Below are 112,317 nucleotides of genomic sequence, written 5' to 3' on the forward strand. Positions count from 1 at the left end.
GATCGACATGCAGGACGGCACCCGCACGCAGATCCGGTTCGCCAGCACGCGGGCCGCGGGGGCACTCAGCACACTCGAAAGCGGGGCGCTCAGCGCGCCATGAGCACGCCGGGCATCAAGCTGCGCGCCGGGGCGTTTGCGCTGACCACGCTGCTGGTCGCGGCAGTCGGCGCATGGTTGTTGTTTGGCCGTGGGCCGCTGCCGATCCAGACCGACCTGCTCGCCATGCTGCCGGCCACCGAACAAAACCCGCTGGCCGAGGCCGCCGTGGCGCGCCTGGCGCATGCCAACGGCGACCGCATGGTGCTGGTGGTCGCCAGCGCCGATGACGCACACGCGAAGGCGGCCGCGCGCGCCCTCGGCCGGGCGCTGGCCGCGCACAAAGTGTTCGCCAGCGTCGCCGCCGAGCTCCCGCCGTTCGACCTGGCGCAACTGAGCGCCCCCTATCTCGCGCATCGCCATTGGCTTTTGACGGCCAGTGATCGCACCGCGCTTTCCCAGCCCGGATTCGACTTGGCACAGGCGCTGGCGCAGCGGCTGAACGAGCCGTTTCTCACTGGTGTTGGCGTGACGCTGGCGGAGGATCCCTTCGGCACCTTGCAGCACTTCCTCGCCGCCCAGCCGTGGAACCGCTCGCCGCTGATGCCGGAGGATGACCTGCTGGTGGCGCACGCCGGCGATCAAACGCAGGTGCTGGTGACGGCGATGCTGGCGGGTTCGGCCTACGCCAACGACGTGCAGCGCCGTGCGCTGTCCGCACTCGCCGACGCCGAAGCGCAATTGCGCGCGCACTGGCCCGATGTGCGCCTGCTGCGCACCGGGGCCGTGTTCTATGCCGCCGCGGCGCGTGCCGGCGCCGAGCACGACGTGCACATGGTGGGCTGGATTTCCACCGCCGGCATCGCCCTGCTGCTGCTTGCGGTGTTTCGCACCGTCGGCCCACTCGCGCTCACTTTCCTTTCGACTGTCGTGGGCGTGGTGGCGGCCACCACGGTAACCTTGCTGGTCTTTGGGCAGGTATTCCTGCTGACGCTGGTGTTTGGTGCCGCACTCCTGGGGGAGGCGGTGGATTACTCCATCCAGTACCTCACTGCACGCGCCAACGCCGGGACACGCTGGCAAGCAGGAACCGGCATCCGCCAGGTACGCAGCGCGCTGCTGCTGGCCCTGGTGACCTCGCTGCTCGGCTACGCGCTGCTCGGCCTGGTGCCCTTCCCGGCGCTGCGCCAGATGGCGGTGTTTGCGCTGGCCGGCATGAGCGCCGCGTGCGCCAGTGTGTTCTGGTTGTTGCCGGCGCTGCTGGCGCACCCGGCCAAGCCGATGACGCCGCTGCTGGTGCGCGGCGCGCATTCCCTGCAGCAGACCCTGGCACGGCCGGCCCGTGGTTGGCGTGGTGCCGTGCTGGCCGTCATCGTGCTGGCACTGGCCATACCCGGCTGGCTGCGGCTCAAACACGACGACGACGTGCACAACCTGATCGCCCAGCCGGCAAGCCTCACTGCACAGGAAGTCCGCATACGGGCCATCACCGGCCTGGGCAACGCCAGCCAGTTCTACCTGGTGCAAGGTGCCGATGAGGACGCCACGTTGCGCCACGAGCAGGTGCTGGAGACGCGGTTGCAACAGCTGGTGGATGACGACCAGCTCGACGGTTTCCTCGGCCTTGCCAGCATGGTGCCGGCAATGAGCCAGCAAACGCAGAACCACGCGGTGTTCGCGCGCTGGTTCGACCACCCCGACAGTTTGCGCAAAACCCTTGCCGACGCCGGCTTCCGCGCTGCCGCGATCGACGCCTGGCTCGCCAGTTGGCCCGGCACCCCGCTGACCCTCGACGCTTGGCTGCGCACGCCGCTGGCGACGCCATTCCGACAGTTGTGGATGGGCTGCAACCAGCACGGCTGCGCCTCGCTGGTGCTGCCGCAAGGCGCTGCCGGTGAACGCGTGCTGGCCAGCGCCGCAGCGGGCCTGTCCGGCGTCACGCTGGTGGACAAACCCGCCAGCGTCTCCGCGCTGTTCGGCCGCTACCGCGGCTACGCCAGCCTGTGGCTGATCGCCGCCATGCTCGCCATCGTGCCGGTATTCGGCTGGCGTTACGGCTGGCGGCATATGCCGCGCGTGATGGCGCCGCCGGCGCTCGGCATTGCATTGACACTGGCGACGCTCGGTTATTTCGGTCAACCGCTGACGCTGTTCCACTGGATGGCGCTGATGCTGGTGCTTGGCGTGGGTGCGAATTACGCGGTGTTCCTGTTTGAAGGCGAACCGCACACCGTCGACCGTCCCGGCGCGATGTACGCCAGCGTGCTGCTTTCCGCCCTCACCGCCCTGCTCTCCTTCGGCCTGCTCTCGCTCAGCTCCCTGCCGGCGCTGCGCGATTTTGGCCTGACCTTGTTGCTGGGCATCGGCTTCACCGCTCTGCTGGTGCCGGTGAGCCGGGCCAACCTCGGCCCTTGCCATGGAGACCCGGCATGAAGCGCGTCGTCGTTACCGGCATGGGGGGCATTTCGCCGCTTGGCCACGATTGGCCCACGATTGCCGCCCGCTTCCATGCCCGCCGCAACGCCGTGCGACGCATGCCCGAATGGGATTATTTCGACGCGCTGAACGGTCGCCTTGGCTGCCCGGTGGACGACTTCGCCGCGCCGCCATGGCCGCGTCAGAAAACCCGCTCGATGGGTCGCGTGGCACAGCTCGCCGTCGCTGCCAGCGAGCGCGCGTTGCGTGACGCCGGGCTGCTCGACGATCCCGGCATCCGTGATGGCAGCATGGGTGTCGCCTACGGCTCTTCCGGCGGCAGCGTCGAGCCAGTGCGGGTAATGGGCCACATGCTGGAAACCGGCTCGATGCAGGGCGTCACCGCCACCACTTATATCCAGATGATGAGTCACACCACGGCGGTGAACATTGGTGTGTTCTTCGGCCTCAAGGGCCGCGTCATTCCCACCTCCAGCGCGTGCACGTCGGGCAGTCAGGCGATCGGCTATGGCTACGAGGCGATCCGCTACGGTAAACAAACGTTGATGCTGTGCGGCGGCGCCGAAGAACTCTCCGGACCCGGCGTCGCCGTGTTTGACACCTTGTTTGCCACCAGCACGCGCAACGACACCCCGACCCTGACGCCGCGCCCGTTCGATGCCCACCGCGACGGCCTGGTCGTAGGTGAAGGCGCGGGAACCTTGATCCTCGAGGAGTACGAACACGCGAAGGCACGCGGTGCCCGGATCCACGCTGAAGTCGTGGGTTTCGGCAGCAATGCCGACGGTGCCCACATCACCCAGCCGACCGCAGCCACGATGGCGGTGGCGATGCGTCTGGCTCTGGACGACGCCGGCCTGCCGGCGAACGCGATCGGCTATGTCAGCGCGCATGGCACGGCCACCGACCGCGGCGATGCCGCAGAGAGCGAAGCCACCGCACAAGTGCTTGGCGCCCGGGTACCGATCAGCGCGGTGAAAAGCTACAGCGGCCATACGCTGGGCGCCTGTGGCGCGCTGGAGTCGTGGTGGGTGATCGAGATGATGCGTGAAGGCTGGTTTGCGCCCATCTTGAACCTCGAACAGCGCGCGGCAGACTGCGCCGAGCTGGATTACATCACCGGCGACGGGCGCACCCTGGCAACCGGGCTGGTAATGAACAACAACTTCGCGTTCGGCGGCATCAATACCTCGCTGATCTTCAAGGCGGTCGGCTGATGGCCGTGCACGACGCCAACGGTTTGCAGCGCGTGGTGGTGACCGGCATCGGCGCGGTGTCCTGTGTCGGCGTTGGCAGCGCGGCATTGCTGGCGGCGTTGCGCGAACGGCGGCATGGCCTGCGCCGCATGCCGGCTTTCGCGTCGCTCGGCATGCGCGGTCGGGTAGGTGGACCGGTCGACGCAGTCGCGTTGCCGGACGAACCACCGCGCAAACTGCGGCGGTTCATGGGCGCCCCGGCGCGTTATGCCTGGCATGCCGCAAACGAGGCGATCGCCCAGTCCGGCCTGGTGCCCGCGCAACTCGCGCAGCCCAGTGTCGGGGTCGTCATCGGTGGCGGTGCCGCGCTCAGCGAACACGAACGTGCGCTGGCCAGCCATCGCGCCAAAGGCATTGCAAAGCTGTCGCCGTTCATCGTGCCACTCGGCATGAGTTGCGCGCCTTCGGCCAGCCTGGCTTTGGCCTACGGTCTCCGCGGCGTCAGCTACACCCTGAGTGCCGCATGCAGCAGCGGTGCCCACGCCATCGGCCACGCACTAGACCTGATCCGCCTCGGCCGGCAGGAGGTGGTCATCACCGGCGGCACCGACGAACTGCATCCAAGCACCGCGATGTGGTTTGACGCAATGGGTGCACTGTCCACTCAACTTGATCCCGCGCACGCCGCGCGGCCGTTCCACCGTGATCGCGACGGCTTGGTGTTGGCCGCAGGTGCCGGTGTGCTGGTGCTGGAATCGCTGGCGCATGCGCAAGCGCGCGGTGCCCGCGTGCTGGCCGAACTTGCCGGCTACGGCAGCGCGACGGATGCCGACAACATGGTGGCCTCGGGCAGCGCCGGCATTGCACACGCCATGCGCAGCGCATTGGCGGGAGCGCGCCATTCGCCGGATTACCTGAACGCCCACGCCTGCGGTACCGCGGGCGATCTTGCCGAGTGGCAGGCGATCGCGCGGGTGTTCGCCGAGCGCCAGACGCCAGTACCGCCGATGTCTTCGCTCAAGGGCTTGCTTGGCCACGCGCCGCAGGCGGCGGGCGCCCTGGATGCGGTTGCCTGCGTGCTGATGTTGCAACATGGCCTGCTCGCCGCCGGCGCCGAGATCGACGCCCGCGACCCGGCCTTTGCGGCCGCGCCGCTACTCGAAGCCAACCGTGCGGCCCAGATCGAGAGCGTGCTCAGCACCAGCTTCGGTTTCGGTGGAAGCTGTGCGGCGTTGCTGCTGCGCCGCTGCGCGGAGGCTGGTACATGACGGCATTTCGCATCGAAGGCTGGCAAGCCTGGGCACCGGGGCTCACGGATGCCGCTGCGTGGCAGGCCTGGGTAGCGGCACCCCGCGCGGTGGCAGATGACGGCACGCTGCAGCCCGATTGCGCGTTCCTGCCACCGCTGCAGCGCCGTCGCCTGAGCCGCATGGCACGCATGGTGTTCAACACGGCGTGGCCGCTGTGCGCTGCCGGCGAAGAATTGCCCTTCGTGTTCGGCTCGCACTACGGCGAAACCACGCGGATCTGGCAATTGCTGGGGAACATTGCGGCTGGGGAACCGTTGTCGCCGACGGCGTTCGGGCTTTCCGTCCACAACGCCATTGCCGGCCAGTGGTCGATCCTGCGCGGTCAGCACGGGGAATCCACCGCCATTGCCGGTGCCACGGACACTTTCGAACATGCGGTGCTGGAAGGCGTCTTGCAACTGGCTGCTGGCGCGCCCGCGGCGCTGGTTGTGGTGGCCGAGGAATTGCCGCCGGCTGCGTATGCGCCATGGGTGCGCGACGTGCCGTTCTCGCACGCGCTCGCCCTGCGCCTTGGCCACGGTGACGACTGGCGCCTTGAGCTGTCGCACCGCGCGGAAGAGCCGCCTTGCGCGTGGCCACACGCGCTGGATTTTCTGCGCGCCATGCTGCAGGCACAAACCGGGATTCATCATGCTTGCGAGGGTCGCCGATGGACTTGGCTGCGCACGCATTGACCGCTCGCCGCGATGCGTGGGCGTGGCGCCTTTTGGCGACCGGCGCCAGCTTCGTGCTGTTCGGCCTCGGTGGCCTGCTGCTGGCCGCCATGTTGCCGCTGCTGGCCTGCGTACCTGGCCATCCGGTGCAACGGCGGCAGCGGGCCCGCGCAGCGGTCGGTGGCGCGTTCCGCCTGCACGCGTGGTTCATGCGCGCGACGCGCGTGCTGGACATCAGCATCGAAGGCAGCGCACGGCTTGGTCGCCCCGGCCAGCTCATCGTCGCCAATCATCCGTCGCTGATCGACGTGGTGTTTCTGCTCGGGCAGGTGCCGCAGGCCAATTGCATCGTGAAGGCCGCGCTGCTGCGCAATCCGTTCACCCGCGGTCCGATGCGTGCTGCTGGATACATCGGCAACGACGGCGAGCTCGAAACGCTGGAACGCGCGGCCGCTGCGCTGCACGCCGGCGAATGCCTGCTGGTGTTTCCCGAGGGTACGCGCACGCCACCCGGCACCGCGCCCCGCTTCCAGCGCGGCGCCGCCGCCATCGCGCTGCGCGGAGCGCGCGAGGTGCTGCCCGTATTCGTGCGCGTTGCCCCCACCACCCTTACCAAGGCGGAACCGTGGTATCGCATCCCGCCGCGACGCGTGCAGGTGCAACTGCGCGTGGGCGTGCCGTGCCGGCCGGTCGACTTTGCGCAAAATCTGCCGCCACCGATCGCCGCGCGTCACCTGACCGACCATCTGCACCGTCTGTATGCCAAGGAGCTTGCCACGCCATGAGTCTCAACGCCCCGATTGCGCCTGAACGCGACCATGCGTGCCGCATCGTCGGCACGCCCAACCTCGAAGGCAGCGCCAACACCGCGCCCAGCCATGCCGCCTTGGCCACCCGCACTCAAAGCCCATGCATCGCGTCCTGAACATTGCGCTGCCGCTGGCAGGCGTGCTGTATCCGTTTTTTGTGTATTACGGCATGGACCACATCGCGCCGCCGGTGTTTGCGCTGGCACTCGGCGCGGTGTGGCTGATCCGCGCCCCGAGCCTGTCGCGCGAACCGGGCGGGCGCTGGATGCTGGGTGCGGCGCTGGCCTACTGCGCGCTGCTCGCAGCCAGCGGCGAGGCGATGCTGCTGCGCTGGTACCCCACGCTCATCAGCCTGCTGCTGCTCGCCGCGTTCGGCCTCAGCCTGAAGTTCGGGCCGCCGTTGGTGGAACGCATCGCGCGCGTGCGCGAGCCAGCACTGCCGGACGTCGCCATCCCGTATACGCGCAAGGTGACCTGGGTCTGGGTCGGCTTCTTCGTGTGGAACGCTGCCGCTTCGGCCGCGCTCACGCTGTGGGCACCGCTCACCTGGTGGACGCTGTACAACGGCTTCCTCGTGTACTTCATCATGGGTCCACTGTTCATTGGCGAATGGCTGATCCGCAAGCGGGTGCGGGCACGCGCATGATCGAGCTGCCCACCATCCTTGGCGTGCACCGCGATGGCGACGATTGCACCGTGACGGTACTGATACGTCGCGACCTCGCCTTTCTCGTCGGCCACTTCCCGGGCCACCCGGTGGTGCCCGGCGCGGTGCAGGTCGGTTGGGCACTCACGCTCGCGGCGCAATACCTCGGTACCCCTGCTGCCTGTCGTGACATGGAGGCGCTGAAGTTCCAGCGCCTGCTGCTGCCCGGTCAGCAAGTCACGCTGTCGCTGCGCTTTGACCATGCGCGCAACAAGCTGCATTTCTCGTGGCTTGACGGCGCCACGGCGTACTCCTCCGGACGCCTCGTGCTGGAGCAGCCGGCATGACCACAACACGCCACTGGGCGGGTGAACGCGAGCACGGTGGGCCCCCCGCCGTTACCCGCAGCGCCTTGCCAACTCGCGCCGACCTGCGCAAACACCCCGTTGATGCTCGCGCGCAACGTCATGCCGACCGACTCGGCCAACGGTGCCCGCATGCGCCGCTGCAGCGGTTCCCCTTCCCCCCTTGTCGGGAGGCCGCCGATGCGTAAGCCCGGTGTACTGCACGTCGATACCGCGCTGACGGTGCCGTTTTTCGATGTCGACTCGATGCACGTGGTGTGGCACGGGCATTACGTGAAATATCTTGAAATTGCCCGCTGTGCGCTGCTCGACCACATCGGCTACGGCTACCGCGCGATGCAGGAGGCTGGTTATCAGTGGCCGGTGATCGACCTGCAACTGCGCTATGCGCACGCGGCGCGTTTTGGCCAACGCCTCAACCTGCGGGCCGACCTCGTCGAATGGGAAAACCGGCTGAAAATCCATTACCTCATCAGCGATGCCGAAAGTGGCGCGCGGTTGACCCGTGCCAGCACGGTGCAAGTTGCGGTGAGCCTCGCCGACGGCGCCATGCAGCTGGTTTCGCCCGCGGCCTTTGTCCACGCCGTCGAACTTGCCCTCACCAAGCCATGAATTACGCCAGCCCCACCTATGTCCCGGACACGCGCCTGGGGTTTCGTTTTCTCGCCAGCCGCACCTGGCAACGCCACGTGTTGCGGGTAGCCATTGAAGACCTGGCCTGGCTCGCCGGCGCGTTGCCGCATACCGACACCTTGCTTGATGTGGGTTGTGGCCAAGGGCGGTCATTCCGCCTGCTCGATCGCGTGTTTTCACCAAGGCGCCTGGTGGGGCTGGATGCCGACCCGGTCAGCATCGAACGGGCGCGCGCCGAAGCTGCGCGCGAAGGGGTGGCGGTGGAACTCGTGCTGGGGGACTGCGCCGCCATCGATCTGCCCGATGCCAGCGTGGATGTGCTGTTCTGCCATCAGGTGTTCCATCATCTGGTGGAGCAGGAGGATGCGTTGGCGGAGTTCTGGCGCGTGCTCAAGCCCGGTGGAACCCTGTTGCTTGCCGAGTCCACCCGTGCGTACATCGACACCTGGGTGATCCGCTGGTTTTTCCGGCACCCGATGCAGGTGCAAAAGAGCGCACCGGAGTACCTCACCATGCTGCGTGCACAAGGTTTTGTTTTCGGCGATGCCCAGGTTTCACTGCCATACCTGTGGTGGAGCCGCGCGCGGGATTTCGGCCTGCTTGAACGCCTGCACCTGCGCCAGCCGCCACCGCCCGGACGCCGGGAGGAGACACTGGTGAACGTGGTTGCCCGCAAACCGGCATGAGTACCGCCTACCTCAACACGCTCGGTATCGTGTGCGCCCTCGGTGCCGACCGGGCTGCCGTGGCGCAGGCGCTGTTTGCCGGCGACACCGATCGCCTTGTGCCGACGCCCGGCTGGATCCCAGGCTTCACGCCGCCGGTTGGCCGGGTGCACGCCGAGCTTCCCGCATTGCCGGCAACGCTGTGGGCCCACGACAACCGCTGCAACCGTTTGTTGCTGGCGGCGGCACACCAAATCGAACCGGACTTGCAGGCGGCGGCGACGCACTACGGCAGGTTGCGCATCGGCGTCGTGCTCGGCACCAGCACCGGAGGCATCGAAGAGGCCACCGTCGGACACGCGGGTTACCGGCAGACCGGCGCATGGCCGCGCGGTTATCACTATCGCGATCAGGAGCTTTCCGACCCGGCGCAGTGCCTTGCCGACTGGCTCGGCAGCGAAGGCCCGTGCTACGTCATTTCCACGGCCTGCACCGCGGGCGCGCGGGCACTGATCAGCGCGCAGCGTCTGCTCGATGCCGGGGTGTGCGATGCCGTGGTCTGCGGCGGCGTCGATGCCTTGACGCGCTTGCCACTGAATGGCTTTCATGCGCTCGGTGCGCTGGATGGCGAGCACTGTCGCCCGTTCGCGGCCGATCGGCACGGCATCAACCTGGGCGAGGCGGCAGCGCTGTTCCTCATGACCCACGAGCGCGGCCCGGTGCACCTTGCCGGAACAGGCGCCAGCTCGGACGCCTATCACATGTCATCGCCCGAACCGGGCGGCACCGGTGCCCGCGACGCGATGTTGACCGCTCTCGCCCGGGCGCAACTCGGCCCCGGGGCGATCGACTACGTCAACCTGCACGGCACGGCAACACCGCTCAATGACGCGATGGAAGCGCGCGCCATGGCGGCAGTGTTCCCACACGGCGTGCCGTGCTCGTCGACCAAGGCGCTGACCGGCCACACACTGGCCGCCGCCGGCGCACTCGAAGCCGCCTTTTGCTGGCTGGCGCTGGATGCTGGCCGGCTGCCGCCGCACTGCACCCAAGGCCTGCTCGATGCCAGCTTGCCCGCGCTCGACTTCGTTGCACCCGGCACCCGGCTGAAACCCGGCCAACCGCACTGGTTGATGAGCAATTCGTTTGCCTTCGGCGGCAACAACGCCAGCCTGATCTTCGGGGATACGCCATGAGCCCTTGGCCGATCGCCGAACTGATCCCGCACGCCGGTGACATGATCCTGCTCGACGCCGTGCTCGAACACGACGCCGACCATGTGCGCTGTACGCACAAGGTGGCGGCCGATGGCTTGTTGCACGCCGCCGACGGGCGATTGCCCGCATGGGCGGGGGTGGAGTTGATGGCGCAGGCCATTGCCGCGTGGGCAGGCTGCACGGCGCGTGCCAAAGGTCGCCCGGTGCGCCTCGGCTTGCTACTCGGTACCCGGCAATACCGCTGCAACGTCACGGGCTTCCCGCCAGGCAGCACCTTGACGGTAAGCGCACGCCGCGAATTCAGCGACGCCACCGGCATGGGCGTGTTTGTCTGCCGCATCGAGGCCCCCGGCGTGCTGGCCGAAGCCAAGCTCACGGTTTTCAGCCCACCCGATGCCACCGCTCTCTTCGCCACGGCGCTTTCCCATGACTGACCGCATTCTGGTGACTGGCTCCAGCCGCGGCATCGGTCGCGCCATCGCCATGCGGCTTGCTCGCGACGGCTATGACATCGCACTGCATTGCCGCACCCGGCGCGACGCTGCCGACGCTGTCCACGCCGAGATCGTTCAAGCCGGCCGCAGCGCGCAGGTGTTGCAGTTCGATCTTGCCGACCGCGATGCGTGCCGATATGCCCTGGAGGCCGACATCGCCGCGCACGGCGCGTATTACGGCGTGGTGTGCAACGCCGGCATCACCGCCGATGCGGCCTTCCCCGCACTCACCGACGCGGACTGGGACCGCGTGCTGCGCACCAACCTCGACGGTTTCTACAACGTGCTGCACCCGGTAGTCATGCCCATGATCCGTCGCCGCGCACCCGGTCGCATCGTGTGCATCACCTCAGTCTCCGGCCTTGTCGGCAACCGCGGGCAGGTGAACTACAGTGCGTCCAAAGCCGGTGTGATCGGCGCGGCCAAGGCGTTGGCGGTGGAGCTTGCCAAGCGCCGCATCACGGTGAACTGCGTCGCACCCGGCCTTATCGACACCGACCTGCTCGCCCCCGAGGTACCCGTCGCCGAGATCGTGCAGATGATTCCCGCCGCGCGCGCCGGCACACCGGCAGAGGTGGCTGCGGCGGTGGCTTTCCTCGTCAGCCCGGACGCGGGCTACATCACCCGGCAAGTGTTGGCCGTCAATGGCGGCTTGTGTTGATCGCAACTTCAGGCGAGCCGCGTACCGTTCGGCACCGGACGCTCGACGGCGGCAAGCACCACACCCTCGTCGGTGGGAAAGCCGGTAAGCAGAAACTGCGAACGGAACGGACCGATCTGCTTTTCGGGAAAATTGATGACGCCCACGACCTGCCGGCCGATCAGATCCTCGGGGCGATACAGCGCCACGATCTGGGCGCTGGTCTTCTTTTCGCCATAGGGGCCGAAATCCACCCACACCTTCCACGCCGGCTTGCGTGCCTCGGGGAAGGCTTCGACTTTCGTCACCGTGCCGGCCACGATCAGCACTTTCTCGAAATCGGCCCAGCTGAGGTCCGCGTCGTCATTCATGCTTCCAGCCTCGTCTTGAGCGCATCGCGCAACTCCTGCCACCAATAGCTGGCTTGGGCGGCGGCGAAGCCGAACGGCTTGCCGGCCGACACCAACCCGAAATCGTTGAATTGCTGCCACCCCGTGTCACCGTCGGCGATCGCCGCCGCCACCAGTTCGCCCGCAGCGCAGGTCGGCGCCAGGCCGTGCCCGCCAAACGCCTGCGCATGCCACAGGCCGTCTGCGCTGCGGCCGATCTGCGGCATCTGGTGGCGTGCATAGCTCATCAGCCCCGACCAGGCATGTTCCACCTGCACGCCCGCCAGTTGCGGAAACACCTTGAGCAGATCACGCAGCAACCGCCGCTGCACCGCGTGCGGGGATCGATCGCGCACCGAGATGCGGCCGCCCCACAACAGCCGGGTATCCGGCAGCGGCCGGTAATAGTCGAACGCAAACCGCGAGTCGTACACCGCGGCCCGCGTCATCAGGCACTCGGCAAGACGATCGCCGAGCGGCTCGGTGGCCAACACATAGGTGGCGATCGGCAGCACCGCGGCATCGACGCGGCGGTCAAGCCGGCCGAGATACCCGCCACAGGCAAGTACGACGTGCTCGGCCTGGACTTCGCCTGCCGGTGTTGTCAGGTGCCAATGCGCGCCCGCGCGGTGCAAGTGCGTCACGGTGCTGTGTTCGTGGATGGCAACGCCTTGGGTACTCGCCGCCGCCGCAAGCCCGAGCGCGTAGTTGAGCGGGTGCAGGTGCAGCGCATTGCGCTCGTACAGACCATCGTGATAACGCATGCTGTTGACGCGCGCACGCAAAGCCGCTTGCGGCAGCCACTCCCACGTGACACCGAAGCTATCCGCCAGCAGTTGCTGGCGCGCCCGCAACACCGCCGGATCGCGAAACCAGTTGGCCCAGATGACCCCGGCGTCCACCGCATCGCAAGCGATGGCGTAGCGCTGGATGCGTGCACGGATGCGTTCGACCGCCGCCGTCGTCAACGCGAACAAAGCGCGCGCACGCGCAAGGCCAACGCGATCCACCAGCGCCTGCTCACCGAGAGAATAACCGGCAAACACGAAGCCGCCGTTGCGGCCGGACGCACCGAAACCGATCTCATCGCGCTCCAGCAGCACCACGTCGCGTACACCGTGTTCGGCCAGACTCAGTGCCGTGTTGAGTCCTGCAAAACCGCCACCCACGACGGCGACGCGCGCCTCGACTCTGCCGGCCAGCGGCGCATACGGTGCATGACGCGTGGCGGTGGCACGGTAATAAGACGAAACGACGGCGGATTTCATGCGCGGGCGCCCCTGTGCGTCGGCGAAGGGCCCGAGATTACCGCAGCAAGCTCACATCAGACACCCTGCAGGCATCGCGCAACGACCAGCAACCTCTGCGGCAGACCGTCACAGCGTGGCAGCGATCTCGCGCACCACCGGTGCCAAGGCAGGGTCCTGCATCGCCATATGGATGGTTGCGCGCACCAGGCCCGCCTTGTTGCCGCAGTCGAAGCGCGTGCCCTCGAAGCGATAGGCGAGCACCTTGCCCTGTTCCTTGAGCAAGGCCTCGATCGCATCGGTCAACTGGATTTCGCCGCCAGCGCCGGTCGTCGTGTGCTCGAGCAGGTCGAAGATGCGCGGCGGCAGCACGTAGCGCCCCACTACAGCCAGGTTGGACGGGGCATCGGCGGGTTTCGGCTTTTCCACCATGTGCCGGATCCGCGCGCTGCGTTCGTCGATGGGAGTGGCGTCGACAATGCCGTATTTCTCGGTTTGCTCATGCGGCACTTCTTCCACCGCGATCACGCCGGCATCCTCGCGCGCGCCGAGCTCCGCCATCTGGCGCAACGCGCCTTTTCCGGAACCGTTCCAGATGAGGTCGTCCGGCAGCATGATGCCGAATGGTGCGTCGCCGATCACCGGCTTGGCGCACAGCACCGCATGGCCGAGGCCGAGCGCCTCAGGCTGGGTGACGAAGATGGCACGCACATGGCCGGGCAAGGTGCCGCGCACCATGGCCAGGAGCGCGTTCTTGCCTTTCTGCAGCAGCTTGGCTTCGAGCTCGTAGGCCTTGTCGAAATAATCGGCGATGGCGTGCTTGTAACGGTTGGTGACAAAGATGAGCGTGTCCGCGCCGGCTTCGACGGCTTCATCGACGGCGTACTGGATCAGCGGACGGTCGAGTACCGGCAGCATTTCCTTGGCGACTGCCTTGGTGGCCGGCAGAAACCGGGTGCCGAGTCCGGCCACGGGAAACACGACCTTGCGCAACGGTTGGCTCACTTGCCTTCTCCGGATTCCTGGCGACGGATCGAAACGACGTTGTCTGGCTGGGTGGTTTCGCTCCAGCGGAACGACGGCAGCAGGCTCGACACGCAGCGCCGCAACTCGGTGTCGTCGCCAACGGAAACCACGCCGTCGGCCTTGCGCAGCAAGCCCTGCAGCAGATCCCAAGACACCTCGCGGTGTTGCGCGAGGAAGATCTTCGAATGCGCCGTTGCGCTGTAGTGCTCCTGCGGGTGGAACAATTCCTCGAACAGTTTTTCACCCGGCCGCAAGCCGGTGTACACGATCGGAATCTCGGTGCCCGGCTTCTTGCCCGCCAGGCGGATCATCTGCTCGGCGAGATCGCGGATCTTGATCGGTTCGCCCATGTCCAGCGCGTAGATCTCGCCGCCGGAGCCGAGCGTGGCGGCCTGCAGGATGAGCTGGCAGGCTTCGGGGATGGTCATGAAGTAGCGCGAAATCTCCGGATGGGTGACGGTGACCGGCCCACCCTCGCGGATCTGCTGCCGGAACAGCGGCACCACCGAGCCGGCCGAATCGAGCACATTGCCAAAACGCACCGTCATGTAGCGCGTCCGTGCGTGCGCATCGAGGTTCTGGCACCAGATCTCGGCAATGCGCTTGCAGGCGCCCATGACGCTGGTCGGGTTGACCGCCTTGTCGGTCGAAATCATCACGAAGGCGTCGACCCCGGCTTCGTTGGCAAGGTCGGCCACCGTCCGGGTACCAAGCACGTTGTTGCGGAACGCGGCGCGCAGTTGATCCTGCAGCAACGGGACATGTTTGTACGCGGCGGCATGGAACACCACCTGCGGCTTCGCTGCCGCCAGCGTGCGGCGCATCAGAACCTCATCACCGCAACTGCCAAGCACGCCATCGAGGATCAGGTCGGGGAAGTGCTGGCGCAGCTCGCGCGTGATCCGGTACAGGTTGAACTCGCTGTGATCGACCACCGTCAGCGCTGCGGCACCCAGTCGCGCCACCTGCCGGCACAATTCGGAACCGATCGACCCGCCACCACCAGTCACCAGCACCCGGTGCCCACTGATGGCCTCGCGAATGGCAGTCCAATCCAGCTCCACCGTCTCCCGGCCGAGCAGATCCTCGATCGCGACTTCCTTGATCTCGTTGACCTGCGCCCGACCGGCCACCACGTCTTCCAACCGCGGAATAGTGCGATACGGCAGATCGGTCGCCGCACACGCAGCGACGATGACGCGCATCTCGCCAGCTTTGGCCTCCGGCAGGGCGATCAGCAGCATGTCGGCCGCGGTTTCACGGGCAATATCGGCCAGTCGCGCAGTATGGCCGAGCACCGGCAACCCATTGATGCTGGCCCCACCCATGGCGGGACGGTCATCGAGAAACCCGACCACCGAGTACGCACTGTCGCGTTGGAGGTCGCGCGAAAGTGCCTCGCCGGCGCGGTCGGCGCCAATGATGAGTACGCGCCGAACCGTCGCGGAGCCGGCCAGGCCGACGCGGCTGTCCTTCCAGTAGCGGTAAAGCAGGCGCGGTGCGCCCAGGCCAACCGCCAGCACGACCGGATACAGCACCAGCATCGAACGCGGTACGCCGTCGAGGCGGTTGAACATCGACAATGCGAGCCAGATCGCAATCGAACCCAGCGCCACCGCGCGAATGATGTTCCACAGATCGGGCAAGCTGGCGAAACGCCATACGCCGCGATACAAGCCAGTCCAGCGAAAAATCGCGCCTTGCGCGACGAGCACCACCGGAAGCTCGAACCAGCGGAATTGGATGATGTCTTCCGGGCGTACCGTGTAGCGCAGCCACTTGGCGATCAGCCACGCAAGTGCTGCCATGGCGAGATCATGTCCGATGACCGCCATGCGTGGATGAACCACCGCAACCAGTTTACGCAACGACATCGAACATCCCTGAAGCCCTGCGCCGCAGACAACGGTGCTTGAAGACAAACCACGCCACGATGGTAAGCAGATAAGCCAACACCACGGCACCATAGGCAAGCATGGATGAACTCCAGGCCAACCACGCCAAAGGCACCAATACCAGCAGGTTCCAGCCCATAAAAAGCGCACACACCCTTGCATGGCTGTGCAGGCGTCGCGCCAGCCACTGGTAAAGGTGTTCGCGGTGCGGAGTGTACCAGCGGCGACCGCGGCACATGCGTGACAGCAGCGTCAAACTGGCATCGACGACAAAGGCCGCGGACAGCACCAGGACCGCCGGCAAAGTACGCGGTGCCATCGTCGCGCACACGGCAGACAACGCAAACAGCAACAACCCGACACTGCCGCTGCCGGCGTCGCCCATGAAGATCCGTGCTGGCGAGCGGTTGAAGTACCAGAACCCCAGGCAGGCCGCGAACACGCACACCGCCGCCAGTGAAAGGCCAGGCTGCTGCGCCAACCACCCCAGCACGCCCAGACCAGCCGTGACGAACATGGCTTGCTGCGCCAACAAGCCGTCGATGCCATCCATGAAATTGTGCAGGTTGATGCTCCAGGTGCCGGCCAGCACCAATGGCAATGCCCACCAGTAGCTGAGCCCTTCCGCGATCAGTGCCAACGCCAGCAACGAGCACGCCGCAAGTTGCACCAGTAGCCGCGGCAAGGCCGGCAACGCGTGACGATCATCAAGCCAGCCGACCGTGGCTACCATCGCCACGCCCGCCAGCAAGGCATCGCGCACTACGGTGGATGGCGCCTGGTCGCCGCCACCCCATGCCCATGGCAAGGTGACCAGGCACGCCACGACGATGCCGATACCGCCGCCGCGCGGCGTCGCCACGGTATGTGAGCGTCGTCGGCCCGGTTGGTCGAGCATGCCGTGGCGCATTGCGTACCAGATCGCGCCCCGCACCGTGGCGATGGCGATCGCCAACGACAGCAGCGGCCAGGCAAGTACCGCCGACACGCCACTCATTCGTTGGCCACGCCATGAATCGGGCGGATCGTGCTCCAGCTCTTGCAACTCGGGCACTGCCAGTGGTGCGCCTTCGCACCGAAACCGCAGCGGCTGCAGCGGTACATCGCCTGCCCTTCAAGCAGCTTTTTCGTCAAGTCACGCAGTATCAGGAAATTGTCGCGCGCTTCGCCCTGGATGCTGTCCATCGTGGCGTCGATCAAGGCCATCAGACCGCGTACCGATGGCCGTCGCCGCAGCTGTGCAGTGAGGAAATCCACCGCGGCGTGCTTGCCATCCCGCTCCGCGTACAGATGCGTCAGGGCCAGCACTGGCGAGACGCCGTGATAACGCTCGAGCAGCCCGCGCAAGAAGCGTTCGGCGCGCTCCATTTGGGCCGAACGCGCGTAACTGTCCAGCAGCGGCGGCAGGATCTCGGGTACGAAGGCCACGTCGGCGGCCACGGCAGCCTCGTACGCATCCACCGCTTTCGCATGGTTGCCGGCATCCGCTTCGATCCGCCCGGTCAGCATCCATGCCCGCACGCAATCGCGCTGGCAGGCAAACGCCTGATCCAGATACTCGCGTGCCTCGACCTTCGCGCCGTGCTGGCGCGAGCGCTCGGCAAGCTCGCAGTAAAACTGCGCCATGATCGGCGTCTGGTCCTCGCCGGTCATGGCTTCGAGCCGGCGGGCGTGTTCGATCGCCTGGTGCCAATCGCGCTCGTGCTGATAGATCGAGATGAGGTGGCGCAAGGCGGATGGCGCATGCGCATCCAACGCCACGAGGTCGCAGAACAGGGCTTCGGCGCGGTCGAGCAGCCCGGCGCGCATGTAGTCCTCGCCCAATTCAAGCAAGGCAACCGTCTTCATCGGTTCGGACAAGTCCGGGCGTGAAACCAGGTGCTGGTGCAACCGGATCGCCCGATCCACCTCGCCGCGCCGGCGGAACAGATTGCCCAGCGCAAGGTGGGTCTCGACCGTGTCGCGGTTGTATTCGGCGAGGCGCAGGAAGACCTCGATGGCCTTGTCCTGCTCTTCGTTCAAGAGGTAATTGAGGCCGCGGAAATAGTCCGACGACAACTCGTTGACCGCCGCACCCGAGCGGCGTGCCGATAGCCAGCGCGCCAGCCACCAACCCGCCGCAAACGCGACAGCCACCGCAGGAATCACATACCAGGGCAACATGGTGCCGGCTTACTTGCCGGCCTCCTTGCGCACCCGCTGCCGGCGCCGACGCACACCCATGCCAAGCCACGCGGTAAGCCCGCCAAGGAGCCAGCCGAGCACCAGCGCGGCAAGCAGGGCGGCGCCCTTTGGCAACTGCACGCGTGCGAACGCGAAGTCATAGCCGACCAGGTCGGCATTGAGCGCGCCGACGACGATACCGGCCGCGACGAAGAACCCGAGCAGAAGAATGACGATCAATCGCATGCGTGGACTTTACCTGATCGCTCGCTTGCTGCAGCAAAAACACAAAAGGCAGGCCGACTCGCGCCGCCTGCCTTCCGTCCCGAGCCCCCGCACATCAGGATGCCGAGGTTTCTTCCAGCCGTTGATTCACCCGCTCGCGCAATTCCTTGCCCGGCTTGAAGTGCGGTACATGCTTGCCAGGCAACGCGACCGAGTCTCCGGTCTTGGGGTTGCGGCCCATGCGCGGTGGGCGGAAATGCAGCGCAAAGCTGCCAAAACCACGCACCTCGATGCGCTCGCCAGTAGCCAGTGCCTGGCTCATTTGCTCAATGATGCTTTTGACCGCCAGCTCGACATCGGCAAACGCAAGATGGGTTTGGCGCCGTGCCAGCGCCTCGATCAATTCGGATTTGGTCATGGTCCCCAGGTCCGCGACGTACGCTCCCACCATCGTGAGGCGCGAGGCGGCACAACCCGCCCCGCGCCACATCCACGATGCCTTACTCCGCCTTGTTCAGCTGCTCCTTGAGCAAGGCGCCCAGCTTGGTCGTGCCGCCCGCGGCCGAAGAGTACTCGGCCATGGCTTCCTGCACATCGGCCTCGTCCTTCGCGCGGATCGACAATGCCAGCTGACGCCCCTTGCGATCCATGCCGGTGAACTTGGCTTCCACGGAGTCGCCCACCTTGAGGTACTGGGTGGCGTCGTCGACGCGTTCCTTGGCGATGTCGTTCGCACGCACGTAGCCTTCGACCCCGTCGCCGAGGTCGATCACGGCGCCCTTGGCGTCCACTTCCTTGACGCTGCCGGTGACGATCGTGCCGCGCGGATGGTTGCCCATGTACTGGCCGAACGGATCCTGTTCCATCTGCTTGATGCCGAGCGAAATGCGCTCGCGTTCCGGATCCACCGCCAGCACCACGGCCTCGATTTCGTCGCCCTTCTTGAAGTTGCGCACGAGGTCTTCGCTGGAGGTCTGCCAGGAGATATCGGACAGGTGCACCAGGCCGTCGATGCCGCCTTCCAGGCCGATGAACACGCCGAAGTCGGTGATCGACTTGATCTGGCCGGAAACCTTGTCGCCCTTCTTGTGCATGGCGGCAAAAGCTTCCCACGGGTTGGAGCGGGTCTGCTTGATGCCCAGCGAGATGCGGCGACGCTCTTCGTCCACGTCGAGCACCATCACCTCGGTCTCGTCGCTGACCTGCACCACCTTGGCCGGGTTGACGTTCTTGTTGGTCCAGTCCATCTCGGAGACGTGCACCAGGCCTTCGACGCCCGGCTCGATCTCGACGAAACAGCCGTAATCGGTGACGTTGGAAACCTTGCCGAACAGGCGCGAGCCCACCGGGTAGCGCCGCGAGATGTTGACCCACGGATCATCGCCGAGCTGCTTCAGGCCCAGCGAGACGCGGTTGCGCTCGCGGTCGAACTTCAGCACGCGCACTTCCAGCTCGTCGCCGACATTGACCACCTCGGACGGATGGCGCACGCGCTTCCACGCCATGTCGGTGATGTGCAACAGGCCGTCGATGCCGCCCAGGTCCACGAACGCGCCGTAGTCGGTGAGGTTCTTGACCACGCCCTTGACCACCGCGCCCTCGACCAGCCGCTCCAGCAGCGCCTCGCGCTCGGCGGAGAACTCGGTCTCGACCACGGCGCGGCGGCTGACCACCACGTTGTTGCGCTTGCGGTCGAGCTTGATGATCTTGAACTCGAGCTCCTTGCCTTCGAGATAGGTCGGCTCGCGCACCGGGCGCACGTCGACCAGCGAACCCGGCAGGAAGGCGCGCACGTCGTGGATGTCCACGGTGAAGCCGCCCTTGACCTTGCCGGAGATCATGCCCTTGACGGTTTCTTCCTTGTCGAATGCCGCCTCGAGGTCGTCCCACACCATCGAGCGCTTGGCCTTCTCGCGCGACAGCTTGGTTTCGCCGAACCCGTCTTCGAGTGCTTCGAGGGCCACCTTGACCTCGTCGCCCACGTGCACTTCGATGGCACCACTCTCGTCCTTGAACTGCTCGATCGGGACAATGCCCTCGCTCTTCAGGCCGGCGTTGATGACGACGACGTCGTTGCGGATCTCCACCACGATGCCGGAGACGATGGCGCCGGGCTTGAGCTTGGCAATGGCCTGTTGGCTCTGTTCAAACAGTTCGGCAAAACTTTCGGTCATGTTGATTCCAGAATGAAAAAGGACGGTCGCGATGCGTGATCCAGACCTTGCACCGACAACGGTCCACCGGTTGGGGTGCTTCCAGCCGCCTCTTTGAAGAGACAACCTTCCTCACCATGATTGAACCCCGGCCGCCCTGGCCGAGGAAGAAAAACCGCAATGCAACCGCTATTGCGGCTGCACGACGGCGAGAACACGTGCAACGACTTGATCGATGCGCATGCCGGTGGAATCCACCAGCACGGCTTCCGGCGCGGGCTTGAGAGGCGCCACCGCACGCGATGCATCACGGTGGTCACGCGCTTCGATCTCGCGTTGAAGGCTCGCAAGTGTAACGTTTAGCCCCTTTTCTTTCAACTGCTTATAGCGCCTTTTCGCACGTTCCGCGGCGCTTGCCGTAAGGAACACCTTGAACGGCGCATCGGGGAAGATCACGGTGCCCATATCGCGTCCGTCGGCGACCAGCCCGGGGCTCTTGCGAAAGCCAAGCTGCAGGTCGACCAGCGCCTGGCGCACCGCAGCAATCGAGGCGATGGCGGACGCCGCCGCCCCCGCGGTTTCGGTACGCAGCTCGTCGGTCGCATCGTGGCCATTGACGAGAATGCGGGTATCGCCACCATCGGCGCTGGCCTGGAACCGGATCTTGGTCGACTGCGCGCAACGGGTGACGGCCTCGGCATCGGTGAGATCGAGCCCGGCGGCGCCCGCCGCATAGCCCACGGCCCGATACAGCGCGCCCGAATCGAGCAACCGCCACCCCAGGTGCTCCGCCACACGCCGGCTCACCGTGCCTTTGCCCGAGCCGGACGGGCCGTCGATGGTCAGCACGGGAACAGGGGCAATGTGATTCATGGCCGGCTCGGCAAAAGCGTGGAAATTCGCATGGTATCGCGGCATGGGCCTATCACACAGCTGACCGCAAACACAGCGGCGTGCGCCACCCAAACGGTTTGCCGCAGACGCAAAACGCCCCGCAAAGCGGCGCATCGATCCAGCCCAAGGGGGAGTTGACTGGATCGTTTGCAGCACCACCGCGGGGCGGGGTCACCGCCATCGGGAGGGGTGATGACGGGACGGGGAGCATTTTATGGGCGCCTCGTTCAGTTATCTAATATATATTTACCCGTACTCTTAGATGCATAGCGACTATGTTTGACCTGCGCCAGTTGCGGTACTTCATTGCGGTCGCCGAAGAATTGAGCTTCACCCGCGCGGCGATCCGCCTGCATATCTCGCAGCCGCCACTATCGCAACAGATCCTCGCGCTGGAGCGTGACCTTGGTGTCACCCTGCTGGAGCGCAACAAACGCAAGGTGGCGCTGACCGAACCGGGACGCGTGTTTTTCGAAGAAGCGCGCCAAATCCTCACTCAGACCGAGCTGGCGCGCAGCCGCACCACGGCCACCGCGGCTGGCCAGAGCGGCCAATTGCGCTTGGCGTACTCGGTGTCGGTGTCGTTTCACCCGTTTTTGCCACGCGCCCTGCTTCGCCATCGGCAGGTGGCGCCAGCGGTCAATCTGCAGCTTTCGGAGCTGTACACCGAGCGCCAGTTTGCCGCCCTGCTGGCGAACGAGATCGACGTGGGCTTTGTGCGCAATGAACCGCATCACCAGCGCGACGCCCGGCAATTGCATTTGCGCGTGATCGACCGCGAGCCCCTGATGTTGGCGCTGCCCGCCAGTCATGCCTTGGCCACCCGCGAGACGGTAACCATGCGCGAAGTCGCGGAAGAGTCCTTCGTAACCCAGCCGCGTCAGCTCGCCGCCACCCTGTACGACCGGCTGGCAGCGCTGGCCGACGCCGCCGACTTTCGTCCGCGCATCGTGCAGCAGGCGCAGCAGGTCAACGGTCTGCTGGCCCTGGTGGCAGCCGGGCTTGGCCTGGCGCTGGTGCCAGCCAGCATGCGCGCAGTGCATCTTGCCGGCGTGCGCTATGTGCCCCTGGTCGACCCACTGGCGCACCTGCTGCTGGCGGTGGCGAGCCGTACGGGCGATCATTCACCGGTACTGGCGCAGTTCCTCGCCACCGTGGAGGACGCCCTGAGCGAGTTTGGCAACTTGTGATACAGCGACAGCACCTATATACTTGCGCGCTACGTTTTTTGTCTGCATCAGGAGCTGGCCGTGAAGGTGCTTAACTCGTTGAAGTCCGCCAAGGCGCGGCACCGCGACTGCAAGATCGTGCGTCGTCGCGGCAAGGTGTTCGTGATCTGCAAGAGCAACCCGCGTTTCAAGGCCCGTCAGCGCTGATTGCCAGTGCCACGTGGCATCGAAGAGGCCGCTGCGAGCGGCCTTTTTGTTGCCCTGGAAAATGAAAGGCCCCGGATCGACGGGGCCTTTTGCGTGCGCGTGCCACACGCCACTCAGGCATAGCGCACGGCGATGATCTCGTAGTGCTTCACGCCATTAGGCGCGGTGAACTCCAGGCTGTCGCCTTCGAGTTTGCCAATCAACGCACGGGCAATCGGCGAGGACACGGCGATCAGACCCTGCTTGATGTCGGCCTCGAGATCGCCAACGATCTGGTAGGTCACCGCCGTGCCGCTGTCCTCGTCCTCGAGGTCGACCACGGCGCCAAACACGACCTTGCTGCCCGGGTTGAGCTTGCTGACGTCGATCACCTCGGCGTTGGAAAGCAGGCCTTCGAGCTGGGCAATGCGCGCCTCGATCAGCCCCTGCAATTCACGCGCCGCGTGGTACTCGGCGTTTTCCTTGAGATCCCCGTGCTCGCGCGCTTCGGCGATCGCCGCGATGATGTGCGGGCGGTCCTCGGATTTCAGCTTGGTCAACTCCGCCCGCAGGCGGTCGGAACCGACTTTGGTGATCGGTGGACGATTGCTCATGCCTTCAACTCCTTGTGCAGCTCCTGCAGGCTGTGTACCTCGTGGCTGCCGTGAAAATCCAGCGAGTGCACCAGCGCGCGGGCGCCGGACACCGTCGTGGAATAGGTGACGCGCTGCTGCAACGCCTCCCGCCGGATCGAGAACGAGTCCGCAATGGCCTGCTTGCCCTCGGTCGTATTGACGATATAGACGACCTCGCCATTCTTGATCATGTCGACGATGTGCGGGCGCCCTTCGAGCACCTTGTTGACCCGCTCGCAAGCCACGCCGTGTTGCAGCAGATACGCCGCGGTGCCGGAAGTGGCCACCAGCGTGTAGCCACGCTGCAGGAGATCCTGCGCCACCGGCACCAGTTGTTCCTTGTCCGCATCGCGCACCGAAACGAACACCTTGCCCAACGGCGGGATCTTGATGCCGGCCGCATCATGACCGCGCGCAAACGCGGCGCCAAAGCTGCGGCCCACGCCCATCACCTCGCCGGTGGAACGCATTTCCGGACCGAGGATCGGATCGACGTTGGGAAACTTCACAAACGGGAAAATCGCTTCCTTGACCGCGTAATACCCCGGAATCACCTCGCGGGTGGCGCCCTGCTCCGCCAGCGTCTTGCCGGCCATGCAGCGCGCGGCGATCTTGGCCAGCGGCACGCCGGTGGCCTTGGACACGAACGGCACGGTGCGCGAGGCGCGCGGATTCACCTCCAAGATGTACACGGTATCGCCCTGGATCGCGAACTGGGTGTTCATCAGGCCGATGACCTTGAGCTCCTTGGCCATGGCGGTGACCTCGCGGCGCATCTCGTCCTGGATCGCCGGCGGCAGCGAGTACGGCGGCAGCGAGCAGGACGAATCGCCGGAATGCACGCCGGCCTCCTCAATGTGCTCCATGATGCCGCCGATCACCACGTTGCCCTCGTGGTCGGCAATCACGTCCACATCGACTTCGGTGGCGTGGTCGAGGAAGTGGTCGAGCAGCACCGGGGAGTCGTTCGACACGCGCACCGCCTCGCGGACGTAGCGCGCGAGATCGGCGTCGTCGTACACGACTTCCATCGCGCGGCCGCCAAGCACGTAGCTCGGGCGCACCACCAGCGGGTAACCGATTTCGCGGGCCAGCACCAGCGCCTCGTCGGCATTGCGTGCGGTGCGGTTCGGCGGCTGGCGCAGGCCGAGCTTCTGGATCATGTGCTGGAAACGCTCGCGGTCTTCCGCGAGATCGATCGAATCGGGCGAGGTGCCGATCACCGGCGCACCGGCAGCTTCCAGCGCGCGCGCCAGCTTCAGCGGCGTTTGTCCGCCGTACTGCACGATCACGCCCTTGGGCTTTTCGAGATCGACGATTTCGAGCACGTCTTCCAACGTCAACGGTTCGAAATACAGGCGATCGGAAGTGTCGTAGTCGGTCGACACGGTCTCCGGGTTGCAGTTGACCATGATGGTCTCGTAGCCATCCTCGCGCAGGGCGAGCGCCGCGTGCACGCAGCAATAGTCGAACTCGATGCCCTGACCGATGCGGTTCGGGCCACCGCCGAGCACGATGATCTTGTCGCGTGCGGTCGGCTCGGCCTCGTTCTCCTCGTCATAGGTCGAGTACATGTAGGCCGTGGTAGTGCCGAATTCGGCCGCGCACGAATCCACCCGCTTGTACACCGGGCGCACGCCAAGCATGCGGCGCAGGTGGCGCATGGCGGCTTCGTCCGAACCCGTCAGCTCGGCCAGCCGGGCGTCGGAGAACCCCAGGCGCTTGAGCTCGCGCATGCGGTTGGCATCGAGTGCATCGACCCCTTGTGTACGGACGTCCATCTCGGCCGCGACAATGTCCTCGAACGCGGCGAGGAACCATGGATCGACGTGACTGAGCGCGTAAACCTGATCCAGCGACAACCCGGCGCGGAACGCGTCGGCAAGGAAAAACACCCGTTCCGGCCGCGGCTCGCGCAACTCGCGCTTGAGCGTGGCCAGTCCGTCGCTCGTGGCGTAGTCGAGCCCGCTGGGGTTCAGCCCGGTCTTGCCGATTTCGAGCCCGCGCAAGGCCTTCTGCAGCGATTCGGCAAAGCTGCGACCGATCGCCATGACCTCGCCCACCGACTTCATCTGCGTGGTGAGCCGCGGGTCGGCCTGCGGGAACTTCTCGAATGCGAAGCGCGGGATCTTGGTGACCACGTAGTCGAGCGTCGGCTCGAACGAGGCCGGGGTCTTGCCGCCGGTAATGTCGTTCGCCAGCTCATCCAGGGTGTAACCGATGGCAAGCTTGGCGGCGATCTTCGCGATCGGGAAGCCGGTAGCCTTGGAGGCCAGCGCCGAGGAACGCGACACGCGCGGGTTCATCTCGATCACGACCATGCGGCCGTTGTCCGGGCTGACGCCGAACTGCACGTTGGAGCCGCCGGTGTCGACGCCGATCTTGCGCAGCACGGCGATCGAGGCATCGCGCATGCGCTGGTATTCCTTGTCGGTCAGCGTCTGCGCCGGCGCCACCGTGATCGAGTCGCCGGTGTGCACGCCCATCGGGTCGAGGTTCTCGATCGCGCACACGATGATGCAGTTGTCCGCACGGTCGCGCACCACCTCCATCTCGAACTCTTTCCAGCCAAGCATCGACTCGTCGATCAGCACCTCGTGCGTGGGCGACATCTCGAGCCCGCGCTTGACGATGGTTTCGAACTCTTCCTTGTTGTACGCAATGCCGCCGCCTGAACCACCGAGCGTGAAACTCGGCCGGATGATGTTGGGAAAACCGAGCGTCGCCTGGACCCGCACGGCTTCCTCGTAGCTCTTGGCCACCGCCGAACGCGGGCTTTCCAGCCCGATCGCAGTCATTGCCCCCTTGAACAACTCGCGGTCTTCCGCCATGCGGATCGCGTCGCGCTTGGCGCCGATCAGCTCCACGCCATACTTGTCCAGCACGCCGTGGTCGGACAGCTCGAGCGCGCAGTTGAGTGCGGTCTGCCCGCCCATCGTCGGCAACACCGCGTCCGGGCGCTCCTTGGCGATGATGCGCTCCACCGTCTGCCAGTTGATCGGTTCAATATAGACCGCATCCGCCATGTGCGGGTCGGTCATGATCGTCGCCGGGTTGGAGTTCACCAGCACTACGCGGTAACCCTCCTCGCGCAGCGCCTTGCACGCCTGCGCGCCGGAGTAGTCGAACTCGCAGGCCTGGCCGATGACGATCGGGCCGGCGCCGATGATGAGGACGCACTTGAGGTCGGTACGCTTGGGCATGTCAGCGTGCCTCCTGCATCAGTTTGGCGAAGCGGTCGAACAGATAGCGCATGTCGTGCGGCCCTGGAGAGGATTCGGGGTGGCCCTGGAAACAGAAGGCTGGACGGTCGGTCAACGCAAAACCCTGCAACGTGCCGTCGAACAGCGAGGTATGGGTTACCCGCACGTTGGCCGGCAGCGTGGCGGAATCCACTGCAAAGCCATGGTTCTGGCTGGTGATGAGCACCCGGCCATCATCGTGGTCGCGCACCGGATGGTTGGCGCCGTGGTGGCCGAATTTGAGCTTGATCGTCTTCGCGCCCAGCGCGAGTCCCATCAACTGATGGCCCAGGCAGATGCCAAACAGCGGAACCTTGGCGTCGAGGAACGCGCGCGTGGCCGCAATCGCGTAGTCGCACGCGGCCGGATCGCCGGGGCCGTTGGAGAGGAACACGCCATCGGGCTGCATGGCCAACACCTCGGCGGCTGGCGTCTGCGCTGGCACCACCGTGAGGTCACAACCGCGTTCGGCGAGCAGGCGCAGGATGTTCTGCTTCACGCCGTAATCGTAGGCCACGACCTTGAACCGTTTGGACGGCTGGTTGAATACGGTGCGGTCGAGGTCGTATAGGCCGGCATCCCAGTGGTAGGCCTGCGGGGTGGACACTACCTTGGCGAGATCCATGCCGTTCAAGCCGGGGAATGCGCGCGCCTTGGCCAGCGCATCGGTTTCGTTCGCGCCGTCGCCGGCAAGGATGCAGCCGGCCTGCGCGCCCTTGTCGCGCAGGATGCGTGTCAGCCGCCGGGTGTCGATGCCGGCAATCGCCACCACGCCGTGGCGCTTGAGATACGCGGGCAGGCTTTCGTTCCGCCGCCAGTTGCTCGCCAGACGCGGCACGTCGCGCACGACCAGCCCGGCGGCATGCACCTTCTCCGACTCGTGGTCTTCGGGGTTGCAACCGGTGTTGCCGATGTGCGGATACGTGAGGGTGACGATCTGCCGGGTGTACGAGGGATCGGTGAGGATCTCCTGGTATCCGGTCATGGCGGTGTTGAAAACCACCTCGCCGACGGTTTCGCCAGTCGCGCCCACGGCTTGGCCGTGAAACACGCTGCCGTCTTCAAGAGCCAGCAATGCAGGTGTGAGCATGAGTCCGCCTTCGGGTGCAGCAAAGCCCGCAAGCCATGCACAGCAGGCTTGGGAACCTTGGGGGTAGAGGTATCAGGGCGGGTCACAATGATAGGCAAGCGGCCCTTTCCTGTCTACCGGGAAAGCGCTTCAGACGGCCGTTTTCGTCAGCCTGCGTACCGGGATGTCGCGCTACACTTTGCGCTTCTCTCGATGGATTGAGTCGCCGCCATGAGCCCGGAAGCATTGCTCGATCCCGCGCGTCTCGAGCGCCCTGATACCGTGCTGGAGCGCACGCCGTTCCCGTTTCTGCTGGCGCACGGCCAACTGCCGGCCGAGGCCCGGCATGACCTCGAACGCGACTACCCAGCCTACCCGAGCGCCGGTTTTTTCCCGTTCGACCCCGCCGATTGCGGCCCCTCGATCAATGCCCTGGTGGAACAGCTCACGACGCCGGCGTTTGCGCGGCTGATCGGCGCCAAGCTGGGCATCGACGACCTTGACCGCTACCCGACCCTGGTCAGCCTGTGCCGGCGGATGAACAAGCGCCACGGCACCATCCATACCGACAGCGATTCCAAAGTCGCCACCGTGCTGCTGTACCTCACCCCACAGTGGCCGGATACCAGCGACGGCTGCCTGCGCCTGCTCTCCCGTCCGGACGACATCGACGCCGTGATTGCCCCGGAACTGCCGCCGCTGTACGGCGAAATGGCCGCGTTCAAGCGTTGCGGCCATTCCTACCATGGCCATTTGCCGTACGAGGGCGAACGGCGCGTGATTCAGCTCGCGTGGCTGGTGAATGAGGACGCCAAGCAGCGCAAAACCCGGCGTGGCCACTTTGCGCGCCTGCTGAAACGCCTGACCGGCAAACTCGACACCCGCTACGGCGCCGACCGCGACCGCAACGCCGCGCACTACGACTGACGCCTTCAGGCGTGGCGCCACAGCACGAACAGCGCAAAAACGCCATACAACGCCACCACCGGCAACAGCGTGCGCGCATCGGCGCGCCCACGGCGAAACAGCGCCCACAGATAGACGATGGCGATCGTCGTCAGCACGCCCGACACGATCAGGGGGGCGTCGAACACCCACGGCGTGGCAAAGATCGCCAGCGCGCTGGGGATCGTCGCCTGAATCATCATGGAGCCGGAAATGTTCGCCAACGCGAGGCGCTCCTTGCCCTGACGCACCCAGATCAGCGCGTTCAGGGTCTCCGGCAGCTCGGTGGCCACCGGGCTGAGCAGCAGCGCAACCAGGTGCGGGGACAACGACCACGCCTCGCCGATGGCTTCAAGCTGGCCGACGAACACCCGCGAGGCAAGGGCGATCACGAAGAGCGCACCGCCGGTCTGCAACCAGATGCGCGACATCGCCGGCAAGGAGGTCCCCGGATGCAGCTTGAGCGGCTCCAGCTCACCCTCCTCGTCGGTGTCCTGGGTGCGTACTTCCCGCGCCACGTACGCTGCATAAGCCAGCAGAAACGCGACGCCCAGCCACGGTTTCCACGCAAACGCGATCAGCCCAAGGCCGACTTTCACCACGAAGATGGCGAGAAACCACGCTTGGTCGCGCGCCAGCCGGTGATGGTCCACCCGCACCAGGTGATCGCTGCGCTTGAGCCGGCGGCGATTCCACCACAACGCGCCGCCCACCACGGCATAGGCGATGGTCGCCAGCACCAGCGGCCCGCCCATTGCCGCACCCACGCCGATGTCGCGCGCACCGGGGGTCTTGCCGAATATCACCGCAATGAACGTGACCGCGCTTTCCGGCAACGCGGTGCCGAAGGCGGCCAGGACGGTGCCGGTTGCGGTGCTGCCGAGGTTCAGACGCCGGCCCAACCATTCGACGCCGTTGACGAAGTACTCGCAGGCCACGTAGATCGCGCCGGCGGAAAGCAGGAACAGGGCTGCAGCAAGCATGCGGAATTCCAGCCGGGCGAGCGGAACGCTTTGGCGCAACGACGCGGCTCGCCCGGCCCGGGTCAAGCGCATCATGGCCAAAGGTCTCGCCGGGCATGCCGCAAGGCGGCTACGCCATCCGCGCCACGAGGCATGGGCCTCAAGTGTGTTGACGCGGATTCCTCAATGCATGCCGGCAAGAATACCGACGGGAGCGAGGATGGCTACTCCCCAATGACAAACGCCGCGGATGTTAACGGCTCGTGTCAGTCCCGGCAAGCGCACACATCGGCATGATGCGGGAGGCGGGTTCGCTCACTCCGGCAAATGAAGCCGCATGCGCGTGGCGAGCACGTCGTCCATGCCGTAGGCACCGGCGGGCCGCGTGGCCAGCCAACTGGCGGCTTCCAGTGCACCACGCGCGAAGATCGCGCGGTCGGTCGCGCGATGCGCCAGTTCAATGCGCTCGCCGGTACCGATCAGCATCGCCTGGTGTTCGCCGACGATGTCCCCGCCGCGCACCACGGCAAAACCGATGCTGCCGTCGCGCCGCGCGCCGGGGCGGCCTTCACGCGCATAGACGGCGGCTGCCGCCAACGTGGTGCCCCGTGCCTGCGCTGCGGCCGCGCCCAGCGCGAGCGCGGTGCCCGATGGGGCATCCTGCTTGCGCCCATGGTGGGCTTCGACGATTTCCAGATCCCAGTCGTGCAGTGCCGCAGCCGCTTCGCGCAACAGCCGCGTCAGCACCGCCACGCCAAGGCTGAAGTTCGCCGCGCGCAGCAATGGGATACGGCTGGCCGCCGCGTCGAGCCGTGCGACCAACGCAGGATCAAGTCCGGTCGAGCCGGCCACCAGCGCGGTGCTCCGCGCAAGGCAGAAATCCAGCGCAGTGGCCAAGCCGGCGGAACTACTGAAATCAACCACGACCTCAATGCCGGCAGGAGCCGCCGACCAATCGTGCGCGAAGCGGAGTGGTCGCCCCGGCCACACCGGCGCGTCCGCCTGTGCAGACTGCGGCGACACCACGGCGTAGGCGAGCTCGAACCGCGCGTCGCTGCGCAATAGCCCGATGAGCGCCTGCCCCATGCGCCCGGAGGCACCGTTCAACGCAATGCGTATCGGCGTGGTGGCCATGCTGCGGATTCCCGTGGTCGATGACTCAAGAAGTGACGCGCGACCAGAACTGTTTCACCCCATCCACCCAGTTCTTGGCGCGTGGCGTGTGCTCGGAAGCCTGATCGGCGGCAAAGCTGGCTTCAAGCTGTTCGAGCAGTTCGCGCTGCTGCTTGGTCAGCCGCACCGGGGTTTCCACCACCACGCGGCAGATCAGATCGCCTGGACGTCCGTTGCGCACCGATTTCACGCCACGACCGCGCAGACGGAAGGTCTGCCCGGTCTGGGTTTCCGGCGGGATCGCGATGGGGATTTCGCCTTCGAGCGTGGGCACCGGCAACTGCGCGCCGAGTGCGGCCTGCGAAAACCGGATCGGTACTTCGCAATAAAGATCGGTGCCGTCGCGCTGAAAAATAGGGTGCTCGCGTACGTGCACTTCGACGTAGAGGTCGCCGGCCGGGGAGCCGCTCGGACCGGCCTCGCCCTGCCCCGACAGCCGGATGCGGTCGCCATTGTCGACACCGGCGGGCACCTTGACCGCCAGCGTGCGGGTTTCTTCCAGGCGCCCTTCACCATGGCAGTGCGTGCACGGCTTTTCGATCACGCGCCCGGAGCCGCCGCAGCGCGGGCAAGCCTGCTGGATCGAGAAGATGCCGTTTTGCATGCGTACGCGACCGTGGCCGCGGCAGGTCGGGCAGGTGCTGGTCTTGCCGTCGGCCGAGCCGCTGCCGTTGCAGTGCTGGCAATTGACCTGGGTGGGGATTTCGATTTGCTTCTCGACGCCGAACACGGCTTCTTCAAGGTCGAGTTCGAGGATGTAGCGCAGGTCGGCGCCGCGGCGCTGCTGACGCCCATGGCCGGCGCCGAAAATATCCCCGAAAATATCCCCGAAAATATCGCCCATGTCGCCAAAGCCGGCACCGCCGCGGCCGCCGGCGCCGTTCTCGAACGCGGCATGCCCGTACTGGTCGTACAACGCGCGCTTCTGCGCGTCGGCAAGGATCTCATAGGCCTCCTTGGCCTCCTTGAACTTCTCCGCTGCCGTCGGATCGCCCGGGTTGCGATCCGGGTGATATTTCATTGCCAACCGTCGAAACGCTTTTTTGAGTTCCGGCTCGGATGCGTTGCGTTCGACCCCGAGAACTTCGTAGTAATCACGCTTGCTCATTGCTTGATCCGCGATTCGATGCGCCAATCAGGCAAAAACCAGATCGCAGCCACCGTGGCATAAAGAAGGCAGGCGAGCCATGGCGCGACGAACGCCACAGCCATGCCGACCAGATACATGGCGGCGGCGAAGCGGCCTTTCCAGTCCGCCCCACCGCCTGGGCAAGCAGCGGCCCGCGGCCGCCGTTTGCTGAATTGGGGGGCCTGGAACGGTTGCCACGCCAGCACGTTCAGCAACGGTGCGCCGCTGCCGAACGCCTCAAGCCGCCCCTTGTCCATCATCCCCCCCTCCCGCGGAAACGACGAGCGCCGCAAAATGCGGCGCTCGTCATCGGTCAACCCTCGGTCAAGCCGACTTGCCGTCGTTCTTGACCTCGGTGAACTCGGCATCGACGACATCGTCGGCCTTGGGCTGGCCCTGCTCGCCACCAGCCGGCTGCTCGCCACCGGCAGCGCCGCCCTGCGCAGCCGCATACAGCGCCTGCGCCACCTGTTCGAGCTTGGTGATCTTCGACTCGATCAAGTCCTTGTCGTCGCCATCCTTGACCTTTTCAAGATCGGACAAGGCGCTTTCGATGCCGCCGATCTGCGCCCCGATCTTGTCGCCGTGCTCCTTGAGCGCACTGCGCGTGGAGTGCACCAGCTGGTCGGCCTTGTTGCGCGTGCCCACCAGCTCATGGAACTTCTTGTCCTCTTCCTTGTTGGCCTCGGCGTCGGACACCATCCGCGCAATCTCCTCTTCCGACAGGCCCGAGCCCGCCTTGATCTCGATCTTCTGCTCGCGGCCGGTCTTCTTGTCCTTGGCCGACACATGCAGGATGCCGTTGGCGTCGATGTCGAACGTGACCTCGATCTGCGGCATGCCGCGCGGCGCCGGCTCGATGCCCTGCAGGTCGAACTTGCCGAGCGACTTGTTGGCGTTCGCGCGCTCGCGCTCGCCCTGCAGCACGTGCACCGTCACCGCACTCTGGTTGTCGTCGGCGGTGGAGAACACCTGCGAGGCACGGGTCGGCACCGTGGTGTTCTTTTCGATCAGCTTGGTCATCACGCCGCCCATCGTCTCGATGCCGAGCGACAGCGGGGTGACATCGAGCAGCAGCACGTCCTTGACCGTACCGCCGAGCACGCCGCCCTGGATCGCCGCACCAACGGCAACCGCTTCATCCGGGTTGACGTCCTTGCGCGGCTCCTTGCCGAAGAAGTCCTTGACCGTTTCCTGCACCTTGGGCATGCGCGTCTGGCCACCGACGAGGATCACCTCGGCGATGTCGGACACGCGCAGGCCGGCGTCGTTCAGCGCCGTGCGGCACGGCTCGATGGTGCGCTTCAGGAGGTCTTCCACCAGCGCTTCGAGCTTGGCGCGCGTCAGCTTGATGTTGAGATGCTTCGGGCCGCTGGCGTCGGCCGTGATGTACGGCAGGTTGACCTCGGTCTGGTGGCTGGACGACAGCTCGATCTTGGCGCGCTCGGCGGCGTCCTTCAGGCGCTGCAGCGCGAGCGGGTCCTTGCGCAAGTCGATGCCCTGGTCTTTCTGGAACTCTTCGACCAGGTAGTCGATCACGCGGCGGTCGAAATCCTCGCCGCCGAGGAAGGTGTCGCCGTTGGTGGCCAGCACCTCGAACTGCTTCTCGCCGTCGACCTCGGCGATCTCGATGATCGACACGTCGAACGTGCCGCCGCCGAGGTCGTACACGACGATCTTGCGGTCGCCGCCCTTCTCCTTGTCCAGCCCATAGGCCAGTGCGGCCGCGGTCGGTTCGTTGATGATGCGCTTGACTTCCAGGCCGGCAATGCGGCCAGCGTCCTTGGTGGCCTGGCGTTGGCTGTCGTTGAAGTACGCCGGCACCGTGATGACCGCCTCGGTGATCGTCTCGCCGAGATAATCCTCGGCGGTCTTCTTCATTTTCATCAGCACCTTGGCCGAAACTTCCGGCGGCGCCATCTTCTTGCCGTCGGCGGTTTCCACCCAGGCGTCGCCATTGGTGTTGGCGACAATGCCGAATGGCGCGATCTTCAGGTCGCGCTGCACCTCGGCGTCCGCGAATTTGCGGCCGATCAGGCGCTTCACCGCGTAAAACGTGTTCTTGGGGTTGGTCACACCCTGGCGCTTGGCCGAGGCGCCAACCAGCACTTCGCCATCTTTGCTGAAGGCGACGATGGACGGCGTGGTGCGGTCGCCTTCCGAGTTTTCGATGACCTTGGCGGTACTGCCGTCCATGACCGCCACGCAGGAATTGGTGGTGCCGAGGTCGATGCCGATGATCTTGCCCATGGTGTGTGCTCCTGAAGCTTGGAAGCGGCCGGCAGGCCGTGTGATGGTTGACCAGATGGGGATCGGGTGGATTGGATCAATGCCGCCCGGCCTCCGGATGGGGGGATTTCACTCTTGCGCTACGGACACCAGCGCCGGGCGCAGCAGCCGTTCGTTCAGCAGGTAGCCTTTCTGCAGCACGCTGACCACCGTGCCCGGCGCCGCGTCGGCTGCCGCGACCATGCTCACCGCGTGATGGCGTTCCGGGTCAAGCGGCTGGCCGATCGGATTGACCTGCGCCAGACCATGGTTTTCACCCACCTTGAGCAGCGCCTTGAGCGTGAGGCTCAGGCCTTCGCGCATGGCGGCCACATCGGCGGTTTCCACCGCGAGCCCGCTCTCGAGTCCGTCGAACACCGGCAACAGCTCGCTCAGGAGTTTTTCGTTGGCGAACCGCCGCGCCTGCTCAAGATCGCGATGCAGGCGCCGGCGCTGGTTTTCGATGTCGGCCTTTTCGCGCAACACGGCGTCGCGCAGCTCGGCATTGCCGGCCTCAAGCTCAGCCACGCGCGCCCTGAGCGCGTCGATGTCGGCGGCAACCGCCGCGTCGGCTGCCGCATCGACTGCGGGTGCCTGGGGATCGTTGTTCTGCATGAAGGGCTCCAAACCTGTTCCACCGCCGGCGCACGTGGCCGACCATTCCGAAAAATTGCGGGTATCCCCGCCCCTGCGCCGGTTATGAGGCCGTCGCCGCGCGATTCAAGGCATCGCTGAGCAAGCCGGCCGTGGCCTGCACCACCGGAATGACCCGCTCGTAGGCCATGCGCGTGGGACCGATCACGCCAACCGCGCCGAGCACGCGGCCCTGCGCGCCATAGCTGGCGGTGACCACGCTGCAGCCGTCGAGCGCCGCAAAACCGGATTCCTCACCGATGAAGAGCCGCACGCCGGGCGCCCGTGCGCACACTTCCATCAGTTGCAGGAGTTCGTTCTTCTGCTGGAACGCCTCGAACAACTCGCGCAGGCGTTGCACATCGGCCAGCTCGGCGTAGGTCATGAGGTTGGTCTGCCCGCTGACCAGCACGTCGTCACCACCGGTCTGTGGTGCAAACGAGGCCGTTGCCAGCTCGGTCGCCGCAGCCACCAGTCGATTGAGTTCACTGCCGGCCTCGCGCAATTCGGCCACAAGCTGCGCGCGCACCTCATCCACCCGCAGGCCGGTGCAGTGCGCGTTGATGTAATTCGCCGCCTGTTCCAGCTCGCGCGTGCCCAGCGGCCGGGTCAACCGCACCACGCGGTTTTGCACCTGGTTGTCGGAAAACACCAGGATCACCAGCACCTGCGAATCCGGCAGCGCGACGAAATCAATGTGACGCAGCGGGAAATCCGCCTGCCGCGGCACGGTGACCACGCCGGCAAAATGGGTCATCGCGGACAACAGGGTCGAGGCATTGCCCAGCAGTTCGCGCGCGGTCGTCGAGGCCGAGGGCAATTCGCGTTCGAGCCGCGCCAGCTCTTCGCGCGGAAGGGGCTGCAGTTCGATCAGGCTGTCCACGAACAAACGCAAGCCACGCGGCGTCGGCACCCGCCCGGCCGAAGTGTGCGGCGAGGCAACGAGGCCGGCCTCCTCCAGATCGGCCATGATGTTGCGGATCGTCGCCGGGCTGACATCCAGCCCCGAGGAGCGCGAAAGCGTGCGCGACCCCACCGGTTCGCCATCGACCAGATATTGCGCGATCAGACTGCGCAGCAGCCGCCGGGTGCGGGTATCCAGATCGTGACCGTGGGAGCGGGACATGCGCTGTTGCAATGGATGAGACAGTGACTAAATAGGGTTCGCGCGCCGACGATGCAAGTCGACACGCGCCGGCATTGTAGCGACAGCCCTGCCGCTACAATCATTCGTCACCTGTCGGCCGGACGCCAGCCCGCCATGCTTACCTCGCTTTACGTTCGCCAATTCGCCGTCGTCGCAAGCGCCGAGATCGGCTTCGGCCCCGGCCTGACCGTGGTCAGCGGTGAAACCGGCGCCGGCAAGTCACTGCTGGTCGACGCGCTGCTGCTGCTGGCCGGCGCACGCGCCGACAGCGGCATGGTGCGCGCCGGCAGCGAGCGCGCGGAGTTGTCCGCCGAATTTGCTCTCGCCGCAGCGCCGGCGGCACGCGCATGGCTCGCCCGCGCCGAACTGGACGACGGGGATGCCTGCCAGCTGCGCCGCGTCATCCGCGCCGAAGGCAGCTCCAAGGCGTGGATCAACGGCCGCCCGGCCAGCGCCACCCAGTTGGGCGAGCTGGCCGCGTTGCTGGTGGAAATCCACGGCCAGCATGAACATCAGGCGCTGCTGTCGCGGGCCCATCAGCTGGCGTTGCTGGACGCCTATGCCGGCAACGAAACCCTGCTCACCAGCGCGCGTCAATTGGCCGCCCGCTGGCGCGAACTTGGCGCCCACATCGAACGCCTGTCCGGCGGTGAAAACCGCGCCGAGCACATCGACCTGCTGCGCCATGAACTGGCCGAGCTGGATCAATGGGCGCTGGCGCCCGAAGCGCTGGCCGAACTCGAGGCCAGCCACAAGCGGCTGGCAAACGCCGACCGTCTCGCCGAAGGCTCCGCCAGCGTCGTCGACCTGCTGGACGGCGACAGCGAGTTCGCGTTACGCCGCGCCCTGGGTCGCGCCCACGCCGAACTTGGCAAACTCGCCGCGATCGACCCTGCCCTCGCCCCGACCGTGGAGCTGCTCGACAACGCCGCGATCCAGCTTGGCGAAGCCACCGATGCGCTCGGCCGCTACGCGCAGGACATCGACCTCGACCCCGAACGCTTCGCCCAGGTGGACGATCACCTCGCCCATTTGCATGAGCTCGCGCGTCGTCACCACGTGCCGCTGAACGAGCTGCAGACCAAAGGCGAGTCGCTGCGGACGGAATTGGACGAACTCGAAGGTGCCGGTGAAGCGCTTGGCAAGCTGGCCGCCGAGCGCGAACGCGTGCAGGCCGACTATGCGCAGGTCGCTGCGGCACTCGGTGCCGCCCGTGGCAAATCCGCGGCGCGGCTCGGCAAGGAAGTCAGTGCGCTGATGGGCGAGCTCGGCATGACCGGCGGCGTGCTGCAAGTGGCGCTGGAACCTACCGCCAGCCTGGAGCCGGATGCCCAGGGACGCGAACGTTGCGAACTCATGGTCAGCGCCAACCCGGGGCAGCCGCTGCGACCGTTGCGCAAGGTCGCCTCCGGCGGCGAGCTGGCGCGCATCAGCCTCGCTATCGAGGTGGCCACGCTCGGCAAAAGCCCGATCGGCACCATGGTGTTCGACGAGGTCGACGCCGGCATCGGTGGCGCGGTGGCCGAGGTCGTCGGCCAAAAGCTGCGCACGCTGGGCGCCCAGTGCCAGGTGTTGTGCGTCACCCACCTGCCGCAGGTTGCCGCACAGGGCCACGCCCACCTGCACGTCAGCAAGCACAGCGCCAACGGCGAAACCCGCACCTTGATCGAAGTACTCGATGCCGAAGGCCGGCGCAACGAGCTGGCCCGTATGCTGGGCGGGGTGGAAATTACCCGTGAAACCCGCGCCCACGCCAAACAGATGCTGGCGCACGCGCAAGCCGATTGAAGCGCCTGGTCAACCAGCAGCCGAGAGCAGACCGCGCTCGCTCGCCATGCGGTACAGCTCCAGCTCCGAGCCGGCATTGAGCTTGCCCATCACGCTGGCGCGGTGGATGTAGACGGTCTTCTGGCCGATGCCAAGCTCGGCAGCCACCTGTTTCGGCGTGCGGCCGCGCGCCAAGAGCAAGAACACCTCGTGTTCGCGCGCCGTGAGCCGATGCAGGGGGTCCAGCGTCGATTCCGGCTGCTCGGCGCGGCGCTGGCGCAGATCCGAACTCAGGAACTCCTCCCCCTGCATCACTGCGCGCAGGCCGGCGACCAGCTCCTCGGGCGCCACGCCCTTGGTCACGTAGCCGCTGGCGCCGCGCCGCAGGGCTTCGGAAACGTAAGGCTCACCGTCATGCATGCTGAGCACCACGATGCGCGTTGCGGGTGCCACGCTGCGCAAATGCTCGATCAGTGGCAAGCCGCTGCCGTCCGGCAGGGAAAGGTCCACTGCCACAAGATCCGGATGCTGCTGCGCCACCGCCTCCACGGCATCGTCCGCCGTGCGGCACTCGGCCACAACCTGCAGGTCGGGTTCCAACCCGATCAGGCGCTTGAACCCTTCGCGGACGATGGCGTGGTCGTCGACCAGCACGATGCTGTACATGCTTCCTACTCTACACACCGCAGCGCCTTGGCGCCGATGCCCGAAGTTAGGCTGCCGCGCCGTGTACCATCGTGCGGATGTCCCCCACGCCCTACCGCCTGCTGCAATCCGGCCCACTGCTCGGCGCGGGCTATTTCACGCTGTGGCTCCTGCTGTGGCCTACCGCCGAGCCGTATTGGATGCTGCCGTATGGCGTGCGTTTTGCTGCCTTGCTGCTATGGCCGGTGCGACGCTGGGGCTGGGTGATCGGCGCGGAGCTGACGGCCAGTGCGGTGATGAGCCTGCACCTGGGTCTGCCAATGGGATGGCGCGGTTATTTCCTGGGCGCATGGCCCGAGCCGCTGGCCACCGCTGGCGGGTTGTGGGTGCTGCGGCGGCTCAACCCGCATGCAGTCGCCAACCTGCACAACCCCCAGGAAACCGCACGCCTGCTGCTTGCGGCCGCCCTCGTGGTGTCGGGCACTACCGCGGTCGACATGGGCATCATGACCGGCCTTCACACCAGCATCGCCAACGCCGCAATGCGGCAAGCCCTGGGCTATGAGCTCCTGGGCGGATATCTCGGCGTATTGCTGGTGGTGCCGGTGACGGTGCTGTTGCTGCGTGCACCGCCGGGTCGCAGCGAGCTTGCGGCGTTGCTGCTCGATGGTTTGCTGGTGATGCTGCCGGTGCTGGCGATCCTGCTGGTGCTCTCCGACCGCCTCGCGCCGCAGCCGCAGTTTGTGCGCGCACTGTCACTCGCGCCGGTGTTGTTCTTTGCCTTCCGCCACGGCTGGCGTGGCGCCAGCCTTGCGATGGCAGCATCGGCATTTGGCACCGCCTTGCTCGATCAGCGCTTCGGCTACGATCCGTCGGCCGCCAGCTACCTGTTTTTTGCCGTCGCCGGTACCGGCATCTTGATGCTCGGTTCGGCCACCGACGCCCTGCGCCGCAGCAAGCGGCGGGTGGCCGAGCAAAACACCCATCTGGCCGCTGCCAACCGTCGTCTTGACCAGCTTGCCCGCCAGTTGCGCACGGCGGCACGCGGCAACCTGCAAGCCGACGAGGAACAGCGCCGCCACCTGGCCGCCGAGCTGCACGACGAACTCGGCCAAAACATCACCGCCATCCAGACCCACGTGAAACTGGCGCAGACCCGGCTGCAGCAAGCGGGCATGCAGGACATCAGTACTTCGATCAACGGCATCCTCGCGCATATGCGGCGCGCACTGCATCGGCTGCTGGACGACCTGCGGCCAGCCGTACTCGATGAATTCGGGTTGTTGCGCGCGCTGGATGAGGGTCCGATCCGCGACTTGTTCCATGCCGCCGGCATCCGCTACCACACTGAGCTTCACGGCGACCCGCGACTGCTTGACGACGACACCCGCACCACGATCTATCGACTGGCACAGGAAAGCGCGACCAACACGGTGAAACATGCCGGCGCCAGCGAATTTCGCCTGCGCCTGCGCGTCGGCGAGCGCGCTGGTGGGGTGCTCGCCCTGCTCGACCTGCGTGACGACGGCGTTGGTCTGCCCGGCACCCTGCGCAGTGCGCATGCCGACGGCGGACGCGGTTTGCAAGGCATGCGCAATCGGGTCACGTCGCTCGGCGGCGTATTCCGCCTGCGGCCGGAGACACGTGGTGTTCATCTGCACGTATTGCTGCGCTGCGCCACGGAGTCCGACGGCAACCTTTCGCCGATATAGGAAATTTTCCGATACACAGCCTGTAAAGGCTTCGTTACGATCCAGTCATCGATGTGGGGGAGCCGCCATCGCAAGATGGCGTACCGGGGTCCTCGTGGGGACGGTGGCCCCGGACAGATGGCAGGATGCCGTCTTGTCGTTACCTTGGATGCGTCGGCTCGTTGCGAGCAACTCGCCCTGCCGGATATCCAGTCAGGTACCGAAACGATCGCGAGGTGGACAGGAGTCCTCCCTCGCGATTTTTTTGTGCCGCGTGGCGGCCTTTCAGGCTTTGCGGGTGCGCGTTTTCGGCCGCACATACAGCACCAGGCTGTGATCCTCGATCACGTAGCCGTGGCGCGCGGCGATTTCGTGCTGCAGACGCTCGATCTCTTCGCTGACGAACTCGATCACTTTTCCGCTGTCGATATCCACCATGTGATCGTGGTGCTGGCCGCGGTCGAGCTCGTAGACGGCTTGCCCGCCTTCGAAGTTGTGCTTGATGAGGATGCCGGCTGCCTCGAACTGGGTCAGCACGCGATACACGGTTGCCAGGCCGATGTCTTCCTGATCGGCAAGCAGGCGTTTGTAGATGTCTTCGGCCGAAAGATGGCTGCCCGATTCGTCGTCGAAGATTTGCAGGATGCGCATGCGCGGGTGCGTGACCTTGAGGCCGACCCTGCGCAACTCTTTGGTTTCCTGTTCCACCGTTGCACCTCCGTCGGCTTGGCGCTGCCAAGCCGTAGTGTATCATCCGATACTTTCACGATCTGGACGTGACACGCATGCACAAGCTGTTTTCCCTGCCGGTCGTCGCCGCGCTCGCGCTGGTTGTTTCCGGTTGCCATCTGGTCTACACGCCGGACGTGCGTCAGGGCAACCTGTTCGACAAGACCATCGACCAAAAGGCGGTGGATCAGCTCAAGCCGGGGTTGACCAAGCGTCAGGTACTGGTGCTGCTGGGTACGCCGTCGGTCACTTCGCCGTTTGACCAGAGCCGCTGGGATTATGTCTCCACCTACTCGCATCGCGGCGGCAAGATAAATGTGAGCACGCTGAGCTTGTATTTCACCAGCGACACCCTGGCGCGGGTCGAAGGCAACGCGTTCATCGAAAGCAACAAGAACCTGCTCAAGGAAAGCAAGAAGTTCAACGTCGATTACCCGGTCAACGACAAGGGTGGCGACAAGGACACCAGTGACAAGGACAGCAAGGATGCCGGCACGCCCATGGGCGGAGCCAGTGGCAAGCACTGACGTCGACGCGGATCAGAGGCCGCTGGCGCGACGCCTGCGCGCAGCCATCGGATCAAACGTCAGCGAGCGGTAGATCTCGATCCGTTCTCCATCGCGCAGTACCCGGTCCAGCCTTACCGGGTGCGCGTAAATGCCGACGCGCAGCGGTTGCACCACATCGGCCGGCAACTCGACCAGCACGCCGGAGACTTCGAGCGCTTGCCCGACCGTGCTTCCCACAGCGACGTCGAGCTTGCACCGCCAGCAACGGTCGACTCCGGCATGCACGATCTCCACCGTGATGTGAGGCTCAGGCATGGGCCTGGTCCGCGACCTTGCAGAAGTCGTCCACCATGCGGTTGGCCAGGCCCTGAAAGCCCAGCTTGAGCACGCTGCCGCCGATGCCGGCGTAATCGAAGTCGAGCGCCAGTGCCACCTTGCAACCATCGCCACCAAGCGCGGTAAAGGTCCACACGCCGTCCAGCGAGCGCAACGGGCCATCGACCAGGCGGACGTCGATGCGATGCGGACGGTCGGCGGTATTGCGCGTGGTGAAATGGTGCCTGAGGCCGGCAAAACGCAGATCCAGCCGCGCCACCAGCACGCTGCCCTCGCGCTCGATCACGCTGCTGGAGGAGCACCACGCGAAGTGCTTTGGGTATGCTTCCACCCCATCGACCAAATCGAACATCTGCTCCGGCGAGTGACGCACCAGCGCGCTGCGGCGAATTTCGATCACGACATCCTCTTGATTTGTGCCCGCCTCCGTGCCGGCAGGGATCAAGCAAGCGCCCATCCCTGGACGCACTCTCAACACAAGCGTTGCCCCAGCCGGGGCGACGGGCAACGCGGCCGCCAAAGGCCGGAAGTTTAGCGGACATGGCCAAGAGCAAGGACAAGGACACCAAGGGCACCGGCACCATCGCGCTCAACAAGCGCGCGCGTTTCGAATACCACATCGATCAGCGCTTCGAAGCCGGTGTGGCCCTGCAGGGCTGGGAACTCAAATCGCTGCGCGCCGGGCGCATCAACTTCGGCGACGGCTACGCGATCATCATCAAGGGCGAAGTGTTCCTGGTCGGCGCCTCGATTCCGCCGCTGGTCAGCGCCTCCACCCACGTGATTGCGGAGGATCGCCGCACGCGCAAGCTGCTGCTGCATCGCAAGGAGATCGACACTTTGATCGGCGCGGTGGAACGCAAGGGTTACACCCTCGTGCCCACGGCCATGTATTGGAAAAACGGCAAGGTCAAAGTTGAAATCGGCCTGGCGCGCGGCAAGCAGGAGCACGACAAGCGCGACACCGAGAAGGCCCGCGACTGGCAGATCGAGAAGCAGCGCACCATGCGCGCGCACAACCGCACCACCTGACGCCACACGTCAACCCGGCGGCAATGGCAGCGCATCGTCCTCTTCGCCCGGCACCATCGCGAAGCGTCCTTCGCGCCAATCGGCCTTGGCCTGTTCGATGCGCCCGGGCGTGCTGGCGACGAAGTTCCACCACAGCCGGCGATCGCCATCGAGCGGGGCGCCGCCAAGCAACATGACGCGACTGGCTTCGCGTGCACGCAGCGGCGCCGCTCGCCCGGCAAGCTGCACCGCAAACTGATCCTCGGCCAAGTTTGCGTCACCCCACGCCACGCGGCCCTCAATCACATGGACGCCGCATTCGGGGTGTTCCGCGGGCAACGGCAATTCCGCACCGGTCTGCAGGCGCGCCTCGGCAAAGAACATCGGCGCAAACACCTTGACCGGCGAACGCTCGCCCCAGGCAGTGCCGGCAATCAGCACTACCTCCATGCCGTCACGCATCACGTGCGGCAGCTCGCCCGCCTCATGGTGATGGAATTCGGGCGCCATCTCCGCGTCCGCCTGCGGCAAAGCCACCCATATCTGGATGCCGTGCAACCGATGCGGCTGGGCCAGCACCGACGGCGGCGTGCGCTCCGAATGGGTGATGCCGCGACCGGCCGTCATCCAGTTCACCGCACCGGGCGTGATGTCGACCACGCTGCCCAGGCTGTCGCGATGGCGTACTTCACCTTCGAGCAACCAGGTGACGGTAGCCAGGCCGATGTGCGGATGCGGGCGTACGTTGATGCCGCGCTCCGGCGGGAAATCCGCCGGCCCCATGTGGTCGTAAAACACGATCGGGCCGACGCGTCGCGCCTGCAGCACCGGCAACATGCGGCTTACCATGAAGCCATCCCCCAGGTCGTGTGTTCTCCCTTGCAGCAACAGTGGTGATGTGGCCACCGGAATCCCCTCCTTCACCAGGCACGCTGATATGGCTCAGGCGGTGTGATGGGCGCGCCAAGTTCGCGCGCGGCACGGCGGGGAAAATACGGATCGCGCAAACTCTCGCGGGCCACGAGCACCACGTCCGCGCGACCGTCGGCAATGATCGCTTGCGCCTGTTGCGGTGAGTCGATCAGGCCGACAGCACCAGTGGCCACGCCGGCTTCGCGCCGAATGCGTTCGGCAAACGGCACTTGATAACCCGGCGCCACCGGTATCACCGCGTGTGGCACCAGACCGCCACTGGAAACATCCACCAGATCAACGCCCAGGGTTTTCACCTGGGTGGCAAGACGCACGCTCTGCTCGATCTCCCAACCCTCAGCGGCCCAGTCGGTGGCCGAAATGCGCAGCCACAGTGGCAACTGCTGTGGCCAGACTTCACGCACGGCCGTGATCACCTCGCGCGTGAGGCGCGTGCGGCCATCGAAATCCCCACCCCAGGCATCGTCGCGCCGATTGCTCAACGGTGATAGGAACTGGTGCAAGAGATAACCATGCGCGGCGTGCAATTCGAGCACGCGAAACCCAGCTGCCAGCGCACGGGCTGCCGCCGCACGAAACTCGTCGATGACACGTCGAATGCCATCGGCATCCAGCGTGGACGGTGCGGCATAGCCAATGTCGTACGCCAGCGCGGAAGGCGCCAACGTCGGCCATGCGCCAAGCCGCATGGGGCCACCACCTTCCCATGGGCGGCGCACGCTGGCCTTGCGCCCGGCATGCGCGAGCTGCACGCCGGGCACGGCGCCGTGTTCGGCGATGAACGCCACGATCGGCCGCCAGGCGGCAACCTGGGCATCGTTCCACAAGCCGACATCGCCGGCCGAAATCCGCCCCGCCGGCGAGATGGCGGCCGCTTCGGTAAAGACCAGCCCGGCGCCGCCCACCGCACGACTGCCCAGGTGCACGAGGTGCCAGGCATTGGGCACGCCATCAGTGGCCGAGTACTGGCACATCGGCGACACCACGATGCGATTGCGCAAGCGCACCTCGCGTTGCGACAGCTCGTCAAACAGATTCATGCGAATACCGGATCAGCGTCATCCCGTGCAAGGTGCCGGCACGCCGCGGCAACATCAAGGGGCGCGGTCGGCGGCCATCCAGCCGGCAATATGGCGCGCCACCGCTTCCGGCGCCTGCATCCAGCTGAAATGGTCGGCGGCCACGCCGTCGAGGTCGGCGGGTGCCAATACCTGGTGCCGACGGGCGGCAAGCGGCATGCGACGCAGCAGCCAATCCAGCGAACCGGCCGGGCCGAGCCAGTCGTCGCGCAAGCGCAAGCCGAGCACCGGCTGCGTCAACCCGGCGAGGCGCGCACGGAAATCCGTCGACATGCCGTGCACGACATAGCGGCCGCGCCGTCCGGAGCGCGCCCAGTCGCCGGTGACGCCACGCGCTTCGTTGCCGGCAAAGCCGAGCCATCGTCCCGGCAGGTGCCCGCATGCCGCCGCCAGCCACGGCGCCGCCACGTAGCCGAGCCCAATCCACGGTGCGCGGCGAAAACGCCGCCAATACGGCGCGCCACTGGCTACCAGGGCGATGCCGGAGACATGCTGCGGATGCAGCGCGGCGTGCAGGCAAGCGAGCTGGCCGCCGAGACTGTGTCCGCCGACACAAAGGCGAATGCCAGGCCATCGCGCGCTGGCGGTCGCCATGCCGGCGGGCAAATCCAGCTCCAGCAACTCGCGATAACCCCAATTGCTGCGCCAGCCGGCGCGCACGCTGCTGGAACCGATCCCGCGCCATTCGTGGACCGCAACGGCCACATCATGGCTGGCCAGCGCCTGTGCCAACGGCAGGTAGTGACGTGCGGAGACGCCCATCGCCGGCAGCCAGTACAACATCGCCACCGGCACTCGCCGCGGCGCCACGCACAGCAGTTCGAAGCGCGCGCCATCGGCGGGCAGCACTGGCAGGGCGGTGGGCGTGATAATCGAAAGATCGGACATGCGGCAGCCTCGGCGCCAAGAAAAAGGCCGGCGCATGCCGGCCTTTTTCCATCCGGTTTGGCAGCTCAGGCGAGCTGCACTTCTTCGGCCTGCAGACCCTTTTGGCCCTGCACCACCTTGAACGTCACCTTCTGGCCTTCCTGCAGGCTGCGGAAGCCCGTGCCGACGATGGCACGGAAATGCACAAACACGTCAGGGCCATTCTCGCGGCTGATGAAACCGAACCCCTTCGCGTCGTTGAACCACTTGACGGTACCTGTTTCGCGATCCGACATGACTCACTCCGATCCATTGCTAACACTTGAGACAAACCGACTCAGCAAGTCGGCGGCTGGCTGGGATGCCGGGATCGGGTGTAGCGACATGGAATAGCGTTTCCGTGACGGGCACGCGCGTGCCTAGCAAACACAGCGCTGGCAAGCATAGCGGAAAATTTCCGTCGCATGCGATATGTCAAGGGCACTTTCGGACTAGCCGTTTGACGACCGAAACCAGGCGCATACAACAAAACCGTTTTGCGGTAGTCCGCCCCGGTGGTTTATTGACCCTGCTGGGGTTTCATGCGCCATAAACCGGCGCCAAACCCGCTGCCACTGCAGCTGGTATTTCCGTTATCCGCGTACCTGCAGGCAACCATCCCGTCGAAGTCGCAGGCCGGGCTCAACGCCTTGTCGGTACCGGGCGGTCTGGGAGTTGGATCGATCACGGCGGCCCCTATCAACGGCGCACGACGCGCGTTGCGCCGATGCTCCCTGCCACCGCTGCCCCTATCATGGCCACCGGTTTTTCGATCTGGGTGCCCTACTTGAACCTGCACCGTCTGCTTTGTCTTTGCGGCTGCCTGCTGCTTGCCGCCTGTGCAGCGCCGCGCCCGCAAGCACCGCCGCCGCCAACCACAGCGGAAGAGACCGGTGTATCCGCTTGCGACCAGTACCTTGCGCATTACGTGGCTTGCCACCACACCGCAGGTATTTTCCCCGCCAACCAGTTGCAGGCCCATTACCAAAGCATGCGCACGAGCCTGCGTGACGCCGCCGCCGACCCACGGACACGCCCCTACCTTGCAGCGCGTTGCCGCATATTGACGACCCAGCTGGAACAAGTCTTGCAAGGACGCAGCTGCGACGCTACGCCGGTCGCGCCACCCCACTGACCCACCGCTGTGCAGAACCCGAGGCGGTCCTTCGCAACGACCACCCGCGTTCACGCGCGACGCCCCGCATGACATGACAAGGGCCGCATCAGCGGCCCTTGTCATGTAAACGATCGGTGCAACCCGCGCGTATCAGACCGCGGCGTCCTTGAGCTTCTTCAACGGACGCACCTTGACCTTGACGGTTGCCGGCTTGGCCGCAAACACCTGCTCTTGCTTGGTGAACGGATTGATGCCGGTGCGCTTCGGCTTGGCCGGCACCTTGACCGCGTTGACCTTGAACAGGCCGGGCAGCGTGAACTGGCCGGCGCCCTTCTTGTTCACGGCACCGAGCACCGTCTGCTCAAGCGCCGCCAGCACCGCCTTGACGTGCTTGGTATCGACGCCCGCCTGCGCGGCGAGATGCGTGATGAGACCGGACTTGGTCAACGTTTCCTTGATCGGTTTGACGGCAGCGGGGGCGGCTTTCGGCGCCGGCTTCGCGGCCTTGGCAGGGGCTTTCTTGGCAGTGGTCTTGGTAGCCATGGGCATCCATCGTGATAAGTCGAGACACCGCCCCCCGTGGGGCGATGGCCATGCGGCCCGCACAATCTACGCGAATTTCGCGGTCATGGCGCATTTTTCCCACACGAAATCACAATCCGCGGATCACGCGAAAGCCGACGCGGCCGCTGCGCACGTCGGCGTTGGCGCCTTGCCGCCACGCCGAGCGGGCCTGTTCGGGCGAGCTCCCCCACGAACCGCCGCGCAGCACGTGCACGCTGCACCCCGGGTTGAGCCACGCACTGCCGTCGCCCGGCGCATGCACGAAGTTGTCGTGCCAGCAGTCGGCCACCCACTCGCTGACGTTGCCCCCCATGTCGTACAGGCCGAACGGATTGGCCGCAAAGCTCATCACCGGCGCCGGCCCCCAATAGCCATCGCCGTAATCGTGAAACGCGTGGCTCCAGCGTCTGCCGCTGGGCGAACGATCCTTTGCGCCAGTGAGATTTTCGACCCGCGATGTAGGCGTGCCGTCGCCCCACCAGTAACGGGTTTGCGTACCGCCACGCAGCGCATACGCAAACTCGGCTTCGCTCGGCAGCCGATACGGCTTGCCGGTACGCTGGCTGAGCCAATCCGCGTAGGCCTTTGCGTCATTCCACGACAGGTTGACCACCGGAAGGTTGTCGGCCGCCCGCCGCGCGGCGTAGTCGTCCTTCCACGTAGCACGCCCCTCGTCGCGCATCACGCCGCTGCGCTCGTCGTACACGCTGGCGCCGCCGAGGCGCACCGAATCGGGCACGTATCCACTGACGCGCACAAACTCACGGAACTGGCCAACCGTGATCGCACTGCGCGCCATCGCAAACCCGCGCGCTACGGTAACCCGATGCTGCGGCAACTCCGCCGCATGCCGGTTGCCATCGTCGGCAGCCCCCATCAGAAACGTCCCGGTCGGAATCACCACCATCGCCGGCGATTGCCCCGGCAGGTCGACATAGCGATCAGTGAACACCTGCCCCGGCTTGTGCCCCGCGTAAACCTCGGCATCTGCAATGCGCTGCGCAAAATCGGCCAGCCCGGCGAACTGCGGATCGAGCGTGCGCACCTGTGCGGCAAGGCTCCTCGCCAACGCAATGTTGCCGGCATCGAGCGCGCTGCGCGCCTGCATGAGCACGCCTTCCGCACGCGAGCTGCGCATGCCCGCGATGCGCGCGCGCACGTCGTGCCATTGCTGGGAACCGGGGCGGATCGCCTGCGCTGCGGCCAGCACCTTGTCGGCGCCGGCAAAATCGTTCTGCGCCACCGCTGCCAGGGCACGGTCAAGCACCACGCGCTGCACATCCAGCACCCCCTGCTCCGCCACCGCATTGTGTGGATCGAGCTGCTGCACCTGACGGTAGATGTCCAATGCACTGCGCCCACGGGGTTGGTCGGCCCGACCCTGTTGCAGCAGACCGGCCGCCCGCGCGAGCAGCGGTCGCACCTGCGCCAGCGTTGCCAACGAAGCCTCTAGGTGGGCAACGTCCTGCTCGCTGGCGGGCAAGGTGCGCAACGCCGCCAGCTGTACGGTGGCATCTTCGGCATTGCCCAGGGTGATATCGCGCTCGGTCTGGGCGATCAGGCGTGCACGCACATCGATCACGCCCCGGGCAGCGCGCCGGCTGTCCGGTTTGGCCTTGGCGGCGGCCAGAAACAAGGCCGCGGCTCCCTCCTTCGCGTCGGCGAGGCGCCCTTCTGCCAGCGCCTTGTCGGCGCGATCCAGCAGCGCACGCAACTTTGGCGGGTCGGGCGTCAGCTGTCGGGGCAACGCCGGGGTACCCCGCTTCAAGCGCGCAGCGATCACCGCGGTGGGTGCCAGCGTCAGCGGCGGCCCCGCGTTCAACTCATCGGTTGCCCGCTCGTCAGGCACGGCAACCTGCGGTGCGCCACCGCCGGTTGCCACCGCCACGGAACGCTCGGGTTGCAATGGCGCCGCATGAAACAGTGACGGAAAGAAGTGATAGCCAAGACCGAACGCCAGCACGATCACGCCGACCGTACCGCCGAGCTTGCGTTGACGATCCAACGAGCGGTTGTTCGGCATGCCTGGGCGTTTCCTGATCGGCCTGTTATCGTTTTCGACCACCTTATGTCAGCACCCGCCAACGGGGCAAACCGCCACCGCCGTGAGGTGCAGGAAATCGCATGTCACCCACTGATGTCAGCGCCGACTGGATCGGCGATCGTCCCACCCTGCAAACCTGGCTTGCCGGCGTACCAGTCGGCGCCGCCGTCGGCGTCGACACCGAGTTCATGCGGCGCGATACCTTTCACCCGCGGCTCGCGCTGCTGCAGATTGGTTGCCATGGGCGCCACGCGCTGATCGACCCACTGGCGTTCGCCATCGACGACGCCCTGCAGCCGACCCTGGGCAACCGCGCCACGGCGACCATCATCCACAGCGCCGGCGAGGATCTTGAAACCCTGGCGCCGCTGCTGCCCGACGGGCCAGGCACCTTGTTCGACACCCAGATTGCCGCGGCGTATGCCGGCATGGGGCTTGGCGTCAGTTATCGCGCGTTGGTGGCCGAGCTGTGCGGCGTCGACCTCGACAAGGGCGAGACGCGCTCCGACTGGCTGCAGCGTCCCCTGACCGACAGCCAGCGCCGCTACGCCGCGCTCGACGTGGTGTACCTGGAACCCATCCACGACCAGCTCACCGAACGCCTGCAGGCCCGCGGCCGCGCGGCGTGGTTTGCCGAAGATTGCGACCGCCTGCGCCAGCGCGCCAGTCACCGCGGCGGCGATCTGCAACCACAACGCGCCACGCACGGCGCTGCCGAATGGCCCGCCGCGCAGCAAGCGCGGCTGCGCCGCATCCTGCTGTGGCGCGACCACACGGCACGCACACTCGACCGCCCGCGCCCATGGCTGCTCGACGACGCGTTGGCAATGAGCCTTGCCCACGAGCCGCCCACGAGCCTCGCCGATCTTGAGCAGCGCAGCCGCGGCCAACGCGCGTTGCACAGCCCGCAGCGCAGCGAGCTGTTCCAGCTGCTTGGCGACCCGGTCACCGACGAAGAGATCGCCAGCACTACGCCCATTGCCGCGCATCCGCAAGGCGAGGCCAAGAAGGCGCTGCAAGCGATGAAGACACTGATCGACACCGAAGCCACCGCACTCGACCTGCCCTCCGGCTTGCTATGCGCGCGCAAGGTGCTGGAGGCCTACGTCGCCACCCGCACCTGGCCCAGCGCGCTGACCGGTTGGCGCGAACCCGTCCTGCGCGAACGCCTGTCGGCGTTGTTGCCTGCATGAACCCACAAAAAAGTCTTGGCGTATCGGCGAGCCACTGCTAAGATGCGCTCCCTCGCGTGGGGCTGTAGCTCAGCTGGGAGAGCGTCGCGTTCGCAATGCGAAGGTCTGGGGTTCGATCCCCCACAGCTCCACCAATACTTCTGACGGCAACTGGCCGTTGCATGAAAAGCCCAACCCTCATCGGTTGGGCTTTTTTTATGCTGTTTACCCCGGTGATACCTCGACTCGCACCGGGTGTAGTGGTCAAGTGATCCTGGACACCAAGATGGGTGTTCATAACGCCAGGGCATCGACGACGGCTGGCGGACGTTGGCCGATGGCGGAAGCGGTGGACGCGAGCTTCCGTTACCTGACGACCGCGGATCTCGAAGCCATCGCGACGTACCTGAAAACGGTGCCGGCACGGCACGACGCTGCGGACAGCAAGCCCGTCGATGCGTGGGGTGCGGCCTATGCCGACCTCGCTGGCGTTCGCGGCCAAGCGTTGCCAAAGACGGCAGCCGACATGACCGGCCCGCAGCTCTATGACGCGTACTGCTCGACGTGTCATCAAGCGCGCGGCGAGGGCAGTTTCGATGGCGGCTTGCCGCCGCTGTTCCACAACACCGCGACGGGCCGCAGCAACACCGACAACCTGGTGATGGCGATCCTCGACGGCGTGCAGCTGCACGGCCACGGCTCGACCTTGCAGATGCCGGGTTTCGCGGGCGAGCTTTCCGACCAACAGGTCACGACGCTTGGCAACTACGTGACGCAGCATTTCGGCAATCCATCGGCCAAGGTTTCGGTCGATCAGGTACGAACGCTGCGTGCGGGTGGCGCCGCGTCGCATCTGGTGCTGATCGCGCGCGTGACCGTGGCTGCGATCATCGTGATCCTCGCCGCCATCGTCCTGGCGCTGGGGCGGCGCCGGCGGCGACCGCATGCCGAAGCGCCGCATTGACCGCGCCCGCCACCACGCGTCACGCCAGCCGCTCACCACCATGGCGAGCGCTGTGGCTCCTGCTGTGCGTTTCTGCATCGCTGGGGTTTGTGGCGCCGGCCGCGGCGCAGGAGTGGTGGCAGCGCCCCCCCTTACCGGCGACTGGGGCGGCCTGCGCACGCGCCTCAAGCAGGATGGCATCACGTTCAACGCCCACTACACCAGCGAAAGCGCCGGGATCTTTGTCGGCCCGCTGCGGCATACGGCGCGCTATACCCAGCAACTGGACCTCGAGACGGTGTTTGATCTCGATCGGCTGGCCGGCATCCACGACGCCCACATCCAGGTGACACTGACTGGTCGCTCCGGCCGCAGCCTCAGCAACGACGTGCTGCACAACCAGTTCTCCGTGCAGGAGCTGTATGGCGCCGGCCAGAACTTCCGGCTGGCGGAACTCAACTTCCAGCAAGACCTCGACGACCACAAGATCCACTATGCCATCGGCTGGTCGCCGGTCGGTGACGACTTCGCGCGACTGCCGAATTTCTGCAAGTTCCAGAACGGCGTGATCTGCGGCCATGCCAACGCGATGACCACCAACAGCGGCGCCCACAACTTCCCGACCGCACAATGGGGCGCTCGTCTCAAACTGCATGTCACGCCCGGGTTCTACATCGCGACCAGCGTGTATCTCGACAACCCGAACGCCGGAAATTCCAACCAGGGGTTCAATCTCAGATTCAAGCGCACTGGCGAGTTCGTGCCGGTAGAACTCGGCTGGCACACCAGCGGCGATGCCATGCCGGGCGACTACCAGGTCGGTGCGTACTACAACACCGCGGACACGCCCGACGTGTACACCGGCGTCGACCGCACGCCAGTGGGGTTCACGGATATGCCCTTCATCGAGCGCAACGGTCGCTCAGGGGCCTATGTCATCACCAGCCAGACGGTCTATGCCAATCAAGGCACACGGCGCCATCTGCGGCTCAGCATCATGGGTGGCACGGGCGATCGGGCCACCGCGCGCTACAGCTATTTCTGGCTGGCGGGCGGCGTGTGGCAAGGCACGTTTCCCGGCCGCAGCCAGGACTTCGTGTCGTTTGTCGTTGCGTACGCGCGCACCAATCCGCGTCTGCCCCGCTTCCAGCGCGAGCGCGACAGCGTCGTGCCGGGTACCGTGGGCATCCAGACCCACGAAAGCATCATCGAAATCGATTACGGAGCGCAGCTGACGCCGTGGTTCAAGCTGCGGCCCAACTTGCAGTATGTGATCCATCCGGGTGGCACCGGGAAAATTCCGGACACCCTGGTCACGGGCCTGTATGCCCAGGTCACATTCTGAGAGCCGCGCGGGTAGTCGAGTAATCCGGCAGGCCTTGCCGAACAGGTTTCCATTGCGGGCCCGGAGCAGCGGCCGAATGGATCAATGTCATTACTCTACGCTGGCGGATCGAACACGCGCGCCACCGTGCCGGCGTCAAGTGCGCGCCACCCACCGGGGGCAAGATCACCGAGGGTCAAGGCGCCGACGGCGAGGCGCGTGAGGGTTTCCACCCGGTTGCCGGTGGCGGCGAACATGCGGCGCACCTGATGGTAGCGGCCTTCGGTGATGGTAAGGCGTGCGCTGCGCGGGCCAAACACTTCCAGCCGTGCCGGCGCGAGTGGCGTGGTTTCGCCATCGAGCATCAGCGTGCCGCTGGCGAAGAGTTCGGTTTCCGTGCCGCGCAGGTCTTCCGCAAGCGTCGCCGCGTAGACCTTGGCCACTTCGGCCTTGGGCGAAATGACCCGATGCAGCAATCCCCCATCGTCGGTGAGCAGCAGCAGGCCGGCAGTGTCGCGGTCAAGGCGGCCGATGGTGGAGAGTGCCGGATCGCGCAGCCGGTAGCGCGGCGGCAGCAGATCGTAGACGAGGCGGCCGGCGTCCTTGCGCGAGCAGGTGACGCCGAGCGGTTTGTTGAGCATCAACACCAGCCCGGTTGGCGGATCAAGTGGTTCGCCATCGATGCGGATGTGCGCCGGGTCGGCCGAATCATCCGCATACAGCACCTCGCCGTCGGCACCGGTAATGCGGCCCTCGCGAAACATCCAGGCGACTTGTTTGCGACTGCCGTAGCCGAGGTTGGCGATCAGCTTGACCAGCTTCACGACCGCACCCCGCTTGCCTCGATCGCCTTGAAACCATCGCGCAGTGCAAGCTGGCGAACCTGGGTAAAACGCGCCGCAAGCACGCCTTCATACGGCAGTTGCCGATTGGCGACCAGCAACAGCCGTCCATCCGCGGTGAGCGCGTCGGCCGCGCTGGCAATGAAGGCCTGGCCGAGCGCCGGCAGCTCGGCACGCCCGGCAAAGTGGAACGGCGGATTGCTGACGATGGCGTCATAACGTTCCGGAAGGCCGCGCGTGACATCGTGCCAATGCACTTCAACGTCAACCTCACGCCCGCTGGATGCCACCGCGTGCACGAGGTTTTCGCGCGCCGGCGTCAGCGCCCGCGCATCGGCTTCGTACAGATCGAGGCTGCGCACCTGCGGGCAACGTGCCACCACCTGGCTCGCCAGGTAACCGTAACCGGCGCCGAGGTCGGCGACGCGGCCGTGCAAATCCGCCGGCAGCTGTGACGCCAAGAGCGCCGACGCCGGATCGACACGATCCCACGCAAACAAACCGGGGCGGCTCAGGTAACCGGCGGCCGTCATGCGCGGCGTATCCAGTTCGCCCCAGGCCGCGAGGAGCGAGGTGTCGATGGTGTCGGCGGTGGCCCAAAACACCCGGCACTTGTGCTTGGAGAGGCTTTGCACCGGGCCGAGCAGCAACGCGAGGTCGGCCTGTGCGGATTTCGCACCCTCGGCGTTGGCGACGCACGCCAGTACCACGCCGCCTGGCGACACCCGCTGCACGGCTTGTGCAAACTGGATGCGGCGCACCTCGCGCGAGCGCGCCGGCAGCAGCGCAACCACCGCGAAACGCGCCTCCGGCGCCGGCGCCGGCGCGCCGACGGCGTAGCCTTCGCGCGTCAGCGCATCGGCAAACGGCTTGAAGTCCTGCGTGCAGCACCAGCCTGGCTGCGCCATCTCACGCAAGCGCACGCCAGCACGGGCACCGAAAAACCACACCTGGCCGTCAACGGGAAGACGCAACGCGCCGGTGGCAAAGGGCAAAAACAACGCATCGAGTTCCGCGGTCGGTGCGGGGGCGGCGTATCCGGCTGGCATCACGGCAACGGTATCGGCAAAAGAAGGACGCCATTGTACGAGGCGCGCCCGTTGGGCCTGCCGCGAGTACGAGGGCTCACGCAACGCCAGCCGGGTACCGCGTCAGCCTTTGTCCCTGGCCGCCAGCATGGCGCGCAAATCGGCAAACGGATTGCTGGTGGCGGGCGCCGACGCGGGTGCCGCCAATTCGTAACCTGCTCCGCGCACATGGTCGATGAAACGGGCATGCTCGTTGTCGTGGCAGTACACGCACAAGAGCTCCCAGTTGCTGCCATCGGCAGGGTTGTCGTCGTGGTTGTGGTTGCGATGGTGCACGGTGAGCTCGCGCACGTTGGCACGGGTGAACTCGCGGCCGCAGCGGCCGCACACCCACGAGTACATTTTCAGCGCACGCTCGCGATAACCGGCCTCACGCTGCGCGGCGGCGCGCCGCGCTTCGGCAACGATGCGATCGAGCTTGGCGTCATCGGGCTGGCGCGGCGGCATGGCACGAACTCCGGCGGACGGGCGGCCATCATGCCGCCGTGCCGATTCAATGACCAGCGGCGCCCACCGGCAGCTCGTCGATCATCTGCGTGGCAAGCGGCAGGTAGCCGCCTTCGAAATGGTGGTCGCCGTTCTTGGCATGCACGGTGACCCAGTTTGGCAAACCCGCGTCGGTGCAGAGGCTGTCGTCGGCCTCCTCTTTACCGTAATAGCAAACCACCGGGAACGCATGGTCGATAGCCACTACCGGCGGCAGTGCAGCGTAGTGCGGCACCTTGTTGAATTTCTCCAGCAACGTCTTGACGAAGGCCTTGAAGCGTCCCTGCGCCATCATGTAGCCCTCGAACTGGATCTCGAAGCTGGCATCGCGGCTGGGCGAAAGCAGCACCAATTGCGCAATGCGTGCACGGTTTGCCGCACTGAGCCTGTCGATCAGCGTGGGCAGCACGTCGGCACCGAACGAGAAGCCCACCAGCCACACGCGCTGCTTGTGCCAGTCACCGAGATACTTCGTCATCAACGCGTCGAGTTCGGCGGCGGCGGTGTCGGGATCGCGGCTGCGCCAGAAATACTTGAAGGCGTTGATGCCAATGACCGGGATGCCGCGCGCGACAAAGGCATTGCCGAGCTGCTTGTCGAGGTCGGCCCAGCCGCCATCACCGGAATACAGAATGGTGAGCACGTCGCCCTCGCCCGCCGGCGCGGCGAGGGTTGCCGCCGGGGTGAGCAGCACGGTGGATCGCTCCAGGCTCGGCCTGGAAAACGGCGTCCAGATTGCCAAGGCCAAACCCACCGCCGCGACACCAATGCCTGACCACATGGCCCACCTGCCCCGCTTCGATTTGGTCATCGCCGCACCACGCCCACCAATCCGCCGGAAATCAGGCTCGCCACGTTGGCCAGGATGAGCGGCACGGCGATGCCACCCGGCGTGGCCATGTAGCGCGGCTCCCACTCCGGGTCGAATTTGTCCTTGTAACGCTTGAGGCCCTGGAAGTTGTAGAAGCGCTCGCCGCGGCCGAACACCAGCGCGCCAAAACGGTTCCACAATGGCGAAAGACGGCGGTTGGTGAGGCCCGCCAGCGGCGCCATGCCCAGGTTGAACCAGCGGTAGCCTTCCTGTCGCGCCCACTGCATGAGTTCGATGAACAGAAAATCCATGATGCCGGTGGGGCCATTGGGCAAAAAGCGCATCAGGTCCACCGAGGCCTCTTCCTTGGTGTCGGTGAGCAGCAGGTTGGCAAACGCCACCAGCTGCTCGCCCTGCCACACCAACGCCATTGGTGTGCGCGCCAGGTATTTCGGATCGAACGCGCCGAGCGAGAAACGCTTCTCGTGGGCGTGCTTGTCGCCCAGCCACGCATCGGAGATCACGCGCAATCGCGGCAGAAATTCAGGCACCCGCTGTGCCGGCAGGATCTCCAGGTGCAAGCCTTCGCGGGTGAGCTTGTTTACCGTGCCGCGCAAGGTCTTCTTGGACTTGCCATCGAGGTTGAAATCGGCCAGCGCGACGCGCGCCTCCTCGCCAATCTTCATGAGGTTCATGCCCACTTCGAGATACAGGTCGAGATCGGCCGGGCTGACCTCGTAGAACACCGGCCAGCCGCCGTCGCGCTCGCACTGTTCGAGGAAACTCCATACCAGCTCGCGCCGCGCATCTTCGTCCGCGCCGACCGGGTCGCCCAGGGCGACCCAACTGCGCCCCTCGGTGTCGTACATCAGGAACGCATCGTCATTGGGCGCAAACAACAGATGCTTGTCGCCCATGAGGGCGAGATGCGCTTGTGCGGAGTGGTACCGCTTGATGAGCGGCAGCGCACGCTGCAACTCGGCTTCGGTTGGCGGCACGTGGCGTGAGCGCTGCGGGCGAATCAGCATGGCCAGCGCAAACAGCAGCCCGGCCGCCGCGGCGCCGACCAGTGCACGCAAGGCGCGCGGTGCACCGCCCTGGTGGAAACTGAACTCCCACCACAGGCTGTTGCTGTAATCCACGTGCTTGTAGCTGAACATCACCAGCCACGTCGCACAGCCGAACACCGCGACAATGGCAAGGATCCAGCCGGGCGAGAAGCGCCCGCTGAACAACGACGCACGCCGATAGAACAGCTTGTGCGCCGGGAACAGCGCCAGTGCCAGCAGTGCCAGCAGCGTCGCCTCCTCGTAGTCGATGCCCTTGAGCAGCGAGAACACCGCGCCCGATATCAGCAGGATCAGGGTCAGCCAGTACGCCGCATCCAGCCGCCGTTGCAACCCGCGCGCGAGGATCAGGAGCAGCATGCCGACCACGCTGGCGAGCAGGTGGGAGATTTCCAGCACTGACAACGGCAACACGTCGCGCAGGATCTCCATGCGGTGCGGCAGCGCCTTGGTAGCGCCGGAAAACAGCAGCACCGCACCCGACACCAGCGTCAGCCCGGCAAAAAACGAGGGCAGCAGATTGTTGAACCACGGCGACCACAGCGCCGGCCGATGCAAGCCGCGCGCTTCGCGCTGCAGCACCAGCACCGTGGCGGCGCACAGCGGCATCAGGTAATACACGATGCGAAACGCCGCCAGCGAACCGAGGATGGGTGCAGCCAGCGCCTGGTTGCCGGTGGCGCCGAGGCCCGCCAGCATCACCGCCTCGAACACGCCGAGCCCGCCCGGCACATGGCTGATGAGGCCGGCAATCTGGGCGATCACGAAGATCGCGAGGAAATGCCCGAAGCCGGCATCCAGGCGATCCGGCATCAAGACGTACATCACCGCCGCCGCCAGCCACCAATCGGCCGCACCGACCACGATCTGGCGCAGCGTGGTGCCCGGAGCCGGAATATGCACCTGCCAGCGCCACAGCTTGAACGGCTTGCGGATGAAGCCGGCAGCCAGCCATGCCAGCGGAATCGCCACCAAAAGGGATGCCAACGCAATCCGCCAGGAACTCATCGGCAAACCGGACGGCAGCGGCACGACCAGCAGGGTCGTGCCGGTCAGCGCCAGCAGGCCCAGCCAGAACGCCACGGTGCAATACAGCACCAGCCTGGCGATCTCGCCGGTGGACAAACCGTTCTGCACATAAAAGCGGTAGCGGATCGAACCCGACACCAGGAACGACATGCCGATCGCGTTGCTGAATGCGTAGCTGATGAACGAGATCAGCGTTACCCGTCGCCACGGCAGCGTCTTGCCGATGGTGGCCAGGCCAAAACGGTCGTACAGCGACATCACACCGAAGCCCAGCGTGGTCAGCCCGATCGCGAGCAGCAGACGCGGGCGCGACACGTGCTGCAGGTACTCGCGAATCTCGTGGTAGCTGACGTCGCGCGCGAGCAGGTGCAGCGCCCACAGCGCCAGACACAGCATGCCGACCGACAGCAGTGGGCCGATGATGCGGCGCAACCACACGACGCGCGGGCTGGGGGCGGCGAGTACCGCTACCACCGGCGGTGCAACTTCAGGTTTGTCTTGCTCCACGCAGTGCTCGCATCCCCTCGGAGAGCATCAGTTTACGGCACTGGCATCCCTTGCTGACGTTGGGCATGGCTGCCGCCCGCCGCACATTCAGTGTGTCGTCGTGCCCTGCCCCATCCGCGCGATCCAGCGGTACATCAAAAACACGATGGCGGCGAACACCGTGCCACCGATCCAGATGGCTGCCTCGTGGAAGCCCTTGCCGACCAGCGCCAGCGGCGCATCGTGGTTGGCAAAACCGAGCTGCTCGGAAAACGCCACCAGCGCCGCCACCACCACGCCCAGCAGGCTCTCGCCCACGATCAGGCCGGAGGCCAACAGCACGCCAAGCTGCTTGGTTGGCTCCGCGTTGGGGCCGCGCTCGGCACGCCGGTCGAACCAGGCGCCCACCAGCGCGCCCACTACCACCATCAACGTGGTCGAGGTGGGCAGGTAAATGCCCAGGCCCACGGCCAGCGGCGGCAGGCGTACCGATGTCGCCTTTTTTGCCAGGATCTCGTCGACCACGATGATGATCACGCCGATCACGCCGCCGATGATGATCAGGCTCCAGTCGATGTCGCCGGTGATGACGCCTTGCGCCAGCGCGGAGATCAGCCCGGCCTGCGGCGCCGGCAGCGCACGCGACGGGTCGACGCCCGGTGCACCCAGGAAACCGTAGGCCTGGTTCAGGAGATCCATCACCGGCGGAATCACCAGCGCACCGGCAATCACGCCGATCACCAGCGCCCACTGCTGCAGCGACGGCGTGGCGTCCACCAGTTGCCCGGTCTTGAGATCCTGCAGGTTGTTGTTGGCGATGGACGCCACCGCAAACACGATCGAAGTGATGAACAGCGCAAACGCCACCAGCGCCTTGCCCGATTCCGCCGGCAGCAGCGGCTTGACCCCCACCACCAGCAGCAATGCCGCAATGATGACGACGAGAATGCCGACGCCGGACAGCGGGCTGTTGCTCGATCCGATCAAGCCCGCCATGTAGCCGCACACGGCGGAAACGAGAAAGCTCAGGATCACCACGAACAGCACGCCGCCCACCACCAGCAGCGTCAGCTGCGAGCCAAGGTGGCTTATGTTGGCAAAGTGGCCGAGCAGCCAGCCGACCGGGATCAGGCACAGCAGCGTGATGAGACCGACCATGCCGATCGGCATGTCGCGCTCGGTACGCGGCAAGGTATCGAGCTTGCCCGCCTTGCGCACCTTGGAGGCAGCCATGGCGCCAGCCAGCCCGCCAATCACCGGCTTGACCAGCTTGGCCAGCGTCCAGATCGCCGCCACGCCAATAGTGCCGGCGCCGACAAAGCGCACGTAATGGCTCCACGTCGCCTGCGCGGCATCCATGGTCGCGCCGCTTTCCGGGTGCAACAGCAGGAAATGCGGCACCGCCCAGCCCCAACCAATCACCGCGCCGACCAGCATCGCCATGCCGACCCACAGCCCGACGAGGTGGCCCACCGCGAACAGCGCAAACGACAGGCTGAAATCGAAACCGGTCGCCGCCCCCTTGTCGCCCACGCGAAAATAACCCGACACCATGTCGGCAAACAGCTTGGTCTGCACCACCACGTAGAACACCGCGGAAACCACCGCGCCCACGACCACCGCCTTGAGCCCCGCGCCGCCGGATTCCACCGATTCGGCCGCCTCCTTGCCGTGGCTGGAGCCGACCTTGAGCACCTCGGCACAGGCCACGCCTTCCGGATACGGCAGGTCGGAGTCGGTCACCAGCGCACGCCGCAGCGGGATGGTGTACATCACGCCCAGGATGCCGCCGGTGGCGCAGATGCCAAAACTCATCCAGAACGGGAAACCGCTCCAATAGCCGACGATGATGAGGCCGGGCAGCACGAAAATGATGGAAGACAGCGTGCCCGCGGCCGAGGCCACGGTTTGCACGATGTTGTTCTCCTGCATCGTCGAGTTTTTCAGTGCCCGCAGGATCGCCATCGAAATCACGGCGGCCGGGATCGAAGTGGCAAACGTGAGCCCGGCCTTGAGCCCGAAGAACACATTGGCGGCGGTGAACACGACGGTGATCAGGATGCCGATCACCAGGCCGCGCAAGGTCAATTCGAGCCGTGACGAGTCGGCGGACAACATCTGGGCACTCACGGGCAACTACCCCCTGCGGCGGAAACAAGGCGGCGACGATAACGTGGAATGCCCGCCGACCGTTACTGCACCGCGGCGCGACTTACCACGCCGGCAGCACCTGCCGGCTTTCAAAGTGGCGTCGCGCGCCGTCGAGCGGATCGACAAAATCCAGCGCCTGCGCCAAGAGGCGCAAGCGGTGCGCACCGTCGTCCGGCGCTTCCGCGGTCAAGACCGGGTACCACGCATCGCCGCAAATCGGGGCGCCGAGTGCGGCCAGGTGCACCCGCAGCTGGTGCTTGCGCCCGGTCAGCGGATGCAGCGCGTAGCGCCACGTGGCGCCGCCACGGTCGAGCACCTCGATGCGGGTGATGGCGTTGGGTTCGCCCGCCACTTCACGCATGCGAAAAAATGGCTCGCCGCGCTCGATGCGCGAGCAGCGCTCATGCGGAAACGCGAGCCGCGGCATCGCCGGCGCCAGCGCCTCGTAGCGCTTGGCGATGCGGCGTTCGCGAAACAGTGTTTGATAAGCGTTGCGGGTTGCCGGGTTGGCGGAAAACAGCACCAGCCCGCTGGTGGCGCGATCAATGCGATGCAGCGGTGCCAGGTCGGGATTGCCCAGCGTGCGCTGCAGGCGTCGCAGCAAGGTTTCCTCCACCCAGCGTCCGGTCGGCGCCACCGGCAGGAACGGTGGCTTGTCGGCGACCACCAGCTGCGCATCGACATGCAACACGGTTTCGGCAAACGGGATCGGCGCCTCGTGCGGCACCTCACGGAAGTACCGGATGCAGGCGCCCGCCCGATACGGGGCATCCATGGGAATCGCCTGCCCCGCCGCATCCAGCACCCGGCCACGTGCGATGCGGTCGATCCAGGTGGCGCGGTCGATCGCGGGGAACCGCGCCACCAGGGCGTCCAGCACCGTCGTCCAAGTTCCGGGCGGCAAATGCACGGTGCTCGCGACGACGGCGCCCGCGCGCAGGTCAGTCACGCGCAGCCCACGCCAGCTCGAACGAATGCCGGCGCGCGGCGTGATCGAAAATGTTGGCGGTGAGCATCAGCTCGTCCGGCTGGTGGCGCGCGATGAAATTTGCAAGACCTTCGCGCACGGTGGCCGGCCCACCGACGACTGCGCAGCCCAATGCGCGTTCCACCATCGCCTTTTCGCCCGGCGTCCAGAACGTTTCGATGTCGTCGATCGGCGGCGGAATCAGGCCCGGCCGTCCGCGCCGCAGGGTGACGAAACTTTGCTGCTGGGTGGTGAACAACCGCCGCGCCTCGGCGTCGCTGTCGGCGACCACCACGTTGACGCCAAGCATGGCGTAGGGCTTGCCCAGCCGTTCGGAAGGGTGGAAATCGCGACGGTACACGGCCAGCGCCTCGTCCATTGCATCCGGCGCGAAGTGCGAGGCAAACGCGTAGGGCAAGCCGAGCTGTGCGGCCAGCCGCGCGCCAAACAGGCTCGACCCGAGGATCCACACCGGCAACTCGCTGCCAGCGCCCGGCACCGCGCGCACCGCCTGCCCCGGCGAGGCCGGCGCGAGGAATTCGAGCAGCTCCGCCACGTCCTGCGGAAACGCGTCGGCACTGGCGAAATAACGGCGCAGCGCACGCGCCGTCGCCTGATCCGTGCCCGGTGCGCGGCCAAGCCCAAGGTCGATGCGCCCCGGATGCAGCGCCGCCAAGGTGCCGAACGCCTCGGCCACCTGCAGTGGCGAGTGGTTGGGCAACATGATGCCGCCAGCCCCGACGCGAATGCGCGTGGTCGCCGCCGCCACCGCGCCAATCAGTACCGCGGTGGCGGCACTGGCAATGCCCGGCATGTTGTGGTGCTCAGCCAGCCAGTAACGCGTGTAGCCAAGCTGCTCGGCCAGTTGCGCAAGGTTGCAGGAATGGCGAAACGCTTCGCCGGCATCGCTGCCGACGGTGATCGGCGCCAAGTCGAGCACGGAATACGGAATCATCACAGCCACCACACCTGGTCTGATGGGTTCGGCAACCCCGCAGCGAAGGCTGCGCAACGACCGCAGTACGCGCGCGCCATGCGGGGTTGCCGAAACCGGTTGGCGGCCACCGTCATGGCATGCCGCACATCTCAAGCCTACATCGCGTCATGCGCATGACCGCCTGACTGGCGACAACTATTCGCCGGGATGGCGCGCCTGCCACGCAGCCAGATCAGCCTTGTAGCGCTCGCGCTCCTCGTCATACCGGTCGTACACGCATGGCACGCAACCTTCGCCGCAGCAATCGGCCGGATCCGGCTCTGCCGGCGGCACCGGCTTCGGGTCGTTGACGGGAATTTTTGGAGAGACGACAAGCACCATGAGGCCAGTGTAGTCCGCCACGATGTCCACGCTGCGTTGGCACCGGGCATGCATAGCCACGATGATCGCCAACTGATCCTTGTGGAACCGTGATGTCGATGGCCTGATCAGCCCTATCACCGTGATGCCTGCCGGTGCCGCTGGCGTTTGCGCGGCGCACGGACGTTGCCCCCATCGCGTACTCGACTGTCGTGGACGACAAACGGCGCTGGACGCCGCGGCCAACTTCGCCAAGGCGCCGCCGTGGCGGGTTGATGCACGGGGTGCAAGGCAACTGTGGCGAACCGCTGCCCGCGGTATGGGGGAGCTGCAACGACGTCGCGCACGAATGGTGCCCCCGGCGCGATTTGAACGCGCGACCTTCCCCTTAGGAGGGGGACGCTCTATCCAGCTGAGCTACAGGGGCAAGCCGCGAATTTTGGCATGGAATGCCGCACTGCGCGAACCGGGCGCGGCGGGGCAACTGATAGAATGACTGTTTCGGGGTTTCACGTTTTCGCGGAGTCAAGCATGTCCCAGAACATCCTCAGTGCACTCGGTCTTGGCAGCAGCAATCCGGGCACGTATTTCGGCAACGGCGAGTGGTCGACCACCACCGATGCTGGCACGCTTTCGCCGGTAAACCCGGCCACTGGCGAGGTCATCGCCAGCGTGCATGCGTCGAGCAGCGCCGATTACGCCAAGCTGATGGATCACGCGCAGGCGGCGTTTGCGGTGTGGCACGCCACGCCGGCGCCGCAGCGCGGGCAAGCCATCCGCCTGTGCGCCGATGCGCTGCGCCAGCACAAGGATGCACTGGGCTCGCTGGTGGCGCTGGAGATGGGCAAGATCAAGCCGGAAGGCGACGGCGAAGTGCAGGAGATGATCGACATCGCCGATTTTGCCGTCGGCCAGAGTCGCATGCTTTATGGCAACACTATGCATTCCGAGCGGCCGGGGCACCGCATGTACGAGCAGTGGCACCCGCTCGGCCTGGTCGGCATCATCAGCGCGTTCAATTTTCCGGTGGCGGTGTGGTCGTGGAACGCGTTCATCGCCGCGGTGTGCGGTGACGTGTGCATCTGGAAGCCGTCGCCGAAGACCCCGCTGTCCGCGATCGCGGCAATCCGCATCTGCAACGACGCGCTGAAGGCCGGCGGCTTCCCGGACATCTTCTTCCTCTTCAACGATGCCGGCACCGAACTGTCGCAGGCGTTCGTCGACGACAAGCGCATCGCACTGGTGAGCTTCACCGGTTCGACCAAGGTCGGCCGCCACATCGGCGAGCGGGTTGCGCGCCGGCTCGGGCGCTCGCTGCTGGAGATGGGCGGCAACAACGCCATCATCCTTGACCGCAGTGCCGACTTGAAACTCGCCATTCCGGCGATCGTGTTCGGTGCAGTCGGCACCGCCGGCCAGCGCTGCACGACCACGCGACGGCTGATCGTGCACGAGTCGATCATCGAGGACGTGGTGCAGAAACTCACCGCCGCGTACAAGCAGATCGAAACCAAGATCGGCGATCCGACCGACGCGAAGACGCTGATGGGCCCGTTGAACAGTGCCGCCGCGGTCGAGGCGTATCTCGGTGCCGTGGATGCGGTGAAAAAGCTCGGTGGTGTCGTCGTCACCGGTGGCAAGGCGCTCACCGACCGCAAGGGCTTTTTCGTGCTGCCGACGATCGTGCGCGGGGTGAAAAACTCCGACGAGGTGGTGCAGACCGAAACTTTCGCGCCGATCCTCTACGTGATGCCGTTCAAGACGCTGGACGAAGCCATCGCCATGCAGAACGGCGTGCCACAAGGCTTGTCCGCAGCCATCTTCACCCAGGATCTCAAGGCTGCCGAGCAGTACCTCGCCACCGGTGGCAGCGACTGCGGCATCGCCAACGTCAACATCGGCACCTCGGGCGCCGAGATCGGCGGTGCGTTCGGCGGCGAGAAGGACACCGGCGGCGGCCGCGAATCCGGCTCGACGGCGTGGCAGGCTTACATGCGCCGGCAAACCAACACGATCAACTACTCGAATGCCTTGCCGCTGGCGCAGGGCATCAAGTTCGACTTGTAACCAGGCCCTTCGCAGGGATTGCCATGAACCAACCGTTGCCGCTTGCCCGCACCACCAGTGGTCTCGCCATCGCCAGCCTCGTGCTCGGCGTGCTGGCATGGTGCATGCTGCCGTTCGTCGGTGCCGTTGCCGCCGTGGTGTGCGGGCACCTGGCGCGCGGTGAAATACGCCATGCGCCGCCGGGCAGCATCGACGGCGGCGGGCTGGCGGTAGCCGGGCTGGTGCTCGGCTACCTGCAGCTGGTACTCACGGCCATCGGCCTTTTCCTGCTGGTCGCGTTTGTCCTGCTTGGCCTCGGTTTCAGCGCGCACTTCCTGCCATGGCACTGAGCCACGGTGCATCGCCCGGTCATCGGCCGGCAAGGCCGCGGCAGTCCGCACCTGCGGAAGCGCCACGGTGATCGACGCCTACCCATCGCTGCGCCCACTGCTGTTCGCACTCGATGCCGAGGCTGCGCACGGCAGCACCTTGCGCGCGCTCGACTTGGCACATCGACTGCATTTGCTGGCGTGGTTCGTGCCCCCCGTCGCCGCCGCACCGACCACCGCGTTCGGTGTCCACTTCCCCAATCCGGTCGGCCTGGCTGCCGGGCTGGACAAGAACGCCGAACATCTGGATGCGCTCGGCGCACTCGGCTTCGGCTTCATCGAAGTGGGTACGGTGACGCCGCGCGCACAACCGGGCAACCCGCGGCCGCGGTTGTTTCGCTTGCCACAGCACGCCGCCATCATCAACCGCATGGGCTTCAACAACGCTGGCGTCGACGCGTTCATGCGCAACGTCGGGCGTGCCCGCTACGACGGCGTGCTCGGCATCAACATCGGCAAAAACAAGGACACGCCGAACGAGCGTGCGGTGGACGACTACCTCACCTGCCTTGAGCACGTCTACGCGCGCGCCAGCTACATCACGGTGAATATTTCTTCGCCCAACACCAAGGGCCTGCGCGACCTGCAACATGAAGACGCCCTGCACCGCCTGATCGGTACCCTGCGTGAGACCCAGGAGCGGCTTGGCTCCCAGGCTGGCGCGCGCAAGCCGATGCTGCTCAAGATCGCGCCCGATCTGGGCGACGCCGAGCTCGACGGCATCGCCCAGGTGCTGCAAGCCACCGGCATCGACGGCGTGATCTGCACCAACACCACGGTGGACCACACGCTGGTGGCCAACCACCCGCTGGGCCATGAAACCGGCGGACTCTCCGGCCGCCCCTTGTTCGCGCTGGCCACCGACGTGCTGCGCGGCATGCGCGCGCGGCTTGGCCCGCAGATGCCGATCATCGGCGTCGGGGGCATTCTGGCTGGCGCCGATGCGGCGGAAAAAATCAATGCCGGCGCCAACCTCGTGCAGCTCTACTCCGGCCTCATCTACCGCGGGCCGCGCCTGGTCGCCGAGTGCGTCGACGCGATCCGCAACCTCGAAGGAACCCGCCGTGCCGCTTGAACCCGTACCGATGGGCGGCTACGCGCTCACCGAAAACGCTCCGCTCGCCACCCGCAACACCCTGCACGTGCAGGCTCGCGCTCACCTGCTGGCCGAACTGCACGACGCCAGCAAACTGCCCGAGCTGCTGGCTTTCCCCGCCGTGCGGGCGCAGCCTCTGCTGGTGCTGGGCGAAGGCAGCAACCTGCTGTTGACGCGGGATTTTCCCGGCACCGTACTGGCCATGCTCACGCACGGCGTGCAAGTGGAAGAGGAAGGCGATGTCACCCGCATCGCGGTCGCCGCCGGCGAGCGTTGGGACGACTTCGTACGCTGGTCGCTTGGACAGGGCTTTGCCGGACTGGAAAACCTGATCGCCATTCCCGGTACCGTCGGCGCTGCACCGGTACAGAACATCGGTGCCTACGGCACCGAAGTCGCCGAGTTCGTCGAAAGCGTCGAAGCCTGGGACGTGCACGAACACCGCATCGCCGTCATCGGCAACGCCGAGTGCGCGTTCGGCTACCGGCAGTCGCGCTTCAAGCGTGAGCCGGGGCGCTACATTGTCACCGCGGTGCGCTTCGCCCTGCCCCGCCACCGCCCCCTGCGGCTGGACTATGCCGGCATGCACGAAGAGCTTGCGCGGCTCGGCGTCGATACCCCGGCGCCGTACCACGTGGCCGAAGCGGTGGTGCGCATGCGCGGCCGCAAGCTGCCCGACCCCGCGGTAATCGGCAACGCCGGCAGCTTCTTCAAGAACCCGATCGTCGACGCCGAACGCGCCGCTGCGCTCAAAGCCACCCACCCCGAGCTGCCGGCATGGCCGCAGCCGAACGGCCAGGTGAAACTTTCCGCCGCGTGGATGATCGACCGCTGCGGGCTCAAAGGCAGTCGCCAGGGCGACGTCGGCATTTCCAATCGCCACGCGCTGGTGGTGGTCAATCATGGCTACGCCACCGGCCCGGAATTGTGGGCCTTCGCGCAGCATGTCATGGCCACCGTCGAAGCCGCATTCGGCGTGCGGCTGGAGCCGGAGCCGGTCATCGTCTGAGCCGTCGGCGAGCTACCATCCACGCCTGCCATGTCTGCTGGTCGCGTCACGATGACTTCACCCACGCTTACCCCCACCACGCCGGCGGATGGCCCCGACCTGCATGCGCGTCGGCTGTACATCAACCGCGAACTGTCGCAGCTGGCATTCAACGTCCGCGTACTCGATCAGGCGCTGGACAAGCGCACGCCGTTGCAGGAGCGGCTGAAGTTTCTGCTGATCTTTTCGCGCAACCTCGACGAGTTCTTCGAGATCCGCGTGGCGGGGCTCAAGAGCCAGATCGCGCTCGATCACGAACTGATCGGCGCCGACGGCGTGCCACCGGCACAGGTACTGGCCGAGATTTCCACCATCACCCATCGTGAGGTGGAACGTCAGTACGCAATCCTCAATGCGCGCATCTTGCCCGCACTGGCCGCGCACAATATCCGCATCGCCCGGCGCGACGAGTGGACGCACAAACAGAAGCTGTGGGTGCGCCATTACTTTCGTACCCAGGTCGCGCCACTGGTGACCCCGATCGGCCTCGACCCGACCCACCCGTTTCCGCTGCTGGTCAACAAGAGCCTCAACTTCATCGTGCGGCTGGATGGCGTGGATGCGTTCGGCCGCGACTCGGGGCTGGCCGTGGTGCCGGCGCCGCGCGTGTTGCCGCGGTTGATCCGCATGCCGGACGAGGTGGTGGAGAGCGGCGACGTCTACGTGCTGCTGTCGTCGATCATCCACGCGCACGCGGCCGAACTGTTCCCCGGCATGACGGTGCTTGGCAGCTACCAGTTCCGGCTGACGCGCAACGCCGATCTCGCGATCGACCCGGAGGACATCGAAGACCTGGCGATGACGCTGCGCGGCGAGCTTTATGCGCGCCGCTTTGGCGACGCGGTGCGGCTGGAAGTGGCCGACAATTGCCCGAAAGAGCTCAGTGCCCACCTGTTGAAACAGTTCGGCCTGACGGCCAGCGAGCTGTATGAGGTGAACGGGCCGGTCAACCTGGCGCGGCTGTTTCGCATCGCCAGCAAGGTCAGTTACCCGGCACTGCAATATCCACCGTTCGTACCGGCGTTGCCGAAGGCGCTGCGGCAGGCGGAGACGCTGTTTGCCGCCATTGCCAAACAGGATGTGCTGCTGCTTCACCCCTACGAGTCGTTCGCGCCAGTGGTAGATCTGTTGCGTCAGGCGGCACGCGATCCGCAAGTGCTGTCGATCAAGCAGACGCTGTACCGCACCGGCACCCATTCGGAGGTCGTCGATGCCCTGGTCGATGCCGCACGCGCCGGCAAGGAAGTCACGGCGGTGGTCGAGCTGCGGGCACGCTTTGACGAAGAGTCGAACCTGGGTCTGGCCGCGCGCCTGCAGCAGGCCGGTGCGACCGTCATCTATGGCGTGGTGGGCATCAAGACGCACGCGAAGCTGATCCTGATCCAGCGTCGTGAAGGCGACGAGTTGGTGCGTTACGCGCACTTGGGCACCGGCAACTACCACGCGGCGAATGCGCGCGTGTATACCGACTACAGCCTGCTTACCTCCGATCCGGCGTTGTGCGAGGACGTGCACAAGCTGTTCAGCCAGCTCACCGGCATGGGCAAGGCGCTGCGCATGAAAAAACTGCTGCAGGCGCCGTTTACGCTGAAAGCGGGCCTGCTCGGCCTGATTGCTGGCGAGGCCGCGCACGCAGCGGCTGGCAAGCCGGCACGCATCATCATCAAGGTCAATGCGCTGACCGACCCCACGATGATCCGCGCGCTCTACGCAGCCAGCATCGCCGGTGTGCGCATCGACCTCATCGTGCGCGGCATGTGCTGCCTGCGCCCCGGGGTACCGGGTGTTTCCGAGCACATCCGCGTGCGCTCGGTGATCGGTCGGTTTCTCGAACACAGCCGCGCGTACTGGTTTGCCAATGCCGGCGAGCCGGTGCTGTATCTCTCCAGTGCCGACCTGATGGAGCGCAACCTCGACAAACGCGTGGAATGCGCGTTTCCCATCACCGGCCGCAAACTGCAGCAGCGCATCCTGGGGGCGCTCGAACACTATCTGGCCGACACCAGCGGCGCCTCCGAACTGCATGCCGACGGCAGTTACACGACGCTGCGGCCAGCCACTGGTGAGCGTGTCTACGACGTGCAACAACAACTGCTGCAAAAACTCTGCGGCGCGGAGCCGTAATCGGCACTGCGCCGCACGCGCTCACTTTTTCAGGTGGTGATGCACCCACGCCGCATAGTGGTCAGCAAACCCTTGCAGGAATTTCTTCGTGCCTTCATTGGTGATGTGACCATCGGCGTCGACCGGGTCGTCATCCTTGAACTGCACGAACACCTCGGGCTGCGCCATCACCGCAAGGTCGAGAAACACCAGTGAATTGCGCAGATGCTGCTGGGCAAGTGCGCTGCCGGTGGCGCCGATCGATGCGCCGATCACCGCGCCCGGCTTGCCGCCGAAGGAGTTGGTGCCCCACGGCCGCGAGGCCACGTCGAGCGCGTTCTTCAGTACGCCGGGCACGCCGCGGTTGTATTCGGGAGTGACGAACAACACCGCATCCGCCGCCTCGATGGTTTGCTTCAGGGTGGTTGCGGCCGCCGGGTAATTGCCGTCGAAGTCCTGGTTGTAGAGCGGTACGTTGCCCAGCGGCACATACTCGAACTGGAAATCTGGCGGCATCAGGCTTTCAACCGCGTGCGCAAGACGGCGGTTGAACGAACCCTTGCGCAAACTGCCCACCAGCACGGCAACCTTGATCGTATTCATCGCGGCATGTTTCCTCGGGTGCGGTCGCCGCCCGTGCGGCGCAGGGTGGCCATGGTGTACACATGTTTGCGGCGGCGGTGCCACGGCCGGTCAAGACAAGTACGAGCGCCGTCACGCCACGCGCGGCTCATTTCGCTTGCAGTGCGTCCATCGTTTTCTTGGCCGCCGCGTGTGCCGCTTCCAGCGTCGTGGCCTTGAGCCCGGCGTTGGCGTCGGCGAGCGCGGCCTCAAGCCGTGTGGTCAAGGCGGCATCGCCCTTGGCATCGGGGATCGCACCCTGCCCCATGCCTTTGCACGGGTTGGCTGCCTTCGCGTCGAAACCGGTACCTGCAGTGCCAACGAGGCAATTCACCACGTGCTGCAAATGCGCCTCGGCGGTGGCGAGGTTGGCTGCCCCCAGCGCCATGCCCGCATGTGCACTCGCAGTGGCCGCCTGTTTCGTTGCCGCCCCCACATCCGCCGCCATGGCCGCCCCCGGCAACGCCAACACACACGCCGCCAACCCCAAGCCAACCATCCAGTGCTTGCTCATGATGTACTCCCCGCCATGCGCGGCATACGCCGCGGAGAAGGGACTATGCGACGCGGCAAGTGAGGAAACCGCAAAGCGCGACCCCGTAAACTCCACCTTTCCCTCATCCGGAGCATCTTCGTGGCGCACTACACCGGGCCGCTGCTGACGCAGCAAACCGCCACGGCACTGCACGCAGCCCGCAGTGCCGGCGCCACCACGTGGTCGGGCTCGCTCGACCTTGGACACAGCACGGACAGCGCGGTGCTGGCGACCGACGACTGGTCATGGCGCGGCACGCAGTATCCATACCCGCCCGCGATCAAGGAGCGCAGCATCCATTACTGGGATGGCGACGCGTTTGCACCGATTGCGCGTTTCTCCGGCGCGCTCATCAAGCTGGTGCCCACCGTGTGGGGCGTGCCGACCTTCGAAATCGACGGCATCAAGATGCTGCCGACGGCCAAGACCTCACCGCTGGACGATGCTCGCGCCAAGGTGACCCTGGTGGCGCCGCAAGGCAAACGCGTGCTGGATACCTGCGGTGGGCTCGGCTACTTCGCGGCATGCTGTCTTGCCGCGGGCGCGGCGCAGGTGCAGTCGTTCGAGAAAAACGGCGACGTCTTGTGGCTGCGCACGCTCGATCCGTGGTCGCCCGACCCCGACGACAGCGGTGGCCGTCTCACGCTCACCCACGCGGATATCGCCGCTGCCATCGCGCAGCTGCCCGATGCGGCATTCGATGCCGCGCTGCACGACCCGCCGCGTTTCGGGATTGCCGGCGAGCTGTATTCGGCGGCGTTCTACACCGAACTGGCGCGCGTGTTGCGCCACGGTGCGCGGCTGTTCCACTACACCGGCAGCCCGAACAAGCTGACCTCGCGCCGCGATGTGCCGCGCGAAGTGGCCCGCCGCCTGGAAACGGCGGGCTTTCGTGCCGAGTTGGCGCTGGATGGGGTGCTGGCGGTCAGGCGGTGACGCCTGATTCGGGATTCGGGGGCCACGTGGATGTGCGTTCGACCGCAGCCACAAACTGCTCTGGGGCCAATTTCAGGCCCACCGCACTGTCGCTAAAAGCCTTTCGGGATGAATCCCGACCCACGTGGGAGTTTCCGTAGGTCGGACTTCGACACGACCGTATCCCGCAAAAGGCATGTCGGATTGAAGTCCAACCTACAAATGCGCGTCGGGCTCCACCCGTTCGAGGAATTCGTAGCGCGGTGCGTTGCGGTCGACCACGCTGTGCGTATCCACGCCGATCCATTGCCGCGTGAGTCCGCCGTCCTTGGCCGTCACGGCGGGCCAGTGCGGCAGGCCGGCACCGTTCGGGCTGCCGGTCTTGATGAACTGCGCAAAGTAACCGGACATGATGCGCGACACCCGATGATCGGCGTCCGCCCACGCGTAGACGTGGTTGCTGTCGAGGTTGCCCAAGGCGTACTCGATTTCGGCGCTGTGCACGGCGCCGGCCTGCGCAGGTGCCGTGCCATCGCGGCGCGCGGGGCGCGCGCGGTCGAACCGGTAGTAGTACACCGGCACGCCGCTGCGATATTGCTGGTCCATCCAGCGCCAGGTGGCGAACGCGATGAACTGGTCGCTCGCCAATGCCGTGCCGGAAGCCACGGCCTCGGCGTCGGTGGTGCCGGGATACAGCCGCAAGGCTTCGGCGGCGTGGGCGCCGAACCGCTTTTCCACCGCGGCGCGATAGTTGGCCGGCGTGGGCGACGCCTTGCCGAGCAGGTCGGCGTCGCTGCCTTCCATGGAATTGGAGCCGACCAGCAACGGAATGTGCGCCTGCTCACCCGCCGCGTAGATCGCTTCTGGCGAGCGCGGCAGGAAATCGCCGTCGATCACGGGGCCAAAATCCGGTTCGCCCGGTGCGCCGACGGCAGCCAACAGCGTCTTGGCATCGAGCTTGCGCAACGCCGCCAGCGAGTTGACACCCAACCGCTTCAAATAGGCCTCGCCCTGCCGCTCGCCCAGCGCCAGTGTCGGCGGTTTGAGGTTGCCGAGCACGGCGCCGCTTTCGCCGATCGCGCCGTGCATCAACGCCTTCGACAACGGCGAAGCCATCAGTGCGGAGACGGCCATGGAACCGGCGGATTCACCGCCGATCGTGACCCGGCCCGGGTCACCGCCGAACGCCGCGATGTTGCGCCGGACCCAGCGCAGTGCGGCCACCTGGTCGAGCAGACCGTAGTTGCCGGCCGCGTGCTGTGGCGACTCGGCAACCAGCGCCGGCAAGGCCAGAAAGCCGAATACATCGAGCCGGTAATTCACCGTCACCGTGACGATGCCACGCTGCGCGAGGCTCGCGCCATCGTAGCGCGGCTCCGAGCCGTCGCCGGCGAGGAAACTGCCGCCGTAGAAATACACCAGCACCGGCAGCTTGTGCGTGTGGCGCGCGGCCGGCGTCCACACATTGAGATACAGGCAATCCTCGCTCATGCCGCTGGCGCGAAACACCATGTCGCTGTACAGCGGACGCTGCATGCAACGAGCGCCGAACCGCTGTGCTTCGCGCACCCCGTGCCACGCGGCCGCCGGCTGCGGCGGCTTCCAGCGCAGCGCGCCGACCGGCGGCGCCGCGTACGGGATGCCCTTGAACTCGTCGAGCCCGAGCGGCGCCTCGTGGGTGCCCGCCAGGGCACCCGTCGCCACCGTCACCTCGGGCGGTGCCTCCGCTGCCACTGCCGCCACACCGCAACCCCACAGTACCGCCAGCGCCAACCACGCACTTGTTCGCATGCCGCACCCCATGCCGGAAACCGTACCCCATCTTCCTCACGTTGCCGCGCCAGCGCCAGCACCGAGGCGATGCACAGGATCATCCGATACCATGACCTTCCCGCGTCAAGGAACCGTGCCATGCCCATCACGCGTCTCGAGATCATCCGCCCGGACGACTGGCACCTGCATCTGCGCGACGGCCCGGCGCTGGCTTCGGTGGTGGCCGACAGTGCGCAGCGCTTCGCCCGCGCCATCGTCATGCCGAACCTCAAGCCGCCGGTCACCACGGTGGCCCGGGCACAGGCCTACCGCGAGCGCGTGCTGGCCGCCTTGCCCGCCGGCAGCACGTTCCAGCCGCTGATGACGCTCTACCTCACCGAGGCCACCGACCCGGCGGAAATCGCCAAGGCCAAGGCCAGCGGCATCGTGCACGCAGTGAAGTACTACCCGGCCGGCGCCACCACCAACTCGCAATCGGGTGTGCGTGACTTGAAACACGTGCACGGCGTGCTGGAAGCCATGGAAGAGTGCGGCCTGCCGCTCCTGATGCACGGCGAGGTGACCGATCCCGCGGTCGACATCTTCGACCGCGAGGCGGCGTTCATCGACCGCGAACTGATCCCGCTGCGCCAGCGCTTTCCGCGCCTGCGCATGGTGCTGGAACACATCACCACGAGCGCCGCCGTGCAGTTCATCGACGCCCAGCCGGCGCACGTCGGCGCCACCATCACCGCGCACCATCTGCTGATGAACCGCAATGCGATCTTTGCCGGTGGCCTCAATCCGCACCACTACTGCCTGCCGGTGCTCAAGCGCGAAACCCATCGGCGCGCCTTGCTCGAGGCGGCCACCAGCGGCAACCCGCATTACTTCCTCGGCACTGACAGTGCGCCACACGCACGCGGCGCCAAGGAAAGCGCGTGCGGTTGCGCCGGCATCTACACCGCCCATGCCGCCATCGAGCTGTATGCCGAGGCGTTCGACGAAATGGATCGGCTCGATCAACTGGAAGCCTTTGCGAGCTTCCACGGCGCGGAATTCTACGGTGTGCCGCGCAACACCGACACGGTCGTGCTTGAACGCCGGGCGTGGCGGGTGCCGGCGGTGATCCCGTTCGGCGGCGCGCAGTGCGTGCCGCTGCGCGCCGGCGAGGAGATCGCCTGGACACTGGTTTGTCCTGCCCGGCAGGTGCAGGAGGTTGCGACAGGTTCCGCACCCGTCGCTGCATGAAATTGCAGGTGGGGCGATTCGCCGCAGGCGGTACTGATACAAGTCAGGGCGCAATCGCCGTACGCTCCCAAAATTGAATCCGATGCTTCTATCGAAGGAGTGACACCGATGCGCAAACTGATTGTCCTCGCCCTGCTTGGTCTGGCTTCCTCTCCGCTGATGGCCGCCGATTGCGCGACCACGGTCGAGGCCAACGATGCGATGCAGTTCAACGTCCACTCGATCACCGTGCCGAAAGCCTGCAAGACCTTCAAGGTCACACTGAAGCACACCGGCAAGCTGCCGGTGGCCTCGATGGGCCACGACTGGGTGCTGACGACCGCGGCCGACGAAAAGGCCGTGCTGGCTGCCGATGCCGCCGCCGGTGCCGCCAAGGGCTACGAAAAAGCCAACGACCCCAAGGTCATCGCTTCCACCAAGCTGATCGGCGGCGGCGAGTCGGCCACCACCACGGTCAACGTCAGCAAGCTCAAGGCGGGCCAGGATTACGTCTACTTCTGCTCATTCCCCGGCCACGCGACGCTGATGCACGGCACGCTGACGGTCAAGTAAAAAAACCGCCGCTGGAATGCAACGCCCCGGTCGCGAGATCGGGGCGTTTTTCATGGCGCCGGCTCCGGCGCGTCGGCGTCCCATGCGCTGATCACCGTCGCCTCCGATGCATTACCAGTTGCATTCGGCGGCTCGGCCCCGCGCGCAGCAAACGCCCGCCACGCTGTCGAAGCCAATCGGCGCTTGCTACTTTTGCGTCAACACGTGTTGCACCAGCAATGCCAGAAATGCCTCGTGCGCTTCGCGATAGCGCGCGTCCGCCGGGCCGTTCTCAGCTGCGCGGTGCATCGCCTCATGCGTCGTATGCAACGCGCCGCCGCCAGCCAGCTCGTGCAGGTAGGCCCCGGGGCCGCAAGCAGCCTCGGCATGCCGTTTCCAGTATGCCGGTTCCTCCGGCAGTGCGAGAAATTGCTCCTCCCAACGCAGCTCCGCCGCCAAGGCGCCAAGGCCGGTGTGCGGCGTGCCGACCACCGTCGGTGTGGAGCGGCGCGCCAGCCAATCGGCCAACTGCCCCACCGGCATGGGTGACGCCAACGCGTACCCCTGGCCAAAATCCGCGCCGAGAATGCGCGCGGCTTCAACCAGGGCGGGAGTTTCCAGGCCCTCCACCACCACCTCGAGCCGCAGGTCGTGGCCGATGCGGATCAACTGGCGCACGAAGCGCAGCGTGCCGCGCGGATCGGTGTGGGCCTGGCCAACGATGGCCTGATCCACCTTGATGCAGTCGAACGGCCACTGCCGCAAACGGATCAGCGAGCTGTAACCGGCGCCGAGGTCGTCCTCGACCAGGCGCACGCCAAGCGCACGCAGCGTTTGCACGCCGCTGGCGTCGGGCCAATCGGGATGTCCGCCTTCCGTTGGCGATTCGAGGATCTCCAGCAACAAGGTGGCCGGATCACAGCGACCGGCGTGGATCGCCGCGGACACCGTGTCCACGTAACGCGCGTCGTGCAATGCCGTCGCTGGTACGTTGACCGCCACGTCGAGCACATGGCCCTGATCCGCGAGGCGACGCTGGCAAGCGATGGCCTGCGCCAGCCCCTGGCAAAACAGCGCCAGCAAATCGTCGCCATCCAGTGCCGCGAGAAAACGCCCGGGCGACAGCACAGTGCCGTCGATATCGTGCAAGCGCGCGAGCGCCTCGATTTCGCTGGCACGACCGTCTGCCAGATGTACCAATGGTTGGTAGTACATCTCCAGCGCTGCGGTGGCGATGCTGGCGCGCCAGCGTTCACGCACGATGAAGGGCAGCAGTTCAAAGCCCGGCCGCGGCGGCGCGAGGCGTACCAGGGCGAGTTCCAGCACGGTGCGGATCTGTTCGATGAAGGCCTGCTGGTCTTCGCCGCGAAAGCCGCCCAGATACGGGCTGAACAACGCCAGCACCACCGCCGGTCGATGGCGTGCAGGGCACAGCGGCACCGAGACGCTGGAGATCACGCCGAGCTCCAATACTGCCTTGCTCCACAGAGCCATTACCGGATCGCTGCCGTAATGGCCACAGCGTTCGATGGTGCCGGTGCGCCACGCCCGCCCGCTGGGGCCCTGCCCCTCCGGATCCTCCGCGCGCACGCCGATCGACGCCACGCTGCCGGCCGCCAACGCACGCAGGTAGCGCGTGAACGCCCCGCCCGCCGCTGCCTCGTAGGTCAGGTCGCCATCGCGATCGGGGCGCCCCACCGAGCAGGCGACCACCTCCGCGTGCGCCGCGAGAATATCGGTCGCGCCCTGGATCAGGGCGAGACAGCTTTCCGCCGACCATGCCAGCGCGTTCAACTGCGCCAGTACCGCCACCCGTTTGCGCTGCAGCTCGCGCATGCTCTCCAGCTGCCACTGGCGCTCCATGCCGAGGCGCTGCAGGACCACCATCAGCGCGCGCCGGCTGAGGCGGCCGGTGCCACCAAGCGTGGTGGCAAGCGCCACCCGCAACTCCTCGATCACTTCCAGCAACCAGACCTCTTCCAACCCGCAGGCGGCATACAGCACCCCGGCACGATAGGCGCGGGCGCGATGCACGGCGTCGGTCAACGCTGGTCGCAAAAGCAGGCGCAAATGCAGGATCAAGCGTGACCGGAGCTGCGCGAAATCCGACGTCGGCAATAGCGCGAGCAGTGCCGCGATCCCCGCGTGTGCCCGCAACTGTTCGCTGAATCCATCGACCAGTGCCGGCAGACGCAGTGCCCACTCCTCGGCGTATTCGGCCAGCGCTGCCGCTGCCGCCTCGCCATACGGCGAACTCAACGTGAGCTCGCCGGATTTGTCCGCCGAGCCGTCGACCGCCACCAGCGCCCACCAGCGCGAGCGCTGGCGTTTGCGGCTTTTCACCCGATACATCGCCTGATCCGCCCGGCGCACCAACTGTTCGCCGGTCAGCCCACTGCCGCAGGCATACAACGCCACCCCGAGGCTGGCCCCCATCGACACCGTCGTCTCGTCGATGGTCAGTGGTTGGCGCAGCGCTTCGTCGACGCGTTCCAGCAGGCCATCGACCTCCTGCCCGGTTTCCAGATCCTCGAATACCAGCACGAACTCGTCGCCGCCCAGGCGCGCGAGGTAATCGTCGTTGCGCAGACCGTGCCGGAAGCGGCGTGCCATCTCCACCAGCAGCCGGTCACCGGCTGCATGCCCGTGGCGATCATTGATGGGTTTGAGGTCATCCAGATCGAGCAAACCCACGGCCACCTGACGCCCGCGCGCGTCGGCCCGCCGCAAGACCTGTTCGAGATGCAGTTCCAGTGCGCGCCGGTTGGGCAGCCCGGTGAGGTCGTCGTGCAACGCCAGGTAAGTCTGGCGATCCTTCTCACGGCTGAGTGCGGCGCGCTGTGCGTGCTGATGCAGCGCCAGGCTGGTGGCATCGGCCACTTCATCGAGCAGGCGGCACAATTCGTCGTCGAAGGCATCCGCCTCGTTGGCCATGACCACGAACACACCACTGGGCACCGCGTGCGCCACCGCGGTGTCGCGTGGCCGCGCGAACAACGGCCAACAACCAACCGCTCCGGCGTGATCGTGCAGCAAGGTGTGAAAAGTGCGGCCGTCATGACCAACCCGGTCGGGGTGTCGGCGCACCACCGGGCGCGCCTGCATGAACGCCAACGTCGGCACCACCGCTTGGGCCTCGTCGTCGACGCGACACGGCGGGGTCGGCAGCTGGCGCACCACATCGCTGATGGCGCCCGCCAGGGCGACGCGGTGCAGCATGGACGCGCCCGGCACGGCGACAAGTACGTCAACCGCCAATGCCCCCGCGATGTCGACCAGCGCATGCGCGAGCTTGGCGTACACCGCATCGGGGCCAGGCTGCTCCAGCAGCGATTGCTGGATCGCGCGTTGCGCCGTGCGGTAGCGACTGAGGCGCAGGCTGCGTTCAAGCAATTGCTGGTGATCCCAGAACCGTGCCAGCTCGTCGGCGAGGCGCTGGGCCCAGTCGAGCACGTCCGCGCCGAATGGCGGCCCATCCGTGCGAGCGTAGGCGCTGAGCACCAGCTGCCCGTCGTCGTGGGTGGCCGCTGCCGCCACGATGATGGCCCCGAAGTCGTGTTGTTGTGCCGCGTCACGCCAGGGCGCAAACGCCGGCGTGTCCACCGCCATCGTGAGTGCATGCGCCTCGCGCAACACCATGCCGACCGGACCACTGCCGCCAATCTCCTGCGGGTCGGCGCTCAAGCGCAGCCCTTCGGTGTAGGCCGCATCCGGGCCGGCGGCGGCCAGTACCTCAACACTATACCGGCCCGGCTCGCGGCGCCCCACCCACACCAGTGGCAAATCCATCGTGGCAGCAAGAATGCCGGCGACCGCATGAATGGCCTGACGGCGATCGCGATCCGGGGTGGCATGCAGCAACGCGAGAGTCTCCGCGACGCTGCGGTAGAAGCGTTCGCGAAACGCCCCATTGCTGGTCGCATCCTGGCTGCTCATGCGTGTGCGGTCGATGCAGTGGTCAAAGGCGGACGTCACTTCACCACGGATAAGCGCATCAAATCCAGCGCGCCGTTTGTCGCGCGTGAATGCGGCAACGGCGGCCGTTCTGCACTGCGACAATTTGCGCCGGTTCCGCGGACTGAGGCGCAGCGACCCGGCTGACTTGTGGCAAGCGGGCAGCCTGGTGGATGGGCATAAGCTATGAGCCACTTTCACGCCGGTTGCAGGCGACGCCTTGCCGCCGCCCCACATCGGAGCTACCCCATGTCAACTGCCACCCCGATCATCGGCGCACCGCAGGCTGCGGAACGCGGCTGGGAACTCGCCGCGCTGGAAAAACTCTCGCAAGAGGCCGCGCGCTCGGCCGACACGCACCTGCTCAAGCTCAACTTTCCCGGCTTTGACGGCATCGACTTCTATTTCAAAGACGAATCCGTCCACCCCAGCGGCAGTCTGAAACACCGCCTCGCGCGCTCGCTGTACCTGTACGCGCTATGCAACGGCCGGCTGCACGAGGGCCAGGCCGTGGTGGACGCCTCTTCCGGCAGCACGGCCATTTCCGAGGCCTGGTTTGCGCGCCTGCTCGGACTGCATTTCACCGCCGTGATGCCAGCGGTGACGGCGCCGCGCAAGATCCACGCGGTGCAGGCGCTGGGCGGCACCTGCGACCTGGTGGAAGATGCCGGCCAAGTGCACGCGCGCGCCGCCGAACACGCTGCCCGAGGCGCCTGCCACCTCGATCAATTCGGGCTTGCCGTGCGGGCCACCGATTGGCGCGGCAACAACAACATCGCCGAGTCCATCATCACCCAGATGATGCGCGAGCCGCAGCCCGTACCAACCTGGATCGTGTGCGGCGTCGGCACCGGGGGTACCTCGACCACCATCGGGCGCTATCTGCGCTATCGGCGGCTGGCCACCCATTTATGCGTAGCCGAACCCACCGGCAGCGCCTATGTCGAAGGTTGGCGCACACGTCGCCACGATGCCGTTGCCCGCCAGCCCACGCTGATCGAGGGCATCGGCCGCCCGCTGGTCGAACCCGGCTTCACTTTTGAAGTAGTGGACGACGTGATCGAAGTGCCCGACCACGCCGCCATCGCCGGCGCATGGTTGCTTGAGACTCTGCTGGGTCGCCGCTACGGCGGCTCCTCCGGCACCAATCTCGTGGCGTGCCTGCAGCTTGCCGCCGGCCTGCGCAAGAGCGGCCAGCGTGGCAGCATCGTGAGCCTCTTGTGCGACCCTGGCGAGCGCTACGCCGAAACCCTGTTCAATCCCGACTGGCTCGTCGAACACCACATCGACATCGGCCCGGCCAGCCAGGCGCTCAAGCAGAGCATTGCCAGCGGCACGTGGCACGCGCTCGCGTCCTGAACACCGTACGGCGCTTGCCCGGAGTGGCGTCATTGCACGCTGCGGTGCAACCATTCCGCAGGCCGCTGCCGCATGGCGGTGTCGACCTGCCTCGTTTGCGGAGCCCTCCATGATTTTTGCCCTGTTCGGCTACGGCCGCTTTGGTCGTGCCTTTGCCGACTTGCTCGGCCAAACCGGCCACACCGTGCGTGTAATCGACGCACAGGCCGACGTGCCCGCCGCGCTTGCCGGCGGGTCGCCGGCTGCGGCCCTGGACGGCGCCGACTGGGTGGTGCTGGCAATGCCGGTGCCGCATCTCGAAGCCGCCCTGCGCGAGCTGCGTCCCTTGCTGACGCCGCAGCACACGGTGATCGACGTGGGCAGCGTCAAACAGCATCCGTGCCAGCTGCTGGACACCTACCTCGGCGCGGCCATCCCGCACGTGGGGACGCATCCCCTGTTCGGCCCGCTCAGCATTGCCCGCAACGAACCGCGGCGCACCGTGATCTGCGCCAGCGCCCAGCACCCGGAAACGGCAAGCCGCACCCGCGCGTTGTTTGCTTCACTCGGCTGCAGCGTGATCGACAAGGACCCGGCCGAACACGATCACGCGATGGCGAAAACCCACGCACTCGCGTTTTTCATCGCCCGTGCGCTGGTGGAAATGGGCGTGGGTGACGACCTGTCGATGGCGCCCCCCTCGTTCCTGGGCCTCGCCAACATGCTGGCGGCAGTGCGCGGCGACGCCGGGCATCTGTTTGCGGCGATCCAGCGCGAAAACCCGTATGCCGGCGCCGCGCGTACCGAGTTGATCGAACACCTGGAACGCATCCACGCCCGCCTCGTCGCCAGCGACGATGCGATGCCGATACCGCCACCGACCGGCGCCTGAATCCGCCAGCCGGCGTCAATGCGCGATCAGCGACACCACGCCGGTGCCGCCCGTTGGCACCACGGGCGCCGCGTCGGCTGCGGTTTCCAGCGTCTGCAGCAAGCCATGCAATTCCTGCTGCAAGGCTTCCCAGGTCTGTTGCCAGCGGTCTGCATGCGGTTTCGCCAGCGCAAACCGCTGCAGGCTGCTGCGCACCTGTGCCAGGCGCGCCGTCAACGCATCGCGCTCAGCCAGCACGGCTTCGTAGTCGGCCTTGCCGACCAGCTGCACCTTGCGATCCTGGCACACGCCGATACACGGCTGCGGCGCCTCGATCTTGCCGCAGCCGATGCATTGCCACGCAGTGATGTACTCCATGCCGATTGCCTCGCGAAAGCGGTTGTCGATGGCGGGTCAATGAGTGTGCGGCGTGCCCCAGCCGGGCGCCGTGAAATAATGCGGATAGGCCGCCACCGCCGTGTGCATGGCGTCGATCGGTTGTCCGTCCTGCGGCGCGGCCTTGAAACGACATGGGGACGCCCCGCAATGATGCGGCACGCTCCCACGACGACGCTTGACCAACGGCAAATGGCGGTGCGTGAGGCCGCGGCAACGTGCCGCGGTCGCCTGAGCCAGCCAGGCGTGCACGCGCCGCACCAGCCCGCGTGCCGCAAACAACTCCACGCGTCCCAGCGGGATCCGGTCGCCCGCATCGCGGCCATCCCAGGTTTCCGCGATCCGACCTTGCTCATCGATCAGGAAATCAGCCGGCATCAGGTGGGAGGTTTTGAGGCCGGCCAGCCCGACGATGCGCAGGCCCCTGATCAACGTCAGAAGCGGGTAAGCCTCGCCTTGAGCTTGCCCCAGCACGAAAACCGCCGCACGCCGTAGGCCGTGTACAGCGCGGAATCGTGGTCGGCGATCACCGAGAACGGACGCGCCGGATCGCGGAAAAAGCTGAGCAAGGTGCGCGCCCATTGCTCCCGACGTTCGCCGCGTGGCCGGCCACGTCGGTCTGCGTCAGCTCGGGCGCTTTGTCGGGAGCTGTCAATCGCACTTCACATGACCCCGGTGTCAATCCTGATGATGTCCACCGGCAATCAGACCTTCCGCCCGGGCTTTGGCCAGTACGCCAACCACCATGCGATCGCACCGCGCGCCGTCGAAGGCAAAGGCATCGCGCAGCGTGCGGTCGACCACGCTACCCAGCGCCTCGCGCATCAGCTTGCGCGCGCGGAAATAGCGCGTGCGCACCGTGGCCTCGGGAATATCCAGCGCCCGCGCCACCTCTTCCACGCTCATCTCCTCGACGCCGCGCAGCATGAACACCGCGCGAAACGCTTCCGGCAAGGCGTCAATGCGCGACTCCAGCAGCTCGCGCAGCTGCACGGCGGCGATGGCGCGTTCCGGGCTGTTGCCATGGGCGTCGGTCACGGCGGAGCGGTCTTCAAGCTCGTTCATGACGTCGTCCAGCGGCACAGACGTGCCGCGCACCTTGCGCAAGCGGGCCAGCGCCGCATTGGCCACGATGCGCACCATCCAGGTCGAAAGGCTGGCTTCTGCGCGAAATGACGGCAGCGCACGCCAAGCCTGCAGATAACCGTCCTGCAAGGCATCCTCGGCGTCCGCATCGGTATGCAGGATGCTGCGCGCGGTGCGAAACAGGCGCCGGTTGTAGCGCCGCATGATCGTGGTAAAGGCGGTTTCGTCGCCCGCCGCCGCCTGCTGCGCAAGCTGCGTCTCGTCGCTGGCTGGCGTCGGCGCGGCCGCGGCCTGCAAGGCGTCTGCTGTGTCTGTTGATTTGTTCATGGCGCACGCATGTTGCCACGGCCATGCTCAACGCCGTGCATGCATGGTCATTGGCTCTGGATGACGACCGTGTCCGGGAAGGTAAAGTGCGCATGGATACTTACGCTGCCGGCCGGCCGACCTGCGCCAGGAATTCGCGACGCAGTTCGGCGTCGTGCACCAAGGCGCCGCGCATCACCGTGTTGCGCATTGACGAGGCGTCGTCCTTCACGCCGCGCCAATGCACGCAGAAATGGCTGGCCTCCATCAGCACCGCCAGGCCGTCGGGCTTGACCCGCCGTTCGAGTTCATCCGCCAGCATCACCACGGCCTCTTCCTGGATTTGCGGCCTGCTCATCACCCAGTCGCACAGGCGCGTGTATTTCGACAGGCCGATCAGCTCCGACGACGGGTTCGGCAACACTCCCACCCACACCTTGCCCATGATCGGGCACAGGTGGTGCGCGCAGGCGCTGCGCACGGTGATCGGGCCCACCACCATCAGCTCGCCCAGGTGCGCCACGTTCGGGAAAGTGGTGGCGGTCGGCGCCGACTGATAGCGGCCGCGGAACACTTCGTCGAGATACATCTTGGCCACCCGCTGCGCCGTTTCGCGCGTGTTGTGGTCGTGGGCGGTGTCGATCACCAGCGATTGCAGCACCGCCTGCATCTTGCCCGCGACTTCCTCGCGCAGGGCGTCAAGCTCGCCGTCTTCGATGAAATCGGCAATGTTGTCGTTGGCGTAGTAACGCTTGCCGGCGGCAACGAGACGCTGGCGGATGCGCTCCGCCACGCTGGTGTCGGCCAGTGCATTGGTCTTGCGCACCGCCACGGGAACCGTTCCGAACATCTAGGGCACTCCTTGTTGGAAAGCAAAAGGGGAAACACGCTCAGCTCACCGGCTCGCAACGGCCGGCCGCCGCCGCGGATGGCCGGTCGCGATGTGCCAACGGCACATGCAGAGGGCCAGCGCTGGCCAGTCCGCCGGAAGCGATCCATGCGCGCGTTTGCGTTACCGCTCGTTCGATCAATGCCGCGGTGTGGGAAAAATCGAAAACGGATACGTCGAGCGGGCACAACGGCGGCACCACGGTGATGCGCGCTGCCGCCGCGTGGCGCTCGATGTCACGATCAAGCTGGCGCATGTTCTGCAAGCCCAGTACATGCAGCGCGAGCGCCGCCATGTTGTGCGGCGGTTCGGTCAGCGCGCAGCTGGTGCCGGTCGGCAGCACCAGGATGCGCTCGGCGCCAAGCGCAATCGCACTGGTGATCGGGGTGTTGTTGCTGACGCCGCCATCGACCAGCTGGCGCCCTTCCCACGCCACCGGCGGAAACACGACCGGGATCGCGGTGCTCGCCATGAGCGCGGTCGCCACGTCGCCGCGCGAAAGCAGCACGTCTTCGCCGCTCAGGATGTCCGTCGCCACCACGTGCAGAGCAACCGGCGCCTCCTCGATGCGGCGCATGCGCAGGCTGCGGCACACGATATCGCGCAGTGCGGCGGGCTCCACCAGATGATCGCGGCTGAATACCAACGCCTTGAGCCCGGCCCACAACGTCAGCGGAAACACATCGCGGCGTTGCAGGCTGCGCCACAGCGCGACCAGTCGCGCGGTACCCGCCGGGGTCGGGTCATCCGCGTAGAACGCGCCATTCAGCGCGCCCACCGACGCCCCGACAATCAGCTCAGCCGTGACGCCGGCCTCCGCCAATGCCAGCAGCATTCCGGCCTGCACCGCGCCGAGGCTGCCACCACCGCTGAGCACCATGGCTGTCTTGTGCTGACCCATTGCATCCTCCGGCACCGGCTTGCACCCGCTGCTTACTGTCCATTGGATGCGCTCAGGAGCCGTGGTGTTCCCGCATACACGACAACGTCGTCATGGCGCATGCTGGGCGCCCTGCAAACCGAGGTTTCGACATGATTCCCAGCTACCGCGGTTCCTGCCTGTGCGGCACCGTCCGCTACGAAGTCAACGGCAGTTTCGACTACTTTTACCTCTGCCATTGCGACTACTGCCGCAAGGACACCGGCTCGGCGCATGCGGCCAACCTGTTCTCGACCACGGCTCAGCTTGCATGGTTGGCTGGCGCGGATCGGATCGCCAGCTTTCGACTGCCAGGCACCCGCCACGCGCGCAGTTTCTGCTCGGTATGCGGCTCGGCGTTGCCCATGCAACAGGGTCGGCTGCTGGCAGTGCCGGCAGGCAGCCTGGATGATGTGCCTGCGCTATCGCCGCAGGCACATCTGTTTACCGCCAGCCGCGCGGCCTGGGATCACCAGCTGGAAACGCTGCCGGCGTTTGCGCAATTGCCGACCTGACCCGGAGCGTGGGCGGCAGAAACTCAAGCAGCTGCGGCTGCGCCGTTTTGGCCTGCCTGGTTCCTGCCGCCCACGTCCCTAGACCCGTGCAAACACCAGCGTGGCGTTGGTGCCGCCAAAGCCGAAGCTGTTGGACATGACGGTGTCGAGCTTCGCTTCGCGACTCTCGCGCAGGACGGGGAAACCCTGCGCGCGCTCATCGAGCGCCTCGATGTGCGCCGAGCCGGCCATGAAGCCGTCGCGCATCATGAGCAGGCTGTAGATCGCCTCGTGCACGCTGGCGGCGCCGAGTGAGTGGCCGGTGAGCGCCTTGGTGGACGACAGCGGCGGCACGTCGGTGCCGAACGCCTTGCGCACCGCGTTCAATTCCACGATGTCGCCGAGCGGGGTAGCGGTGCCGTGGGTGTTGAGGTAGTCGATCGGGTGCGCGACGTTGGCCATCGCCATCTGCATGCAGCGCACCGCACCCTCGCCGGAAGGCGCCACCATGTCCTCGCCATCCGAGGTAACGCCGTAACCCACCAGCTCGGCATGAATGTGCGCACCGCGCGCCTTGGCGTGCTCGTAGTCCTCGAGCACCAGCATGCCGCCGCCGCCGGCGATGACGAAGCCGTCGCGGTTGACGTCGTACGGACGCGACGCCTGCTTGGGCTGGTGATTGCTGCCGGTGGACAGTGCACCCATCGCGTCGAACTGCGCGGTCATGCCCCAGTGTTCCTCTTCGCCGCCGCCGGCAAACACGATGTCCTGTGCGCCGTGGCGGATCAGGTCGGCCGCCGCGCCGATGCAGTGCGCCGAGGTGGCGCAGGCGGCGGAAATCGAATAGCTCAGCCCGAGGATGCCGAACGCGGTCGCCAGCGTGGCCGACACGGTGGAGCACATCGTGCGCGGCACCATGAACGGGCCGACCTTGCGCACGCCCTTCGCACGCAGCAGGTCGCCGGTCTCGATCTGCCAGCGCGCCGAGCCGCCGCCGGAGCCGGCGATGACGCCGGTGCGCGGGTTGCTGACCTGCGCCACCGCCAAACCCGCATCGGCAATCGCGTCGCGCATCGAAAGGTAGGCATACGCCGCGGCGTCGCCCATGAAGCGGCGCAGCTTGCGGTCGATCGAGGCATCCAGATCCACCTGCGGCACGCCGGCCACCTGGCTGCGCAGGCCGTGCTCGGCGTAATCCGGCTTGGCGACGATGCCGCTTTTCAGGTCGCGCAGCGCGGTGGACACCGTGTCGAGCGCATTGCCGAGGCAGGAGACGATGCCCATGCCGGTGACGACGACGCGGCGCATCAGAAGTTCTCCGTGGACTGGAACAGCCCCACGCGCATGTCGCTGGCTTCGTAGATCGGGCGGTCATCGACGAACGTGGTGCCGTCGGCGATCACCAGCGCAAGCTTGCCGCGCATCACGCGGCGGATGTCGATCTGGTACCGCACCAGTTTGGCCTTGGGCATGATCTGCCCGGTGAACTTGACCTTGCCCACGCCCAGTGCGCGGCCACGGCCCGGCTCGCCCAGCCACGGCAGGAAGAACCCGGAGAGCTGCCACATCGCATCCAGCCCGAGGCAGCCGGGCATCACCGGATCACCGATGAAGTGGCAGCCGAAAAACCACAGGTCGGGGCGGATGTCGAGCTCGGCCTTGATCTCGCCCTTGCCGTGCGCGCCGCCCTCGGTGGAGATGTGGGTGACGCGATCGAACATCAGCATCGGCGGTGCCGGCAAACGCGCGTTGCCGTCGCCGAACAATTCGCCGCGTCCGCAGGCCAGCAATTGTTCGTAGGTAAAGGACGAAGGACGGGACATGGCGCACTCGCAGAAAGATGATGAAGAAGTGTGAATGGTGCGTCACGGTACACGATTGACACCCGTCACCGGAACGCGGGCGTATGGAACGCCGCGCGCACGACAGGATGTCGCACGACGAAAGTCGCATGGCGCAACCACCCTCACATCGGGCAGCCGCGATCCTCGCGGTAATGCGCGCCGAGGCTCTCCTTGCGCACGCGCATGGCGCGCAGCAGGCGCTTTGCCAGGCGCATCTGCCAGCTCGTTTCCGCTGCTGCGCGGCAGATGCGCCACGCGTCACGCAGCACGGTGGATTCACGCACCGGGCCCGCCACGTTCCACAGCATGGTGCGCAGGGTGCGCACGCCTTCGGCATCCAGCGACGGCTCGCGCTCGATCCAGTGCCAGGCGCCGTCGCCCGGGGGCGGGATGGGCGATTGCGCAAGGTCGGCACCGGTGCGCCGACCGCCGGCCACGGCTTCCAGCAGCGAATTGCTGGCCAGCCGATTGGCCCCGTGCACGCCGTTGCAGCCCACCTCGCCCACCGCATACAGGCCGGGGAGCGACGTGCGGCCGTCCAGATCGGTCGCCAAGCCGCCCATGTGAAAATGCGCGGCCGGCGTGATCGGCAACGGCGTGGTGCGCGGATCGAAACCGTGTGCGAGACAGGCCGCCAGCACGGTGGGGAAACGCCGCTGCCAATCCCCTTGCACGTCCGTCGCATCGAGCAGCGTGGCGGCGCCTTCGCGCTGCACCTCCCACACGCGACGCGCCACGATGTCGCGTGGCGCGAGGTCGCCGAGCGGGTGCACGCCGCGCATCAGCGCGTGGCCGTCGCCATCGACGAGACGCGCGCCGGCGCCGCGCAGCGCTTCGGTCAGGAGCGGCAGGCGCTCGCCGCCGACGTCGAGCGCGGTGGGATGGAACTGCATGAATTCCAGGTCGCGCGGAAACGCGCCGGCCACGAGCGCCAGCGCCAGCCCGGCGCCGTTCGCGCCCGGCGGATTGCTGGTGCGTGCCCACAGCGCGCCGATGCCACCGGTGGCCAGCACCACCGCCGTGGCCTCGACCTCTTCGCTGCGCCCTGCCCCATCGCGCGTGCGCACGCCGGCAACGCGGCCGTCGTGCACCAGCAGCGCGTCGACGTCCACGCCATCGCGCCACTCGACATGGCCGGCCTGGCGCACGCGCGCCTGCAGGGCCTGCACGATGACGGCGCCGGTCGCGTCGCCGCCGGCATGCACGATGCGCGCGGCGTGGTGCCCGCCCTCGCGGCCGAGCGCCAGCGTGCCGTCAGCGGCGCGGTCGAAGGCCACGCCCTGCGTGGCGAGCCAGCGCACCGTGGCCGGCGCCTCGCCGCACAACCAGCGCACGGCTTCCAGCGAGTTGTGCTGCGCGCCCGCTTCCAGCGTGTCGCGCACGTGCGACTCCACGCTGTCGGCCGCATCCATCGCCGCGGCAATGCCGCCCTGCGCGAGCCAACTGGCGGCGCCGGCCGCGTCGCGGCTGAGCAGCAGCACGCGTGCCGGCGCCGCCGCCAGCGCGGTCGCCATGCCGGCCACGCCGGCGCCCACCACCACGATCGGTTTCACGCCGGCTCCCGTCTCCCGATCGCCAGCATGCGGTCGAGCGCTCGGCGCGCGCCGGCGATCACGTCGGCGGGAATCTCGATCGCGTGCTTCATCTCGCACAGTGCGGCGTGAATCTTCGGCAACGTGATGCGCTGCATGTGCGGGCACAGGTTGCACGGCTTGATGAACTGCGTATGCGGGAACTGCACCTTGAGGTTGTCGCTCATCGAGCACTCGGTGATCATCGCCACCTTTTCCGGCTGCTCGCGTTCCAGCCACTTGCCCATCGCGGTGGTGGAGCCGACGAAATCGGCCTCCTCCAGCACTTCCGGCGGGCACTCCGGATGCGCCACCACTTTCACCCCGAACGCCTCGCGCACATGGCGCACCTGCTGCGCGGTGAACTTCTCGTGCACCTCGCAGTGGCCGTGCCACAGGATGATCTTGATCCCGGTTTGCTTGGCCACGTGTTTGCCGAGGTATTCGTCCGGCAGAAAAATCACCGTGTCGCTGCCCATCGCCTCCACCACCTGTACCGCGTTGGCCGAGGTGCAGATCGCGTCGGATTCGGCCTTGACCGCGGCCGAGGTGTTGGCATAGCTCACCACCGGGACGCCGGGGTGTTGCCGCTTCAGTTCGCGCACGTCCTCGGCGGTGATCGAGGCGGCAAGCGAGCAGCCGGCTTCGAGGTCGGGGATCAGCACGGTCTTCTCCGGCGCGAGGATCTTGGCGCTCTCAGCCATGAAGTGCACGCCGCACACCACGATGATGTCCTCCTTGCAATCGGCCGCCGCGCGCGCCAGCCCGAGCGAATCGCCGACCACGTCGGCCACGCCGTGGAAGATCTCCGGCGACTGGTAGTTGTGCGCCATGATGACCGCGCCGCGCTCCTTCTTGAGCCGGTTGATGGCGTCGATCCACGGCAGGTGCAGCGGAATCTCCAGGCACGGCATCAAGGGTTCGAGTCGTGCGATGAGGTCGGCGTATTCGAGCTCCATGCCATCGCGCCATGAAGGCTTGGCAAACTGGGCAGTTTCGGACATGACGATCCTTCGAAGTGGGGAAGTCGCCGGCGGCGCGCGTCGTCGAAGGCCCCGTGCCGGCAGCGCGTCAGCATGCGTGTGCATCGCCGCCCTGCCCTTGACGCGCATCATTTGGCGAAGCGTTGGCGCAGCGGATCACTCACCGGCCATCGCCGTTCGTGCGAACCCGCGTGCGGCACGCAGCACTTGCCACAGCGTCGCCGCGTGCAGCGACCACACGCCGACCTGCGCCAACGCCGCCACGCGCAGCAGCCACGGTTGCGGCCAGCATGCGGCCAGCACCAGCAGCGGCGCAGCGACGTAGTGCGCGTGCAGCACCCGGCGCTTGCGTTCGTCCTCGGACAGGCGCTGCACGCCGGGGATGCGCGTGCCGCGCGGGATGCGGTGACGCAGGTCGATCCACGCCACAAAGGGCACGATCTCCATCGCCATGCCGCCCACCATCACCGGCAGGCCGACGCCGAACGCGAGCACGCCGGCCAGCACGCCGCGGCCGGCAAGCAGAGCGGCGATGGCGGCCAGCAACGCCAGCAAGCCGAACCGCCACTCGCGATACAGCAGGGTGCGCCGCGCCCGTGCCACCGGCCATTGCAACACCAGTGCGGTGGCGACGAAGGCCAGCGCACCTGCCGCCACGGCGCCGGCAAGCCACGCGCCGCCGCGCAGCGCATGCCATGCGCCCGCCAACGGCAACAGCAACGCCACTGCCGCGAGCCACGTGCCCTGCCCGCGCGCCGGCACCATGCGCGTGCCCTGGAACATCGGCATCGTCAGCCGCGCGACGGCGGCGATCAGCAGCACGATCCAGCCCAGCGCGCCGAAACTCGCATGCACGTCGACCACGCTCGGCCACCAGCCGTGCCCGGTGGCCAGCGCGCCCACCAAACCGGCGCCCAGCGCCGCGGTGAGCACGCCGTAGGTCACCGCCGTGCCGATACCGACGCGCAACAGCTTGTCGCCGGCGCCGACGACCAGCCCCGGCAAGGTCATCGCGGCCAGCCACAGAAAAGCCAGCGGCAGCAGTACGCCGGCGGTCAACAAGCCCGTGCGCGAGCCGGCAAGCAGGCCGAACACCAGCGCCAGCACCCCGAGGTTGAACACCGCGTGCAGATACGGCGCGCCAGCGCCCCAACGCACCGACGTGCTGCCGGCGACCGGCAAAAACTGCAGCAAGCTGCCGAACATGGCGTTGCCCAGCACACCGAGCGTCCACACATGCGTGATCGCCAGCGTCGCCGGCTGCCAGCGCGAGCGCAGCGCCGCATCGGCATCCACCAGCAGCAACAAACCGCCGAGAATGCCCCAGCACGGCATCGAGAGCAGGAAGCGCAACGGCAGCGCGGCTGCCGGCGCCTCGTCAAGCCGCAGCTTCGCCATCGCCGGGTCGGCGGATCACCACGCGCACGCTGCCGTCGGGCAGCGCCGGTTCGGGCTCGGCTTCGAAACCGAGCGCAGCCAGTTCCATCAGCAACGGCCGCGGCAGCATCGGCGCCAGCACGGCGACGCTTTCGCCGGGCGCCAGCCGGTCCGCCGCTTCCAGCGCACGCACCATCGGTTCCGGCGCCGCGAGCTGGCGCAAGTCGAGTTCATCGCAAGTCATCGCGTCATTGCATCGTTTGCCGGGCGGGCCGGCGCTGATGCAAGTCAAGCACATCAGGACCGCAGTGGGCGATTCGCGACGGACGCCCCGAACCCGGACGAAGCCCCGTTCAATCCAGCGCCTGGGTGCCCGCCCACTCCAGCTGCAGCCATACCTTCGTGTCGTCACGGCCAAAGCCGTCGGCCTGATAACGCGCGGCCTTGACCAGTGCGGTGACGCCGTAACCAAGCGGGCGCCCCACGGAAGCATCCCATTCGCTGCCATAACGGCCGCCGCGCACGGCGTGAAAGTCGTGCCACGCCACATTCCACGCGAGCTTGCCGGCCGCCGGCAGGATGCCGCCAACGGCGGCGTAGCGATCCTGCAGGCCGCCGACCGGGGTCACGGTGAACTGGTTGTCCCAGCCGTTGAACACGTGTGGCGAGGTCAGCGGTGTCTGCAAGGCGGTGCGACCGTCGCCGCCCAGGTGCTCCCAGCCGAGGCGCACGGTGATGCCGGAGAGCGTCAACGCCGGTTCGATCAGCCAGTAGTTGTGGGTGAAGTGCAAGGGGTTGTTGGCGTAATCGGTTTGCCGTGCGGCTTCGAGCTGCCAGCCAAAACCATCGCCAGCGGGCTTGCCGACCCAGCGCGCGCCGTAGGTGGCCGACGAGGCGGTACGCAGGTCGAGGTCTTCGTGCAGATAGGTGTAGCCCACCCACGACTGGCGCGCGCGTTCGTATTTGACATTGAGCAGGTGGGTATCCAGCCGACGCTCGCGCACCAGCGGGCTGAGCGCCTTTTTCGTCGCCGCGCGGTGCACGCGGTCGAGCCACGCGTAGCGCACCGTCCAGTCGCCCGCCGGATGCCAGGTGAGCGCCACCGCATCGAAGGTCTGCGGGTGCCGGCGCCACGCGGCGTCGTTCACCCAGCGCTGGTTGTCGAATACCAGCGCCTGGCGACCGGCGCTGAAACCGAAGGCCTGGTTCTGCCAGCCGATCCATGCCTGGCTGAGCTCGGCGGCCTGCGGGTCGCCGATCGCCGGATACTGCGTGTGGCCGTTGGCACCGCTGTTGTAGTGGTCGTTGGCCGCAGCCACGCCGTTGCCTTCGAGAAGGCCGCGCCAGCCGTTGTCGAACTGCGCGCGCAAGCCGAGCCGCAACCGCGCGGTATCGGCCTTGGCATCCTTGGCAAAGGCGTCGCTGTCCACTTGCTCGTGGCGCACGCGCAGGTTCCATTCCAGCTGCCATGGCGACGCGCTGGAGCTCCCGGCGGCAGCGGATTGCGCGCATGCGGCGGCCAGCGGCGCGAGGGCAAAGGCGGTCGCGCAGGCCAACGCCAGCGGTCGAAGCGATACTTTCATCGTGGGGTTCCGTCGTGGAGGCGCGCGCACTTTCCATGACCATCGCCGTGTGATTTTTGACGATCGTCAGTTCCGCAAAACGCATGGCGCGAGTGTGACAAGGCACCACACGCATGCAAAAGAAGAAGCCGCCATGTCGGCGGCTTCGTGCGACATATGCGGACGTCTGGACGTCCGTTTATCAGCGTTGTTTTCCCGCCAACGTCTGCCTGATCGCCGCCACCATCCCCGGATCCGCGCGGCCCATCCTGGTGGTGCGCGCCACGATGCGGCCTTCGGCATCGAGCAGGATCAGCTCGCTGGAATGGTTGAACTCGCCATCCGGCAATTGGCGGTACTGCAGGCCCAGCACGCCCGAAAGCTGGCGCACGTCGCCGGCCTTGGTACGCGCCAGCGTCCACGGCGGGGCGACGAGCTGGCGCTTGGCGGCGTAGGCGCGCAGCGCGGCCACGGTGTCGCGCTCGGGGTCGAAGCTCACGGCAAGCAGGTCGATGCGCGAGCGGTCGCCGGCGTCCAGCGTCTTCCACGTCTGGCGCAGGCTGTCGATGATGAGCGGGCACACCATCTGGCAGGAGGTGTAGAGCATCGTGACCAGCTGCGGCCGGCCGCGCCGCGCGGCCAGCGGCTGCGTGTGGCCGGCCTGGTCGGTGAACTGCACGTCGAGGTGATAGATGGAGTCGGTGGGCAACGGTTTGTTCTGGGCGATGGCGGGCGCGGTCGCGAGCATCAATGCCAATATCAGTAGCAGGCGTTTCATGGAGAGTCTCCGTAAGGAAGGCCGGGGGGGTCTTGCAGGAGCCCGCTCGCGGGCGATGCTTGGCAGGTTGAAAAACGAGAGTGGGCATTCTCTTGAGGCGTCACGCCGGGCTCGCCCCGTTACCGATGTCTGTCGAGTGCATCCCGCACTCGACAGACTCGCCGACGCCTGCGGCATCGGCTCCGCCGCGGCGCCACTGCGCGGCACCTTGCGTGGGGTCCATCCATGGGCCCCATCGCTCCATTCCGGTCTGAGGTAATCAGGGTTTTGCACAGCGAAACCCCACGTTGTTGGTGGTGTCCGCGGCCTTCAGCGCGGAGAGCATGGCGACGCGCATCAGCACGGCGTAGTTCTCTTTTTCCTGCAGGCTGACGGCACCGGCACCACAGAACTTCAGGACATCCGGGTCGTTCTGGTCGCGGCTGTCGCTGGCGACCAGCAGCGCGTTGAAGTCGTCGGCCCACTCCCATACCGGGTGGACGATGTCGCGCACGCCGTAGACGTTGGGCCGGCCGCCGATCACCGGCAGCGGCGCGCTCGACGGGCGCGAGTACCAAGCCAGGAGATCCTCACGCCACGCCGGGTCCTTGCGCGCATCGCGCCGCGTGGCGTCGGCAGCAGCCGCATATTCCCATTCGTACCAGCTCGGCAGGCGGGCGCCTTCACTGGCGCAATAGGCCTGCGCGGCGAACCAGCTCACGCGCGTCACCGGCTGGCGCGGCAGGACGTCCTTGCCCAGCTCGACCGGGCCAGCCCAATGGCTCAGGTAACGCTGGTCGGCGAGCACGCTGGCCACTTGGTCGCGCCGCCAACGCGGGTGAGTCTTGACGAAGGCGAGGAACTCGCCGTTGGTCACCGGCTCGGTGCGCAGGCGGAACGGCGCAATGGTGGCCCTGGCCGCCTTGCCGTCGGCCGGAATCACGCTGGCGAACTGCCCTCCGGGCAGGGCGGCGTAGTCCGCCGCCGCTGCCGGAAGGGCCAGCGCCATGCCGATCCAGGCCAGTACATGGCGCAGGCACATGCTCAGTGCCCCGCCGCCATCGGCTTGGCTTCCGCCCGCGCCTTGGCGACTTCCTCCTTGCTGTACTGGCCGCCGGCGTTGCCCCAGCTGTTGACCACGTAGGTGAGGATGTTGGCCACCTCATCGTCGGTGAGCTGCGCCATCGGCGGCATCACCGAGTCGTACTCCTTGCCGTTGACCTTGATCTTGCCGCTCAGGCCGTGGGTGACGATGCTCATCGCCCGCTTGGGATCGGCCGCGAGGAAGTCGGACTTGGCCAGCGGCGGGAACACGTTGGCCAGGCCCTGGCCGTTGTCCTGATGGCAAACCGAGCAGGTGCCGGTGAAGAGCTGCTTGCCGGCGGCAATCTGGTCCGCCCTGGTCAGGGTGCCGGCCGCGTGCGCCTTGGCCGCCACGGTCACCGCTTTGAGATTGGGCTCCGAACGGTCACCGAGGTACACCGAGTCCACTTCCTTGCCGGAGTACACCAGCTTGTTCTCCGGACCGTCGACCTTGAGGATGCCCAGCGCGCCCTTGTTGAACGCGCGGAAGATCGAGTGGTCGACCAGCACGTAGCTGCCCGGCACGTCGGTGTGGAACTCCACCATCGCTGCGCCGCCGGCGGGGATCAGCGTGGTCTGCACGTTGTGCTGGGTCACCGTGCCGCCCTCGGGCTGCACGCGGTCGAAGATCTCGCCGATCACGTGGAAGCTCGACACCAGGTTCGGTCCGCCGTTGCCGACGAACAGCCGCACCGTTTCGTTGGTCTTGGCGGTGAGCGCGTTGTCGCCGGTGAGCGCGCCTTCCTTGCCGTTGAACAGCACGTAGGTCGGGCGCTCGTCGATCGCCTTCTCCATGTCGAACGGCTGCAGGCCTTTTTCGCGGTACTTGCCGATGGTGTAGAAATCGCCCTGCATCACGTAGTACTCGTGATCGACCTTGGGCAGGCCCTCCGGTGGCTCGACCAGGATCAGTCCGTACATGCCGTTGGCGATGTGCATGCCGACCGGCGCGGTGGCGCAGTGGTAGACGTAGATGCCCTGATTCAGCGCCTTGAAGGTGAACTGCGAGGCATGGCCCGGCGCGGTGAAGCTCGACGCCGCGCCGCCGCCCGGCCCGGTCACGCCGTGCAGGTCGATGTTGTGCGGCATCTTGCTGTCCGGTGCGTTCTTCAGATGGAACTCCACCGTGTCGCCCTGGCGCACGCGGATGAAGCTGCCGGGCACGGTGCCGCCGAAGGTCCAGAACGTGTAGCTCACGCCTTCGGAAATCGGCATCTCCTTCTCCACCACTTCCAGCTCCACGATCACCTTCGCCGGATAGTCGCGATGGATCGGCGGCGGTACGTGGGGCGGGCTGGTGAGCACGGCCTTGATCGGCGCGCCCTGCGGCGGGCCGAAATCGGGCGGCGCCAGCATCAGGGGTGCGGGGGCGGCATGGGCGGAGGGGATGTCTGCCAGCAACGAACGCTTGTCGGGCGACCCGCCGCTGCAGGCGGCAAGCAGCAGCGTGGCGGTCATCGCGGCAGCGCACAGTACGGTTTTCATGGAGTTGCTCCTCGTGGTCCGGGGGCATGCTCCATGGCTGAACACACACGAAATTTGATCGCAATCAATTGCGTGAAGAGCTTGCTGCAAGTGCGTCAAGCGACCACATGCGGCAACCCGTCCAGCGCGGCGTGATGCCGCACAAACGCGAACGGCCCGCGCTTGCGGGCCGTTCGTCGGAGTTCAAGAAAGGCTTAGTTGCGACGCAGCATCATGCGCCGCATGGTGTCGTCGCGCGTCCAGTAGTGATGGAACAGCGCGGCCGCGGCGTGCAGACCGATGAGGTAGTAGCCGATGGTGCCGATGGTCTCGTGGATTTCCTCGAGTTGATGGCCAAGCGGCTTGTCCGCGGCGACCAGCGGCGGCAGCTCCAGCCCGAAGAAGGGAATCACCTGCCCCTCCGCGCTGAGCGTCATCCAGCCGAGGATCGGCATCACCAGCAGGAACAGATACAGCAGCAGATGCACCAGTTTGGCCAGCTTCTCCTGCGCCGCCGCCAACGGCGGATGGATGGGCGGGTTGGCGCCACCGCCCGCGCGCGCCAGCAGGCGGATCGGCAGCAGCGCCAGCACCGTCAGGCCGAGCATGAAGTGCCAGCTCTTCATGGCCAGATAGGCGTCGCTGCCCTTGGGGTAGATGCCGCGCAGCTCGATCAGCGCGTACACCGCGATGAGCAGCAGCAAGGTCAACCAATGCAAGGCGATCAACACGCCGCTGTAGTGCTTCGATGTGTGGCGAACGAACATGCCGGCTCCTCGTGGGCGTGGGTGCCGCCGGACTCGGCGGCCAGGGCAACGCATTGGAGCACACTGCCGCCGCGGTCAGTCGGCAAGCAGGTTTTTCCCCAATGCGCGCAGTGTTTCGGGCTGTTGCAGTACCAGAGCGCGGCCGCGCAGCACGATCAGCCCCTGGCTGCGAAACCGGCTCAGCGTGCGGCTCACGGTTTCCGCGGCCAGACACAGGTAACTGGCGATGTCGCCGCGCGACATCCCCAACCGGAATTGGGTAGCCGAAAACCCGCGTGCGGCATAACGGTCGCCCAAATCGACGAGGAACGCCGCCATGCGTTCGTCCGCGCTGTAGTCGCCGGACAACAACTGGCGCATGCCGAGCCGCTGGCCGATCAGGCGGAACAGGTGTTTCTGCACCGCCGGCTGGCGCGTTGCCAGCAGGCTCATGGCGGGAAACGAGAACCGGCAGAACTGCGCGTCTTCCAGCGCGATCGCGTCGCACGGGAACTGCGCGGGATAGATCGCGTCCAGCCCGATCACCTCGCCCGGCAGATAGAAACCCAGCACGTGCTCGTGGCCGTCCTTGTCGAGCTGGCGGGTCTTGACCGCACCCGAACGCACCGCATATACCGCCTCGAACACGTCGCCTTGGTGGAACACCGCGTCGCCCGCGCGGTACGGGCCCAGGTGCTCCATCAGGCGGTACAGCGGCGACAGCTCGGGCAGGCCGTAGCCGACCATCGCGCATGCGCTGGACAGCGCGCAGGTACGGCAGAAATCCGGCGCACTGACGGCCGCCGGCGCTTCGGTGCGCAATGCGCGCTTGGCCACGGGACGCACCTCTTGCAGGGCGACGCTCATATCGTACGCGAGAATCGCCGCGGCGCCGCTTCGCGCCCCAGATAGGCGTCGAAACACATCGCCACGATGCGCAGCAGCAGGCGCCCGCGTGCGGTGACCGTGATCGTGTCCGCGTCCAGCCGGACCAGGCCGTCGTTCGCCAGTGCGCGCAGGCGCTCCAGCTCGGCGGCGAAGTACTCGGCAAAATCCACGCCGTGCTGCGCGCCGAACGTCGGCATGTCCAGCTCGCCGTGGCACATGAGCTGGCCGATCGCCTCGCGCCGTACCAGGTCGTCGTGGCTCAGCGCGATGCCGCGCGCGATCGGCAGCCGGCCGTTGTCGATGGCGGCGTAGTAGCCGGTGAGGTCGCGCGCGCTCTGGCTGTAGCTGTCGCCGATGCGCCCGATCGCGCTCACGCCAAGGCCGACGATGTCGCAATCGCCGTGGGTGGAATAGCCCTGGAAATTGCGCTGCAGCGTGCCGGCCTGCTGCGCACGCACCAGTTCGTCGTCGGCGCGCGCGAAATGGTCCATGCCCACGTAGACGTAGCCGGCCGCGCCCAGGCGTTCCAGCGCACGGCCGATCAATGCCAGCCGCGTCGCCGGGCTCGGCAGGTCCGCCGCCTCGATCTGGCGCTGCGCCTTGAACATCTCCGGCAGGTGCGCGTACGCGTACACCGCCACGCGGTCGGGCGCGAGGCCGATCACCTCGTCCAGTGTGCGGTCGAACCCGGCCACCGTCTGCTTGGGCAGGCCATAGATGAGGTCGACGCTGGTCGAGCGGAAACCGTGCGCCTTGGCCGACTCCAGCACCTCGCGCGTCTGCGCCACGCTCTGGATGCGGTTGACCGCCGCCTGCACCGCGGGGTCGAAATCCTGGATGCCGACCGAGATGCGGTTGAAGCCAAGCTCGCCGAGCGCGGCGATGTAGTCGGCATCCGCAAACCGCGGGTCGATCTCGATGCCGAACTCGCGCGTGCGCGCATCGCCGAAATTGAAATGCCCGGCAAGCACGCCCATCAGGTCGCGCATGCGCGGCGCATCGAGGAAATTCGGCGTGCCGCCGCCGAAGTGCAACTGGGTCACCTGGCGGTCGCGGTCGAACAGTTTCGCCACCAGCTCGATCTCGCGGTACAGGCGTTCGAGGTAACGATCCGCCTTGCCGACGTCGCGCGTGATGATGCGGTTGCAGCCGCAGTAGAAACACGGGCTGACACAGAACGGCACGTGCACGTAGATCGACAGTGGGCGCGGAATCGGCTCCTCGTTCGACGCCTGGATCACCGCGCGCAACGCCCGCTCGTCGAACCCGGCGTGGAACTGCGGCGCCGTGGGGTAGCTGGTGTAGCGCGGCCCGGCCACGTCGTAGCGCGAGATCAGCGCGGGATCGAACTCGGGGATCTGGATGGCGGCGTTCATGGTGCCAGTCTCCGCAAGCCGCAAAAACCCGCGATTGACCGGCATCAAATCCGCAAATGGTTGAGCGGGAACGTTTTGTCGCAGGCAACAACGGCAATGCGAGAGCGTGACGCCGCCTATAGACTTGCGGGCGCTGTACCTCGCTCCAGGAGCCACCCCATGAGCCTGCGCGGCATCGCGATGGAAACCTTGAAATTGCCGCCGTTCACGCCGCTGGCAAAGCTGCTCTATCGGCACCAGTTTGCGCGCCAACGCCACGGCAACCACTACCTGGGCGTGTTTCCCAGTTACGCCAGCGCACTGGCGGCCGTGCCGGCGGCGCTCAAGGCCAGCTACGACCAGCCGCAAGCGGCCGCCCAATACCGCTACCGCACACGCCAACTCGCCATTGGCGACTATCCGACCCTGTACTGGCTGGAACAGCTGCTGCACCGGAACTGCCGGCGGTTTTTTGACCTGGGCGGCCACATCGGCGTGGCGTATTACGCCTTTGCGCGCTATCTCGACTACCCCGGCGACATCACTTGGACGGTAAGCGACATGCCAACCACGATGGAAGCCGGGCGCGCCTGGGCGGCCGAACACGACGCCGCGCACCGGCTGGCATTTGCCGCCGACAAAAACGCGGCAGACGGCCAGGATGCCCTGCTGGTGCTGGGCGCGCTGCAATATTTCGACTTCGACCTGCCCGCATGGCTCGGCACGCTCGCCGCACCGCCGCGCCACCTGATCGTGAACAACTCGCCGATGCACGACCACCACGATTTCCACACCCTCCAGAACATGGGCTTCGCCTGCCTGCCCTACCACGTGCACGCGCGCCCGGCCTTCATCCGCGCCATGGGCGAGTTGGGCTACCGCGTGGTCGACGCCTGGCGCTGCGAAGAGCGCGAATGCCGCATCCCGTTTGCCCACGACCACGACGTCGAGGGCTACAGCGGGTTCTATTTCAGCCGCGCAAACAACTGAGCGACCCCCACTCAACTTTTCCCGTCACGGCCCGATAACCCGGAAGGCGCAGGAAGTCGTCTCCCCGGAAATCAAACATGCTGGTAATGGTTGGCTCGCTGATCGTGCTCGTTTGCGTGCTGGGCGGGTACCTCCTCGCGCACGGCCAGTTGCTTGCATTGTGGCAACCGTACGAGTTCATGATCATTTTTGGCGGCGCGCTGGGCGCGTTCATCACCGCCAACCCGTCCAAGGTGCTCAAGGCCGCGGCGCACGAGATCGGCGCGCTGTTCAAGGGGCCGAAATACCGCAAGGAGGATTTCGTCGACCTGCTTTCGCTGCTGTACGACATCTTTGGCGTGATGCGCAAAGACGGCCTGCTCGGCATGGAGTCGCACGTCGAGGATCCATACGCCAGCACCGTGTTTTCCGCCTACCCGCGCCTGCTGCGCGAACACCATCTGGTCGAGTTCATCACCGACTGCCTGCGCCTCATCATCGGCGGCAACATGGAGCCCCAGGAGCTCGAAGCGCTGCTTGACGCTGAAGTCGAAACCCATCACGCCGAGGCCGAAGTGCCCTCGCAAGCAGTCATCACCATGGCCGATTCCCTGCCCGGATTTGGCATCGTCGCCGCCGTGCTCGGCATCGTCACCACCATGGCCAACCTCAGCTCCGACACCTCGGAAGTGGGTGCGCACGTGGCCGGCGCGCTGGTCGGTACCTTCCTCGGCATCCTGCTTTGCTACGGCTTCATTGGCCCGCTCGGGGCGGCCATGGAAGCACGGGCGCGTGAGGACGGACGTGCGTTCGAATGCGTCAAGGTCGGACTGCTGGCCAACCTGCGTGGCTACAACCCGAAAGTCTCGGTCGAGTTTGCGCGCAAGGTGCTGTCGGCGAACAAACGCCCGACATTCCAGGATCTTGAAACGCACCTCAAGGGCGACCACGCCGGAGCCGGGGCATGAGCGACGACGGCGCCGGCCCCACCGTCATCGTCAAGCGCGTCAAGAAAAGCAGTGGCGGTCACCACGGCGGCGCGTGGAAAGTGGCTTACGCCGACTTTGTCACGGCGATGATGGCGTTCTTTCTGGTGATGTGGATCATCGGCGTCGGCACGCGCCAGCAGAAGGCAGCCATCAGCGAATACTTCCGCAACCCGAGCGCCAAGCCCGGCACCGCCACCGTCGCACCGCCCAGCCGGGACGGTCCCGGCGGCGCGAGCGACGCGATGATCAAACTCGGTGGCGCGATGGATCTCTCGCACGGCCCCGGCAAGGACCGCCACAACGGCCCGGCCGGCACCATGAACAAGAACGCCATCGAAAAAGCCGCGCGCGAAGAAGATCGCAAGCGGCTCGAAGCATTGAAGGAGGAGCTGCACGCGGCGATCGAAAAGAGCCAGGCATTGGCCCCCTTCAAGGATCAGCTGCTGCTCGACATCACCCCCGAAGGCCTGCGTATCCAGATCGTGGACAAGCAGAATCGGCCGATGTTCGACTTGGGCCGCGCCCATCTCAAGGATTACACCCGCATCATCCTCACCGACCTTGCGGGATTCATCAACAAAGTGCCCAACCACATCAGCATCACCGGCCACACGGACGATGCGCCCTACAGCAGCGACAATGGCTACAGCAACTGGGAGCTCTCCAGCGACCGCGCCAACGCTGCCCGCCGCGCGCTGCTGGCTGGCGGCCTGCAAAACGACAAGGTGGTGCGCGTGGTTGGCCTGGCCGCCTCGGTGCCACTGGACAAGCAAAACCCGGCCGACCCGATCAACCGGCGCATCAGCATTATCGTGATGACCAAGCAGGCCGAACGCGCGGCGCTGTCGCGCGACGTGGTCAACACGGCATCCCCGACACCGGCTTCACCGGTGACCACCACGGTCACGCCCGGCCCAACCGACGCCTCGCGCGCACCGCCCACCGCCAGCGCCATCGTGTCGCAGCTGCCCGTGCCTCCCTTGATCCGCCCCGCCCGGGGTTGAACTCCGGCTGGCGGCAGCTTCCGTATCGGCTTGCCGGGCCAGAACCGTCATGGGGAATGGCCGGGACAAGACCACACATTGCGGTTTTCAGCCTCGCGTACGCCGCTTGCGCCGCCGCAGGCGCAGCCAGCGCAACAGGCCATAGGACAGGCGCACTTTCTCCTGCCCCACTGGCAGGCCCGCGCGCGCAAAGATCCACGACGATTTGCTGAAGGCGATCTGCTGTTCCGGGTACACGCTGCGGTGGCCGATGATGAGATACGCCGCCACGCAGGCACCGGCGACGTACAGCGTGGCATTGGCGCCAAACAGCTCGATCCCCATCAGGATCGCCGCCATCGGCGCATTGGATGCCGCCGCCACCACCGCCACCAGGCCAACCGCGGCGCCCAACGCTGGCGGCAGGCCAAGCAGGGGCGCAAATGCGCCGCCGGCCACCGCGCCCATCACGAATTGCGGGGTGACAATGCCGCCGTAGAAACCCGAACCCAGGGTGATCGCCACCAGCAGCGCCTTCCACGCAAAACCGAGCCAGGGCATCGCCACGCCGTGCAGCGCCTGATCCATTACCGGCAGGCTGAGGCCGATGTACTGCGTGGGCACCACCAGCAGCAGCACGGCCACCACCACACCGCCCAGCATCGGCACCAACGGCGGCCACAGGGCAAAGCGCGCACCCAGCGCGCCGAACACCTCGCGCGACTTGCGCATCAGCTCCACGAACGTCCACGCCACGCCGCCGCACAGCACGCCAATCAGGACCGTTTTAAGAAACAGCAGCTCGGTGAAGTGGCTGGAAAAATCCACGACGTAAACGGGATACGGCACACCCAGGTACTGCGACACCTGATACGCGGTCACCCCGGCCACGATGCCGGGAAACAGGAAATCGTGCCGGATGCGACCGATGGCGAGCATTTCCACGCCGTAGATGGCGCCGGCGATCGGCGTGCCGAACACGCTCGCGAACCCCGCACTCACGCCGCACGCCAGGAGCCGCTTGCGCATCTCGGGGTTCAAATGCAGCACCCGCCCCACCGCTGCGGCCAGGCTGGCGCCGATATGCGAGCACGGGCCTTCCTTGCCGGCCGAACCACCGCAGGCCAGTGTGACCAGCGCCGCCACCGGCTTGATCCACATGGTGCGGAACGGGAGTTTCCCGGCCTGTTCGTTGACCGCAATGATCGGGTTGTCGTTGAACGTGCTGCGCCGCAGCCGATAGCCGTAATGCAGCAGCACGCCATTCACCAGGCCGCCCAGCGGCAGCGCCAGCGCCAGCCACCACCACGGCACCGTGTACATGCGCCCTTCGCTGGCAAACAACGCGCGCAAGAACAGCGAGCAACCGGCGCCGATCACAGCGCCGGTAAAGATCGACAGCACCAGCCATTGCACCACCGTCACCAGCATTACCAGCGGTTCGGTCAGGCTGAAACGGCGCATGGCGTGACGGCAATCGCAGGGTGGGAGCGGCGGCGCGCAGTATAGCGGCCGCGCCCCACGCGCCGGTCAGGCGTGGCTGGGAGCGCGCGCGGCGCTGGCCAGGGCGGCGAACTGGGCGTCAGTCAGCTCGATCTCCGCCGCAGCCACGTTTTCGCGCAAGTGCCCACGCTTCGAGGTACCGGGGATCGGCAGCACCACCGGGCTGCGCTTCAGCAGCCACGCCAGCGCGACCTGCGAAGGGCTGGCGCGGTGCTCGCGCGCAATCGCCGCCAGCGGCGAATCCGGCCTGGCGAGCTGGCCACCGGAAAGCGGATACCACGGAATGAAACCGATGCCGTGCGCGGTGCAGTAATCGAGCACCGCGTCGTAGACGCGAAAACCGGCGCTGTAGTGGTTTTGCACGGTTGCCACCGGAAACACCTTCTGCGCCGCCTCGATCTCCTCGACCGTCACCTCGCTCAGGCCGGCAAACCGGATCCAGCCCTGGTCGAGCATGCGCTTGATCGCACCAAACTGTTCGTCGCGCGGCACGCTGGGGTCGATGCGATGGAGCTGCCACAGCGCGATCTGCTCCACGCCCAACCAGCGCAGGCTCATCTTGACCTGCTGTTCGAGATACGCCGGACGCCCCACCGGGATCCATTCGTTTGGTCCGGTGCGGACCTGCCCGCCCTTGGTTGCGATCACCAACCCCGGCGCATACGGATGCAACGCCTCGCGGATCATCGGCTCGGACACGGTCGGACCGTAGGAGTCGGCGGTGTCGATCAGGTTCACCCCGAGCGTTGGCACCTCGCGCAACGTCGCCAGGCACTCCGCGCGATCGTCGGGTTCGCCCCATACGCCGAGCCCGGTGACGCGCATCGCGCCGTAACCCAGGCGGTGCACCGGCAACTTGCCGCCAAGCAGAAACGTGCCGGCACGGCCCGCATCGGGTGTACTCATGGTGTCTCTCCCAGCATTCAACCTGCCGACCATTGTAAGCGTGCGCGACGTGCACGCCCCGCGACGTGCGCCATCGAGCCGACTTCCTCGGCCCCATGCCGCTAGTCGGCTGCCGCTTGCCGGTCGCCGCCGGGCAATTGACGCCTCTGCGGCCGGTCGTCAGGATGCAGCCGTCCAACCGTCAAGCTTCGCGAAGCTTCGCCGCCGGCGGCCGGTGCCGGTATCCCGACCGGAAAACCAGGCATGAGCCCGCAACCCTCCGCTGCTGTCGTCACCACGATCGACGACACCTGGCGCGCGTGGATTGCCGAAAACCTCATCTTTGGCAGCCCCCCGAACACGCTGGCGCAAATCCTGATTCGCCACGGCGTGCCGCAGGCAATGGCGATCGCCGAAGTGGATGCGGCCGCACGCAGCCCCTACCTGCGCGGCGCCGATCGCCTGAAACGCCGGCTGGCCAAGCACGACTGGGCATTGGACGTGCAGCGCAAGCTCAACTGCCTGCGGCCCAGCACGGTCGAGCACTGCCACCGCATCAGCGCCGAGGATTTTCTCGCCCGCCACTACCGCACCAACTGGCCGGTCATCATTACCGGCATGCTGGACGCGTGGCCGGCCATGCAACGCTGGAACTTCGATTATTTCCGCGAGCACTACGGCGAGCGCGAGGTCGAGGTGCAGTTTGGCCGCAACGCCGACGCCAACCACGAGCTCAACAGCATCGCGCATAAAAAGCGCATGCGCTTCGGCGACTACGTCGATCTGGTGCGCGCCAGCGACGCCAGCAACGATTTCTACATGACCGCCAACAACGACTCCACCAACCGGCAGGCGCTGGCGGGTCTGTGGAACGACATCGTTCCGTTGCCGGAATATCTCGACCCGGCCAAGCCCGGTGGCTTCTTCTGGTTCGGCCCCAAGGGCACGATCACGCCGTCCCACCACGACCTGACCAACAACTTGATGGCGCAGGTGATCGGCAGCAAGCGCCTGCTGCTCATCCCCACTGGCGAGCTGCCGAACCTGTACAACTTCCGGCATTGTTTTACGCCGGTGGATGGCCGCCACATCGACCTGGCGCAGTTTCCCGACATGGCCCGCGTGCAGATGCTCGAATGCGTGATCGAGCCAGGCGACCTGCTGTTCCTGCCGGTCGGCTGGTGGCACTTCGTCGAAGGTCTTGCCGCCAGCGTCACCATGACGTTCACCAACTTCTGTTGGGACAACGACTTCTACAGCAATTATCCAGCCGAACACTATTTCTGACGCCCCCGTGCGGCAACGACTGTAACTTGACCGGCTCCATGCAAGGTGCCGGACCAGCGCGGCGCATGCGGTCACGCGCCATCCACAACCCGTTCGCCAGCATCGGCAATCACGTGCGGCATGCGCACCGTCATGGGCCGGCTCAATGGCGGTCATGCATTCTTCCAATTGGCGCGCCGGATACACGCGGGTTTACGGTAACGGCTCCGTCCAAATCACTGAGGAGGGGTAGTCATGGCAAAGATTCTCGGCCCGCAACGGCTCGGTCCGCTGACGCCGCTGGTAGGCGATTGGGAAGGCAACGTTGGCGTCGACCTCTCCTACCACAACGACGACGATGAGACGGCCCAGACCAGCTATTTCGAGAAGGCCTGGTTTCATCCGATCCCCGTCACCAAAAACGGCAAGCAGTCACTGGAAGGCCTCAACTACAAGATGACCGCGTGGCGCCATGGCGAGGAAGCCATGGACCCGTTCCACGACGAGGTGGGTTACCTCCTGTGGGAGCCGGCCACCAAGCAGGTGATGCGCGTGGTGGTGTTTGGCCGCGGCATCGCGATGATCGCGGGCGGTACCGCGAAGCCGCGCGACAAGAGCCTGAGATTCAAGGCCACGCCGGGCGATCCCAACTACGGCATCCTGCAAAACAAATACCTCTCCGAACGCGCCGAGCTCAAGGGCTTCGACTGCACCTTCAAGTTCAACGAGGACGGCACGCTGCACTACGCGCAAACGCTGGTGCTGAAGCTGGCGGCGCTGGGCGGCAAGGAGATGAAACACACCGACGAGAACACCCTGCACCTCGTCAACCGGTTGCATCCAAGCGAAGAAGCCTGACCTTCGCGCCCCGGAAGCAAAACGGCCCGTGGCGCTGCCACGGGCCGTCATACACCACCAAGCGCAGGGCAGGCCCCGGTGACAGCCGAACCGGCCATTGGCGGGCAAACCGCCGGGATGCATTCCGCCTTGCGGGCATCACGAAACCGGCGTCTGTCTCACCCATTGACGGCATCACCGCAAGGAACCGGCAGGGCCAAACGGGCAACGCCTGCCTGCGAGGTTTTGATTCGGCGCTGTGCCGCCCCCACATGAACGATGCCGCAGTCCGTGCGGTGCCAAAGACACGTTTGCGATGAACGACGCCCTGCATCTCGTCTGCCCGCATTGCCTTGCCGTGAACCGTGTGGCCTCCGCACGCCTGCGCGATGCGCCCGCATGCGGCAGTTGCCACCAGCCGTTGTTTGCCGGCGCACCGACGCCTGTCGATGCCGCGGCTTTCGACAAGCACATTGCGCGCAATGACATCCCGGTACTGGTGGATTTCTGGGCGCCGTGGTGCGGCCCGTGCCAGATGATGGCGCCGCATTTCGAACAGGCGGCACGCCAGCTCGAGCCGGAGTTGCGCTTGCTGAAGGTCGACACCGAGGCGCAGCAGGATCTGGGCGCACGCTACGCGATACGCAGCATCCCCACGCTTGCGCTATTTCGTGGCGGGCGCGAAGTAGCGCGGCAGTCCGGCGCATTGCAGGTACTGGGCATCATGCAGTGGGCGCGCGCGCACGGCGCCTGAACCGTCAATCAGGTCAGGTTGCCGCCGTCCCAGGGTTGCGCCTCGTCCAGCATGCGGCGCAAGCCGGCGTCGTCTAGCGCGGCCAACTGCTCCTGCGCCTCGGTCAACGTCTCGGCCAGCATCAGGGTCTGGCGCACTTCGCTGCCGCGCATCGGGCTGAACACCAGCGCGATGTTTCCGTACGAGGCCTCCAGCAGCGCCGCCTGCCAGCACTCGCCACGGGTATCGTCAAAGCTGCGCATGCCTGCCCCGCTGGGTGACCAGAAAATCCTGCCCCATAGTGTGCAACCGAAGTCCCTTGCCGGCGCTGACCGGGGTCATCCTGAAGGCTCCCTTCCCTGCCCATGACGGGCTTCCCGGTTGCTTCGCGCCGGTCGGTACGGGCGATCACGGTGGTACATGTCTCACGCGCCGGCAGCACTCACCGGCCAGCGCTGAAACAACGCGCGATTCACGCCGCGACGACGATGATGCCGCGACGTGTGCGCCGGTGGCGACACCCGCGACCGGCGTACGCCTCATCCTTCACCCATGCAAGGAGTTGCCATGCACTTCCACACTCTCGGCACCGCGGCCGCGCTCGCCGGCGCCGTCGCGCTGACCATGCCGGCAGCGGCGCAAGCGGCTACCACCCATGACGTTGCCCATCTGCACCCGCTAAACACCAGTGTCACGCACGCGAAAACCACCGGGGAAGCGAAGTTTGCGCTGGATGGCGACGCGCTCAAGATCGACATCCGCGTGCACGGCGCGCCGGCGGATACCGAGCACTGGCAACATTTCCACGGCTTCATCGACGGCAAAGCGGCAACCTGCGCGACCATGGCCGACGATGCCAACAAGGACGGCATCATCGACGTCACGGAAACCGACAGGGCCTCGGGCACCACCATGGTGCCGTTCACCACCGACCCAGCCGGCATGGATGTGCCGCACGGCACTTATCCCAAGGCCGATGCCAAGGGCGATTACCACTACACCGCCACGGTGTCGGTCAAAGCGCTCGACGCCGCCTTTGCCAAGGCGTTCCCTGGGCAAAAGCTCGACCTCACCAAGCGTGTGGTCTACATCCACGGTGTACCGGCCAGCGAAAAACTACCTGCCACCGTGGCCTCGCTCGGGCCGATTCCGGCCAACGTCACCTTGCCCATTGCCTGCGGCAAGATCAAGGCCGCCAAGCGCTGACCCGCTGTTGGGCTGAAGCCTGACCCACGAAAAACCTCGACACCCGTGGGTCGGGATTCATCCCGGCGGCGCGCGCCTGCAAGCTCGGTCTCTGGCGGATGACCGCTGGCCAGCGACTCCACAAACGCAGGGCCGTACCATCCAGCACGCTTTACGTTGCGGTTTCGGGCGCCCAGTCGGTGTTATCGCTGACGGCAAACAACACCGAGCGGTTGCGGCCCTGGCGCTTGGCGGCGTACAGCGCGCGATCCGCACGTCGGCGCAAGGTTTCCGCGTCCCCGGCCGTCGTGTGCAGGCTGCATATGCCGACGCTCAAGGTGAGCGTTACGCCAACCGGCAGCTTTGCCACGCCCGTGCGCAAGCGCTCGGCCAACCGGATGGCATCGTTCACGCCCGTATGCGGGCACAACACCGCAAACTCGTCACCACCGAGCCGGCCCGCCACGTCACCGTGACGAATCAGGCCGCGCAGGCACGCGCCCAGTTGCCGCAACACATCGTCGCCCACGACGTGGCCATGACGGTCGTTGATCTGCTTGAAGTGATCGACGTCAAAAGCGAGCAGCGCAACGTCGCTGGGCGCCACAGCCGACTCGAATGCGCCGGCAATCGCGCGCCCGAACGCATGCTGATTCAAGCACCCGGTCAAGGCGTCGGTCGATGCCAGCGCCGCCAGTTGTTTGCGCAGCGAGGCCACACGCTGTTCGCGCTGGTCGCGCGAGTGCGCGCCCAGCCACACCAGCATCAAACCGTCGCCGATCAGGATCAGCTGCAATGCAAACAGGCTGTAGGGAACCGGAGCCGGCGACAGCGACGCCGACAACAGATAGGTAGCCACCCCAAACGCGCCGCAAAACAGGATGGCGCGCAGGGCGTAGCCAAACAACAGGTAGATCGTGGGGAAAAACCACAGCAGGGCAATCGGGCTGGCAATGCCGCCATCCAGAGTGGTCATCACCAGAATCATGACGTAGCAGGCCGCGTTCCAGGCCATGAAAAACGGCTCGCGGAAACGCCCGTTCACGATCGCCTTGCGATAACGCAGGATCACCGGCGACGGCGCAAGGCCGATCAGCGTCACCAGCAGGATCGCGTCGCGGTTGGGAGCGCTGCTCCAGGTGCTGGCCACGTACAGACACAGTGCCAACCCAACCCCGAAATACGCCGCCAAGCCGGCGTAAAGCTGCCTGAGCCACAGCGAACGCTGGCTCTCCTCATCGGCGATGCCCGCTCCCGTTTCCACCTGGCGCTGCCCCTGCGTACGGGCGCGGATCAACCGCGCAAACAGCCTCCGACGCGTCGCATGCGGCGTGCTCGTCGGTCGATACCCATGCAAGCCACGCATGATACCGGGCAAATCCGGTGCACGTCGCATTCAGCCGCGTAAACCGCAGATTCGCGTGAATGGAATACGCGCCATGATGTGCGTCAGCGCCATGAGTGGCACCACGACCGTATCATTTCGCAGATTTGCGCGAGCGCGTTCCCCGGCGCGACGCCGCACACCCTATCGCCAACCAAGGAAACCCGCATGTCCGTTCGAGTCAGCACTCTGGCTCTCGCCGTCGCCTGCGCGCTCGGCACCAGCCCACTCCTGCGCGCCCAGGATGCCGCGCCAGCCAGGGCTACCAACCTGCAAACCGTCGTGGTCACCGGCACCCGCGCCATGGATCGCACCGTAGGCGACTCGCTCGCGCCGATCGACGTGCTGACGCCGAGCGACCTCGCCGCCACCGGCGCCAGCGACCTGCCGAGTGCGCTGAACGTCCTGCTGCCGTCGTTCAACTTCCCGCAGGCCACGCTGTCGGACGCCACCGACGCCACGCTGCCCGCGCAACTGCGCGGCCTCTCGCCCGACCAGACGCTGGTGCTGATCGACGGCAAGCGCCAGCACCCGACCGCGGTACTCAACAACGTGGAAGTGATGGGGCGCGGCTCCTCGCCGGTGGATCTCTCGGCGATTCCGCTCAACGCCATCGAGCGCATCGAGGTGCTGCGCGACGGCGCCGCCGCGCAATACGGCTCCGACGCGATCGCGGGCGTCATCAACATCATCCTGAAAAAAGGCCCCGAGCACGGCTCGGTCAACGTCACCCGTGGCATGTGGGCCGGCCGCCAGGGCGGCACCTGGAACGGCGGCGCCGATGCCGGCTTCAAGCTCGGCGCGGGCTGGCTGCGCATCGCGGCCAACTACCAGAACGCCGATCCCACCAACCACGCCGGCGTGGACTGGCTGCTGCCCGGCGACCCCAGCTACGGCCGGGTGGATTTCCACTACGGCATGCCGAAAAAGATCGCCAAGCAGACCGCGATCAACGGCGAATACCCGCTCGGCGAGCACGCCACGCTGTACGTGGCCAGCCTGTTCAACCAGCGCAAGGTGAATTCCCCCGGCTTCTTCCGCTGGCTGGCGCAATACCAGGGCTCCAGCCCGACCGCGGCGGCGGTGTATCCGGACGGCTATTTGCCGGTGGAGAACAGCGCCATCCGCGACGACAGCTCGCAGCTCGGCGTGCGCGGGGAGTTCGCCGGCTGGCACTACGACATCGGCGCCGCCACCGGCGGCAACCACTGGAAGCTCCATACCTCCAACACCTTCAACTACGCGCTCGGCGCCGACTCGCCCACCGCGTTCTACATCGGCACGCTGACGCTGCGCCAGAACCAGCTCAGCGCCGATTTCGACCGCGATTTCGACATGCCGTGGCAGCACGCGCTGAGCGTCGCGTGGGGGCTCATCGCGCGCGAGGAAACCTTTGCGATCAAGCCGGGCGACCCGGCTTCCTACGCCGGTGCCGGTGCGCAAGTGTTCCCCGGCTACCGCCCCGAGGATGCCGGTTCGCACAGCCGCCACAACCAGGCCGGCTACGTCGATCTGGAAACCGATTTCACCGACAAGCTGTCCGCCGGCCTCGCCGTGCGCCGCGAGCACTACAGCGATTTCGGCAACACCGACTCGTGGAAGCTCTCCGGCCGCTACGCGATCACGCCGATGCTGGCCGTGCGCGCCACGGCGTCCACCGGCTTCCGCGCGCCCTCGCTGCAGCAGGAGTACTACTCCGACACCGCGATCGACATCATCAACGCCAGCTCGGGCCACCAGAGCCTGACCACGGTGCGCACCTTCCCGGTGTCCGACCCGGCGGCCATCGCGCTCGGCGCGCAGCCGCTGAAGCCGGAGCGCTCGCGCAACTACAGCGTCGGTTTCGTGTTCACGCCGGGCTTCGGCCCGTATGCCACGCTCGATTTCTACCAGGTGGACATCAACGACCGCATCATCCTGAGCGAAGACCTCACCGGGCCGGCGGTGGAGAACTACCTCACCTCGGTCGGCATTCCGTTCGTGAGCGGCGGGCGGTTCTTCACCAATGCAGTCAACACCCGCACGCGCGGTGTCGATCTGGTCGCCACCTGGCCGCTGACGCTGGCCACCGGCACGCTGAAATTCACCGGCGGCTACAACCACAACAAGACCGACATTCGCCATGTGCGCCCGAACCCGCCGCAGCTTGGCCTTGCCGGGCTTGAGCTGCCGGTGATCGGCCGCGAAGAGGCCGGCATCATCACTGTCGGCAGTCCGCACAACAAGGCGTTCCTTGCCGCGACGTGGACACAAGGGACGTGGACGCTGCGCGCGCAGGCCACGCGCTATGGTGCGTTCACCTTCGTGGTGCCGGTGCTGCCGGGCGACCAGACCTATGCGGCGCGCACGCTCACCGATGTGTCCGCCGCATACACGCTGGCCGACTGGACGCTCACGCTGGGTGCCAACAACCTGTTCAACGTGTACCCCGAGCACAGCACGCCGACCAACAATTTCTACGGCCTGCTGCCCTACCCCGAAGGCTCGCCGTTCGGCTTCAGCGGGCGCTACTGGTACGCCAACCTCGCCTATCGCTGGTGACCCGCGCGCTTGCGCTGGCGTCGGCCGGCGCAAGCAGAAACCGGCGCACCGCGCAAGCGAAGTACGCTGTGCAACTTGTCCTGGATCCGGAACCAGCATGCCCACCGCGGAAAACCTGCACCTCGGCCACGACGGCACGCCCGTACCCGATGGCTACTACGTGCGTCTCGCCGCCGACCGCCTCGCCTCCACGTTGCACTCGCAGGGTGCCTGGCAGCCGGGCGA

At 66.4% G+C, this 112,317-nt stretch carries 109 protein-coding genes, 2 tRNA genes and 1 riboswitch (2 of these 112 cut by a window edge); of the genes, 45 read left to right on the top strand and 66 right to left on the bottom strand.

The genetic code is table 11. The features are described 5' to 3' along the window. The 14 genes from AC3WP6_RS08065 to fabG all read left to right on the top strand — a co-directional run. Positions 1-103, top strand: partial view of a LolA family protein gene (locus AC3WP6_RS08065; RefSeq protein ID WP_492627209.1) — the 3' end only. Its footprint begins 509 nt before the window's first position; 103 of the gene's 612 nt are visible here — the last part of the coding sequence; its start codon lies beyond the left edge, outside the window; its stop codon occupies positions 101-103. Continuing rightward, positions 100-2,472 carry an MMPL family transporter gene (locus AC3WP6_RS08070; protein WP_492627210.1) on the top strand — a complete coding sequence of 791 codons (2,373 nt, stop codon included), beginning with the start codon at positions 100-102 and terminating at the stop codon, positions 2,470-2,472. The genes AC3WP6_RS08065 and AC3WP6_RS08070 overlap by 4 nt, the downstream gene beginning before the upstream one ends. Continuing rightward, positions 2,469-3,692 (top strand): beta-ketoacyl-ACP synthase, encoded by a 1,224-nt coding sequence (locus AC3WP6_RS08075; RefSeq protein WP_492627211.1) that lies wholly within the window; start codon positions 2,469-2,471, stop codon positions 3,690-3,692. Before AC3WP6_RS08070 ends, AC3WP6_RS08075 begins: the two co-directional genes overlap by 4 nt. Then, on the top strand, positions 3,692-4,939 hold the full coding sequence (locus tag AC3WP6_RS08080) for a beta-ketoacyl-[acyl-carrier-protein] synthase family protein (protein WP_492627212.1): 1,248 nt from the start codon (positions 3,692-3,694) through the stop codon (positions 4,937-4,939). The genes AC3WP6_RS08075 and AC3WP6_RS08080 overlap by 1 nt, the downstream gene beginning before the upstream one ends. After that, positions 4,936-5,655, top strand: coding sequence for a beta-ketoacyl synthase chain length factor (locus AC3WP6_RS08085; protein ID WP_492627213.1), 720 nt, complete (start codon positions 4,936-4,938; stop codon positions 5,653-5,655). The genes AC3WP6_RS08080 and AC3WP6_RS08085 overlap by 4 nt, the downstream gene beginning before the upstream one ends. After that, positions 5,631-6,419 carry a lysophospholipid acyltransferase family protein gene (locus AC3WP6_RS08090; protein WP_492627214.1) on the top strand — a complete coding sequence of 263 codons (789 nt, stop codon included), beginning with the start codon at positions 5,631-5,633 and terminating at the stop codon, positions 6,417-6,419. The genes AC3WP6_RS08085 and AC3WP6_RS08090 overlap by 25 nt, the downstream gene beginning before the upstream one ends. Then, entirely contained in the window at positions 6,416-6,559 is a 144-nt protein-coding gene (locus tag AC3WP6_RS08095) for a hypothetical protein (RefSeq protein ID WP_492627215.1), read from the top strand. Before AC3WP6_RS08090 ends, AC3WP6_RS08095 begins: the two co-directional genes overlap by 4 nt. Further along, positions 6,544-7,089, top strand: coding sequence for a COG4648 family protein (locus AC3WP6_RS08100; protein ID WP_492627216.1), 546 nt, complete (start codon positions 6,544-6,546; stop codon positions 7,087-7,089). Before AC3WP6_RS08095 ends, AC3WP6_RS08100 begins: the two co-directional genes overlap by 16 nt. Beyond that, positions 7,086-7,436, top strand: a complete 351-nt coding sequence (locus tag AC3WP6_RS08105; protein WP_492627217.1) for an ApeI family dehydratase — start codon at positions 7,086-7,088, stop codon at positions 7,434-7,436. Before AC3WP6_RS08100 ends, AC3WP6_RS08105 begins: the two co-directional genes overlap by 4 nt. A 198-nt stretch (positions 7,437-7,634) precedes the next feature. Then, entirely contained in the window at positions 7,635-8,066 is a 432-nt protein-coding gene (locus AC3WP6_RS08110; protein WP_492627218.1) for an acyl-CoA thioesterase, read from the top strand. Continuing rightward, positions 8,063-8,773, top strand: a complete 711-nt coding sequence (locus AC3WP6_RS08115) for a class I SAM-dependent methyltransferase (protein WP_492627219.1) — start codon at positions 8,063-8,065, stop codon at positions 8,771-8,773. The genes AC3WP6_RS08110 and AC3WP6_RS08115 overlap by 4 nt, the downstream gene beginning before the upstream one ends. Further along, the gene (locus tag AC3WP6_RS08120) at positions 8,770-9,948 is read left to right on the top strand and encodes a beta-ketoacyl-ACP synthase (RefSeq protein ID WP_492627220.1); all 1,179 of its coding nucleotides are present in this window, start codon (positions 8,770-8,772) and stop codon (positions 9,946-9,948) included. The genes AC3WP6_RS08115 and AC3WP6_RS08120 overlap by 4 nt, the downstream gene beginning before the upstream one ends. Further along, a complete protein-coding gene (locus AC3WP6_RS08125; protein ID WP_492627221.1) occupies positions 9,945-10,403 on the top strand; it encodes a hotdog family protein in 459 nt (152 codons plus the stop codon). Before AC3WP6_RS08120 ends, AC3WP6_RS08125 begins: the two co-directional genes overlap by 4 nt. Further along, the gene (fabG, locus tag AC3WP6_RS08130; protein WP_492627222.1) at positions 10,396-11,124 is read left to right on the top strand and encodes a 3-oxoacyl-ACP reductase FabG; all 729 of its coding nucleotides are present in this window, start codon (positions 10,396-10,398) and stop codon (positions 11,122-11,124) included. Before AC3WP6_RS08125 ends, fabG begins: the two co-directional genes overlap by 8 nt. Before the next feature lie 8 nt (positions 11,125-11,132). Here the strand turns inward: fabG and AC3WP6_RS08135 are convergent, their stop codons facing one another. The 10 genes from AC3WP6_RS08135 to cmk all read right to left on the bottom strand — a co-directional run bounded on the left by AC3WP6_RS08135 (position 11,133) and on the right by cmk (position 21,074). Then, on the bottom strand, positions 11,133-11,474 hold the full coding sequence (locus tag AC3WP6_RS08135) for a tRNA-binding protein (RefSeq protein ID WP_492627223.1): 342 nt from the start codon (positions 11,472-11,474) through the stop codon (positions 11,133-11,135). Continuing rightward, positions 11,471-12,760, bottom strand: a complete 1,290-nt coding sequence (locus AC3WP6_RS08140; protein ID WP_492627224.1) for an NAD(P)/FAD-dependent oxidoreductase — start codon at positions 12,758-12,760, stop codon at positions 11,471-11,473. Before AC3WP6_RS08140 ends, AC3WP6_RS08135 begins: the two co-directional genes overlap by 4 nt. Positions 12,761-12,868: 108 nt before the next feature. Continuing rightward, a complete protein-coding gene (gene galU, locus AC3WP6_RS08145) occupies positions 12,869-13,744 on the bottom strand; it encodes a UTP--glucose-1-phosphate uridylyltransferase GalU (RefSeq protein WP_492627225.1) in 876 nt (291 codons plus the stop codon). After that, entirely contained in the window at positions 13,741-15,639 is a 1,899-nt protein-coding gene (locus AC3WP6_RS08150; protein WP_492627226.1) for a polysaccharide biosynthesis protein, read from the bottom strand. The genes galU and AC3WP6_RS08150 overlap by 4 nt, the downstream gene beginning before the upstream one ends. Next, positions 15,626-16,657, bottom strand: a complete 1,032-nt coding sequence (locus tag AC3WP6_RS08155; protein ID WP_492627227.1) for an MraY family glycosyltransferase — start codon at positions 16,655-16,657, stop codon at positions 15,626-15,628. Before AC3WP6_RS08155 ends, AC3WP6_RS08150 begins: the two co-directional genes overlap by 14 nt. Beyond that, positions 16,654-17,823 carry a lipopolysaccharide assembly protein LapB gene (gene lapB, locus AC3WP6_RS08160; RefSeq protein WP_492627228.1) on the bottom strand — a complete coding sequence of 390 codons (1,170 nt, stop codon included), beginning with the start codon at positions 17,821-17,823 and terminating at the stop codon, positions 16,654-16,656. The genes AC3WP6_RS08155 and lapB overlap by 4 nt, the downstream gene beginning before the upstream one ends. A gap of 9 nt (positions 17,824-17,832) precedes the next feature. Further along, positions 17,833-18,069 carry a DUF1049 domain-containing protein gene (locus tag AC3WP6_RS08165; protein WP_492627229.1) on the bottom strand — a complete coding sequence of 79 codons (237 nt, stop codon included), beginning with the start codon at positions 18,067-18,069 and terminating at the stop codon, positions 17,833-17,835. Positions 18,070-18,163: 94 nt separating this feature from the next. Next, positions 18,164-18,499, bottom strand: coding sequence for an integration host factor subunit beta (locus AC3WP6_RS08170; protein WP_492627230.1), 336 nt, complete (start codon positions 18,497-18,499; stop codon positions 18,164-18,166). A gap of 49 nt (positions 18,500-18,548) precedes the next feature. Next, positions 18,549-20,222, bottom strand: a complete 1,674-nt coding sequence (rpsA, locus tag AC3WP6_RS08175; protein WP_492627231.1) for a 30S ribosomal protein S1 — start codon at positions 20,220-20,222, stop codon at positions 18,549-18,551. A 168-nt stretch (positions 20,223-20,390) separates the two neighbouring features. Further along, positions 20,391-21,074 carry a (d)CMP kinase gene (gene cmk, locus AC3WP6_RS08180; protein WP_492628661.1) on the bottom strand — a complete coding sequence of 228 codons (684 nt, stop codon included), beginning with the start codon at positions 21,072-21,074 and terminating at the stop codon, positions 20,391-20,393. A 296-nt stretch (positions 21,075-21,370) separates the two neighbouring features. Here cmk and AC3WP6_RS08185 point away from each other — a divergent pair, with 296 nt between their 5' ends. Beyond that, a complete protein-coding gene (locus tag AC3WP6_RS08185) occupies positions 21,371-22,285 on the top strand; it encodes a LysR substrate-binding domain-containing protein (protein WP_492627232.1) in 915 nt (304 codons plus the stop codon). Between the two features lie 60 nt (positions 22,286-22,345). Beyond that, positions 22,346-22,471, top strand: coding sequence for a type B 50S ribosomal protein L36 (ykgO, locus tag AC3WP6_RS08190; RefSeq protein ID WP_007080705.1), 126 nt, complete (start codon positions 22,346-22,348; stop codon positions 22,469-22,471). Between the two features lie 113 nt (positions 22,472-22,584). Here ykgO and greA read toward each other — a convergent pair whose 3' ends face one another. The 3 genes from greA to carA are packed head-to-tail and all read right to left on the bottom strand — an operon-like array spanning position 22,585 to position 27,417. Further along, complete coding sequence (gene greA / locus AC3WP6_RS08195) at positions 22,585-23,064, bottom strand: transcription elongation factor GreA (RefSeq protein WP_492627233.1); 480 nt, start codon at positions 23,062-23,064, stop codon at positions 22,585-22,587. Next, positions 23,061-26,288, bottom strand: coding sequence for a carbamoyl-phosphate synthase large subunit (gene carB, locus AC3WP6_RS08200; RefSeq protein ID WP_492627234.1), 3,228 nt, complete (start codon positions 26,286-26,288; stop codon positions 23,061-23,063). The genes greA and carB overlap by 4 nt, the downstream gene beginning before the upstream one ends. A gap of 1 nt (position 26,289) precedes the next feature. Continuing rightward, positions 26,290-27,417 carry a glutamine-hydrolyzing carbamoyl-phosphate synthase small subunit gene (carA, locus tag AC3WP6_RS08205; RefSeq protein ID WP_492627235.1) on the bottom strand — a complete coding sequence of 376 codons (1,128 nt, stop codon included), beginning with the start codon at positions 27,415-27,417 and terminating at the stop codon, positions 26,290-26,292. A gap of 210 nt (positions 27,418-27,627) precedes the next feature. On the opposite strand from carA, the gene AC3WP6_RS08210 reads away from it, so the two are divergent. Further along, on the top strand, positions 27,628-28,323 hold the full coding sequence (locus tag AC3WP6_RS08210; protein WP_492627236.1) for a 2OG-Fe(II) oxygenase: 696 nt from the start codon (positions 27,628-27,630) through the stop codon (positions 28,321-28,323). Positions 28,324-28,328: 5 nt separating this feature from the next. Here AC3WP6_RS08210 and AC3WP6_RS08215 read toward each other — a convergent pair whose 3' ends face one another. The 7 genes from AC3WP6_RS08215 to hrcA all read right to left on the bottom strand — a co-directional run bounded on the left by AC3WP6_RS08215 (position 28,329) and on the right by hrcA (position 35,632). Next, complete coding sequence (locus AC3WP6_RS08215; protein ID WP_492627237.1) at positions 28,329-29,324, bottom strand: sodium:calcium antiporter; 996 nt, start codon at positions 29,322-29,324, stop codon at positions 28,329-28,331. A gap of 64 nt (positions 29,325-29,388) precedes the next feature. Next, positions 29,389-29,548: riboswitch (yybP-ykoY riboswitch) on the bottom strand. A gap of 70 nt (positions 29,549-29,618) precedes the next feature. Beyond that, positions 29,619-30,437 (bottom strand): 4-hydroxy-tetrahydrodipicolinate reductase, encoded by an 819-nt coding sequence (gene dapB, locus AC3WP6_RS08220; RefSeq protein ID WP_492627238.1) that lies wholly within the window; start codon positions 30,435-30,437, stop codon positions 29,619-29,621. Positions 30,438-30,462: 25 nt separating this feature from the next. Further along, positions 30,463-31,584: a molecular chaperone DnaJ gene (dnaJ, locus tag AC3WP6_RS08225; protein WP_492627239.1), complete on the bottom strand. Its 1,122-nt coding sequence runs from the start codon at positions 31,582-31,584 to the stop codon at positions 30,463-30,465. Beyond that, positions 31,581-31,922, bottom strand: coding sequence for a hypothetical protein (locus AC3WP6_RS08230; RefSeq protein ID WP_492627240.1), 342 nt, complete (start codon positions 31,920-31,922; stop codon positions 31,581-31,583). The genes dnaJ and AC3WP6_RS08230 overlap by 4 nt, the downstream gene beginning before the upstream one ends. 7 nt (positions 31,923-31,929) lie before the next feature. Further along, on the bottom strand, positions 31,930-33,855 hold the full coding sequence (gene dnaK / locus AC3WP6_RS08235; RefSeq protein WP_492627241.1) for a molecular chaperone DnaK: 1,926 nt from the start codon (positions 33,853-33,855) through the stop codon (positions 31,930-31,932). Between the two features lie 108 nt (positions 33,856-33,963). Beyond that, the gene (gene grpE, locus AC3WP6_RS08240; protein ID WP_492627242.1) at positions 33,964-34,488 is read right to left on the bottom strand and encodes a nucleotide exchange factor GrpE; all 525 of its coding nucleotides are present in this window, start codon (positions 34,486-34,488) and stop codon (positions 33,964-33,966) included. 82 nt (positions 34,489-34,570) lie between these two features. Then, positions 34,571-35,632, bottom strand: a complete 1,062-nt coding sequence (gene hrcA, locus AC3WP6_RS08245) for a heat-inducible transcriptional repressor HrcA (protein ID WP_492627243.1) — start codon at positions 35,630-35,632, stop codon at positions 34,571-34,573. A 135-nt stretch (positions 35,633-35,767) separates the two neighbouring features. Here hrcA and recN point away from each other — a divergent pair, with 135 nt between their 5' ends. Next, a complete protein-coding gene (recN, locus tag AC3WP6_RS08250; RefSeq protein WP_492627244.1) occupies positions 35,768-37,441 on the top strand; it encodes a DNA repair protein RecN in 1,674 nt (557 codons plus the stop codon). A gap of 9 nt (positions 37,442-37,450) precedes the next feature. Here recN and AC3WP6_RS08255 read toward each other — a convergent pair whose 3' ends face one another. After that, complete coding sequence (locus AC3WP6_RS08255; protein WP_492627245.1) at positions 37,451-38,086, bottom strand: response regulator; 636 nt, start codon at positions 38,084-38,086, stop codon at positions 37,451-37,453. Between the two features lie 77 nt (positions 38,087-38,163). Between AC3WP6_RS08255 and AC3WP6_RS08260 the strand changes: the two genes are divergently transcribed. Beyond that, a complete protein-coding gene (locus AC3WP6_RS08260; RefSeq protein WP_492627246.1) occupies positions 38,164-39,777 on the top strand; it encodes an MASE1 domain-containing sensor histidine kinase in 1,614 nt (537 codons plus the stop codon). 264 nt (positions 39,778-40,041) lie between these two features. Here AC3WP6_RS08260 and fur read toward each other — a convergent pair whose 3' ends face one another. Then, positions 40,042-40,464, bottom strand: a complete 423-nt coding sequence (gene fur / locus AC3WP6_RS08265; RefSeq protein WP_492627247.1) for a ferric iron uptake transcriptional regulator — start codon at positions 40,462-40,464, stop codon at positions 40,042-40,044. Positions 40,465-40,541: 77 nt separating this feature from the next. Here fur and AC3WP6_RS08270 point away from each other — a divergent pair, with 77 nt between their 5' ends. Next, on the top strand, positions 40,542-41,012 hold the full coding sequence (locus AC3WP6_RS08270; RefSeq protein ID WP_492628662.1) for an outer membrane protein assembly factor BamE: 471 nt from the start codon (positions 40,542-40,544) through the stop codon (positions 41,010-41,012). A gap of 12 nt (positions 41,013-41,024) precedes the next feature. On the opposite strand, the gene AC3WP6_RS08275 is transcribed toward AC3WP6_RS08270, so the two are convergent. Continuing rightward, positions 41,025-41,309 carry an RnfH family protein gene (locus AC3WP6_RS08275; protein WP_492627248.1) on the bottom strand — a complete coding sequence of 95 codons (285 nt, stop codon included), beginning with the start codon at positions 41,307-41,309 and terminating at the stop codon, positions 41,025-41,027. Beyond that, positions 41,302-41,730 (bottom strand): type II toxin-antitoxin system RatA family toxin, encoded by a 429-nt coding sequence (locus AC3WP6_RS08280; RefSeq protein ID WP_492627249.1) that lies wholly within the window; start codon positions 41,728-41,730, stop codon positions 41,302-41,304. Before AC3WP6_RS08280 ends, AC3WP6_RS08275 begins: the two co-directional genes overlap by 8 nt. Positions 41,731-41,870: 140 nt before the next feature. Here AC3WP6_RS08280 and smpB point away from each other — a divergent pair, with 140 nt between their 5' ends. Next, a complete protein-coding gene (smpB, locus tag AC3WP6_RS08285; RefSeq protein ID WP_492627250.1) occupies positions 41,871-42,362 on the top strand; it encodes an SsrA-binding protein SmpB in 492 nt (163 codons plus the stop codon). 9 nt (positions 42,363-42,371) lie between these two features. On the opposite strand, the gene AC3WP6_RS08290 is transcribed toward smpB, so the two are convergent. The 6 genes from AC3WP6_RS08290 to AC3WP6_RS08315 all read right to left on the bottom strand — a co-directional run bounded on the left by AC3WP6_RS08290 (position 42,372) and on the right by AC3WP6_RS08315 (position 48,963). After that, a complete protein-coding gene (locus AC3WP6_RS08290; protein WP_492627251.1) occupies positions 42,372-43,190 on the bottom strand; it encodes a pirin family protein in 819 nt (272 codons plus the stop codon). Positions 43,191-43,261: 71 nt separating this feature from the next. After that, positions 43,262-44,314 (bottom strand): NADH:flavin oxidoreductase/NADH oxidase, encoded by a 1,053-nt coding sequence (locus AC3WP6_RS08295; protein ID WP_492627252.1) that lies wholly within the window; start codon positions 44,312-44,314, stop codon positions 43,262-43,264. 54 nt (positions 44,315-44,368) lie between these two features. Further along, positions 44,369-45,241, bottom strand: a complete 873-nt coding sequence (locus AC3WP6_RS08300) for an alpha/beta hydrolase family protein (protein ID WP_492627253.1) — start codon at positions 45,239-45,241, stop codon at positions 44,369-44,371. 65 nt (positions 45,242-45,306) lie between these two features. Next, the gene (locus AC3WP6_RS08305; protein ID WP_492627254.1) at positions 45,307-45,516 is read right to left on the bottom strand and encodes a cold-shock protein; all 210 of its coding nucleotides are present in this window, start codon (positions 45,514-45,516) and stop codon (positions 45,307-45,309) included. Between the two features lie 1,010 nt (positions 45,517-46,526). Further along, positions 46,527-46,919 carry an HU family DNA-binding protein gene (locus tag AC3WP6_RS08310; protein WP_492627255.1) on the bottom strand — a complete coding sequence of 131 codons (393 nt, stop codon included), beginning with the start codon at positions 46,917-46,919 and terminating at the stop codon, positions 46,527-46,529. A gap of 109 nt (positions 46,920-47,028) precedes the next feature. Then, entirely contained in the window at positions 47,029-48,963 is a 1,935-nt protein-coding gene (locus AC3WP6_RS08315) for a formylglycine-generating enzyme family protein (protein ID WP_492627256.1), read from the bottom strand. 101 nt (positions 48,964-49,064) lie between these two features. Here AC3WP6_RS08315 and AC3WP6_RS08320 point away from each other — a divergent pair, with 101 nt between their 5' ends. From AC3WP6_RS08320 to AC3WP6_RS08335, 4 genes are all read left to right on the top strand, one after another. Further along, on the top strand, positions 49,065-50,177 hold the full coding sequence (locus tag AC3WP6_RS08320) for a ribonuclease D (RefSeq protein WP_492627257.1): 1,113 nt from the start codon (positions 49,065-49,067) through the stop codon (positions 50,175-50,177). Positions 50,178-50,235: 58 nt separating this feature from the next. After that, positions 50,236-50,311, top strand: a tRNA-Ala gene (locus tag AC3WP6_RS08325). 131 nt (positions 50,312-50,442) lie between these two features. Continuing rightward, on the top strand, positions 50,443-51,120 hold the full coding sequence (locus AC3WP6_RS08330; RefSeq protein WP_492627258.1) for a c-type cytochrome: 678 nt from the start codon (positions 50,443-50,445) through the stop codon (positions 51,118-51,120). A gap of 115 nt (positions 51,121-51,235) precedes the next feature. After that, the gene (locus AC3WP6_RS08335; RefSeq protein WP_492627259.1) at positions 51,236-52,444 is read left to right on the top strand and encodes a carbohydrate porin; all 1,209 of its coding nucleotides are present in this window, start codon (positions 51,236-51,238) and stop codon (positions 52,442-52,444) included. A gap of 95 nt (positions 52,445-52,539) precedes the next feature. On the opposite strand, the gene AC3WP6_RS08340 is transcribed toward AC3WP6_RS08335, so the two are convergent. The 10 genes from AC3WP6_RS08340 to AC3WP6_RS08385 all read right to left on the bottom strand — a co-directional run bounded on the left by AC3WP6_RS08340 (position 52,540) and on the right by AC3WP6_RS08385 (position 63,074). Continuing rightward, positions 52,540-53,247, bottom strand: coding sequence for a pseudouridine synthase (locus AC3WP6_RS08340; RefSeq protein ID WP_492627260.1), 708 nt, complete (start codon positions 53,245-53,247; stop codon positions 52,540-52,542). Beyond that, a complete protein-coding gene (locus AC3WP6_RS08345) occupies positions 53,244-54,314 on the bottom strand; it encodes a class I SAM-dependent methyltransferase (protein WP_492627261.1) in 1,071 nt (356 codons plus the stop codon). The genes AC3WP6_RS08340 and AC3WP6_RS08345 overlap by 4 nt, the downstream gene beginning before the upstream one ends. 102 nt (positions 54,315-54,416) lie before the next feature. Further along, entirely contained in the window at positions 54,417-54,800 is a 384-nt protein-coding gene (locus AC3WP6_RS08350; protein WP_492627262.1) for a YajD family HNH nuclease, read from the bottom strand. A gap of 46 nt (positions 54,801-54,846) precedes the next feature. Further along, positions 54,847-55,620 carry an AcvB/VirJ family lysyl-phosphatidylglycerol hydrolase gene (locus AC3WP6_RS08355; protein WP_492627263.1) on the bottom strand — a complete coding sequence of 258 codons (774 nt, stop codon included), beginning with the start codon at positions 55,618-55,620 and terminating at the stop codon, positions 54,847-54,849. A gap of 26 nt (positions 55,621-55,646) precedes the next feature. Further along, entirely contained in the window at positions 55,647-58,253 is a 2,607-nt protein-coding gene (gene mprF, locus AC3WP6_RS08360; RefSeq protein WP_492627264.1) for a bifunctional lysylphosphatidylglycerol flippase/synthetase MprF, read from the bottom strand. Positions 58,254-58,340: 87 nt separating this feature from the next. Beyond that, positions 58,341-60,350 carry an OPT family oligopeptide transporter gene (locus AC3WP6_RS08365; protein WP_492628663.1) on the bottom strand — a complete coding sequence of 670 codons (2,010 nt, stop codon included), beginning with the start codon at positions 60,348-60,350 and terminating at the stop codon, positions 58,341-58,343. Positions 60,351-60,444: 94 nt separating this feature from the next. Further along, positions 60,445-61,323: a pseudouridine synthase gene (locus AC3WP6_RS08370; protein WP_492628664.1), complete on the bottom strand. Its 879-nt coding sequence runs from the start codon at positions 61,321-61,323 to the stop codon at positions 60,445-60,447. Between the two features lies 1 nt (position 61,324). Then, on the bottom strand, positions 61,325-62,305 hold the full coding sequence (locus AC3WP6_RS08375; RefSeq protein WP_492627265.1) for an LLM class flavin-dependent oxidoreductase: 981 nt from the start codon (positions 62,303-62,305) through the stop codon (positions 61,325-61,327). Between the two features lie 177 nt (positions 62,306-62,482). Further along, entirely contained in the window at positions 62,483-62,740 is a 258-nt protein-coding gene (locus tag AC3WP6_RS08380; protein WP_492627266.1) for an oxidoreductase-like domain-containing protein, read from the bottom strand. A gap of 257 nt (positions 62,741-62,997) precedes the next feature. Further along, positions 62,998-63,074 (bottom strand) — tRNA-Arg (locus AC3WP6_RS08385). A 104-nt stretch (positions 63,075-63,178) separates the two neighbouring features. Here AC3WP6_RS08385 and amaB point away from each other — a divergent pair. The 5 genes from amaB (at position 63,179) to ppk1 (ending at position 69,350) form a co-directional block, all read left to right on the top strand. Further along, positions 63,179-64,714: an L-piperidine-6-carboxylate dehydrogenase gene (gene amaB, locus AC3WP6_RS08390; RefSeq protein ID WP_492627267.1), complete on the top strand. Its 1,536-nt coding sequence runs from the start codon at positions 63,179-63,181 to the stop codon at positions 64,712-64,714. Between the two features lie 23 nt (positions 64,715-64,737). After that, the gene (locus AC3WP6_RS08395) at positions 64,738-65,043 is read left to right on the top strand and encodes a DUF4190 domain-containing protein (protein ID WP_492627268.1); all 306 of its coding nucleotides are present in this window, start codon (positions 64,738-64,740) and stop codon (positions 65,041-65,043) included. 67 nt (positions 65,044-65,110) lie between these two features. After that, positions 65,111-66,157 carry a quinone-dependent dihydroorotate dehydrogenase gene (locus AC3WP6_RS08400; RefSeq protein ID WP_492627269.1) on the top strand — a complete coding sequence of 349 codons (1,047 nt, stop codon included), beginning with the start codon at positions 65,111-65,113 and terminating at the stop codon, positions 66,155-66,157. Between the two features lie 10 nt (positions 66,158-66,167). After that, entirely contained in the window at positions 66,168-67,187 is a 1,020-nt protein-coding gene (gene murB / locus AC3WP6_RS08405; protein WP_492628665.1) for a UDP-N-acetylmuramate dehydrogenase, read from the top strand. A 51-nt stretch (positions 67,188-67,238) separates the two neighbouring features. Then, positions 67,239-69,350: a polyphosphate kinase 1 gene (gene ppk1, locus AC3WP6_RS08410; RefSeq protein ID WP_492627270.1), complete on the top strand. Its 2,112-nt coding sequence runs from the start codon at positions 67,239-67,241 to the stop codon at positions 69,348-69,350. A 21-nt stretch (positions 69,351-69,371) separates the two neighbouring features. On the opposite strand, the gene AC3WP6_RS08415 is transcribed toward ppk1, so the two are convergent. Next, complete coding sequence (locus AC3WP6_RS08415; RefSeq protein ID WP_492627271.1) at positions 69,372-69,932, bottom strand: NADPH-dependent FMN reductase; 561 nt, start codon at positions 69,930-69,932, stop codon at positions 69,372-69,374. Between the two features lie 127 nt (positions 69,933-70,059). Beyond that, the gene (locus AC3WP6_RS08420; protein ID WP_492627272.1) at positions 70,060-70,464 is read right to left on the bottom strand and encodes a hypothetical protein; all 405 of its coding nucleotides are present in this window, start codon (positions 70,462-70,464) and stop codon (positions 70,060-70,062) included. A gap of 120 nt (positions 70,465-70,584) precedes the next feature. On the opposite strand from AC3WP6_RS08420, the gene AC3WP6_RS08425 reads away from it, so the two are divergent. Next, positions 70,585-71,421, top strand: coding sequence for a class I SAM-dependent methyltransferase (locus tag AC3WP6_RS08425; protein WP_492627273.1), 837 nt, complete (start codon positions 70,585-70,587; stop codon positions 71,419-71,421). Between the two features lie 195 nt (positions 71,422-71,616). Here AC3WP6_RS08425 and AC3WP6_RS08430 read toward each other — a convergent pair whose 3' ends face one another. Further along, positions 71,617-73,191: a carboxylesterase/lipase family protein gene (locus AC3WP6_RS08430; protein WP_492627274.1), complete on the bottom strand. Its 1,575-nt coding sequence runs from the start codon at positions 73,189-73,191 to the stop codon at positions 71,617-71,619. 120 nt (positions 73,192-73,311) lie between these two features. Between AC3WP6_RS08430 and pyrC the strand changes: the two genes are divergently transcribed. Both pyrC and azu read left to right on the top strand, forming a co-directional pair. Beyond that, entirely contained in the window at positions 73,312-74,403 is a 1,092-nt protein-coding gene (gene pyrC, locus AC3WP6_RS08435) for a dihydroorotase (RefSeq protein ID WP_492627275.1), read from the top strand. A 108-nt stretch (positions 74,404-74,511) separates the two neighbouring features. Then, positions 74,512-74,955, top strand: coding sequence for an azurin (azu, locus tag AC3WP6_RS08440; RefSeq protein ID WP_492627276.1), 444 nt, complete (start codon positions 74,512-74,514; stop codon positions 74,953-74,955). A 186-nt stretch (positions 74,956-75,141) separates the two neighbouring features. Here azu and AC3WP6_RS08445 read toward each other — a convergent pair whose 3' ends face one another. After that, positions 75,142-78,870 (bottom strand): EAL domain-containing protein, encoded by a 3,729-nt coding sequence (locus AC3WP6_RS08445; protein ID WP_492627277.1) that lies wholly within the window; start codon positions 78,868-78,870, stop codon positions 75,142-75,144. A 267-nt stretch (positions 78,871-79,137) separates the two neighbouring features. Between AC3WP6_RS08445 and AC3WP6_RS08450 the strand changes: the two genes are divergently transcribed. Both AC3WP6_RS08450 and AC3WP6_RS08455 read left to right on the top strand, forming a co-directional pair. Further along, the gene (locus AC3WP6_RS08450) at positions 79,138-80,247 is read left to right on the top strand and encodes a PLP-dependent cysteine synthase family protein (protein WP_492627278.1); all 1,110 of its coding nucleotides are present in this window, start codon (positions 79,138-79,140) and stop codon (positions 80,245-80,247) included. Between the two features lie 109 nt (positions 80,248-80,356). Beyond that, positions 80,357-81,118 (top strand): prephenate dehydrogenase/arogenate dehydrogenase family protein, encoded by a 762-nt coding sequence (locus AC3WP6_RS08455; protein ID WP_492627279.1) that lies wholly within the window; start codon positions 80,357-80,359, stop codon positions 81,116-81,118. A 15-nt stretch (positions 81,119-81,133) separates the two neighbouring features. Here AC3WP6_RS08455 and AC3WP6_RS08460 read toward each other — a convergent pair whose 3' ends face one another. From AC3WP6_RS08460 to AC3WP6_RS08480, 5 genes are all read right to left on the bottom strand, one after another. Then, positions 81,134-81,475 carry a hypothetical protein gene (locus AC3WP6_RS08460; RefSeq protein WP_492627280.1) on the bottom strand — a complete coding sequence of 114 codons (342 nt, stop codon included), beginning with the start codon at positions 81,473-81,475 and terminating at the stop codon, positions 81,134-81,136. Between the two features lie 36 nt (positions 81,476-81,511). Next, on the bottom strand, positions 81,512-82,075 hold the full coding sequence (locus AC3WP6_RS08465) for a hypothetical protein (RefSeq protein ID WP_492627281.1): 564 nt from the start codon (positions 82,073-82,075) through the stop codon (positions 81,512-81,514). 96 nt (positions 82,076-82,171) lie between these two features. Beyond that, positions 82,172-82,906, bottom strand: coding sequence for an RNA polymerase sigma factor (locus tag AC3WP6_RS08470; protein ID WP_492627282.1), 735 nt, complete (start codon positions 82,904-82,906; stop codon positions 82,172-82,174). A 100-nt stretch (positions 82,907-83,006) separates the two neighbouring features. After that, positions 83,007-83,735: a GTP cyclohydrolase I gene (folE, locus tag AC3WP6_RS08475; protein ID WP_492627283.1), complete on the bottom strand. Its 729-nt coding sequence runs from the start codon at positions 83,733-83,735 to the stop codon at positions 83,007-83,009. A 40-nt stretch (positions 83,736-83,775) separates the two neighbouring features. Continuing rightward, positions 83,776-84,675 (bottom strand): patatin-like phospholipase family protein, encoded by a 900-nt coding sequence (locus tag AC3WP6_RS08480; protein WP_492627284.1) that lies wholly within the window; start codon positions 84,673-84,675, stop codon positions 83,776-83,778. A gap of 131 nt (positions 84,676-84,806) precedes the next feature. On the opposite strand from AC3WP6_RS08480, the gene AC3WP6_RS08485 reads away from it, so the two are divergent. Further along, positions 84,807-85,208 carry a GFA family protein gene (locus AC3WP6_RS08485; protein WP_492627285.1) on the top strand — a complete coding sequence of 134 codons (402 nt, stop codon included), beginning with the start codon at positions 84,807-84,809 and terminating at the stop codon, positions 85,206-85,208. A 78-nt stretch (positions 85,209-85,286) separates the two neighbouring features. On the opposite strand, the gene fabB is transcribed toward AC3WP6_RS08485, so the two are convergent. The 13 genes from fabB to hemN all read right to left on the bottom strand — a co-directional run bounded on the left by fabB (position 85,287) and on the right by hemN (position 98,838). After that, positions 85,287-86,495, bottom strand: a complete 1,209-nt coding sequence (gene fabB, locus AC3WP6_RS08490; RefSeq protein WP_492627286.1) for a beta-ketoacyl-ACP synthase I — start codon at positions 86,493-86,495, stop codon at positions 85,287-85,289. Beyond that, complete coding sequence (fabA, locus tag AC3WP6_RS08495) at positions 86,495-87,010, bottom strand: 3-hydroxyacyl-[acyl-carrier-protein] dehydratase FabA (RefSeq protein WP_492627287.1); 516 nt, start codon at positions 87,008-87,010, stop codon at positions 86,495-86,497. Before fabA ends, fabB begins: the two co-directional genes overlap by 1 nt. Positions 87,011-87,153: 143 nt before the next feature. Continuing rightward, positions 87,154-88,584, bottom strand: coding sequence for an L-aspartate oxidase (locus AC3WP6_RS08500; protein ID WP_492627288.1), 1,431 nt, complete (start codon positions 88,582-88,584; stop codon positions 87,154-87,156). Further along, the gene (nadA, locus tag AC3WP6_RS08505) at positions 88,581-89,606 is read right to left on the bottom strand and encodes a quinolinate synthase NadA (protein ID WP_492627289.1); all 1,026 of its coding nucleotides are present in this window, start codon (positions 89,604-89,606) and stop codon (positions 88,581-88,583) included. The genes AC3WP6_RS08500 and nadA overlap by 4 nt, the downstream gene beginning before the upstream one ends. Before the next feature lie 135 nt (positions 89,607-89,741). Next, the gene (locus AC3WP6_RS08510) at positions 89,742-90,983 is read right to left on the bottom strand and encodes a hypothetical protein (protein ID WP_492627290.1); all 1,242 of its coding nucleotides are present in this window, start codon (positions 90,981-90,983) and stop codon (positions 89,742-89,744) included. Beyond that, on the bottom strand, positions 90,964-91,206 hold the full coding sequence (locus tag AC3WP6_RS08515) for a DUF2249 domain-containing protein (protein ID WP_492627291.1): 243 nt from the start codon (positions 91,204-91,206) through the stop codon (positions 90,964-90,966). Before AC3WP6_RS08515 ends, AC3WP6_RS08510 begins: the two co-directional genes overlap by 20 nt. Before the next feature lie 109 nt (positions 91,207-91,315). Beyond that, entirely contained in the window at positions 91,316-92,545 is a 1,230-nt protein-coding gene (locus AC3WP6_RS08520; protein ID WP_492627292.1) for an alginate export family protein, read from the bottom strand. Between the two features lie 181 nt (positions 92,546-92,726). Beyond that, the gene (locus AC3WP6_RS08525; protein ID WP_492627293.1) at positions 92,727-93,302 is read right to left on the bottom strand and encodes an SCO family protein; all 576 of its coding nucleotides are present in this window, start codon (positions 93,300-93,302) and stop codon (positions 92,727-92,729) included. 259 nt (positions 93,303-93,561) lie between these two features. Then, complete coding sequence (locus tag AC3WP6_RS08530; RefSeq protein WP_492627294.1) at positions 93,562-94,323, bottom strand: SUMF1/EgtB/PvdO family nonheme iron enzyme; 762 nt, start codon at positions 94,321-94,323, stop codon at positions 93,562-93,564. Between the two features lie 2 nt (positions 94,324-94,325). Next, positions 94,326-95,849, bottom strand: a complete 1,524-nt coding sequence (nirK, locus tag AC3WP6_RS08535) for a copper-containing nitrite reductase (protein ID WP_492627295.1) — start codon at positions 95,847-95,849, stop codon at positions 94,326-94,328. 194 nt (positions 95,850-96,043) lie between these two features. Continuing rightward, positions 96,044-96,595 carry a cytochrome b gene (locus AC3WP6_RS08540; protein ID WP_492627296.1) on the bottom strand — a complete coding sequence of 184 codons (552 nt, stop codon included), beginning with the start codon at positions 96,593-96,595 and terminating at the stop codon, positions 96,044-96,046. Positions 96,596-96,670: 75 nt separating this feature from the next. Beyond that, positions 96,671-97,441 carry a helix-turn-helix domain-containing protein gene (locus tag AC3WP6_RS08545; protein ID WP_492627297.1) on the bottom strand — a complete coding sequence of 257 codons (771 nt, stop codon included), beginning with the start codon at positions 97,439-97,441 and terminating at the stop codon, positions 96,671-96,673. Further along, complete coding sequence (gene hemN, locus AC3WP6_RS08550) at positions 97,438-98,838, bottom strand: oxygen-independent coproporphyrinogen III oxidase (protein ID WP_492627298.1); 1,401 nt, start codon at positions 98,836-98,838, stop codon at positions 97,438-97,440. Before hemN ends, AC3WP6_RS08545 begins: the two co-directional genes overlap by 4 nt. 159 nt (positions 98,839-98,997) lie before the next feature. Here hemN and AC3WP6_RS08555 point away from each other — a divergent pair, with 159 nt between their 5' ends. From AC3WP6_RS08555 to motB, 3 genes are all read left to right on the top strand, one after another. Continuing rightward, the gene (locus AC3WP6_RS08555; RefSeq protein ID WP_492627299.1) at positions 98,998-99,807 is read left to right on the top strand and encodes a methyltransferase, TIGR04325 family; all 810 of its coding nucleotides are present in this window, start codon (positions 98,998-99,000) and stop codon (positions 99,805-99,807) included. 77 nt (positions 99,808-99,884) lie between these two features. Next, on the top strand, positions 99,885-100,754 hold the full coding sequence (gene motA / locus AC3WP6_RS08560) for a flagellar motor stator protein MotA (RefSeq protein ID WP_492627300.1): 870 nt from the start codon (positions 99,885-99,887) through the stop codon (positions 100,752-100,754). Then, positions 100,751-101,779 (top strand): flagellar motor protein MotB, encoded by a 1,029-nt coding sequence (motB, locus tag AC3WP6_RS08565; RefSeq protein ID WP_492627301.1) that lies wholly within the window; start codon positions 100,751-100,753, stop codon positions 101,777-101,779. The genes motA and motB overlap by 4 nt, the downstream gene beginning before the upstream one ends. A gap of 87 nt (positions 101,780-101,866) precedes the next feature. Here the strand turns inward: motB and AC3WP6_RS08570 are convergent, their stop codons facing one another. Beyond that, positions 101,867-103,222 carry a chloride channel protein gene (locus AC3WP6_RS08570; RefSeq protein WP_492627302.1) on the bottom strand — a complete coding sequence of 452 codons (1,356 nt, stop codon included), beginning with the start codon at positions 103,220-103,222 and terminating at the stop codon, positions 101,867-101,869. A gap of 66 nt (positions 103,223-103,288) precedes the next feature. After that, positions 103,289-104,167 (bottom strand): aldo/keto reductase, encoded by an 879-nt coding sequence (locus AC3WP6_RS08575; protein ID WP_492627303.1) that lies wholly within the window; start codon positions 104,165-104,167, stop codon positions 103,289-103,291. A 243-nt stretch (positions 104,168-104,410) separates the two neighbouring features. On the opposite strand from AC3WP6_RS08575, the gene AC3WP6_RS08580 reads away from it, so the two are divergent. The 3 genes from AC3WP6_RS08580 to trxC all read left to right on the top strand — a co-directional run bounded on the left by AC3WP6_RS08580 (position 104,411) and on the right by trxC (position 107,003). After that, positions 104,411-105,433 carry a cupin-like domain-containing protein gene (locus tag AC3WP6_RS08580; RefSeq protein ID WP_492627304.1) on the top strand — a complete coding sequence of 341 codons (1,023 nt, stop codon included), beginning with the start codon at positions 104,411-104,413 and terminating at the stop codon, positions 105,431-105,433. Positions 105,434-105,667: 234 nt separating this feature from the next. Continuing rightward, a complete protein-coding gene (locus tag AC3WP6_RS08585) occupies positions 105,668-106,270 on the top strand; it encodes a heme-binding beta-barrel domain-containing protein (RefSeq protein ID WP_492627305.1) in 603 nt (200 codons plus the stop codon). 295 nt (positions 106,271-106,565) lie between these two features. Beyond that, positions 106,566-107,003: a thioredoxin TrxC gene (gene trxC / locus AC3WP6_RS08590; protein ID WP_492627306.1), complete on the top strand. Its 438-nt coding sequence runs from the start codon at positions 106,566-106,568 to the stop codon at positions 107,001-107,003. Positions 107,004-107,011: 8 nt separating this feature from the next. Here the strand turns inward: trxC and AC3WP6_RS08595 are convergent, their stop codons facing one another. Further along, positions 107,012-107,245 carry a hypothetical protein gene (locus AC3WP6_RS08595; RefSeq protein WP_492627307.1) on the bottom strand — a complete coding sequence of 78 codons (234 nt, stop codon included), beginning with the start codon at positions 107,243-107,245 and terminating at the stop codon, positions 107,012-107,014. 304 nt (positions 107,246-107,549) lie between these two features. Between AC3WP6_RS08595 and AC3WP6_RS08600 the strand changes: the two genes are divergently transcribed. Next, positions 107,550-108,188, top strand: coding sequence for a hypothetical protein (locus tag AC3WP6_RS08600; RefSeq protein ID WP_492627308.1), 639 nt, complete (start codon positions 107,550-107,552; stop codon positions 108,186-108,188). A gap of 151 nt (positions 108,189-108,339) precedes the next feature. On the opposite strand, the gene AC3WP6_RS08605 is transcribed toward AC3WP6_RS08600, so the two are convergent. Continuing rightward, entirely contained in the window at positions 108,340-109,533 is a 1,194-nt protein-coding gene (locus AC3WP6_RS08605; RefSeq protein WP_492627309.1) for a GGDEF domain-containing protein, read from the bottom strand. A gap of 186 nt (positions 109,534-109,719) precedes the next feature. On the opposite strand from AC3WP6_RS08605, the gene AC3WP6_RS08610 reads away from it, so the two are divergent. Both AC3WP6_RS08610 and AC3WP6_RS08615 read left to right on the top strand, forming a co-directional pair. Further along, positions 109,720-112,092, top strand: a complete 2,373-nt coding sequence (locus tag AC3WP6_RS08610) for a TonB-dependent receptor plug domain-containing protein (RefSeq protein ID WP_492627310.1) — start codon at positions 109,720-109,722, stop codon at positions 112,090-112,092. Positions 112,093-112,189: 97 nt separating this feature from the next. Further along, positions 112,190-112,317: the 5' end (the start) of a thioesterase family protein gene (locus tag AC3WP6_RS08615; protein ID WP_492627311.1), read on the top strand. It continues 697 nt past the right edge of the window; only the first 128 of its 825 coding nucleotides appear in the window; its start codon is at positions 112,190-112,192; its stop codon lies beyond the right edge, outside the window.

The organism is Rhodanobacter sp. FW106-HT46G03 (assembly GCF_058789895.1).

Excerpts from the sequence above, each read along its gene's own strand:
- AC3WP6_RS08070 (WP_492627210.1), top strand. The coding sequence starts at position 100 with ATGAGCACGCCGGGCATCAAGCTGCGCGCCGGGGCGTTTGCGCTGACC.
- AC3WP6_RS08075 (WP_492627211.1), top strand. The coding sequence starts at position 2,469 with ATGAAGCGCGTCGTCGTTACCGGCATGGGGGGCATTTCGCCGCTTGGC.
- AC3WP6_RS08080 (WP_492627212.1), top strand. The coding sequence starts at position 3,692 with ATGGCCGTGCACGACGCCAACGGTTTGCAGCGCGTGGTGGTGACCGGC.
- AC3WP6_RS08085 (WP_492627213.1), top strand. The coding sequence starts at position 4,936 with ATGACGGCATTTCGCATCGAAGGCTGGCAAGCCTGGGCACCGGGGCTC.
- AC3WP6_RS08090 (WP_492627214.1), top strand. The coding sequence starts at position 5,631 with ATGGACTTGGCTGCGCACGCATTGACCGCTCGCCGCGATGCGTGGGCG.
- AC3WP6_RS08095 (WP_492627215.1), top strand. The coding sequence starts at position 6,416 with ATGAGTCTCAACGCCCCGATTGCGCCTGAACGCGACCATGCGTGCCGC.
- AC3WP6_RS08100 (WP_492627216.1), top strand. The coding sequence starts at position 6,544 with ATGCATCGCGTCCTGAACATTGCGCTGCCGCTGGCAGGCGTGCTGTAT.
- AC3WP6_RS08105 (WP_492627217.1), top strand. The coding sequence starts at position 7,086 with ATGATCGAGCTGCCCACCATCCTTGGCGTGCACCGCGATGGCGACGAT.
- AC3WP6_RS08110 (WP_492627218.1), top strand. The coding sequence starts at position 7,635 with ATGCGTAAGCCCGGTGTACTGCACGTCGATACCGCGCTGACGGTGCCG.
- AC3WP6_RS08115 (WP_492627219.1), top strand. The coding sequence starts at position 8,063 with ATGAATTACGCCAGCCCCACCTATGTCCCGGACACGCGCCTGGGGTTT.
- AC3WP6_RS08120 (WP_492627220.1), top strand. The coding sequence starts at position 8,770 with ATGAGTACCGCCTACCTCAACACGCTCGGTATCGTGTGCGCCCTCGGT.
- AC3WP6_RS08125 (WP_492627221.1), top strand. The coding sequence starts at position 9,945 with ATGAGCCCTTGGCCGATCGCCGAACTGATCCCGCACGCCGGTGACATG.
- fabG (WP_492627222.1), top strand. The coding sequence starts at position 10,396 with ATGACTGACCGCATTCTGGTGACTGGCTCCAGCCGCGGCATCGGTCGC.
- AC3WP6_RS08135 (WP_492627223.1), bottom strand. The coding sequence starts at position 11,474 with ATGAATGACGACGCGGACCTCAGCTGGGCCGATTTCGAGAAAGTGCTG.
- AC3WP6_RS08140 (WP_492627224.1), bottom strand. The coding sequence starts at position 12,760 with ATGAAATCCGCCGTCGTTTCGTCTTATTACCGTGCCACCGCCACGCGT.
- AC3WP6_RS08150 (WP_492627226.1), bottom strand. The coding sequence starts at position 15,639 with ATGTCGTTGCGTAAACTGGTTGCGGTGGTTCATCCACGCATGGCGGTC.
- AC3WP6_RS08155 (WP_492627227.1), bottom strand. The coding sequence starts at position 16,657 with ATGAGTGGCGTGTCGGCGGTACTTGCCTGGCCGCTGCTGTCGTTGGCG.
- lapB (WP_492627228.1), bottom strand. The coding sequence starts at position 17,823 with ATGTTGCCCTGGTATGTGATTCCTGCGGTGGCTGTCGCGTTTGCGGCG.
- AC3WP6_RS08165 (WP_492627229.1), bottom strand. The coding sequence starts at position 18,069 with ATGCGATTGATCGTCATTCTTCTGCTCGGGTTCTTCGTCGCGGCCGGT.
- AC3WP6_RS08170 (WP_492627230.1), bottom strand. The coding sequence starts at position 18,499 with ATGGTGGGAGCGTACGTCGCGGACCTGGGGACCATGACCAAATCCGAA.
- rpsA (WP_492627231.1), bottom strand. The coding sequence starts at position 20,222 with ATGACCGAAAGTTTTGCCGAACTGTTTGAACAGAGCCAACAGGCCATT.
- cmk (WP_492628661.1), bottom strand. The coding sequence starts at position 21,074 with ATGAATCACATTGCCCCTGTTCCCGTGCTGACCATCGACGGCCCGTCC.
- AC3WP6_RS08185 (WP_492627232.1), top strand. The coding sequence starts at position 21,371 with ATGTTTGACCTGCGCCAGTTGCGGTACTTCATTGCGGTCGCCGAAGAA.
- greA (WP_492627233.1), bottom strand. The coding sequence starts at position 23,064 with ATGAGCAATCGTCCACCGATCACCAAAGTCGGTTCCGACCGCCTGCGG.
- carB (WP_492627234.1), bottom strand. The coding sequence starts at position 26,288 with ATGCCCAAGCGTACCGACCTCAAGTGCGTCCTCATCATCGGCGCCGGC.
- carA (WP_492627235.1), bottom strand. The coding sequence starts at position 27,417 with ATGCTCACACCTGCATTGCTGGCTCTTGAAGACGGCAGCGTGTTTCAC.
- AC3WP6_RS08210 (WP_492627236.1), top strand. The coding sequence starts at position 27,628 with ATGAGCCCGGAAGCATTGCTCGATCCCGCGCGTCTCGAGCGCCCTGAT.
- AC3WP6_RS08215 (WP_492627237.1), bottom strand. The coding sequence starts at position 29,324 with ATGCTTGCTGCAGCCCTGTTCCTGCTTTCCGCCGGCGCGATCTACGTG.
- dapB (WP_492627238.1), bottom strand. The coding sequence starts at position 30,437 with ATGGCCACCACGCCGATACGCATTGCGTTGAACGGTGCCTCCGGGCGC.
- dnaJ (WP_492627239.1), bottom strand. The coding sequence starts at position 31,584 with ATGAGCAAGCGTGATTACTACGAAGTTCTCGGGGTCGAACGCAACGCA.
- dnaK (WP_492627241.1), bottom strand. The coding sequence starts at position 33,855 with ATGGGCAAGATCATCGGCATCGACCTCGGCACCACCAATTCCTGCGTG.
- grpE (WP_492627242.1), bottom strand. The coding sequence starts at position 34,488 with ATGCAGAACAACGATCCCCAGGCACCCGCAGTCGATGCGGCAGCCGAC.
- hrcA (WP_492627243.1), bottom strand. The coding sequence starts at position 35,632 with ATGTCCCGCTCCCACGGTCACGATCTGGATACCCGCACCCGGCGGCTG.
- recN (WP_492627244.1), top strand. The coding sequence starts at position 35,768 with ATGCTTACCTCGCTTTACGTTCGCCAATTCGCCGTCGTCGCAAGCGCC.
- AC3WP6_RS08255 (WP_492627245.1), bottom strand. The coding sequence starts at position 38,086 with ATGTACAGCATCGTGCTGGTCGACGACCACGCCATCGTCCGCGAAGGG.
- AC3WP6_RS08260 (WP_492627246.1), top strand. The coding sequence starts at position 38,164 with ATGTCCCCCACGCCCTACCGCCTGCTGCAATCCGGCCCACTGCTCGGC.
- AC3WP6_RS08270 (WP_492628662.1), top strand. The coding sequence starts at position 40,542 with ATGCACAAGCTGTTTTCCCTGCCGGTCGTCGCCGCGCTCGCGCTGGTT.
- AC3WP6_RS08275 (WP_492627248.1), bottom strand. The coding sequence starts at position 41,309 with ATGCCTGAGCCTCACATCACGGTGGAGATCGTGCATGCCGGAGTCGAC.
- smpB (WP_492627250.1), top strand. The coding sequence starts at position 41,871 with ATGGCCAAGAGCAAGGACAAGGACACCAAGGGCACCGGCACCATCGCG.
- AC3WP6_RS08290 (WP_492627251.1), bottom strand. The coding sequence starts at position 43,190 with ATGGTAAGCCGCATGTTGCCGGTGCTGCAGGCGCGACGCGTCGGCCCG.
- AC3WP6_RS08295 (WP_492627252.1), bottom strand. The coding sequence starts at position 44,314 with ATGAATCTGTTTGACGAGCTGTCGCAACGCGAGGTGCGCTTGCGCAAT.
- AC3WP6_RS08300 (WP_492627253.1), bottom strand. The coding sequence starts at position 45,241 with ATGTCCGATCTTTCGATTATCACGCCCACCGCCCTGCCAGTGCTGCCC.
- AC3WP6_RS08305 (WP_492627254.1), bottom strand. The coding sequence starts at position 45,516 with ATGTCGGATCGCGAAACAGGTACCGTCAAGTGGTTCAACGACGCGAAG.
- AC3WP6_RS08310 (WP_492627255.1), bottom strand. The coding sequence starts at position 46,919 with ATGGCTACCAAGACCACTGCCAAGAAAGCCCCTGCCAAGGCCGCGAAG.
- AC3WP6_RS08315 (WP_492627256.1), bottom strand. The coding sequence starts at position 48,963 with ATGCCGAACAACCGCTCGTTGGATCGTCAACGCAAGCTCGGCGGTACG.
- AC3WP6_RS08320 (WP_492627257.1), top strand. The coding sequence starts at position 49,065 with ATGTCACCCACTGATGTCAGCGCCGACTGGATCGGCGATCGTCCCACC.
- AC3WP6_RS08330 (WP_492627258.1), top strand. The coding sequence starts at position 50,443 with ATGGGTGTTCATAACGCCAGGGCATCGACGACGGCTGGCGGACGTTGG.
- AC3WP6_RS08345 (WP_492627261.1), bottom strand. The coding sequence starts at position 54,314 with ATGCCAGCCGGATACGCCGCCCCCGCACCGACCGCGGAACTCGATGCG.
- AC3WP6_RS08350 (WP_492627262.1), bottom strand. The coding sequence starts at position 54,800 with ATGCCGCCGCGCCAGCCCGATGACGCCAAGCTCGATCGCATCGTTGCC.
- AC3WP6_RS08355 (WP_492627263.1), bottom strand. The coding sequence starts at position 55,620 with ATGTGGTCAGGCATTGGTGTCGCGGCGGTGGGTTTGGCCTTGGCAATC.
- AC3WP6_RS08365 (WP_492628663.1), bottom strand. The coding sequence starts at position 60,350 with ATGTTGTCCGCCGACTCGTCACGGCTCGAATTGACCTTGCGCGGCCTG.
- AC3WP6_RS08375 (WP_492627265.1), bottom strand. The coding sequence starts at position 62,305 with ATGATTCCGTATTCCGTGCTCGACTTGGCGCCGATCACCGTCGGCAGC.
- amaB (WP_492627267.1), top strand. The coding sequence starts at position 63,179 with ATGTCCCAGAACATCCTCAGTGCACTCGGTCTTGGCAGCAGCAATCCG.
- AC3WP6_RS08395 (WP_492627268.1), top strand. The coding sequence starts at position 64,738 with ATGAACCAACCGTTGCCGCTTGCCCGCACCACCAGTGGTCTCGCCATC.
- murB (WP_492628665.1), top strand. The coding sequence starts at position 66,168 with ATGGGCGGCTACGCGCTCACCGAAAACGCTCCGCTCGCCACCCGCAAC.
- ppk1 (WP_492627270.1), top strand. The coding sequence starts at position 67,239 with ATGACTTCACCCACGCTTACCCCCACCACGCCGGCGGATGGCCCCGAC.
- AC3WP6_RS08415 (WP_492627271.1), bottom strand. The coding sequence starts at position 69,932 with ATGAATACGATCAAGGTTGCCGTGCTGGTGGGCAGTTTGCGCAAGGGT.
- AC3WP6_RS08420 (WP_492627272.1), bottom strand. The coding sequence starts at position 70,464 with ATGAGCAAGCACTGGATGGTTGGCTTGGGGTTGGCGGCGTGTGTGTTG.
- AC3WP6_RS08430 (WP_492627274.1), bottom strand. The coding sequence starts at position 73,191 with ATGCGAACAAGTGCGTGGTTGGCGCTGGCGGTACTGTGGGGTTGCGGT.
- pyrC (WP_492627275.1), top strand. The coding sequence starts at position 73,312 with ATGCCCATCACGCGTCTCGAGATCATCCGCCCGGACGACTGGCACCTG.
- azu (WP_492627276.1), top strand. The coding sequence starts at position 74,512 with ATGCGCAAACTGATTGTCCTCGCCCTGCTTGGTCTGGCTTCCTCTCCG.
- AC3WP6_RS08445 (WP_492627277.1), bottom strand. The coding sequence starts at position 78,870 with ATGAGCAGCCAGGATGCGACCAGCAATGGGGCGTTTCGCGAACGCTTC.
- AC3WP6_RS08450 (WP_492627278.1), top strand. The coding sequence starts at position 79,138 with ATGTCAACTGCCACCCCGATCATCGGCGCACCGCAGGCTGCGGAACGC.
- AC3WP6_RS08455 (WP_492627279.1), top strand. The coding sequence starts at position 80,357 with ATGATTTTTGCCCTGTTCGGCTACGGCCGCTTTGGTCGTGCCTTTGCC.
- AC3WP6_RS08460 (WP_492627280.1), bottom strand. The coding sequence starts at position 81,475 with ATGGAGTACATCACTGCGTGGCAATGCATCGGCTGCGGCAAGATCGAG.
- AC3WP6_RS08465 (WP_492627281.1), bottom strand. The coding sequence starts at position 82,075 with ATGGGCGCGCACCTTGCTCAGCTTTTTCCGCGATCCGGCGCGTCCGTT.
- AC3WP6_RS08470 (WP_492627282.1), bottom strand. The coding sequence starts at position 82,906 with ATGAACAAATCAACAGACACAGCAGACGCCTTGCAGGCCGCGGCCGCG.
- folE (WP_492627283.1), bottom strand. The coding sequence starts at position 83,735 with ATGTTCGGAACGGTTCCCGTGGCGGTGCGCAAGACCAATGCACTGGCC.
- AC3WP6_RS08480 (WP_492627284.1), bottom strand. The coding sequence starts at position 84,675 with ATGGGTCAGCACAAGACAGCCATGGTGCTCAGCGGTGGTGGCAGCCTC.
- AC3WP6_RS08485 (WP_492627285.1), top strand. The coding sequence starts at position 84,807 with ATGATTCCCAGCTACCGCGGTTCCTGCCTGTGCGGCACCGTCCGCTAC.
- fabB (WP_492627286.1), bottom strand. The coding sequence starts at position 86,495 with ATGCGCCGCGTCGTCGTCACCGGCATGGGCATCGTCTCCTGCCTCGGC.
- fabA (WP_492627287.1), bottom strand. The coding sequence starts at position 87,010 with ATGTCCCGTCCTTCGTCCTTTACCTACGAACAATTGCTGGCCTGCGGA.
- nadA (WP_492627289.1), bottom strand. The coding sequence starts at position 89,606 with ATGTCCGAAACTGCCCAGTTTGCCAAGCCTTCATGGCGCGATGGCATG.
- AC3WP6_RS08510 (WP_492627290.1), bottom strand. The coding sequence starts at position 90,983 with ATGGCGAAGCTGCGGCTTGACGAGGCGCCGGCAGCCGCGCTGCCGTTG.
- AC3WP6_RS08515 (WP_492627291.1), bottom strand. The coding sequence starts at position 91,206 with ATGACTTGCGATGAACTCGACTTGCGCCAGCTCGCGGCGCCGGAACCG.
- AC3WP6_RS08520 (WP_492627292.1), bottom strand. The coding sequence starts at position 92,545 with ATGAAAGTATCGCTTCGACCGCTGGCGTTGGCCTGCGCGACCGCCTTT.
- AC3WP6_RS08525 (WP_492627293.1), bottom strand. The coding sequence starts at position 93,302 with ATGAAACGCCTGCTACTGATATTGGCATTGATGCTCGCGACCGCGCCC.
- AC3WP6_RS08530 (WP_492627294.1), bottom strand. The coding sequence starts at position 94,323 with ATGTGCCTGCGCCATGTACTGGCCTGGATCGGCATGGCGCTGGCCCTT.
- nirK (WP_492627295.1), bottom strand. The coding sequence starts at position 95,849 with ATGAAAACCGTACTGTGCGCTGCCGCGATGACCGCCACGCTGCTGCTT.
- AC3WP6_RS08540 (WP_492627296.1), bottom strand. The coding sequence starts at position 96,595 with ATGTTCGTTCGCCACACATCGAAGCACTACAGCGGCGTGTTGATCGCC.
- AC3WP6_RS08545 (WP_492627297.1), bottom strand. The coding sequence starts at position 97,441 with ATGAGCGTCGCCCTGCAAGAGGTGCGTCCCGTGGCCAAGCGCGCATTG.
- hemN (WP_492627298.1), bottom strand. The coding sequence starts at position 98,838 with ATGAACGCCGCCATCCAGATCCCCGAGTTCGATCCCGCGCTGATCTCG.
- AC3WP6_RS08555 (WP_492627299.1), top strand. The coding sequence starts at position 98,998 with ATGAGCCTGCGCGGCATCGCGATGGAAACCTTGAAATTGCCGCCGTTC.
- motA (WP_492627300.1), top strand. The coding sequence starts at position 99,885 with ATGCTGGTAATGGTTGGCTCGCTGATCGTGCTCGTTTGCGTGCTGGGC.
- motB (WP_492627301.1), top strand. The coding sequence starts at position 100,751 with ATGAGCGACGACGGCGCCGGCCCCACCGTCATCGTCAAGCGCGTCAAG.
- AC3WP6_RS08570 (WP_492627302.1), bottom strand. The coding sequence starts at position 103,222 with ATGCGCCGTTTCAGCCTGACCGAACCGCTGGTAATGCTGGTGACGGTG.
- AC3WP6_RS08575 (WP_492627303.1), bottom strand. The coding sequence starts at position 104,167 with ATGAGTACACCCGATGCGGGCCGTGCCGGCACGTTTCTGCTTGGCGGC.
- AC3WP6_RS08580 (WP_492627304.1), top strand. The coding sequence starts at position 104,411 with ATGAGCCCGCAACCCTCCGCTGCTGTCGTCACCACGATCGACGACACC.
- AC3WP6_RS08585 (WP_492627305.1), top strand. The coding sequence starts at position 105,668 with ATGGCAAAGATTCTCGGCCCGCAACGGCTCGGTCCGCTGACGCCGCTG.
- trxC (WP_492627306.1), top strand. The coding sequence starts at position 106,566 with ATGAACGACGCCCTGCATCTCGTCTGCCCGCATTGCCTTGCCGTGAAC.
- AC3WP6_RS08595 (WP_492627307.1), bottom strand. The coding sequence starts at position 107,245 with ATGCGCAGCTTTGACGATACCCGTGGCGAGTGCTGGCAGGCGGCGCTG.
- AC3WP6_RS08600 (WP_492627308.1), top strand. The coding sequence starts at position 107,550 with ATGCACTTCCACACTCTCGGCACCGCGGCCGCGCTCGCCGGCGCCGTC.
- AC3WP6_RS08605 (WP_492627309.1), bottom strand. The coding sequence starts at position 109,533 with ATGCGTGGCTTGCATGGGTATCGACCGACGAGCACGCCGCATGCGACG.
- AC3WP6_RS08610 (WP_492627310.1), top strand. The coding sequence starts at position 109,720 with ATGTCCGTTCGAGTCAGCACTCTGGCTCTCGCCGTCGCCTGCGCGCTC.